At 73.0% G+C, this 113,912-nt stretch carries 103 protein-coding genes (2 of these 103 running past the window's edge); 51 read left to right on the forward strand and 52 right to left on the reverse strand.

What is annotated here, in order from left to right; translation table 11 throughout:
* The 5 genes in view from A8711_RS13055 to A8711_RS13075 are tightly spaced (at most 9 nt apart) and all read right to left on the reverse strand, a layout consistent with a single transcriptional unit that may run on beyond the window.
* A protein-coding gene (locus A8711_RS13055) for an adenylosuccinate lyase family protein (protein WP_069088356.1) crosses the window boundary here: on the reverse strand, positions 1 to 545 show its 5' end (the start). The gene continues 874 nt to the left of window position 1, outside the view; the window shows 545 of its 1,419 coding nt (coding positions 1-545); it begins with the start codon at positions 543 to 545; its stop codon lies beyond the left edge, outside the window.
* Positions 542 to 2,515, reverse strand: a complete 1,974-nt coding sequence (locus tag A8711_RS13060) for an FAD/NAD(P)-binding domain-containing protein (protein WP_069088357.1) — start codon at positions 2,513 to 2,515, stop codon at positions 542 to 544. Before A8711_RS13060 ends, A8711_RS13055 begins: the two co-directional genes overlap by 4 nt.
* The gene (locus A8711_RS13065; RefSeq protein ID WP_069088358.1) at positions 2,512 to 3,720 is read right to left on the reverse strand and encodes an FAD-dependent monooxygenase; all 1,209 of its coding nucleotides are present in this window, start codon (positions 3,718 to 3,720) and stop codon (positions 2,512 to 2,514) included. The genes A8711_RS13060 and A8711_RS13065 overlap by 4 nt, the downstream gene beginning before the upstream one ends.
* Positions 3,717 to 5,288, reverse strand: a complete 1,572-nt coding sequence (locus A8711_RS13070; protein WP_069088359.1) for a class I adenylate-forming enzyme family protein — start codon at positions 5,286 to 5,288, stop codon at positions 3,717 to 3,719. The genes A8711_RS13065 and A8711_RS13070 overlap by 4 nt, the downstream gene beginning before the upstream one ends.
* Positions 5,289 to 5,297: 9 nt before the next feature.
* Positions 5,298 to 5,840: an SRPBCC family protein gene (locus A8711_RS13075; RefSeq protein WP_064445522.1), complete on the reverse strand. Its 543-nt coding sequence runs from the start codon at positions 5,838 to 5,840 to the stop codon at positions 5,298 to 5,300.
* 166 nt (positions 5,841 to 6,006) lie between these two features.
* On the opposite strand from A8711_RS13075, the gene A8711_RS13080 reads away from it, so the two are divergent.
* Positions 6,007 to 7,635, forward strand: a complete 1,629-nt coding sequence (locus A8711_RS13080) for a helix-turn-helix domain-containing protein (RefSeq protein WP_069088360.1) — start codon at positions 6,007 to 6,009, stop codon at positions 7,633 to 7,635.
* On the opposite strand, the gene A8711_RS13085 is transcribed toward A8711_RS13080, so the two are convergent.
* Genes A8711_RS13085 through A8711_RS13100 form a run of 4 tightly spaced genes read right to left on the reverse strand, consistent with a single transcriptional unit; the run spans position 7,603 to position 11,232 of the window.
* Positions 7,603 to 8,625, reverse strand: a complete 1,023-nt coding sequence (locus A8711_RS13085) for an NADPH:quinone reductase (protein ID WP_218062395.1) — start codon at positions 8,623 to 8,625, stop codon at positions 7,603 to 7,605. The genes A8711_RS13080 and A8711_RS13085 overlap by 33 nt on opposite strands.
* Entirely contained in the window at positions 8,622 to 9,461 is an 840-nt protein-coding gene (locus tag A8711_RS13090) for an arylamine N-acetyltransferase (RefSeq protein WP_069088361.1), read from the reverse strand. Before A8711_RS13090 ends, A8711_RS13085 begins: the two co-directional genes overlap by 4 nt.
* A gap of 3 nt (positions 9,462 to 9,464) precedes the next feature.
* Positions 9,465 to 10,274: an arylamine N-acetyltransferase gene (locus A8711_RS13095; protein WP_069088362.1), complete on the reverse strand. Its 810-nt coding sequence runs from the start codon at positions 10,272 to 10,274 to the stop codon at positions 9,465 to 9,467.
* Positions 10,275 to 10,278: 4 nt separating this feature from the next.
* The gene (locus tag A8711_RS13100; protein ID WP_082930900.1) at positions 10,279 to 11,232 is read right to left on the reverse strand and encodes an amidohydrolase family protein; all 954 of its coding nucleotides are present in this window, start codon (positions 11,230 to 11,232) and stop codon (positions 10,279 to 10,281) included.
* Between the two features lie 253 nt (positions 11,233 to 11,485).
* Between A8711_RS13100 and A8711_RS13105 the strand changes: the two genes are divergently transcribed.
* The gene (locus A8711_RS13105) at positions 11,486 to 12,490 is read left to right on the forward strand and encodes a 3-oxoacyl-ACP synthase III family protein (RefSeq protein WP_069088363.1); all 1,005 of its coding nucleotides are present in this window, start codon (positions 11,486 to 11,488) and stop codon (positions 12,488 to 12,490) included.
* Positions 12,491 to 12,540: 50 nt separating this feature from the next.
* Here A8711_RS13105 and A8711_RS13110 read toward each other — a convergent pair whose 3' ends face one another.
* The gene (locus A8711_RS13110; RefSeq protein ID WP_069088364.1) at positions 12,541 to 13,635 is read right to left on the reverse strand and encodes a transposase; all 1,095 of its coding nucleotides are present in this window, start codon (positions 13,633 to 13,635) and stop codon (positions 12,541 to 12,543) included.
* A 140-nt stretch (positions 13,636 to 13,775) separates the two neighbouring features.
* Positions 13,776 to 14,471 (reverse strand): NAD(P)-dependent oxidoreductase, encoded by a 696-nt coding sequence (locus A8711_RS13115; protein WP_043323041.1) that lies wholly within the window; start codon positions 14,469 to 14,471, stop codon positions 13,776 to 13,778.
* A gap of 128 nt (positions 14,472 to 14,599) precedes the next feature.
* Here A8711_RS13115 and A8711_RS13120 point away from each other — a divergent pair, with 128 nt between their 5' ends.
* The gene (locus A8711_RS13120; RefSeq protein WP_064445529.1) at positions 14,600 to 15,277 is read left to right on the forward strand and encodes a TetR/AcrR family transcriptional regulator; all 678 of its coding nucleotides are present in this window, start codon (positions 14,600 to 14,602) and stop codon (positions 15,275 to 15,277) included.
* Positions 15,278 to 15,328: 51 nt separating this feature from the next.
* Here the strand turns inward: A8711_RS13120 and A8711_RS13125 are convergent, their stop codons facing one another.
* Positions 15,329 to 15,997: an NAD(P)H-dependent oxidoreductase gene (locus tag A8711_RS13125; protein ID WP_064445530.1), complete on the reverse strand. Its 669-nt coding sequence runs from the start codon at positions 15,995 to 15,997 to the stop codon at positions 15,329 to 15,331.
* A 190-nt stretch (positions 15,998 to 16,187) separates the two neighbouring features.
* Here A8711_RS13125 and A8711_RS13130 point away from each other — a divergent pair, with 190 nt between their 5' ends.
* On the forward strand, positions 16,188 to 16,604 hold the full coding sequence (locus A8711_RS13130; protein ID WP_069088365.1) for a DUF4440 domain-containing protein: 417 nt from the start codon (positions 16,188 to 16,190) through the stop codon (positions 16,602 to 16,604).
* A gap of 51 nt (positions 16,605 to 16,655) precedes the next feature.
* Here A8711_RS13130 and A8711_RS13135 read toward each other — a convergent pair whose 3' ends face one another.
* Positions 16,656 to 17,660, reverse strand: coding sequence for a nitronate monooxygenase (locus tag A8711_RS13135; protein ID WP_069088366.1), 1,005 nt, complete (start codon positions 17,658 to 17,660; stop codon positions 16,656 to 16,658).
* 83 nt (positions 17,661 to 17,743) lie between these two features.
* Positions 17,744 to 19,843 carry an MMPL family transporter gene (locus A8711_RS13140; RefSeq protein WP_197494845.1) on the reverse strand — a complete coding sequence of 700 codons (2,100 nt, stop codon included), beginning with the start codon at positions 19,841 to 19,843 and terminating at the stop codon, positions 17,744 to 17,746.
* Between the two features lie 1,021 nt (positions 19,844 to 20,864).
* Between A8711_RS13140 and A8711_RS13145 the strand changes: the two genes are divergently transcribed.
* On the forward strand, positions 20,865 to 22,538 hold the full coding sequence (locus A8711_RS13145; RefSeq protein WP_069088367.1) for a LuxR C-terminal-related transcriptional regulator: 1,674 nt from the start codon (positions 20,865 to 20,867) through the stop codon (positions 22,536 to 22,538).
* Between the two features lie 54 nt (positions 22,539 to 22,592).
* Here A8711_RS13145 and A8711_RS13150 read toward each other — a convergent pair whose 3' ends face one another.
* Positions 22,593 to 25,262: a helix-turn-helix transcriptional regulator gene (locus A8711_RS13150; protein ID WP_158629862.1), complete on the reverse strand. Its 2,670-nt coding sequence runs from the start codon at positions 25,260 to 25,262 to the stop codon at positions 22,593 to 22,595.
* Between the two features lie 420 nt (positions 25,263 to 25,682).
* On the opposite strand from A8711_RS13150, the gene A8711_RS13155 reads away from it, so the two are divergent.
* The 14 genes from A8711_RS13155 (at position 25,683) to A8711_RS13220 (ending at position 39,651) form a co-directional block, all read left to right on the forward strand.
* Entirely contained in the window at positions 25,683 to 26,771 is a 1,089-nt protein-coding gene (locus tag A8711_RS13155; protein WP_064445534.1) for a polyprenyl synthetase family protein, read from the forward strand.
* A complete protein-coding gene (gene mvk / locus A8711_RS13160; protein WP_083297007.1) occupies positions 26,771 to 27,826 on the forward strand; it encodes a mevalonate kinase in 1,056 nt (351 codons plus the stop codon). The genes A8711_RS13155 and mvk overlap by 1 nt, the downstream gene beginning before the upstream one ends.
* Entirely contained in the window at positions 27,816 to 28,856 is a 1,041-nt protein-coding gene (mvaD, locus tag A8711_RS13165) for a diphosphomevalonate decarboxylase (RefSeq protein ID WP_069088368.1), read from the forward strand. The genes mvk and mvaD overlap by 11 nt, the downstream gene beginning before the upstream one ends.
* The gene (locus tag A8711_RS13170; RefSeq protein ID WP_069088369.1) at positions 28,853 to 29,962 is read left to right on the forward strand and encodes a phosphomevalonate kinase; all 1,110 of its coding nucleotides are present in this window, start codon (positions 28,853 to 28,855) and stop codon (positions 29,960 to 29,962) included. The genes mvaD and A8711_RS13170 overlap by 4 nt, the downstream gene beginning before the upstream one ends.
* Positions 29,959 to 31,041 carry a type 2 isopentenyl-diphosphate Delta-isomerase gene (fni, locus tag A8711_RS13175; protein WP_069088370.1) on the forward strand — a complete coding sequence of 361 codons (1,083 nt, stop codon included), beginning with the start codon at positions 29,959 to 29,961 and terminating at the stop codon, positions 31,039 to 31,041. The genes A8711_RS13170 and fni overlap by 4 nt, the downstream gene beginning before the upstream one ends.
* Positions 31,038 to 32,093: a hydroxymethylglutaryl-CoA reductase gene (locus A8711_RS13180; RefSeq protein ID WP_124778902.1), complete on the forward strand. Its 1,056-nt coding sequence runs from the start codon at positions 31,038 to 31,040 to the stop codon at positions 32,091 to 32,093. The genes fni and A8711_RS13180 overlap by 4 nt, the downstream gene beginning before the upstream one ends.
* Before the next feature lie 2 nt (positions 32,094 to 32,095).
* Entirely contained in the window at positions 32,096 to 33,271 is a 1,176-nt protein-coding gene (locus tag A8711_RS13185; protein ID WP_069088371.1) for a hydroxymethylglutaryl-CoA synthase, read from the forward strand.
* A gap of 51 nt (positions 33,272 to 33,322) precedes the next feature.
* Positions 33,323 to 34,213: an aromatic prenyltransferase gene (locus A8711_RS13190; RefSeq protein ID WP_069088372.1), complete on the forward strand. Its 891-nt coding sequence runs from the start codon at positions 33,323 to 33,325 to the stop codon at positions 34,211 to 34,213.
* 90 nt (positions 34,214 to 34,303) lie between these two features.
* Positions 34,304 to 35,437: a sensor histidine kinase gene (locus A8711_RS13195; protein ID WP_069088373.1), complete on the forward strand. Its 1,134-nt coding sequence runs from the start codon at positions 34,304 to 34,306 to the stop codon at positions 35,435 to 35,437.
* Entirely contained in the window at positions 35,434 to 36,096 is a 663-nt protein-coding gene (locus A8711_RS13200; RefSeq protein WP_030499014.1) for a response regulator transcription factor, read from the forward strand. The genes A8711_RS13195 and A8711_RS13200 overlap by 4 nt, the downstream gene beginning before the upstream one ends.
* Before the next feature lie 191 nt (positions 36,097 to 36,287).
* The gene (locus A8711_RS13205) at positions 36,288 to 36,683 is read left to right on the forward strand and encodes a DUF6223 family protein (RefSeq protein WP_043323068.1); all 396 of its coding nucleotides are present in this window, start codon (positions 36,288 to 36,290) and stop codon (positions 36,681 to 36,683) included.
* 54 nt (positions 36,684 to 36,737) lie between these two features.
* Positions 36,738 to 37,202 (forward strand): DUF6220 domain-containing protein, encoded by a 465-nt coding sequence (locus tag A8711_RS13210; protein ID WP_043323072.1) that lies wholly within the window; start codon positions 36,738 to 36,740, stop codon positions 37,200 to 37,202.
* A complete protein-coding gene (locus A8711_RS13215) occupies positions 37,199 to 39,250 on the forward strand; it encodes a multicopper oxidase family protein (protein ID WP_069088374.1) in 2,052 nt (683 codons plus the stop codon). The genes A8711_RS13210 and A8711_RS13215 overlap by 4 nt, the downstream gene beginning before the upstream one ends.
* A gap of 11 nt (positions 39,251 to 39,261) precedes the next feature.
* Positions 39,262 to 39,651: a VOC family protein gene (locus A8711_RS13220; protein WP_043323075.1), complete on the forward strand. Its 390-nt coding sequence runs from the start codon at positions 39,262 to 39,264 to the stop codon at positions 39,649 to 39,651.
* A gap of 141 nt (positions 39,652 to 39,792) precedes the next feature.
* Here A8711_RS13220 and A8711_RS13225 read toward each other — a convergent pair whose 3' ends face one another.
* Complete coding sequence (locus tag A8711_RS13225) at positions 39,793 to 40,260, reverse strand: DUF6069 family protein (protein WP_069088375.1); 468 nt, start codon at positions 40,258 to 40,260, stop codon at positions 39,793 to 39,795.
* A gap of 94 nt (positions 40,261 to 40,354) precedes the next feature.
* Complete coding sequence (locus A8711_RS13230) at positions 40,355 to 42,340, reverse strand: anthranilate synthase family protein (RefSeq protein WP_069088376.1); 1,986 nt, start codon at positions 42,338 to 42,340, stop codon at positions 40,355 to 40,357.
* Positions 42,341 to 42,554: 214 nt separating this feature from the next.
* On the opposite strand from A8711_RS13230, the gene A8711_RS13235 reads away from it, so the two are divergent.
* The 9 genes from A8711_RS13235 to A8711_RS13275 are packed head-to-tail and all read left to right on the forward strand — an operon-like array spanning position 42,555 to position 51,323.
* The gene (locus A8711_RS13235) at positions 42,555 to 43,838 is read left to right on the forward strand and encodes an aspartate kinase (protein ID WP_197494847.1); all 1,284 of its coding nucleotides are present in this window, start codon (positions 42,555 to 42,557) and stop codon (positions 43,836 to 43,838) included.
* Between the two features lie 15 nt (positions 43,839 to 43,853).
* Positions 43,854 to 44,675: a 2-amino-3,7-dideoxy-D-threo-hept-6-ulosonate synthase gene (locus A8711_RS13240; RefSeq protein ID WP_043323078.1), complete on the forward strand. Its 822-nt coding sequence runs from the start codon at positions 43,854 to 43,856 to the stop codon at positions 44,673 to 44,675.
* Between the two features lie 31 nt (positions 44,676 to 44,706).
* The gene (locus A8711_RS13245; protein ID WP_064445545.1) at positions 44,707 to 45,810 is read left to right on the forward strand and encodes a 3-dehydroquinate synthase II family protein; all 1,104 of its coding nucleotides are present in this window, start codon (positions 44,707 to 44,709) and stop codon (positions 45,808 to 45,810) included.
* A 26-nt stretch (positions 45,811 to 45,836) separates the two neighbouring features.
* The gene (locus tag A8711_RS13250; RefSeq protein WP_069088377.1) at positions 45,837 to 46,598 is read left to right on the forward strand and encodes an amidohydrolase family protein; all 762 of its coding nucleotides are present in this window, start codon (positions 45,837 to 45,839) and stop codon (positions 46,596 to 46,598) included.
* Positions 46,595 to 47,911: a phenylacetate--CoA ligase family protein gene (locus tag A8711_RS13255; RefSeq protein ID WP_069088378.1), complete on the forward strand. Its 1,317-nt coding sequence runs from the start codon at positions 46,595 to 46,597 to the stop codon at positions 47,909 to 47,911. Before A8711_RS13250 ends, A8711_RS13255 begins: the two co-directional genes overlap by 4 nt.
* A 10-nt stretch (positions 47,912 to 47,921) precedes the next feature.
* The gene (locus A8711_RS13260) at positions 47,922 to 49,112 is read left to right on the forward strand and encodes an FAD-dependent monooxygenase (protein ID WP_069088379.1); all 1,191 of its coding nucleotides are present in this window, start codon (positions 47,922 to 47,924) and stop codon (positions 49,110 to 49,112) included.
* Positions 49,112 to 49,897, forward strand: coding sequence for a 2,3-dihydro-2,3-dihydroxybenzoate dehydrogenase (locus A8711_RS13265; RefSeq protein ID WP_069088380.1), 786 nt, complete (start codon positions 49,112 to 49,114; stop codon positions 49,895 to 49,897). Before A8711_RS13260 ends, A8711_RS13265 begins: the two co-directional genes overlap by 1 nt.
* Positions 49,898 to 49,929: 32 nt before the next feature.
* Positions 49,930 to 50,610 (forward strand): isochorismatase family protein, encoded by a 681-nt coding sequence (locus A8711_RS13270; RefSeq protein WP_069088381.1) that lies wholly within the window; start codon positions 49,930 to 49,932, stop codon positions 50,608 to 50,610.
* A gap of 11 nt (positions 50,611 to 50,621) precedes the next feature.
* Positions 50,622 to 51,323 (forward strand): SDR family NAD(P)-dependent oxidoreductase, encoded by a 702-nt coding sequence (locus A8711_RS13275; protein WP_064445551.1) that lies wholly within the window; start codon positions 50,622 to 50,624, stop codon positions 51,321 to 51,323.
* On the opposite strand, the gene A8711_RS13280 is transcribed toward A8711_RS13275, so the two are convergent.
* Positions 51,316 to 52,056 carry a DUF6081 family protein gene (locus A8711_RS13280; RefSeq protein ID WP_069088382.1) on the reverse strand — a complete coding sequence of 247 codons (741 nt, stop codon included), beginning with the start codon at positions 52,054 to 52,056 and terminating at the stop codon, positions 51,316 to 51,318. The two genes, A8711_RS13275 and A8711_RS13280, sit on opposite strands and share 8 nt — an antisense overlap.
* Before the next feature lie 195 nt (positions 52,057 to 52,251).
* Here A8711_RS13280 and A8711_RS13285 point away from each other — a divergent pair, with 195 nt between their 5' ends.
* The 8 genes from A8711_RS13285 to A8711_RS13320 all read left to right on the forward strand — a co-directional run bounded on the left by A8711_RS13285 (position 52,252) and on the right by A8711_RS13320 (position 61,696).
* Entirely contained in the window at positions 52,252 to 52,587 is a 336-nt protein-coding gene (locus A8711_RS13285) for a DUF485 domain-containing protein (protein ID WP_069088383.1), read from the forward strand.
* Complete coding sequence (locus A8711_RS13290; protein WP_051610899.1) at positions 52,584 to 54,263, forward strand: cation acetate symporter; 1,680 nt, start codon at positions 52,584 to 52,586, stop codon at positions 54,261 to 54,263. The genes A8711_RS13285 and A8711_RS13290 overlap by 4 nt, the downstream gene beginning before the upstream one ends.
* Before the next feature lie 60 nt (positions 54,264 to 54,323).
* Entirely contained in the window at positions 54,324 to 55,922 is a 1,599-nt protein-coding gene (locus A8711_RS13295; RefSeq protein ID WP_199495996.1) for an FAD-dependent monooxygenase, read from the forward strand.
* Between the two features lie 78 nt (positions 55,923 to 56,000).
* The gene (locus A8711_RS13300) at positions 56,001 to 57,242 is read left to right on the forward strand and encodes a 3-deoxy-7-phosphoheptulonate synthase (protein WP_064445555.1); all 1,242 of its coding nucleotides are present in this window, start codon (positions 56,001 to 56,003) and stop codon (positions 57,240 to 57,242) included.
* Between the two features lie 345 nt (positions 57,243 to 57,587).
* Positions 57,588 to 58,526, forward strand: coding sequence for a ParB N-terminal domain-containing protein (locus A8711_RS13305; protein ID WP_197494849.1), 939 nt, complete (start codon positions 57,588 to 57,590; stop codon positions 58,524 to 58,526).
* A gap of 180 nt (positions 58,527 to 58,706) precedes the next feature.
* Complete coding sequence (locus A8711_RS13310; protein ID WP_197494850.1) at positions 58,707 to 60,188, forward strand: vanadium-dependent haloperoxidase; 1,482 nt, start codon at positions 58,707 to 58,709, stop codon at positions 60,186 to 60,188.
* 108 nt (positions 60,189 to 60,296) lie between these two features.
* On the forward strand, positions 60,297 to 60,635 hold the full coding sequence (locus A8711_RS13315) for a PadR family transcriptional regulator (RefSeq protein ID WP_043323114.1): 339 nt from the start codon (positions 60,297 to 60,299) through the stop codon (positions 60,633 to 60,635).
* Positions 60,632 to 61,696 carry a DUF1700 domain-containing protein gene (locus A8711_RS13320; protein WP_069088385.1) on the forward strand — a complete coding sequence of 355 codons (1,065 nt, stop codon included), beginning with the start codon at positions 60,632 to 60,634 and terminating at the stop codon, positions 61,694 to 61,696. Before A8711_RS13315 ends, A8711_RS13320 begins: the two co-directional genes overlap by 4 nt.
* Here the strand turns inward: A8711_RS13320 and A8711_RS13325 are convergent.
* Positions 61,693 to 63,684, reverse strand: a complete 1,992-nt coding sequence (locus A8711_RS13325; RefSeq protein WP_069088386.1) for an acyl-CoA dehydrogenase — start codon at positions 63,682 to 63,684, stop codon at positions 61,693 to 61,695. The genes A8711_RS13320 and A8711_RS13325 overlap by 4 nt on opposite strands.
* A 176-nt stretch (positions 63,685 to 63,860) precedes the next feature.
* On the opposite strand from A8711_RS13325, the gene A8711_RS13330 reads away from it, so the two are divergent.
* Genes A8711_RS13330 through A8711_RS13340 form a run of 3 tightly spaced genes read left to right on the forward strand, consistent with a single transcriptional unit; the run spans position 63,861 to position 68,921 of the window.
* Complete coding sequence (locus A8711_RS13330) at positions 63,861 to 65,582, forward strand: ABC transporter ATP-binding protein (protein ID WP_069088387.1); 1,722 nt, start codon at positions 63,861 to 63,863, stop codon at positions 65,580 to 65,582.
* Positions 65,579 to 67,363 carry an ABC transporter ATP-binding protein gene (locus tag A8711_RS13335; protein WP_064445559.1) on the forward strand — a complete coding sequence of 595 codons (1,785 nt, stop codon included), beginning with the start codon at positions 65,579 to 65,581 and terminating at the stop codon, positions 67,361 to 67,363. The genes A8711_RS13330 and A8711_RS13335 overlap by 4 nt, the downstream gene beginning before the upstream one ends.
* 34 nt (positions 67,364 to 67,397) lie before the next feature.
* Positions 67,398 to 68,921 (forward strand): methyltransferase, encoded by a 1,524-nt coding sequence (locus A8711_RS13340; RefSeq protein WP_069088388.1) that lies wholly within the window; start codon positions 67,398 to 67,400, stop codon positions 68,919 to 68,921.
* 41 nt (positions 68,922 to 68,962) lie between these two features.
* Here A8711_RS13340 and A8711_RS13345 read toward each other — a convergent pair whose 3' ends face one another.
* The 6 genes from A8711_RS13345 to A8711_RS13370 are packed head-to-tail and all read right to left on the reverse strand — an operon-like array spanning position 68,963 to position 74,080.
* A complete protein-coding gene (locus A8711_RS13345) occupies positions 68,963 to 69,661 on the reverse strand; it encodes a LysE family translocator (protein ID WP_069088389.1) in 699 nt (232 codons plus the stop codon).
* Complete coding sequence (locus A8711_RS13350) at positions 69,654 to 70,034, reverse strand: hypothetical protein (protein WP_233607666.1); 381 nt, start codon at positions 70,032 to 70,034, stop codon at positions 69,654 to 69,656. Before A8711_RS13350 ends, A8711_RS13345 begins: the two co-directional genes overlap by 8 nt.
* 5 nt (positions 70,035 to 70,039) lie before the next feature.
* Positions 70,040 to 71,299 (reverse strand): lysine N(6)-hydroxylase/L-ornithine N(5)-oxygenase family protein, encoded by a 1,260-nt coding sequence (locus tag A8711_RS13355; protein WP_064445563.1) that lies wholly within the window; start codon positions 71,297 to 71,299, stop codon positions 70,040 to 70,042.
* A 16-nt stretch (positions 71,300 to 71,315) separates the two neighbouring features.
* On the reverse strand, positions 71,316 to 72,353 hold the full coding sequence (locus A8711_RS13360) for an FAD-binding oxidoreductase (protein ID WP_069088670.1): 1,038 nt from the start codon (positions 72,351 to 72,353) through the stop codon (positions 71,316 to 71,318).
* Positions 72,346 to 73,710 (reverse strand): class I tRNA ligase family protein, encoded by a 1,365-nt coding sequence (locus tag A8711_RS13365; RefSeq protein WP_069088391.1) that lies wholly within the window; start codon positions 73,708 to 73,710, stop codon positions 72,346 to 72,348. Before A8711_RS13365 ends, A8711_RS13360 begins: the two co-directional genes overlap by 8 nt.
* A complete protein-coding gene (locus A8711_RS13370; protein WP_064445565.1) occupies positions 73,703 to 74,080 on the reverse strand; it encodes a cupin domain-containing protein in 378 nt (125 codons plus the stop codon). The genes A8711_RS13365 and A8711_RS13370 overlap by 8 nt, the downstream gene beginning before the upstream one ends.
* 298 nt (positions 74,081 to 74,378) lie before the next feature.
* Between A8711_RS13370 and A8711_RS13375 the strand changes: the two genes are divergently transcribed.
* Positions 74,379 to 75,284, forward strand: a complete 906-nt coding sequence (locus A8711_RS13375; RefSeq protein ID WP_205796698.1) for a helix-turn-helix domain-containing protein — start codon at positions 74,379 to 74,381, stop codon at positions 75,282 to 75,284.
* Between the two features lie 42 nt (positions 75,285 to 75,326).
* Here the strand turns inward: A8711_RS13375 and A8711_RS13380 are convergent, their stop codons facing one another.
* The 6 genes from A8711_RS13380 to A8711_RS13405 form a co-directional block, all read right to left on the reverse strand.
* Positions 75,327 to 76,001, reverse strand: a complete 675-nt coding sequence (locus A8711_RS13380) for a pyridoxamine 5'-phosphate oxidase family protein (RefSeq protein WP_069088392.1) — start codon at positions 75,999 to 76,001, stop codon at positions 75,327 to 75,329.
* Between the two features lie 118 nt (positions 76,002 to 76,119).
* Positions 76,120 to 76,482 carry a helix-turn-helix transcriptional regulator gene (locus tag A8711_RS13385; protein ID WP_043323144.1) on the reverse strand — a complete coding sequence of 121 codons (363 nt, stop codon included), beginning with the start codon at positions 76,480 to 76,482 and terminating at the stop codon, positions 76,120 to 76,122.
* A gap of 78 nt (positions 76,483 to 76,560) precedes the next feature.
* The gene (locus A8711_RS13390) at positions 76,561 to 76,968 is read right to left on the reverse strand and encodes an arsenate reductase ArsC (RefSeq protein WP_069088393.1); all 408 of its coding nucleotides are present in this window, start codon (positions 76,966 to 76,968) and stop codon (positions 76,561 to 76,563) included.
* 56 nt (positions 76,969 to 77,024) lie between these two features.
* Entirely contained in the window at positions 77,025 to 78,110 is a 1,086-nt protein-coding gene (arsB, locus tag A8711_RS13395) for an ACR3 family arsenite efflux transporter (protein WP_069088394.1), read from the reverse strand.
* Between the two features lie 100 nt (positions 78,111 to 78,210).
* Positions 78,211 to 78,903: a helix-turn-helix domain-containing protein gene (locus A8711_RS13400; protein ID WP_069088395.1), complete on the reverse strand. Its 693-nt coding sequence runs from the start codon at positions 78,901 to 78,903 to the stop codon at positions 78,211 to 78,213.
* 18 nt (positions 78,904 to 78,921) lie between these two features.
* Positions 78,922 to 79,347, reverse strand: a complete 426-nt coding sequence (locus tag A8711_RS13405) for a metalloregulator ArsR/SmtB family transcription factor (RefSeq protein WP_069088396.1) — start codon at positions 79,345 to 79,347, stop codon at positions 78,922 to 78,924.
* Positions 79,348 to 79,675: 328 nt separating this feature from the next.
* Here A8711_RS13405 and A8711_RS13410 point away from each other — a divergent pair, with 328 nt between their 5' ends.
* From A8711_RS13410 to A8711_RS13420, 3 genes are read left to right on the forward strand one after another with little or no spacing between them, the layout of a single operon-like run.
* Positions 79,676 to 80,002 carry an ArsR/SmtB family transcription factor gene (locus A8711_RS13410; protein ID WP_369799347.1) on the forward strand — a complete coding sequence of 109 codons (327 nt, stop codon included), beginning with the start codon at positions 79,676 to 79,678 and terminating at the stop codon, positions 80,000 to 80,002.
* Positions 80,003 to 80,057: 55 nt separating this feature from the next.
* A complete protein-coding gene (locus tag A8711_RS13415; RefSeq protein WP_069088397.1) occupies positions 80,058 to 81,473 on the forward strand; it encodes an NAD(P)-binding domain-containing protein in 1,416 nt (471 codons plus the stop codon).
* Positions 81,473 to 81,658 (forward strand): hypothetical protein, encoded by a 186-nt coding sequence (locus tag A8711_RS13420; protein ID WP_069088398.1) that lies wholly within the window; start codon positions 81,473 to 81,475, stop codon positions 81,656 to 81,658. Before A8711_RS13415 ends, A8711_RS13420 begins: the two co-directional genes overlap by 1 nt.
* Here the strand turns inward: A8711_RS13420 and A8711_RS13425 are convergent.
* The gene (locus A8711_RS13425; protein ID WP_069088399.1) at positions 81,655 to 82,437 is read right to left on the reverse strand and encodes a DUF2470 domain-containing protein; all 783 of its coding nucleotides are present in this window, start codon (positions 82,435 to 82,437) and stop codon (positions 81,655 to 81,657) included. The genes A8711_RS13420 and A8711_RS13425 overlap by 4 nt on opposite strands.
* A 151-nt stretch (positions 82,438 to 82,588) precedes the next feature.
* Positions 82,589 to 82,885, reverse strand: coding sequence for a DUF1540 domain-containing protein (locus A8711_RS13430; RefSeq protein WP_013286940.1), 297 nt, complete (start codon positions 82,883 to 82,885; stop codon positions 82,589 to 82,591).
* Between the two features lie 635 nt (positions 82,886 to 83,520).
* Between A8711_RS13430 and A8711_RS13435 the strand changes: the two genes are divergently transcribed.
* Positions 83,521 to 84,096 carry a VanZ family protein gene (locus A8711_RS13435; protein ID WP_069088400.1) on the forward strand — a complete coding sequence of 192 codons (576 nt, stop codon included), beginning with the start codon at positions 83,521 to 83,523 and terminating at the stop codon, positions 84,094 to 84,096.
* Positions 84,097 to 84,180: 84 nt separating this feature from the next.
* Here the strand turns inward: A8711_RS13435 and A8711_RS13440 are convergent, their stop codons facing one another.
* A complete protein-coding gene (locus A8711_RS13440) occupies positions 84,181 to 86,901 on the reverse strand; it encodes a sugar-binding protein (RefSeq protein WP_069088401.1) in 2,721 nt (906 codons plus the stop codon).
* 508 nt (positions 86,902 to 87,409) lie between these two features.
* Between A8711_RS13440 and A8711_RS13445 the strand changes: the two genes are divergently transcribed.
* The 7 genes from A8711_RS13445 to A8711_RS13475 all read left to right on the forward strand — a co-directional run bounded on the left by A8711_RS13445 (position 87,410) and on the right by A8711_RS13475 (position 96,059).
* Positions 87,410 to 88,558: an ROK family transcriptional regulator gene (locus tag A8711_RS13445; RefSeq protein WP_043323169.1), complete on the forward strand. Its 1,149-nt coding sequence runs from the start codon at positions 87,410 to 87,412 to the stop codon at positions 88,556 to 88,558.
* Positions 88,559 to 88,820: 262 nt separating this feature from the next.
* Positions 88,821 to 89,873: an extracellular solute-binding protein gene (locus tag A8711_RS13450; protein ID WP_064445575.1), complete on the forward strand. Its 1,053-nt coding sequence runs from the start codon at positions 88,821 to 88,823 to the stop codon at positions 89,871 to 89,873.
* A gap of 61 nt (positions 89,874 to 89,934) precedes the next feature.
* Positions 89,935 to 91,008, forward strand: coding sequence for an ABC transporter ATP-binding protein (locus A8711_RS13455; RefSeq protein ID WP_043323172.1), 1,074 nt, complete (start codon positions 89,935 to 89,937; stop codon positions 91,006 to 91,008).
* Positions 91,005 to 92,753 carry an iron ABC transporter permease gene (locus A8711_RS13460; protein WP_064445576.1) on the forward strand — a complete coding sequence of 583 codons (1,749 nt, stop codon included), beginning with the start codon at positions 91,005 to 91,007 and terminating at the stop codon, positions 92,751 to 92,753. The genes A8711_RS13455 and A8711_RS13460 overlap by 4 nt, the downstream gene beginning before the upstream one ends.
* Positions 92,741 to 93,562, forward strand: coding sequence for a creatininase family protein (locus A8711_RS13465; protein ID WP_043323177.1), 822 nt, complete (start codon positions 92,741 to 92,743; stop codon positions 93,560 to 93,562). The genes A8711_RS13460 and A8711_RS13465 overlap by 13 nt, the downstream gene beginning before the upstream one ends.
* Positions 93,563 to 93,609: 47 nt before the next feature.
* Positions 93,610 to 95,064 (forward strand): argininosuccinate lyase, encoded by a 1,455-nt coding sequence (locus A8711_RS13470; protein WP_069088402.1) that lies wholly within the window; start codon positions 93,610 to 93,612, stop codon positions 95,062 to 95,064.
* A gap of 95 nt (positions 95,065 to 95,159) precedes the next feature.
* Positions 95,160 to 96,059 carry an ROK family protein gene (locus tag A8711_RS13475; protein ID WP_043323180.1) on the forward strand — a complete coding sequence of 300 codons (900 nt, stop codon included), beginning with the start codon at positions 95,160 to 95,162 and terminating at the stop codon, positions 96,057 to 96,059.
* A gap of 69 nt (positions 96,060 to 96,128) precedes the next feature.
* On the opposite strand, the gene A8711_RS13480 is transcribed toward A8711_RS13475, so the two are convergent.
* From A8711_RS13480 to A8711_RS13565, 18 genes are all read right to left on the reverse strand, one after another.
* Positions 96,129 to 96,989, reverse strand: a complete 861-nt coding sequence (locus A8711_RS13480; RefSeq protein ID WP_069088403.1) for a CoA ester lyase — start codon at positions 96,987 to 96,989, stop codon at positions 96,129 to 96,131.
* An 11-nt stretch (positions 96,990 to 97,000) separates the two neighbouring features.
* Complete coding sequence (locus tag A8711_RS13485; protein ID WP_043323186.1) at positions 97,001 to 98,464, reverse strand: dihydroorotase family protein; 1,464 nt, start codon at positions 98,462 to 98,464, stop codon at positions 97,001 to 97,003.
* Positions 98,465 to 98,486: 22 nt separating this feature from the next.
* Complete coding sequence (locus tag A8711_RS13490; protein WP_064445579.1) at positions 98,487 to 99,893, reverse strand: MmgE/PrpD family protein; 1,407 nt, start codon at positions 99,891 to 99,893, stop codon at positions 98,487 to 98,489.
* Positions 99,886 to 100,725 carry a cyclase family protein gene (locus tag A8711_RS13495; RefSeq protein WP_069088404.1) on the reverse strand — a complete coding sequence of 280 codons (840 nt, stop codon included), beginning with the start codon at positions 100,723 to 100,725 and terminating at the stop codon, positions 99,886 to 99,888. The genes A8711_RS13490 and A8711_RS13495 overlap by 8 nt, the downstream gene beginning before the upstream one ends.
* A gap of 31 nt (positions 100,726 to 100,756) precedes the next feature.
* A complete protein-coding gene (locus tag A8711_RS13500; protein WP_043330005.1) occupies positions 100,757 to 101,956 on the reverse strand; it encodes a CaiB/BaiF CoA-transferase family protein in 1,200 nt (399 codons plus the stop codon).
* The gene (locus tag A8711_RS13505) at positions 101,949 to 102,809 is read right to left on the reverse strand and encodes an IclR family transcriptional regulator (RefSeq protein WP_043323194.1); all 861 of its coding nucleotides are present in this window, start codon (positions 102,807 to 102,809) and stop codon (positions 101,949 to 101,951) included. The genes A8711_RS13500 and A8711_RS13505 overlap by 8 nt, the downstream gene beginning before the upstream one ends.
* A 42-nt stretch (positions 102,810 to 102,851) precedes the next feature.
* Entirely contained in the window at positions 102,852 to 103,841 is a 990-nt protein-coding gene (locus tag A8711_RS13510) for an EamA family transporter (protein WP_069088405.1), read from the reverse strand.
* Complete coding sequence (locus A8711_RS13515) at positions 103,828 to 104,292, reverse strand: Ohr family peroxiredoxin (protein WP_043323200.1); 465 nt, start codon at positions 104,290 to 104,292, stop codon at positions 103,828 to 103,830. Before A8711_RS13515 ends, A8711_RS13510 begins: the two co-directional genes overlap by 14 nt.
* The gene (locus tag A8711_RS13520) at positions 104,289 to 105,116 is read right to left on the reverse strand and encodes an alpha/beta fold hydrolase (protein ID WP_043323203.1); all 828 of its coding nucleotides are present in this window, start codon (positions 105,114 to 105,116) and stop codon (positions 104,289 to 104,291) included. The genes A8711_RS13515 and A8711_RS13520 overlap by 4 nt, the downstream gene beginning before the upstream one ends.
* On the reverse strand, positions 105,113 to 106,477 hold the full coding sequence (locus A8711_RS13525) for a M20/M25/M40 family metallo-hydrolase (protein ID WP_043323205.1): 1,365 nt from the start codon (positions 106,475 to 106,477) through the stop codon (positions 105,113 to 105,115). The genes A8711_RS13520 and A8711_RS13525 overlap by 4 nt, the downstream gene beginning before the upstream one ends.
* A 35-nt stretch (positions 106,478 to 106,512) precedes the next feature.
* Positions 106,513 to 107,259, reverse strand: coding sequence for an SDR family NAD(P)-dependent oxidoreductase (locus A8711_RS13530; protein ID WP_069088406.1), 747 nt, complete (start codon positions 107,257 to 107,259; stop codon positions 106,513 to 106,515).
* Between the two features lie 100 nt (positions 107,260 to 107,359).
* Positions 107,360 to 108,211 carry an ABC transporter permease gene (locus A8711_RS13535; RefSeq protein ID WP_043323208.1) on the reverse strand — a complete coding sequence of 284 codons (852 nt, stop codon included), beginning with the start codon at positions 108,209 to 108,211 and terminating at the stop codon, positions 107,360 to 107,362.
* A gap of 12 nt (positions 108,212 to 108,223) precedes the next feature.
* A complete protein-coding gene (locus A8711_RS13540) occupies positions 108,224 to 109,003 on the reverse strand; it encodes an ABC transporter ATP-binding protein (RefSeq protein WP_043330007.1) in 780 nt (259 codons plus the stop codon).
* Positions 109,004 to 109,078: 75 nt separating this feature from the next.
* Positions 109,079 to 110,188: an ABC transporter substrate-binding protein gene (locus A8711_RS13545; protein WP_043323209.1), complete on the reverse strand. Its 1,110-nt coding sequence runs from the start codon at positions 110,186 to 110,188 to the stop codon at positions 109,079 to 109,081.
* Positions 110,189 to 110,316: 128 nt separating this feature from the next.
* The gene (locus A8711_RS13550) at positions 110,317 to 110,703 is read right to left on the reverse strand and encodes a hypothetical protein (RefSeq protein WP_043323211.1); all 387 of its coding nucleotides are present in this window, start codon (positions 110,701 to 110,703) and stop codon (positions 110,317 to 110,319) included.
* Positions 110,703 to 111,014: a hypothetical protein gene (locus A8711_RS13555; RefSeq protein ID WP_064445583.1), complete on the reverse strand. Its 312-nt coding sequence runs from the start codon at positions 111,012 to 111,014 to the stop codon at positions 110,703 to 110,705. The genes A8711_RS13550 and A8711_RS13555 overlap by 1 nt, the downstream gene beginning before the upstream one ends.
* Positions 111,014 to 112,090 carry a class I SAM-dependent methyltransferase gene (locus A8711_RS13560; protein ID WP_064445584.1) on the reverse strand — a complete coding sequence of 359 codons (1,077 nt, stop codon included), beginning with the start codon at positions 112,088 to 112,090 and terminating at the stop codon, positions 111,014 to 111,016. Before A8711_RS13560 ends, A8711_RS13555 begins: the two co-directional genes overlap by 1 nt.
* A gap of 63 nt (positions 112,091 to 112,153) precedes the next feature.
* Positions 112,154 to 113,912 carry the 3' portion of an FAD-dependent oxidoreductase gene (locus A8711_RS13565; protein ID WP_069088407.1) on the reverse strand. Its footprint extends 269 nt past the window's final position, so only the last 1,759 of its 2,028 coding nucleotides appear in the window; its start codon lies off the right edge, out of view; the stop codon is at positions 112,154 to 112,156.

Here is a 113,912-nt window from a genome sequence, read left to right on the forward strand (position 1 = left end):
CACAGCAACTGGTGCCAGCCGGCCGCCTTCAGCCCGAACGTGGTGGGGGCGGCGTGCAGGGCCAGCGTCCGCCCGGCCATCGGCAGGTCGCGGTGGGTCAGCGCCAGCCCGGCGAGCGCGTCGACGGCGGCGGCGAGGTGGTCGTCGATGACGGTTAGCGCCCGGTGCGCGACTGTCATCGCCGCGGTGTCCAGGATGTCCTGGCTGGTGGAGCCACGGTGGACGTATTCGGCGGAGGCCGGGTCCAGCTCGGCGACCGCGCGGGTCAGCTGGGCCACAAGCGCCACCACCGGGTTCGCGGTGTCCCGGGACGCCACCGCGACGCCCCGCAGGTCGAACAGCTCGGCCCGGGCGGTCCGGGTGATCACCGCGGCGGCCTGGACGGGCAGCGTGCCCAGCCGCGCCTGGGCGCGGGCGAGCGCCGCCTCGGCGTCCAGCATGGCCTGCAGCCAGGCCCGGTCGCCGACCACCGGCTCGATGCTCGTGCCGGCGCGCACCGGTGAGAGCAGGCCGCTGTCCACCGCCACTTCGAGGGTGTCGATCACACGATCACCCCCGGGAAGCGGGCCGCCCCGGTGGCCGCGCGGTCGGCCACCGCATGTCCGGCCGGCGCGAGCGAGCGCACCTCGGCGGCGATCGCGTCGGCGTCGGCCAGGATCACCGAGTCGCTGCCCGGCCGGATGCCGGCCGCTGTCACCCAGTGCACCGACTCGGTGGGCACACCGAACGCGAACCGGCGCGGGTGTGGCTGATCCTGGGCGTCGACGACCCGGTAGGGACGTTCGGTCACGGCGAGTCCTCCTGTCTCGTACGTGCCGCCGTCGTAGGGGATCCGGTACGGCCGGCACTGTTCGGTGTCGAGCATGTGGCGCAGCAACGGGTCGGCGGTGCCGCGCAGGTCGGGTTCCGGCAGCCGCGCCTCGATGAGGACGCCGGCGCGGACCGGGGGACCGGGCACGGTCCGGGACGTCGCTTCGAACGCGGGTGTCTCGGTGTCGATGACGATCTGGGTGTCCGGCCCGGTCAGTTCCAGCACACCGGCCTCGATCAGCGCGATCGTCTCCTCGATGCGCCGGGCCGGCGGGCCGATCGAGAGGAACGCGTTGAACGGGGTGAACCAGCCGGTCAGCTCATCGCGGTACGAGTCGCCGTCGATCCCGCCGTGATCGACCGCCAGGCGGATCTCGTTGCGCAGGTCACGCAGGACGTCCAGCGCTGCCTTGAGCGGCCCGTCGACGTTGCCGGCCCGCGCGTGCGCAACGTCCCGGGCCAGGTGGTCCAGCGCCCAGGCGCGGAAGTCGTCCCGGTCGCGGAACTCGCGCCCGCGGTACGGGTGGGCCAGCCGGTCCCAGTCCCAGCGCCGCGCCGGCGGTATCGGGTACTCGTCGAGCAGCGCCGGCCGCCGCTCGGCGGGTGTCGCGAGGTAGCGCACGGTGAAGCTCTCGGCCCGGCCGGCGTGCCCGGTGCGGCGCAGCAGCGTCGCGTAGTAGACGCTCTCCACCTCGGCGGCGATCAGCGGCCACACGTCGCGGCGGAACCGGATCGACTCGCCGCGGGCGCGGCGGGCGCGCAGCCGCGCCACGGCCTGCGCGGTCAGCAGCCGGGGCAGGTGCCGGCCGGTCACGCCCTTCTGGTTGTCGCCCCGGGCCTGCGCCGGGATGCCCCGGCGGGAACTGGCGGACAACCTCGGTTCGGCGCCGCTGGGGCGGTACCGCAGCCGTCCGCTCTCCTCGGTGAAGCTGCCGCCCCGGCCGACGGTGAGCAGGATCAGGTGGTCGAAGAACGTCAGGCCCAGCCCGCGCAGCAGCACGGGCGCGCCCGCCGGGATGTGGCCGAGGTCGACGTCGGCGGGGTTGGCCTGGGGGAGATAGGTGAGTCCGTGCACCCGGGACAGGCTCGCCGTGCGTGCCTGCCGGGGATCCAGCCGGGCGGCGGCGTGTCCCAGGGCCAGCACCACGGCGTCCAGGTGGTGCAGCCGGGTGCCGTCGGCCAGCCGGACGCCCTGCGGACCGCCCGGCACGCCCGACGTGTCGGCGCTGGCCACCGCGCGGGAGCGGTGGCACCGGATCGAGACGTGCGGCGGCGCGCGGCGCACGATCCGGCGGAAGCTGGCCCGCAGGTAGTGGCCGTAGAACGCCCGGGTCGGATAGTCGTCGGGGCCGAGGGCGCGCGCCTCGTCGAGCACGTCGGGGTCGAGCGCGCCCCACGGGCCCGCCGACGCCACGCTCCGGGCCCACTCGTACAGGCTCGGCCCGGGCTCGATCGGCCCGGCCAGCCGGCAGCTCGGATCGGTGTAGACGGTGATCTGTGAGGCGACGGTGTTCGTCAGCAGCAGCCGGGACTGGTCGGTGCGCCACACCGCGCCGGCGCCGGGCGCGGCCGGGTCCACCACGTGCACGGTGAGGCTGGCGCAGGCCCGGTCGTGCCGTTCCTGGGCGCAGAGCCGCTCCAGGACGGACAGTCCGCGCGGGCCCGCGCCGACGATGCAGATCCGCAGATGCCGCGGGCCTGTCATCGCACGGCCTCGCTCGGGCGCTCGCCGCGCACCCGGGCGGCGTGCATCCAGGCCACCGCCGTGTGCAGCTCCTGCGGCGTCATCGCGGCGAGCGCCCGGTTGCGGGCCGTCGCCGCGTCCCCGGCGGCGTGCCAGAGCCGGATGCTGTCGCGGGAGACGGCCTGCACCGCGGCGGTCCGCTCCCGCCGTTGCGCGACGTAGCGGCGGAGCACCTCGGGCACCGGCTCGGCGCCGTCGCCGAGCAGGTCGCCGAGCACCACCGCGTCCTCCAGCGCCTGGCAGGCCCCCTGCGCGGCGTAGTGCAGCATGGGGTGCGCGGCGTCGCCGAGCAGGGCGACCCGGCCGTCGGCCCAGTCGTCGACGGGCGGCCGGTCGACGAGCACCCAGGCCCGCCACTCGTCGCTGAGGCGCAGCAGGTCACCGACCGCGCCGAGGCGCGACATCGCGGCCCGGACCAGTGCGCCGTCGGTGGGCCGGCCGGCGAACAGCGTGGGCGCGCCGTCGGCGTGACTGGCGGCCATGTTCAGGTACGCCCCGCCGCTGATCGGGTAGTGCACGAAGTGGCAGTCCGGTCCGGCCCACCAGGTGACCGCGTCCCGGCGTACCCGTGCCGGCACCTGGGACATGGGGACTATGGCGCGGTACGCGGTGATGCCGGAGTTGCGCGGCTCGCCGTCGCCGACGAGCTGGCGGCGGATGCGGGAGTGGATGCCGTCGGCGCCGACCACCATGTCGGCGGGGATCCGTTCGCCGGAGTCCAGGCGCACGGTGGCCTCGGCCGCGTTCTGGTCGTAGCCGGCCACCGAGGCGGCCGGGCGCAGCGTGATCCGGGGCAGCCGCCGGGCGGCGTCGAGCAGGCGGCGGTGCAACTCGGCGCGGTGCACCACCACGTACGGGCTGCCGAACCGGCGCTGGTACCGCTCGGTCAAGGGCATGCTGGTGACGTGGGCGCCGGTCACGCCGTCCATGAACCGCAGTTCCGCCATGGCGACCGCGGTGGCCCGCACCTGCGGTCCCACACCGAGCGCGTCCAGCGCGTGCAGGCCGTTGGGGGCGAGCTGGATGCCCGCGCCCAGCTCGGTGAACTCGGGCTGGCGTTCCAGGACCGTCACGTGATGGCCGTGCGCCGCGACCGCCAGTGCCGTGGCGAGCCCGCCGATGCCGCCCCCGGCCACGACCACGCGCACGGGCGTCCGGGTGCTCATCCGGCCGCGCTGTCCCGGTCGAGCAGCTGCCGGGCCAGCTCCAACCGTTTGATCTTGGTGGTGGCGGTCTGCGGGAGATCCGCCAGGCGCCGCTGCACCGGGCGGGCCATCGGCGGCAGCGTGGCGACCGCGCCGGCCCAGCGGTCGATGTCGATCGGCAGGTCCTCGCTGGTGCAGATCACCGGCACGGGCGGCCCGTCCGGCGCCGGCAGGATGATCACCTCGACGAGCTCGTCCAGCCGGGTGAAGAGCGTGTCCTCGACCGCCAGCGTGCTGCCGAACCCGTCGATCTCGTCGACCTCGCGGTCGAGCAGGTGCAGGCAGCCCAGCCGGGTGCGGTAGCCCAGGTCGCCCATCCGCCACCACGATCCGTGGCGCTGACCCTCGTACCGCTGCTGCTCGCCGAGGTAGGTGACGATGCGCCCGTCGGTGCGTACCTCGATGTAGCCGGGGTTGTCGCGGGTGGGCGGGCGTCCGTTGCGGCTGACCACCCGGATGTCGGTCATGCCGGGGAACGGCATGCCGACGCAGCGCCCGTCGGCGTCCTCGGGCCGGCGGCGGGTGAACGCGCGGGCCGCGACCGGGCCGACCTCGCTCTGCCCGTACAGCTGGCCGAACACCGGCTTGGGATGCGCGGAGGCCCCGAGCATGCGCCGGACCGTGCGCGGGTGGATGGCGTCGAAGGTGCTGCTGAAGTAGCGCACGGTGGCCAGCGGCGCGCGCGGGTCGTCGGCCAGCCGCTCCCACCGCAGGAACGAGTTGGGGTGGGTCTCCAGCACGCCCGGACGATGGGTGAGGAACAGGTCGGTGGCCTGGTCCGGGTCGTTGTCGGCGAGCACCAGCAGCGGGAAGCCGCGCAGCATCGTGATGGCCAGCGCGGTGAACAGGCGCGAGTGCACGAACGAGACGTGGATGGCGACCGGGCAGCGGCGCCGCACCAGCGCGGCGACCGACGCCTGCGGGCGGTAGCGCGCCTGCAGCGTCCGTCCGGTGTGCACGGCCAGCTTCGGCAGCCCGGTGGTGCCGGAGGTGTGGGTGACCAGGGTGGGGTGGTCGGGGGACATGACGATCGGCGGGACGCTCGGCACACCGGTCAGGGCGCGCAGCGAGGTGGCCGACGGATGGTCACCGGAGGCGAGCAGCACCCCGGCGACCGCCGGGAACACGGTGTCCGCCAGTTCCCCGTCGAGGGTGGCGCGGTCGGTCAGCAGGTACGGCCGGCCGGCCCGGCGGATCAGGTGCAGCACCGTGGTGGCGTCGAGGTGGGGGGAGAGCAGCACCGGCACGGCCCCGATCCGGGCCAGCGCGCACGCGCTCAGCGTGATGTCGAAGTTGTGCGACTTGTGGACCACCACGCGGTCGCCCGGTCGTACGCCGGCGGCGTGCAGGCGGGCGGCCAGGTCGGCGACCAGGCCGGCGACCGCGCCGACGGTGAGCCGCCGACCGAGTTCCGGCGCCACGTCGAGGTCGTGGTCGAGGGTGATGCTGTTGTCCGGGTGCCGGGCCGCGGCCCGGTCGAAGAGTGTGCCCAGTCGGATGCCGCGATTGGCGATCGTCTGCAGCAACATGTCCGGCTCCTACCGTTCGGTCTCGATGATCGACTTGAGTCGGCGCAGCGTCTCGTGCAGATCGGCGCCGACCTTGGCGCCCCATTCGGTGACGAAACGCCGGCGCTCGTCGTCGTCCATGTCTCGGGTGATCTTGCGGATGCCCTCGGTGGGCTCGTCCATCCGGAAGTGGTGCGTCAGGCGGCAGCCGGCGCCCTCGGGGCTCATCCGGAAGGCCCACACGCTGCTCTGGGCGCGCCCCCGGCTGTCCCGCATCGCCCAGCTGAACTCGACGCCGGGGATCGCGGTGTGCACCTGCGACTCCGTGGTCCAGACGCCGCGGACGACCGGCGCCCAGGCGACGACGTCCTCGCCACGGACGTTGTGGCCGCGGAACACCGCCCCGGCGGCGCCGGGACGGCCGCTGATCCACTCGCCTCCGGTGCACTCGGTGCTCCACTCCCGGCACCGGGGAAGGTCACTGACGAGCGCGTAGACCTCGTCCGGAGTGGCGTCGACGACGATTTCCGCCTGCGATTCGAACAGTGGCGTGGTGGTATCGGTTTCGGCCATGCGGAGAATCGTCGTTATCGGCTTCCCGAAGGGTCAAAGTGTTCGACTCTGATTCATCAGGTTCGACGTCTTTCGTGGCCGGGACGCCTATAATCCGGCGCAGATCCGCGACGCGACTAAGGACACGGGAAGAGCCATGGGGGGGAGCACGGAACAAGGCGCCGCCGTGCCCGGCTCCGCCGACGACGCCGGGGTGCCGCACGACGAAGGCGGTCTGCTGCGGGACATCGCCCGGCAGGGCCGGCGGCTGCTCGACGCGCCGGCCGCCTTCGTCGCCGTCGTGTCCGAGGACGGACCGACGATCACGGTACGGGCGGCGGACGGCCCCCACGAGGACGGCCGGCTGGACCTGCCCGGTCACCATCCCTCCGGGGCGGCGCTGCTGGACGGATCGCCGCTGTGGTGCGGTGACGCGGAATCCGCCCCGGCCGCCGCGCCGGTGTCCGGATCGGACGACGACGGCGCACTGCACGCGGTGGTCGCGGTACGTCTGGGCCACCTGCGCGGATACGCCCCCCGCCGGTCCGTCGCCGCGCTGTACCTCGCCGACCGGCGCCCCCGGACGGTCACCGAGGGGGAGCGCGTCCAGTTGACCTCGTTCGCCCGGCTCGCCGGCGCGGCGATGGAGAAGACGCAACTGCTGGACGTCGCGATCGCCCGGCTCTACGGGCTGGAGCAGCAGTCCGCCCGTACCGCCGCCGACCTGGACCGGATGCGGGCGCTGCGCTCCGCGCACTACGGCTTCATCGACCTGGCCGTGGCCCGCGGCGACGCGCGCGCCTTCGTGGTGGAGGCCGACCGGCGTCTCGGCGCGTCGGTGCGGCTGTGCACCGACGACGGTCTGGTGGTCGCCGCGAGCCGGTCCGCCGCCGCCGGACCGGAGCCGGGCGTGCCGGACGGCCGCCGCATGGTCGTCCCGGTGCTGGCCGGCGACCGGCGGATGGGAGACCTGCTGCTGGAGATGGACAGCCCGCTCGCCGACCCGGACGGGCAGCTCCTGCTCCTGATCGCCCAGGCGGCGGCGGTGATCCTGCGCCAGCTCGACGACAGCCGGGAGAGCCAGGCCCGCCGTGCCCTGCTCAACGAGCTGATCACCACGCCGCAGCCCACCGGCACGCTTGTCGAACGGGCCCGGCGGCTGGGCGTGCGGCTGGACCGGCCGTACGTCGTGGTGGTGTTGCGCCCGGACGGCGTCAGCCCGCACTGGGCGTCGATGTGGAGCGCGGCGTTCGCCGCCCGGGGTGACGGTCTGTCCGCGCTGCACGACGACGACATCGTGCTGCTGCTGCCGGGGGAGGCCGACCCGGCCGAGATCGCCCGGACGGCGGCGGAGGAGTCGGGCGCGCTCTTCGGCCGCCCGGTGACGGCCGCGGCGTCCGACAGCGGTTCCGGGCCGGAGCGGGTGGCGGTGCGCTACCGGCAGGCGCTGCGCTGCCTCGACGTCATGATCTCAATGGAGCTGGCCGGTCGCGGCGTGTCGGTACGGGAGCTGGGTTTCCTGCCGATGCTGCTGGCCGGCCGGGAGGGCATCGACCAGTTCATCGACGCCACCCTCCAGCCGGTGCTCGACTACGACCGGCACCGCGACGGCGACCTCGCCCGCACGCTCGACGCGTACTTCGAGGCCGGCCGCAGCCCGACCAACGCGGCGGAACTGCTGCACATGCACCCGAACACGGTCACCCGGCGGCTGGACCGGGTGAAGCGCCTGCTCGGCCCGACCTGGCAACTCCCGGCACGGGCGCTGGAGATCCAGCTCGCGCTACGCCTGCACCGCCTGCTCACCGAGCTGTGACGCCGCGCCGTCCGGGACGACCAGGGCCCGCCGTCCGCGCATCTCGCCGTCCTCCACCATCCGGTGCGCCTCCCGCATCGCGGACAGCGGAAGGCGCACCACCTCGCGCGGGCGCAGCCGGCCGGCCGCGAGCAGCCGGTTGATGAAACCGGCCGCCTCCGCCAGTTCCGCGGTCGTGGCGAGCGAGATGACGAAACCGACTATCGACCTGTCGTTCGTGTACAGCTCACCGGCGGGCAGCGCCGGACGGGTCCGCGCGCCCGCGAGCAGCACGATCCGCCCCCGTACGGCGAGTTGCCCGACCGCCAGGTCCAGGTCGTTGGTCCCGGAGGTGTCCAGGTAGACGTGGACGCCCTCCGGGCAGGACGCGGCGAGCCGGTCACCGAGATCCGGTGCGGCGTAGTCGACCACCTCGACCGCGCCGGCGGCCCGGCAGAACGCCTCGTCCCGGGGCGCCGCGGTGGCGACCACGCGCGCGCCGAGCGCCTTCGCCGTCGTGATCAACGCGGAGCCGACGTTGCCGCCGCCACCGCCCACCACCACCGTCTCACCGGGGCGCAGGCGGCCGTGCACCGCCAGCGCCAGGTAGGCGGTGGCGGCCGGGTGCAGCACGGTGACCGCCTCCACCGAGGCCGCCGCCGGTAGCGGGTACAGCCGGTCCGCGGGCACCACCACCTGCTCGGCGGCCGCGCCCTGACGTCCGCCGTGGCCCAGGCTGTTGCACCAGACCCGGTCGCCGGGGCGGAAGCCGGCCACGCCGTCACCGGCGTGCGCGACCACGCCCACCACGTCCCGGCCCACCACGAACGGCAGCGGGACCGGCGTACGGTACGTGCCGGCCCGCACGAACGTGTCGACGTGGTTGACGGTGGTGGCGAGCGTGTCGACCAGCACGTCGGTGGGGCCCGGCCGGGGCGCGGGCAACTCGCCGTACCGGATCTCGGTGGCCGGGCCCAGCCGGTCGACGTAGGCGGCCCGCACTGTCGTCATCGGCGGGCCGGCCCGCCGTCGTCGTTCTGGAAGAACGCCATGCGCGACGACTGGTCCGCGTACGGGCTCGGCGTCGGCGGCTTGTCCAGGACGATCCCGAACCACCGCCGGTACGCCTCCAGCAGCGCGTCGTCGTCGGTGAGCGTCTCGACGCTCCGGCGGTCGCCGGCGATGACCGTCAGCACGTCGCCCTGCAGCGTGACCCGGCCGTCGGCGGTGGGCAGCGTGCAGAACATGTTCCGCAGGAACGGCGAGTCCGGGCAGGTGCGGTACCACCACAGGTTCTGCCGGAAGTCGGCCAGGTCGGCCGGCTCGTCGTAGAACCGGTACTGCAGCGCGTCGTTGCGGTACACGTCGACGACCCCCGGCTCGACCCGCCGGGTGGCGAACCGGCCGTGCGGGTCCCCGTACGGCTCGGCCGCGTCGAGCCGGAACGGGAACCGGCTGTTCTTGCCGAAGCCGACGTCGACCAGCCAGCGGGAGCCGGTCTCGGGCAGGTCCACGGTCAGCATCAGATGATTGTGCGGGCCGTTGAACCGCCCGGAGAGCCAAACCCGCCCCTGATGCAGCGTCACCGCGAAACCCAGCGCCCGCAACAGGAAGAACAGCGAGGTGTTGATCTCGAAGCAGCCGCCGCCGCGGCGCTGGCGGATCACCTTGTCCAGCACCCGCTCGTCCATGTAGATCTCGTGGCCCAGGTGGTAGTCCAGGTTCTCGAACGGCACCGTGAACGTGTGGCGCTCCTGCAGGTCGCGCAGCGCCGCGAGGTCCGGCCGCTCGGGGCGGGCGGCGCCGATCCGGTCCAGGTAGCCCCGCACCTGCTCGTCGGTCAGCACGGCTCAGTCCCGCTCGTACGACATGCGCATCGACTTCTTGACGTGCGGACTCGGCTTCGGCGGCGCGTCCAGCTTGATGCCGAAGTACTTGTCGTACGCCGCCAGCAGGTCGTCGTCGTTGGTGAGCCGCTCGATCCGCCGCTCGTCGCCGTCGATCACGACGAGCTTGTTCTCCCGCAGGATGATGCGCCCGTTCTCGGTCGGCAGCGTGCAGGAGAGGTTCTGCAGGAACGGCGAGTCCGGTGAGGTGCGGTACCACCACAGCACCTGCATGCCGTCGGCCGCCACGACCGGCTCGTCGTAGAAGCGGTACTGCAGCGCGTCGGCCCGGAAGACGTCGGTGGCGTTGTCGGCGACCCGCTTGGTGGAGAAGGTGCCGTGCGGGTCCTCCTGCGGCTGCGGCGACTCCAGCAGCAGCGGGTAGCGGCTGCTGCGACCCAGGCCGACGTCGCTCAGCCACCGCTGCTCGCCGATGCGCACCGTGGTCACCGAGTGGTTGTACGGCGGCGTGAACTCGTGCCCGAGCCAGACCCGGCCCTGGTGCAGCGTGACGTCGAAGCCCAGCGCCTCCAGCAGGTAGTGGAACGCGTTGTTGATCTCGCCGCAGCCGCCGCCGCGGTTCTGGTACACGATCTTCTCGACCACCCGCTCGTCGATGAAGATCTCCTTGCCGAGGTGGTAGTCGATGGTCTCGAACGGCACCGTCAGCTCGTGCTGCGCGTGCAGCAGCCGCAGCGACTCGGCGTCGAGCCGCTCCGGCCGGGCCACACCGATGCGGTTCAGGTACGCGTCGACAAGCGTGTCGTCGAGCATGTGGTCACTCTCCTGTCGAGGGGAAACGGGCGAACAGCTTCGCCGCGTTGGACCGGTTGACCGCGGCCCACCACCCCGGATCGAGGTCCGCGTGGCGCGCCACTCCCGCACCGATCGAGGCGCCGAAGGACTCCGGCATGAACGGGTAGTCGGAGCCGACCAGGACCCGTTCCGGATCGGCGAACAGCCGCAGCGAGGCGAGCGCGTGCCGGCCGCACATCGCCACGTCGAAGTAGAGGCGGCGGAGCACGGCGAGGGGATCGTCCGGCAGGCGGTCGGCGAGATCGCGGTTGATGACCGGGCCGTAGGTGAGCCGGTCGGCGTAGTAGGTGACCCCGCCGCCGCCGTGCGGCAGGATGATCCGCAGCTCGGGGAACCGCTCCAGCGTGCCGTTGTAGAGCAGCTGCGCCACCAGCCGCACCGTCTCGAACGGGAACTCGTACAGCGACAGCGGCAGCCCGAAGGCGGGCTGGCCGGTGGCCGGCGGCACCGCTGGGTGCACGAAGATCGGCGTACGCCGCCGCTCGGCCTCGGCCAGCAGCGGATCGAGCCGGCGGTCGCCGACGTAGAGCCCGTCGTAGTTGGTGAGCAGCCCGAGCCCGTCCAGGCCCAGCACGTCGATGGCGTGGACGAACTCCGCCACGCAGTCGTCGAGGTGGGGGAAGGGCAGCACCGCGAACGCGCCGAAGCGGCAGTCGCCGGCCGCCACGAACTCGGCCAGGTACTCGTTCAGCCGCCGCGCGAGAGCGCGGCTGCGGGCGCGGTCCAGCGGGGGTACGCCCGGCCACAGGCTGACGATCGCGGCGCGTATTCCCTGCCGGTCCATCATGGCGAGGCTGCCCGCCCGGCTCCACGTGGGGCGGTCGACTCCGGAAAGAACAGTGGAACCGCCCAATTCGCGAAGCTCGGCCGCATAGAAATCGGGAATTATGTGATGGTGCACGTCGATGGCGTCCATCCACGGTGACCCGGCCGGACCGTTTACGGGGTTGGCGTCCACATCCGCATAGTGGTGACCGGAGCGCGCCCGGCCAAGGCGGTGCGGGTGAATATGTCACGTCGGTTCCGGCGGTTGCCCTGCCCGTTGCGGGTGCCATACATTGACCGCAGGTCTGGTCTGGAGGACCGTCGACACTATTCGCCGCGAAGTCGGTGCCCGTCCTTATCGCAATTTTCGCGATCGACGGCTGGTGAAGAAATGGACCTGGCGCATGCTCACATATTCGCGTGGCGACCGGCCGATCGGTGTGCTCGGCACCGGCTCCTACCTGCCCGGCCGGGTGGTGACTAACGACGAGGCGGCCGAGCACGCCGGCGTGACCGGCGACTGGGTGTACGAGAAGACGGCCATCCGGCAGCGGCGGTGGGCCAAGCCGGACGAGGCGACCTCCGACCTGGCGATCGGAGCGGCGCGCATCGCGCTCGCGGACGCCGGCGTCGACGCGGCGGACCTGGCGCTCGTCGTGGTGGCCACGTCGACGCCGGATTCGCCGCAACCACCCACGGCCAGCGTCGTCGCCCACGAGATCGGCGCCGGACGGGGTACCGCCGCGTTCGACGTCAACGCGGTGTGCAGCGGCTTCAGCTACGGGCTCGCGGTCGCCGAGCGGTTGGTGACCGCAGCGGGGGACCGGCCGGCGCTGGTGATCGGCGCGGACGTCTACTCGCGCATCCTGTCGCCGCAGGACCGCCGCACAGTGGTGCTGTTCGGCGACGGCGCGGGCGCCGCGGTGATCGGGGTCGGTGGCGCGCACCGGGTCGTGGCCACCCGGCTGCTCAGCTTCGCCGAGGCGCGCGGGCTGATCGGAGTGGCGGCCGGTGGCAGCCGCCTGCCGGCCTCGGAGCAGACGCTCCGCGACGGCTCGCACCACTTCCGGATGGACGGCCGGGGAGTACGCGAGTTCATCGACACGTACGTGGTCGCCGGCATCGCCGAGTTCCTGGCCGAGCACGGTGTGCCGCCGCACCGGCTCGGGCATCTGGTGCCGCACCAGGCCAACGGCCGGATCCTCGCCTCGATGGCGGAGCGGCTCGGGCTGCCCTTCGACCGCGTCGCCAGCACGTACACCGCCTACGGCAACACCGGCGCCGCCGCGGTGCCCATCACCTACGACCAGCTGTGCCGCTCCGGCCGGGTCCGCGTCGGCGACCTCGTGCTGCTCACCGCATTCGGCGGCGGGATGTCCATGGGGATGACCCTGCTCCAGGCCGGCTGAACCGTCCGGGCGGGCGCCGGTGCCCGGTGGTCACCGGCGCCCGGCGCGCGTCAGGAGGTGCGCCGCAGGGCCGGCTCCGGCCGGCCGTGCGTCGCGAGCACCGTGTGCGCCGCCGACGCCAGCGTCACGTGGCGGTGCCAGCCCCGGTACGAGCGGCCGGTGAAGTCGCGCAGCCCCACCTGGTCGCCGGTGGACTCCAGGTCGTCGGTGACCCGCCGGACCAGCGCCGCCCGGCCGACCAGGTCGGCGAGGCCGATGTCGCCGCGACTGGTCAGCCACAGCTGGCCGGGCTCACCGCGCCCCGGCGCGCTCAGCTCCACCAAAAGCAGGGGATCGTAGCTTCGGGTGCTGGGCAGCCGAACCGCGACGGTGCCGGCCAGCACCGGCGGGCGCGCCGTGAGCCCGAAGACCGGCCGGCGCTGGTGCCGTACGGTCGCCGCCAGGTCGCCGGCCGGCTCGGCGGTGGCGCCGGCGGCCGGGACCAGCCGCAGGCCGGCCGGCACCCGGACCAGCACCGGCGCTCCAGCGGCCCGTAACCGGCGGACCACCGCCTCGACGTCCATCTCCCGCGCGTCCACCACGACCAGCTCGCCGGCCGGCGCCCCCAGTTCCAGGTACGCCTCGACGGTGCAGGCGCCCAGCGACTGGGCGACCAGGTCGTCCGGGATGGCCGCGCGCCGGCGGCGCTTCTCGTCGGACAACCAGTCCTCGTTGAGGTGCAGCCGCCAGTTGACCGGCGTGACGACGCTCGTCGAGGCCGCCCAGAGACCAACCGCGTGCTGCGCGTTGAGGGACTGCCCCAGGCCCGGCGAGTACCGGCGGCCGACGCCCACCGAGTGCGTCCCGGCCTTGCGGATCAGGGTCGGTTGCAGCACCCAGGTCCGGGCCCCGCAGAGGCGCGTGACGTGCCGGGCGAGCGCCCGCCGGACCGGCATCCAGTCCCAGGTGGAGTCGCTGACGAAATGGTGCAGCGCCTGCTCCGCGGCGGGTTCCGTGGAGATCGCGGCGATGTTGCGGATCGACTTGCGTCCCCGGGCCAGCAGCAGCCCGCGGACGTACTCCCGGCCGCGCCGTCGCTGATCGCTGCGCGGCAGCCCGGCCAGGATGTCGTCGCACAGATCCGTCAGGTCCTCGTCCAGCAGCATCCTGCCTCCTCGCGGCGCGGCGGCGAATGCACACGAGCTTGGAACCCGCGGCGAGGATGGTCGAGGTGCTGGCGGCACCGCCCTCGGGGCCACAGTGGTTGGCCGAGGCGCAGGTCGCCGGGAGGCCCGCGGGGCGGGCGTCACTTGCCGATGTGCAGCGCCTCCCGGATGAACATCTGCGCGAAGGTCGGCGCGCCGGTGGTGGTGACCACGTCGATGAACTGGCCGACGTGGAGGTCCTCGGTCGCCTCCCGGACGAGCAGGTCGGCCAGGTCGGTGCGGGAGGTGAACCGGCCGGGGAGCCGGCGCGGCTCGGCCCGGTAGTCGGTGACGCCGTCACCGTCGAAGAGGCCGGCCGGACGAATGACGGTCCAGTCCAGACCGCTTTCCGACACCACCTTCTCCATCCGCGCCATGTCCTCGTAGACGGTGCGTCCCATCCGCAGCAGGATCGGTGCGATGATCTTCTTGAACGTGAACGTCTCGCCCTCGGCGTGCTCGCCGCTGGTGCCGGTCGACGTCACGCAGACCAGCCGGCGCAGGCCGTGGGCCCGCATCGCGGCGATCATGTTGGCGGCGCCCTCGGAGTAGGTTCGCACCGTCTCCTTCGTGTACGGCACACCCAGCGTCGAGATCACCGCCTGCTGGCCGGCGACGGCGGCGTCGACAGCCGCGGCGTCCAGCACGTCGGCGCCCACGACCCGCAGGTTCTCGCCCCGCACCGGGAAGGACTCCGGACGCCGGGTCACTGCTGTGACGACGTGGCCCCGGGCCATCGCCAGCTCGGTGGCCAGCCGGCCGGTGGGGCCGTTCGCGCCGAACACCACGAGTCTCATCTGGCCCCACCTCTTCGTCGGCGCGAGGGTCGAACGACGGTCCAGCAGTCGAACAACGTTCCGGTGCCCGACCAATGTACTACGCTCACGGGCGGAACAGGCAGATTTCGGGCGAGGCGGGTGACGGGATGGCGGAGCGGAGCCGGAGCCTGTGGCTGCGGACGACGTCGGCCGGGCGGCCCGACCCGCCACTGACCGTCGAGCGCATCACCGCCGCCGCGGTCGAGCTGCTGGACGAGGACGACGTCGGGCAGCTCACCATGCGCCGCCTCGCCGACCGCCTCGGCGTCGGCACCACCACGCTCTACTGGCACGTGGACACCAAGGAGGACGTGATCGACCTCGCGGTCGACGCGGTGTTCGCCGCCACGCCGCCACCGCCACCTGGCGACGACTGGCGGGCGGACGTCACGACGCTGCTGACCGAGCGCCGTGCCGCGCTGCTGCGGCACCCCTGGTCGGCGGTGATGCGACGACGCCCCGCGGTCGGCCCCGGCTTCCTGTCCTGGATGGAGTTCCTCCAGGCCACCCTGACCCGCGCCGGGTTCACCTCCCGGGACGTCACCGCGGCGAGCTGGGTGCTCTACAGCCACGTCCAGGGCTCCGCGGCCAGCCAGGCCACGCTGCGGTGGTCGGCGGCCGAACGCCGGGAGGGCCAGCTGATGCTGGAGCGGCACAGCGCCAGCTATCCCACACTGGCCGCGCAGCGGCACCTGCTCGACGACGACTGGGACACGAACTTCGCGCTCGGGCTGGCGTACGTGCTCGACGGTCTGACCGCCCGCGCCGCAGCCGGCGCCACCTGAGGCCGGACACGCCGAACCGGCCCGCGCCGGGCGGGCCGGTTCATGTCGGAGTCAGAGGCCGAACTTCTCCGCCAGCAGCCGGCGGTCCACGTACCTGATCGCCGACGTGGTCTGCTCGCGGCCGATCTTGTACGCGGTGGCCACCTCGACCAGCCGCAGCGCCTGGTACTCGAGGGCGGCGAGGTTGTCCTCGTGGACGTTGTTCGCCTCGTGCCGGGAGACGCTGCACGTGCCGTACGGCGCGCCGTTGTTCGGCAGGCCGAGCACCTCGACGCTGGAGCCGTTCGGGACGATCAGCGAACCCCAGTGGCAGATGCAGTTGTGCAGCGCCAGGATGGCCGCCTGCTGCCCGGCGTGCGGCATCGAGCCGGACGCGAACACGGACACCACCTTGTTCGCCAGGTCACCCGGAATGGCGACCGGTCCGGAGTGGTCGATGAAGTCGAGGATCTGCGGAGCCGGCAGCCCGTAGTGCACCGGCGTGCCGATCATGATGGCGTCCGCCGCGACCAGGTCCGCGAGCGTGGCCACCGGGACGTCCGCGGTCTCGGCGTTGAGCTCGGCGTACGCCTTGTGGTCGAGCACCATCGGGCTGGGCAGGTCGGGCACCTTGTAGAGCTGCGCCTCCGCGCCCGCCTTCACCGCCGCAGCCGCCGCTGCCACGGCCATCTGGTAGGTATTCCCGCTGCGGGAGTGGAAGATGATTGCCACCTTGATCACAGGAACGCTCCTCACGAGTCGATGCGCCTGGGCATCGCATGGACCATCTACGGGCATCCTGTCGGCCGCGCCCCGCCCGGCAAACGGCGCGGATCTTAGTTAGTCACCTCGATGTCCGCCGGGGCCGCGACCTGACAGAACCGGCCCGTCGTCGTTGACCGGTCCGTCCCGGTCCGGGTGTGCTGCGCCCATGTCGAACGCTTCCGCGGAACCGCCCGCCGCACCCACCGACCCCGCCGCGCTCCTGCCCCTGTTCGAGCGCGCGTTCAACAACCGCGATCTCGACCAGCTGGAGCGGCTCTACGAGCCGGACGCCCTGCTGATCCTCGCCCCCGGCACGGTCCTGACCGGCGACCAGAGGCGCGCGCGCAGCCGGGAGGAGCAGCACTTCCTGCCGATCAAGGTGGCCGTCCGCCACCAGTACGTCACCGGCGACATCGCCCTGGTGATCAACGACTACGTCCACGAGGGAACCGGACCCGACGGCACCCCGATCCGGATCGAGGGCACCGCCGTCGACGTGCTCCGGCGCGGCGCGGACGGCGCCTGGCGCTGCGTCATCAGCAACCCCGCCGGACTGGGCGCCGCCGGTCCCACCGCACCCTGACCACTGTCGACACCGGGCCGCAGCGGCGCCGGTGACCGGTCGGCCGGACGGTCAGCCCGTCAATCGGGCGACGATGTCGGCGGCCGGGCCCGGCGCGGCGGACGCGAAACCGGTCCCGGCCCACAGGTTCAGCGCCTCGGCGTCACCGAGACGTGCCGCCGCGGCCCGGATCGGCGCGGTCAGGTGGTGCACCGCCGGATAGGCGACCGGCGCCGCCGCGGAGTAGGCGTCGGTGAAGCGGTTGGCCAGGGCCCGCGCCGGATGACCGGTGAACGCCCGGGTGACAACGGTCCGGCGGAAGTCGCCGGAGAGCATCGCGGCGCGCTGCGCCGGCCGGGTGCCGGCCTCGTCGGCGAGCAGGAACGCGGTGCCGCTCTGCACCGCCGCCGCGCCGGCCGCGCGCAGCCCCGCGACATCCTCGGCGGACGAGGTTCCGCCGGCCACGACGACCGGCAGGTCCGTGACCGACCGTACGGCGGCGAGCAGGTCCCGCGCCTCGCCGCGCGGCCGGTAGCCGGACGGATCGGTGGTCGAGGCGTGCCCGCCCGCCGTGCCCGCCTGCGCGACGAGCGCGTCCGGTCCGGCGGCGACCGCCCGGCGGGTCTCGTCGGCCGAGGTGACGGTGATCAGCACGTGGCATCCGGCGTCGCGCAGCGCCCGCACCACGCCCGCCGGCGGTACGCCGAACGCGAAGCTCACGAGCGGGACCGCGTACGCCACCGCCAGGTCCACCTTCGCGGCGAAGTGGTCGTCGTCGTGCCGGCGCGGCGTCGGCAGGTCCACCCCGTACCGCTGCGCCTCCGGCAGCAACAACCGGCGGTACGCCTCCACCCGCGCCGGGTCCGGCTCGGCGGGGGTCGGCACGAAGATGTTGAGCCCGTACGGCACGCCGGCCGCGCGCGTCGCGCGTACCTGGTCCTCGACGGCCTCGGGGGTCTGGTAGCCGGCGGCGAGGAAGCCGACCGAGCCGGCCCGGGCGGCAGCGGTGACCAGCGCCGGGTTCGACGGACCTCCGGCCATCGGGGCGACCACGAGGGGAGGGAGCAGCTCGGTCATGGCGTGACCCTACGTCGGTTCCGGACGACAGCGAGTGCGGGGAACCCCGTCCAGGGGTTCCCCGCACCCTGTGGGGGAAGGGCTCAGATCCGGGCCGCTTCCTCGACCCCGGCCGGGGGAACCGGGGCCGTCTTCGCCCGCCGTCCGGGCATCCACCAGTTGGCCTTGCCGCACAGCTCCATCACCGCCGGGACGAGGATCATCCGGACGATGGTGGCGTCGACGAACACCGCCACCGCCATGCCCAGGCCGACCTGCTTGACCGAGACGTCGGGGCCGAGCATGCCGGTGGTGAACACGGCGATCATGATGGCGGCTGCCGCCGTGATCACCTTGGCGGTACGGGCCAGACCGCGGGTCACGGCACGGCGGGTGTCGCCGGTGCGCTCGTACTCCTCACGGATCCGCGAGATCAGGAAGACCTCGTAGTCCATGGAGAGGCCGAACAGCAGCGGGAACATCATCATCGGCACCCATGTCGTGATCGGCATGGAGGTGGGGAAGCCGAGGGCGGACCCGAGCCAACCCCACTGCACGATCGCCACCAGCACACCGAACGAGGCGCCGATGGACAGCAGGTTCATCACCGCCGCCTGCAGCGCGATCGTGACCGACCGCACCAGCACGACGAGCAGCAGCAGGGACAGCAGGATGACCACGGTGATCATTACGGGCAGCCGGGAGCTGGTCTCCTCGGCGAGGTCGATCGCGCCGGCGTTCGGGCCGCCGAGATAGACCTCGCGGCCGCCGGACGCCGCGGGGAGCACGTCGTCGCGCAGCTTGTGCACCAGGTCCGCGGTGGCCTCGTCCTGGGCGCCGGTGCGGGGGAAGGCCATGAAGACGGCGGCCTGCCCGTCCTGGCTGATCCGGGGCGGCGTCGCGTACGCCACGCCCTCGGTGCCGCTCACCGCGGCGACGACCGGACCGAGGTCGCTGTTTCCGTCGCCGACCTCGGCGGCGAAGATCAGGGGAGCGCCGTAGCCGGGGCCGAAGCCCTCGGACAGGATCTCGTACGAGGTGTAGCTGCTGCGGTCGCGGGGCTGGACGCTGGCGTCGGGCAGGCTCAGCCGCATCGACAGCAGCGGCGCGGTCAGCACCAGCAGGATGGCGGTTGCCCCGAGCGCGGCGATGACCGGGCGGCGCTGCACCACGCCGGCCCAGCGTTCCGCGAGCGTGCGGCGCTCCTGCTTCGGCGCGTCGGAGCCGGCCTGCCGAAGGGGGCCCCGGCGCGGTACGCGCAGACCCTGGATCTTGTAGCCGGCGAAGCCCAGGAAGGCCGGCATCAGCGTGACCGCGGCGATCATCGTCACCAGCACCGTCGCCGAGGCCCCGAGCGCGACGCCGTTCATCATCTTCTGGCCCATGGCGATCAGGCCCAGCAGCGCGATCATCACGGTGGTGCCCGCGAAGAGGACCGCGTGACCGGCGGTGGTGATGGCCTTGACCGTGGCGCTCTCGGGATCGTCCCCCTCCACCAGGCTGTCCTTGAAGCGGGTGAGGATGAACAACGCGTAGTCGATGCCGACGCCGAGGCCGATCAGCACGGCGATGAGCACCGTGAAGTCCGGTGAGGGGACCAGGTGTCCGACGAGCTTCATCAGCGCGACGCCGCCGAGCACCGCCAGCAGCGCGGTGACGATCGGCAGGCCCATCGCCACCAGCGAGCCGAACGCGAGGAACAGGATCACCGCGGCGGTCACCACGCCGACCGCCTCGGCCGGTCCCTGCGGGGGCGTCTCCGCCTTCTCCGCCCGCTCGCCGCCCAGCCCCAGCGTCACGCCGTCGCCGGAGGCGTCCTTGACCGTGTCGACGAGTGGCTTGGCCTCGGCCTTCTCCACGTCCATCGAGGTCAGCGGGATCGTCGTCCGGGCGATGCGGCGGTCGGCGGTGACCAGGTTGCGGTCGTCGTAGGGCGAGACGATCGGCCCGGTCACCGGTGAGGCGTCCAGGTCGGAGATGACCTTCTCGATCTTCTGCCGCGCCGCCGGGTCGTCGATGCCCCGCTCGGCCTTGATGGCCAGAGTGAGCGTGTCGCCCCGCTGCTCGGGGAAGTGCTTCTCGATCAGGGCCTGCGCCCGTGCGGAATGGGAGTCCCCGCCGGAGTAGACGTTGTCCGGGGCGGCGCCGTAGCGGAAGCCCAGGAACGCCAGGGCGATGACGCCGACGATCCAGGTCAGGAGCACCAGTCGACGACGCCGGTAACAGAACCGCGCCAATCCCGCCAGAGCTCCGTCTGTGCGGGGAGTCTCGGTAGGCATCATCTTCTCCTCAAGTCAATAAGCGCTCTACCTAATGGTCGTGAACAGGCACTTCTGTGTCGCCGTACGGATGCAGGCACTTCCTGGACGTCGCTACCACGGTTGCGGTACTCCATTTGCAGTACACCTGTCGGTATCCGGTCAGCGCCGTATCCTGCGCTTTCTCTGTCGGCAGAGCGGTGCCGTGACCAGCCGCCGTCGACCGCCCGCGGGAGCGGTCGCGTCCGGACCGGGCAGGAGTGACGCCGTGTTCCGGTCGGAGCTTGTTTCACCTGGTCACGATGGTGCTGGACGTTCGGCCGGCCAGTCCGGGACGGTCCGCGGCGAGGGCTGTTTCGGTCATGCGTGCGAGTTCTGCCAATCGTGGCATTGTTTAGGTAAGTCCGATATCAGCGGGATGCTGCCTGATATATGACGGCTGCGCCGGGGCCTGCCGGATAGTTATGATGAGCGACGACGGTGATCGATGGCAAATGTGGTTGCTGTGGGGTAGCGTCATCGACCGAGTCCAGGCTTTTCTTGAGCTGTGTGCGCATATTCCGGGGGGATTATGACAACGGGACGGCCGCGGGAGAACGAGGCGACAGCCGCAGCACGAAATCCGGTGTGCGCCGCCGGGGGGCCGGTGTCCCAGCCGGGGGGCGGAGGGAGCGACGAGCAGGTCCTGCGCGAGATCCTCGGGGTCGACGTGCACCGCGAGCTGATTGACTTCGCGGGCGGTGCCGGCGGAAATCCGCACCTGGTCGCCGAACTGGCGCGCGGGCTCGCCGAAGAGGGATTGATCCGGGAGAGAAATGGTCGGGCGGAATTGGTTTCCCGTCGAATTCCCCGGCGTGTGCTGAGTTTTGTCATGCGGCGATTGAATGACGTGAGCGCCGGCTGCCAGCAGTTTCTGAAGGTTGCCGCCGCATTGGGCAGATCCTTCATGCTGGAGGACGTCTCGAGAATGCTGGGCAGATCGTCGGCGGCCCTGCTCCCGCCGGTGGACGAGGCGATCGCCTCGGGCTTCGTCGTGGCCGCCGAGCATCAGCTCGCCTTTCAGAGCGATTTCCTGCTGCGCGGCATCATCGAGGCCATTCCCGGGCCGGCCCGCGACGCCTTACGACGTGAGGCGATGAGCCTTTCCGGGCGACGCAGCCCGGTGGCCGACCGGAATCGCCGGATGGACGCCGCGACTGCCGCGCCGGTGAGCGCGACCGGAGAGGACGCCACCGGATCCTGTTCCCGCGCGCACCGCCTGATCATGAGCGGGAACGCCGAGGCCGGCGTCCGTGTCGCCGAGGCGGTTCTCGCCGGCCCGGCCGCGTCGCCCGCCGCCCGGCGTGACGCGCAGGCGTGTCTGGTGCTGGCCGATCTCCTGCTCGGCGGCGAGGGCACCGATCCGCTGACCGAGGCGATCCTGCGGGAACGCGACGCCGAGTCCGGTGACGCCGCGCTGGCGATGGCGCTGACCGCCCGGTCCACCGGGCTGTGGTCGGCGGGAAAGCTGGCCGACGGCCTGGAGCTGGGACGGGCGGCGGTGCGGGCCGGCGCGGAGGCTGAACCGGTGTGGCGTCTGCACGCCCAGCTCGCGCTCGCCGGCAAACTCGCGAACCTGCGTGAGTTCGACGAGGCCGAGGCGCTGATCAACGAGGCGGAGGCCGGCCTGCGCGGACTGCCCGCGCCGATCTGGACGGCCGCGCCGGCGGTGATGCGGTCCCGGCTGCTGCTGCAGGCCGGGCGGATCGGGGACGCGCGCCGGGAGGCGGCGCTGGCCACCGCCGCCGTGGCCGGGGACGCGGTGCCCATGCTGCGGCCCCTCGCCTACGCGGTGCTCAGCACCGCCTCCTTCTACATGGGCGACGTGCCCGCCGCGATCGAGTACCTCAGGCGGGGGCAGGAGGACGCGGACCGCCACGTGGTCCTCGACTCGGTGCAGTACTCGTGGACGGAAGTGCTGATCACGGTCAAGCAGGAGGGCCCGCGGGCCGCCGCCCGGCTGCTGGCGGGCAAGCACCGCCGCCTGCCGACGCGACGCCGCCTGTACGTCGAGGTGCCGAGCGCCGCCGCCTTCCTGGTCCTGCTCGCCCGCGACGTGGACGACCGTGACCTCGAACGCCGCGTCCTCGCCACGGTGGACGGGCTGGCCGCGGACAATCCCGGGATCCAGGTCGTCAGCCTCACCGCCATGCACGCCCACGCGCTGGCGAACAGCGCCCCGGCGGCTCTGGCGCTCATCATCGTGCAGTCACGGGACCCGATCTCGGTGGCGCTGGCCACCGAGGAGCTCGCCAAGCTCTACGCCGCGCAGGCCCAGGCGGGGGGACGGCCGGTGACGCCGGCCCGCGCCGAGGAAACCGGCGTCCCACCGGCGAGCTGCTGGTCGACCCTGTCCGACATGGAGCAGCGGATCGCCTACCTGGTGAGCGTGGGCCTGACGAACCGGCAGATCGCCAAGCAGGTCCACCTGTCCGCGCACACCGTCAACTACCACCTGCGGAAGGTCTACCGGAAGCTGGGCTTCAACACCCGGGCCGAGCTGGCGCACGCCGCGGCCACCTACTCCAGCCGTGCGGCGATCTATTCGATGACCGGCGAGCCGGACTGGGACACGGGCTCCGTGACCGGCAAGGCCAGCTGAACCGCGTCTCCGGCGTCCGCCGGCTGAACCGCGCCCGTCCGCCGGACGGCCCGCTCAGCCCGCGGACGCCGGCTGGCGTGGGGTGGCCAGCGCCGGCCGGACCGCCTCGTGCGCGATGAAGCAGCGGGTCAGTTCGACCCGGCTGTTGATGTCGAGCTTGGAGAAGACGCGCCGCAGGTGGCTGTCGACGGTGTGCGGGGACAGGAACAGCGAGCTCGCCGCCTCACGGTTGGTCATCCCGTCCACGATGGCCCGCACGACCCGCAGCTCCGCGCTGGTCAGGCTCTCCCACCCGGACCGGGGCCGGTCCGGGACCAGCGGGCGGACGTTGTGCGCGGGCACACCACGCAGCTCGGCCTCCACGCGGTCCAGGTCGCGTCGCGCGCCGCACTCGCGGTAGGCGTCCGCCGCGGCTTCGAGGAGCCGGGTGGCCTCGGCCCGGTCCCGGGTGCCGCGGGCCGCGTCCTCCACCGCGCCGGCCGCGGCCAGCGTACGGCCGGCGAGCCGGTGCAGATCCGCGGCCCGCAGCAGTGCCGCCGGATCGTCGCGCAGCAGACCCGCGGCGTGCTCGGCCGCCGCCGCCAGCGACTGGACGAACGGATTGCCGCGGGCGACGCGCCGGGCGACCTCCACGGCCCGCTCGGCCTCCGCGTCGAGCCCGGCCCGGCGGGCGTGGCGGACGAGCGCCGCCGCCGCGGCCGGCGCCTCGGTGAACAGCAGCGGATCGGGTACGACCTGCCCGGCGACGTTGATCAACGTCTGCACCATCATCGCCGGACGGCCGCTGGCCGCGTGGAACCGGGCCAGCGCCCAGTCCATCCGCGCCGTGTCGTCGGCGCCGGCCAGCCGCTCGGCCGCCCGTAACTGGTCGCTGGCCGTGGCGAGGTCACCGCGGTGCACGCTCAGGTGGGCCAGGACCAGGCGCGCCGGTACGCAGTCGGCCGGCCGGGCGCGATCGGCGGCTCGCAGCGCCGCCTCCGCCTCGGCGCGCGCCTCCTCCAGCCGTCCCGCCGCCGTCAGCAGCTCGGCCCGGTGGCCGCGCCGGAGCGTCTCCGAGCCGGTGTGGCAGGACTCCCGCGTCGTCGGCCGTACGGTGTCCAGCACCGCCTGCGCCTCGTCGCGCTGATCGGCCGCGGCCAGTGCCCGGACCAGCCAGGTCCACAGCGGCCGCCCGCCGGGCGCGCAGCCCGGCGACGGGGTCCCGGGCTCCGGCCCGGCGGGCGACGCGCCGCCCAGGCGCTTCGTGACGTCCGCGAGCGCCCGGTCCAGCTTGGCCCGGTCCAGCTCGCACACGTCGTGGCGGGCGCGCGTGCGCCGCAGGAAGCCGGCCGCCAGGCGGTGGTTGCCGGCGGCCCGCATGCCGTGGCCCAGTTCGAGCACGAGTTGCGTCTCGACGTCCGCCGGGAGGTCGCGGCGCAGGATCACCTCCGCGAGGCGGCCGGCCTCGGTGGGCCGTCCCGCCCCGGCCAGCAGGCGCAGCGCACGGGCCAGCGCCCGCGGCGCCTCGGCGGACCTGTTCTCCAGGTGGGACACGGCCTCCGCCACCACCTCGTCGCACCCGCACCGGCCGGAGCGCGGCGCCGGCCCGGCCGCCGCGACGGGCACTGCCGCCTCCGGCGCGGAGCGGGCGACACGTACGCCGGCGGGGGAGTGGGGCGGACCGAGCCGCCCGCGCGGGGCCGGGCCGTCCGCCGCGTCGCCCGCCGCCGGCGCGGTGGCGGGCTCGGCGCGCTCCGGTCGCGGGTACGCGGCGTGCCGAAGCGCCTCGCCGACGACCTGGTGGGCGAAGGTCAGCTCCGCGCCGTCGCGCCGCAGCAGCCCGACCCGTACCGCCTCGTCGATCGCGGCGGACACGTCGGCGGCCGGCCCGTCGAGCAGGCCCGTCACCCGGTCGGCGGGGAACGTGTGGCCGAGCCGGCCGGCGGCCGCGAGCAGACGCCGCAGCGGGGGCGGCATCTCCTCCAGCAGCCCGTGGACGGCGGTGAGGACACCGTCGGGCAGCCCGTCGGACACCACCGACGCGGCGCCGTCCACGATGATCATCTGGCCGGCCTTGATGAACGCGCTGAACACGTTCTCCATCACCTTCGGGTTGCCGCCGCAGCGGGCCGCCCAGCGCAGGACGGAGGCGTCCGGCCGGGCGCCGAGGAGGCCGGCGCACAGGTCGGCCACCGCCTCCTCGCCCGGCTCGCGCAGCCGTACCCGTACCGCGACGTGCTCGGCCAGCCAGTCGACGGCGTGCTGGGCGATCGACCCGGCGGCGACCGGCCGTCGGGCCAGCAGCCAGAGCACCGGCAAGGACGCCAGCCGCGGCACGAGTCCGCGCAGGGCGAGGGCGCTGACGTCGTCGATGCGCTGGGCGTCGTCCAGGGCGACCACGAGCGGACGCCGGCGCGCCGCGACCTCGACCAGATCGCCGACCCGGTCGATCAGCCAGAACGGGTTGGCGCCCGGGACGGCGAGCTGCTCGACCGCCGCTTCGCCGGGCATCGCGTGGCGCAGGAAATTGACCAGCAGGTGAACGGGCACCGGCTGGTCCGTGACGCTTGCCCGCCCGGCCACCACTGTCAGCCCGCGGGCTGCCGCCTCCAGGCCGGTGACCTTCAGCAGGTGGGTCTTGCCGATGCCGAACGGCCCGTCGACCACGACGCAGCCGCCGGAACCCCGCACGGTGGCGTCGAGCAGTTCCCCCAATGAGGACAATTCCCGCTCGCGCCCCGCCATGCGATTCATGATGACCATCCCGTTTTTCCTCTGCTGAATCGTCCGACGCGCGCCGCGAGTCGAGGTCCTCGGGCGTTCGACCGTCCGTTCTGGACAGTTGAACGCCGGATCGGTGCGGGCTACTCAGTTATACGGGATCTGCGGCCGTTCGTCGGCGACGTCGCTGGCAGCGCCCACTACTCGCGTGAGTAGTGGGCACGGTGACGGAGCGCGATTACTGTCAGGCCATGCCGGAATCGGCATGCCGGCGCGGACGAAATGGCGGCGCCGATGGGGAGATCGGCGTCGTTTCCGCGCCGGCGCGACCGTCCGGAACGGAATCGACTGATCGCGGCTCGACGTGACTGGTCCAGCGAATCCAGGGGAGTCCGAGATGCGTGAGTGTAATGGTGAATGCCGCCTCGATCGGGAGACCCGGGCATGACCGTCGGACATCTCGGGACGGTCACCGACTCGGCGCCCGTCGACGCCGCGCTGCGGGACTTCTTCGCCGAGCGCCGCGCCGAGGCCCGCGAGCTGGGCGACGACTTCGCGGCCCTGGTCGCCGAGCTGGAGAGCTACGTGCTGCGGGGCGGCAAACGCATCCGGCCCGCCTTCGCCTGGCTGGGCTGGATCGGCGCCGGCGGCGACCCGGAGGACCCGGTGGCCGGCGCGGTGCTGAACGCCTGCGCCGGGTTCGAGCTGCTGCACGCATCCGGCCTGATCCACGACGACATCATCGACGCGTCCCAGACCCGCCGCGGCCATCCCGCCGCGCATGTCGCGTACGCCGAACGGCACCGGGCGCGGCGCTTCTCCGGTGACCCGGGCACGTTCGGCACCGGCACCGCCATCCTGATCGGCGACCTGGTCCTGATCTGGGCCGACGTCCTGGTCCGCGCCTCCGGCCTGCCGGCCGACGCGCACGTGCGGGTCTCGCCGGTGTGGTCGGCGGTGCGCTCCGAGGTCATGTACGGCCAGCTGCTCGACCTGATCAGCCAGGTCAGCCGGAGCGAGGACGTCGACGCGGCGCTGCGCATCAACCAGTACAAGACCGCCTCGTACACGGTGGAGCGCCCACTGCAGTTCGGCGCCGCGATCGCCGGCGCGGACGACGACCTCTTCGCCGCCTACCGCGCCTTCGGCGCCGACATCGGCATCGCGTTCCAGCTCCGCGACGACCTGCTCGGCGTGTTCGGCGACCCGGTGGTGACGGGCAAGCCGTCCGGCGACGACCTGCGGGAGGGCAAGCGGACGGTCCTGCTCGCCACGGCGCTCAAGCGCGCCGACGAACGGGACCCGGACGCGGCGGCCTACCTGCGGGCAAAGGTCGGCACCGACCTCGCGGACGAGGAGATCGCCCGCATCCGTGGCATCTTCCGCGACGTCGGCGCGGTCGAGGAGATCGAGCGGCAGATCTCGCTGCGCACCGACCGGGCGCTGGCCGCGCTGGAGGCCAGCAGCGCCACCGCCCCCGCGAAACATCAGCTCGCCGACATGGCGATCAAGGCCACCCAGCGGGCCCAGTGATGTCCACGGAACCGGTGACCGTCGTCGCCCGCCGCGTCCTCGACGACAGGGGTGACGGAGCGGTCCGCCTCGGCGCCGGCCGCGCCCACGGCAAGGCCATCCTGCTGGGCGAGCACGCCGTCGTGTACGGCGCGCCGGCGCTCGCCGTCCCGGTGCCGCAACTGACCGCCGTGGCGAAGGCGCGCCGGGTCGGCGGCGACGGCCCGGACGAGATCTCGTTCGCCATCGCCGGGCTGGAGAGCCCGGAGGTGACGTCGCTGCCGACCGACGGTCTGCAGCACCTGGTGACGGAGTTCCGGCAGCGGGCCGCCGTCACCGAGCCGATGCGCGTCGACGTGCTCGTGGACTGCGCGATCCCGCAGGGCCGGGGGCTCGGGTCGAGCGCCGCCTGCGCCCGCGCCGCGGTGCTGGCCCTCGCGGACGCGTTCGACCGCCGTCTCGACGCCGGCACGGTGTTCGATCTGGTGCAGGCCTCGGAGAACGTGGCGCACGGCCGGGCCAGCGGCATCGACGCGCTGGCCACCGGCGCGACCGCGCCGCTGATCTTCCGCAACGGCGTCGGCCGGGAACTGCCGGTCGCGATGGCGGGCTCCGCGCGGCTGTCCGACCCGGCCGGGTTCGACGCGGTGCTCGTCATCGCGGACAGCGGCGTCAGCGGCAGCACCAGGGACGCGGTGGAGTTGCTGCGTGGGGCCTTCGAACGCTCCCCGCGCACACGCGACGAGTTCGTCAGCCGGGTCACCAGCCTGACCGAGGCGGCGGCGCACGACCTGCTCCAGGGCCGGGTCGCCGACTTCGGCGCGCGGCTGACCGAGAACCACCGGCTGTTGCGTGACGTGGGGGTCAGCACCGACCGGATCGACCGGATGGTCGACGCCGCGCTCGCCGCGGGCAGCCCGGGCGCCAAGATCAGCGGCGGCGGGCTGGGCGGCTGCATGATCGCGCTGGCCGGGGACCGCCGGGAGTCCGCGGCGGTGGTGCGCGGCGTCCGGCAGGCGGGCGCCGTCCGCACCTGGGTCGTCCCGATGGGGAGGTTCGCCGGCCATGACGACTGACCACCGGACGCAGCAGCCCACGCCGGCGCTGGACCGGCGGGCGACCGCGGTGGCCCATCCGAACATCGCACTGATCAAGTACTGGGGCAAGCGCGACGAGCAGCTCATGATCCCGTACGCCGACAGCCTGTCGATGACGCTCGACATCTTCCCGACCACCACCACCGTCCGGATCGACAGCGGCGCGCCGGCCGACGAGGTGGTCCTCGACGGCTCACCCGCCGGCGGCGAGCGGCGACAGCGCGTCGTCACCTTCCTGGACCTGCTGCGGCAACTGGCGGGGCGCACGGAACGGGCCCACGTCGACACCCGCAACTCCGTACCGACCGGCGCCGGCCTGGCGTCCTCGGCGAGCGGATTCGCCGCCCTCGCGCTCGCCGGCGCCGCCGCGTACGGCCTCGACCTGGACGCCACCGCGCTGTCCCGGCTGGCCCGGCGGGGGTCCGTGTCGGCCTCCCGGTCGGTCTTCGGCGGCTTCGCGATCTGCCACGCGGGCCCCGGCGCCGGGGCCGCCGCGGACCTCGGCTCCTACGCCGAGCCGGTGCCGGTCGCGCCGTTCGACGTCGCGCTGGTGGTCGCCATCGTCGACGCCGGGCCGAAGGCGGTGTCGAGCCGTGAGGGGATGCGGCGGACCGTCCGGACCTCGCCGCTCTATCCGTCGTGGGTGGCCTCCGGCCGGGCCGACCTGGCCGAGATGCGGACCGCGCTGCTGCGGGGCGACCTGGACGCCGTCGGCGAGATCGCCGAACGCAACGCCCTCGGCATGCACGCCACCATGCTTGCGGCCCGGCCGGCGGTGCGCTACCTGGCGCCGGTCACGGTGGCCGTGCTCGACAGCGTGCTGCGCCTGCGCGCCGACGGCGTCGGCGCCTACGCCACCATGGACGCGGGACCGAACGTCAAGGTGCTCTGCCGCCGTGCCGACGCCGACCGGGTGGCCGACACCCTGCGCGACGTCGCGCCGGGCTGCGCCGTGGTCGTCGCCGGACCGGGCCCGGCGGCCGCGCCGGACCCGGGCAGCCGGCCGTGACCGGGCCGGGCGCCGTGCGCCACCACGCGCCGGGCAAGCTGTTCATCGCCGGTGAGTACGCGGTGCTGGAGCCGGGTCACCCGGCGCTGCTGGTGGCGGTCGACAGGGGAGTGGACGTCACCGTCTCCGGCGCCGACGCCCACCTCGTGGTCGACTCCGACCTCCGCCCGGACCGGGCGCGCCTGCGGTGGCAGGACGGCCGGCTCGTCGCCGCGGACGACGGGCAGCCGGCGCCCGCCGACCTCGGCGCCGTGACCTCCGCGATCGAGGTGGTCGGTGAACTCCTGGCCGGGCGCGGACTGCGCCCGCTGCCGATGCGGGTGGCGATCAGCAGCCGGCTGCACCGGGCCGGGACGAAGTTCGGGCTCGGGTCGAGCGGGGCGGTGAGCGTCGCCACGGTGACCGCCGTGGCCGCGTACCACGGGGTGGAGCTGTCGCTCGAATCGCGGTTCCGGCTGGCGATGCTGGCGACGGTGCGCGACGGCGCCGACGCCTCCGGCGGTGACCTGGCCGCGAGCGTCTGGGGCGGCTGGATCGCCTACCAGGCGCCCGACCGCGCCGCCGTACGCGACATGGCGCGGCGGCGCGGCGTGGAGGAGACGATGCGCGCGCCCTGGCCGGGCCTGCGGGTCCGGCGGCTGCCGCCACCGCGTGGCCTCGCGCTGGAGGTGGGCTGGACCGGGGAGCCGGCCAGCAGCAGCGCGCTGACCGGGCGGCTGGCCGCCTCCCGGTGGCGGGGCAGCGCCGCGCGGTGGAGCTTCACCAGCCGCAGCCAGGAGTGCGTACGCACCGCGATCGACGCGCTGGAGCGGGGCGACGACCAGGAACTGCTGCACCAGGTCCGGCGGGCCCGGCACGTGCTCGCCGAGCTGGACGACGAGGTCCGGCTCGGCATCTTCACCCCCCGCCTGACGGCGCTGTGCGACGCCGCCGAGACCGTCGGCGGCGCGGCCAAACCGTCCGGCGCCGGCGGCGGCGACTGCGGCATCGCGTTGCTGGACGCCGCCGCCGCGACGCAGACCGCGCGGCTGCGCGAGCAGTGGGCCGCCGCCGGGGTGCTCCCCATGCCGGTCCAGGTCCACCAGACGAACGGGAGCGCGCGATGATCGCCAACCGCAAGGACGACCACGTCCGGCTCGCCGCCGAGCAGCAGGACCGGCTCGGCGGTCACCACGAGTTCGACGACGTGTCGTTCGTGCACCACGCACTGGCCGGCATCGACCGGTCCGACGTCTCGCTGGCCACCTCGTTCGGCGGCATCGACTGGCCGGTGCCACTGTGCATCAACGCGATGACCGGCGGCAGCACCAAGACAGGCCTGATCAACCGGGACCTGGCGATCGCGGCCCGGGAGACCGGCGTACCCGTCGCGACCGGGTCGATGAGCGCCTACTTCGCCGACGAGTCGGTGGCCGAGACGTTCAGCGTGATGCGCCGGGAGAACCCGGACGGGTTCATCATGGCCAACGTCAACGCCACCGCCACGGTCGAGCGGGCCCGGCGGGCCGTCGACCTGATGCGGGCCGACGCGCTGCAGATCCACCTGAACACCATCCAGGAGACGGTGATGCCGGAGGGCGACAGGTCGTTCGCCGCCTGGGGACCGCGGATCGAACAGATCGTCGCCGGCGTCGGTGTCCCGGTGATCGTCAAGGAGGTCGGCTTCGGGCTCAGCCGCGAGACGCTGCTGCGGCTGCGGGACATGGGTGTCCGGGTGGCCGACGTCGCCGGCCGGGGCGGCACGAACTTCGCCCGGATCGAGAACGACCGGCGCGACGCCGCCGACTACTCCTTCCTCGACGGGTGGGGGCAGTCGACACCCGCCTGCCTGCTCGACGCCCAGGGCGTCGACCTGCCCGTGCTGGCCTCCGGCGGGGTCCGTAACCCGCTCGACGTGGTCCGTGGGCTGGCGCTCGGCGCCGGCGCCGCCGGGGTGTCCGGGCTGTTCCTGCGGACGCTCCTGGACGGCGGCGTGCCGGCGCTGCTGTCGCTGATCTCCACCTGGCTCGACCAGATCGAAGCCCTGATGACCGCCCTCGGCGCGCGCACGCCGGCCGACCTGACCCGGTGCGACCTGCTGATCCACGGACGGCTGAGCGCGTTCTGCGCGGCCCGGGGCATCGACACCCACCGCCTCGCCACCCGCTCCGGCGCCACCCACGAGATGATCGGAGGCATTCGATGAACGACGCCATCGCCGGTGTGCCCATGAAATGGGTGGGTCCCGTGCGGATCTCGGGCAACGTGGCACAGGTCGAGACGGAGGTCCCGCTCGCCACGTACGAGTCGCCGCTGTGGCCGTCCGTGGGCCGGGGCGCGAAGATCTCCCGGCTGGTCGAGGCGGGCATCGTCGCCACGCTCGTCGACGAGCGCATGACCCGCTCGGTGTTCGTGCGCGCCAGGGACGCGCAGACCGCCTACCTGGCCTCGCTGGAGGTCGACGCGCGGTTCGACGAGCTGCGTGACATCGTGCGCACCTGCGGCAGGTTCGTCGAGCTGATCGGGTTCCACCACGAGATCACCGCGAATCTGCTGTTCCTGCGGTTCAGTTTCACCACCGGCGACGCGTCCGGGCACAACATGGCGACGCTGGCCGCCGACGCGCTGCTGAAGCACATCCTGGACACCATTCCCGGAATCTCGTACGGCTCGATCTCGGGCAACTACTGCACCGACAAGAAGGCCACCGCGATAAACGGCATTCTCGGCCGGGGCAAGAACGTGGTCACCGAACTGGTGGTGCCACGGGAGATCGTCCACGACAGACTGCACACGACGGCGGCCGCGATCGCCCAGTTGAACGTGCACAAGAACATGATCGGCACATTGCTCGCCGGCGGTGTCCGCTCGGCCAACGCGCACTACGCGAACATGCTGCTCGGGTTCTACCTGGCGACCGGGCAGGACGCCGCGAACATCGTCGAGGGCTCCCAGGGAGTGACGGTCGCCGAGGACCGCGACGGCGACCTCTACTTCTCCTGCACGCTGCCCAACCTGATCGTGGGCACCGTCGGCAACGGCAAGGGTCTCGGCTTCGTGGCGGAGAACCTGGAACGGCTCGGCTGCCGCGCCGCGCGTGATCCGGGCGAGAACGCCCGGCGGCTCGCGGTCATCGCGGCCGCGACGGTGCTCTGCGGCGAACTGTCCCTGCTCGCCGCGCAGACCAACCCGGGCGAGCTGATGCGGGCGCACGTCCGGCTCGAACGCCCGACCGAGACCACGAAGATCGGAGCCTGACGATGGCCGCGAGACCCGCCGTCGGCATCCACGACCTGTCCGCCGCGACGACGCACCACGTGCTGACGCATGCCACGCTGGCCGCCACCAACGGCACCGACGTGGCCAAGTACCACCGGGGCATCGGCCTGCGGGCGATGAGCGTGCCCGCCCCGGACGAGGACATCGTGACCATGGCCGCTGCCGCCGCCGCGCCGGTCGTCGCCCGCCACGGCACCGACCGGATCCGGACCATCGTGTTCGCCACCGAGTCGTCGGTCGACCAGGCGAAGGCGGCCGGGATACACGTCCACTCCCTGCTCGGCTTCCCCTCGGCCACCCGGGTGGTCGAGCTGAAGCAGGCCTGCTACGGCGGTACGGCGGGACTGCAGTTCGCCGTCGGCCTGGTGCACCGCGACCCGTCGCAGCAGGTCCTGGTGATCGCCAGCGACGTGTCGAAGTACGCGCTGGGCGAGCCCGGCGAGGCGACCCAGGGCGCCGCGGCGGTCGCCATGCTCGTCGGCGCGGACCCGGCGCTGGTACGCGTCGAGGACCCGTCGGGCATGTTCACCGCCGACGTCATGGACTTCTGGCGGCCGAACTACCGCACCACCGCCCTGGTCGACGGGCACGAGTCCATCTCCGCCTACCTGCAGGCGGTGGAGGGCTCGTGGAAGGACTACACCGAGCGCGGCGGCCGCGCGCTGGACGAGTTCGGCGCGTTCTGCTACCACCAGCCGTTCCCCAGGATGGCCGACAAGGCGCACCGGCACCTGCTCAACTACTGCGGGCGCGACGTCGACGACGCGCTGGTCGCCGGCGCCATCGGGCACACCACCGGGTACAACGCCGAGATCGGCAACAGCTACACCGCGTCGATGTACCTCGGGCTCGCGGCGCTGCTCGACACCGCCGACGACCTGAGCGGCCGGACCATCGGCTTCCTCAGCTACGGGTCCGGCAGCGTCGCCGAGTTCTTCGCCGGCACCGTCGTGCCCGGGTACCGCGAGCACACGCGACCCGACCAGCACCGCGCGGCGATCGACCGGCGGCAGGAGGTCGACTACGACACGTACCGGGAGCTGCACGAGCACGCCTTCCCGGTCGACGGCGGTGACTATCCCGTGCCGGCGGTGACCACCGGCCCGTACCGGCTGGCCGGGCTCTCCGGCCACAAGCGCGTCTACGAGCCGCGATAGCGACCGGCCACGCCGGGCGCCCCGACCGAACGACACATGCTTGGAGGATCGATGTCCGGAACTCCCGAGGTGGCCGAGCTCTACTCGACCATCGAGGAATCGGCCCGGCAGCTGGACGTGCCCTGTTCGCGCGACCGGGTCTGGCCCGTCCTGTCCGCGTACGGCGACGCGTTCGCGCATCCCGAGGCGGTGGTCGCCTTCCGGGTGGCGACCGCGCTGCGTCACGCGGGCGAGCTGGACTGCCGGTTCCGGACGCATCCGGACGACCGGGACCCGTACGCCTCGGCGATCGCCCGGGGCCTCACCCCGCGGACCGACCACCCCATCGGCGGCCTGCTCGCCGAGGTGCACCGGCGCTGCCCGGTGGAGAGCCACGGCATCGACTTCGGGGTGGTCGGCGGCTTCAAGAAGATCTACGCGGCCTTCGCCCCGGACGAGCTGCAGGTGGCCTCCGCGCTCGCCGGCATCCCGGCGATGCCCCGCAGTCTCGCCGCGAACGCCGGGTTCTTCACCCGGCACGGTCTCGACGACCGGGTCGGCGTGCTGGGCTTCGACTACCCGGCCCGGACCGTGAACGTCTACTTCAACGACGTACCGCGCGAGTGCTTCGAGCCGGAGACGATCCGGTCGACGCTGCGGCGGACCGGGATGGCCGAGCCGAGCGAGCAGATGCTGCGGCTCGGCGCCGGGGCGTTCGGGCTCTACGTGACGCTGGGCTGGGACTCCCCGGGGATCGAACGGATCTGCTACGCCGCGGCGACAACGGATCTGACCACGCTTCCCGTACCCGTGGAACCGGAGATCGAGAAGTTCGTGAAAAGCGTTCCGTACGGCGGCGGGGACCGCAAGTTCGTCTACGGCGTGGCGCTGACCCCGAAGGGCGAGTACTACAAACTCGAGTCGCACTACAAATGGAAGCCGGGCGCGGTGAACTTCATTTGAACACCCGCCGGTGCCGCCCGGCCGGCGGCACCGGGATCAATGCCTGTTCGCTCGGGGCTCAACCCTGGCACCCTCCGCTAAAGTGCGATTATGAGGACTGGACTGTCCAGTGTGTGGGCCCGGGTGAAGAACTGGGTCATCGCGGTCGGTGTGGCGGCGGTGCTGCTGATCAGCGCGCTGGCCGGTGACCATCCCGCCCCCGACGGCCTCGGGCTGCTCGGCTACGCGCTGGTGGTGGCGAGCGGCCTGGCGCTGGCCGCCAGTCGCCGGGCTCCGGTCGCCGTGCTGGTCGCCACCGGGCTGTGCGTGGTGGGCTACAACGCGGTCGGCTTCGGGGTGCCGGCCATCGCGTACCTGTTCGCGGTGTACGCGGCGGTCCGGGCCGGGCATCGGCTCGTCACGCTCGGGGTGAGCGCGGCCCTGCTCGTCGTGCTGCCGCTGGCGATCATGGTCTCGCCGGCGGACGGCGCCCTCAAGGAGGCGCTCGCGCAGTCGCGGGGCGTGCTCGAACTGGCCTGGCTGGTCGCCGCGGCGGCGGCCGGTGAGGCGTTGCGGCAGGCCGAGCGGCGGGCGGACGAGGCGGAGCGCACCCGCGAGGAGACCGCCCGGCTGCGCGCGACCCAGGAGCGGCTGCACATCGCACGGGAGCTGCACGACTCGCTCACCCACCAGATCTCGATCATCAAGGTGCAGGCGGAGGTCGCGGTCCACCTGGCCCGTAAGCGCGGCGAGCAGGTGCCGGAGTCGCTGCTGGCGATCCAGGAGGCCGGCCGGGCGGCGACCCGGGAGCTGCGCGCGACCCTGGAGACGCTGCGCGACCTGACCAAGTCCCCGTCGCACGGTCTCGACCACCTCCCGGAACTGCTGGCCGGGGCCGAGAAGATCGGCCTGGCCACCACGCTGACGATCGAGGGTGACCAGCGGGACGTGCCGGAGGCGGTGGGCCGCACCGCGTACCGGATCGTCCAGGAGTCGCTCACCAACACGGCCCGGCACGCCTCCGCCGCGGCCGCCGCGGTCCGCATCGACTACCGCCCGGACGCGCTGAGCATCCGGATCGACGACGACGGCACGGCCCGGCCGGGCGCCGCCCCGGTGCCCGGCGTCGGACTGCTCGGGATGCACGAGCGGGTCCTTGCGCTGGGTGGCCGGCTCCGGGCGGAACCCCGCAGCGGCGGCGGGTTCACCGTCCAGGCCGAACTACCGGTGGTGCGCGTCCCATGATCAGGATCATGCTGCTCGACGACCAGCCGCTGCTGCGCAGCGGGTTCCGCGCGCTGCTGGACGCCGAGGACGACATCGAGGTGGTGGCCGAGGGCGGGAACGGCCGGGAGGGCCTGGCCCTGGCCCGGCACCACCTGCCCGACCTCGCCCTGATCGACATCCAGATGCCGGTCATGGACGGCGTCGAGACGACCCGGCAGATCGTCGCGGACCCGGCGCTGGCCGGGGTGCGCGTGGTCATCCTGACCAACTACGGCCTCGACGAGTACGTCTTCCACGCGCTGCGCGCCGGCGCCACCGGCTTCCTGGTCAAGGACATCGAGCCGGACGACCTGCTGCACGCCGTGCGGGTAGCCGCGCGCGGGGACGCGCTGCTCGCGCCGTCGATCACCCGGATGCTGATCAACAGGTACGTGTCGGAGCCGCTCTGCGCGGACGTCACGCCCGGCATGGAGGAGCTGACCAACCGGGAACGCGAGGCGGTCGCGCTGGCCGCCCGGGGCCTGTCCAACGACGAGATCGCCGATCGCATGGTGATCAGCCCGCTGACCGCGAAGACCCACGTCAACCGCGCCATGACCAAGCTCCAGGCCCGTGACCGCGCACAGCTGGTGGTGTTCGCCTACGAGTCCGGCCTGGTGTCACCCGGCAATCGCTGACCGGGCGGCACGGCCCGGTCTGTCGCTCGCAGTGCTGCGACTGCGGTATACGGCTGCTCCGCGCGCAGACGCCGCACCGCGGGAATACCGTCACCGCAGTAGATCGATTGTCTCCATCGGCATGACGACCCGTAGCGGCGTCGTTACCTACGCTGGCGCAGATGCCTGTTCCCGCAGCCGAAGGGGCTCCCATGTTCATCCGTCGTCTGCTCACCGCCGCCGCAACCGGCGTCCTCGGTGGGCTCGCACTCGTCGCGCCGGCGGCCGCGCAGGTGACGGCCGCCGACGGTGACGGTGGTTCCGGCCGGGCCGGGTCCGTGCTGGCGCTCGCGCTCGCGTTGCTCGGCCTCGTCCTGGGCGTGTGGGCGTTGCGCTCCGCGGGGCGCGGCGGCGGTCGTGGCAACGCGATCGCCGCGCTGGTGCTCGCGGTGGCCGGCCTGATCGCCGGTGTGGTCGCCCTGGCCGGCTCCGACGGCGGTGTCGGCAGCGGCAACGGCCGTGGCGGCGCCATCGTGTCCGTCGTGCTGGCGCTGATCGGGATCGCCGTCGGCGGTCTGGCATTCACCCGCTCCCGGCGCGCCGCCTGACCGGCGCCGCCGACCGAACACCCCGGTGACCCAACCGACCCGAAGGGGAGTCCCATGCGCAAAGTGTTCGCCGGACTGGCAGCGTTCCTGCTGCTCGTGCTCGTGGTGCAGTTCTTCCTGGCCGCCAGCGGCGCGTTCAGCAACGAGGCCAACGAGGAGGCGTTCCGCCCCCACCGGATCCTCGGTCTGGGGAGCATCCTCGTCGCCGTGGTGCTGACGGTGGCCGCCGCGGTGATGCGGATGCCCGGCCGGATCATCGGCCTGTCCGGCCTGGTCGCCGGGCTGGGGATCCTGCAGGCCCTGATCGCGGTCATCGCCAAGGCGTTCGGCGACTCGGCCGGCGACTCGGCCGTCGGCCGGTACGTGTTCGGCCTGCACGCGGTCAACGGGCTGGTGATGGTGGCCGTCGCCCGCGTCATCCTGCGCAGCGTCCGGCCGGGGCCGGACACGACGACCACGCCCGGCGTGGACACCACTGTGACCGGCCCGGCGGCCGACTCGGCGCGAACGGCCTCATGAGCACGCTCCAATGGATCCTCGTGGACCACGTCGTGGCACTGCTCGGTGTCGCGACGTGGTTCGCGGCAGGCGTGACCGCCGCGCTCGGCCGCAACCGCCTCGCGCTGGGCCTGCTCGTCGCCGCGGTGCTCGTGACGATCACCCGGCTGGGCACCGTGGCGCTGCTGGCCGGGCGCGGCTGGTGGTTCGTCCAGGAGAAGGTTCTGCTGGGGCTGCCGCTGCTCTTCGCCGCCGGGATCGTCGCGGTGCTCCTCGCCGGCCCGCGGCTGCTCGCGGCCCGGCAGTCGCCGGCCACGGGCCTGCCGGCCGGCGGGCTCGTCGCGCTGCTGACCGCCGGTTACGCCGCGCTGGCCGGCCTGGTGGTGACGTTCACCGCCGGCTACCCGTTGACGTTGAGCACCTCGCTGATCGCCGTCGCCGTCGTCTGCGCCGGCGCGCTGCTCACCGCCCGGGTGGTCGGACGACCCACCGGGCAGGGCGCGGACGCGGGCGCCCCGGAACGCTCGGCGGTGGCGGACGCGGCTTCCGCCGAACGCTCGGCGGCGGCTGACGCGGGCTCTCCCGAACAAGCGCCGGTGGCGGCCGGGGCCTCGGCGCTGTCCCGTCGCCGGTTCCTCGGCGTGGCCGGGGGCGTCGTCGCGGCGGGCGCCGGCGCCACCGGCGTCGGCCTGCTCTTCCGGGAGCCCGAGGCGATGGTCACCGGAGGCGGCCCCGGACACGCCGGTGGCGCCGGCCCGAAGGTTTCCGTGGCGGACCTGCGCGGCCCCGGCGCTCCGGCGGCGGGCGGCACCGCGCGACGCCACGTGCTCACCGCCCGGACGGGCACCGTCACGCTGCCGGCCGGGCGTCCGATCGACGCCTGGAGCTACGAGGGCCGGCTGCCCGGGCCGGCCATCACCGCGACCGAGGGCGACCTGATCGAGGTGACGCTCCGCAACGCCGACATCGAGAACGGCGTCACCCTGCACTGGCACGGGTACGACGTGCCGTGCGGCGAGGACGGTGCGCCGGGCGCCACGCAGCACGCGGTGCGACCCGGCGGCGAGTTCGTCTACCGGTTCCAGGCGGACCAGGTGGGAACGTACTGGTACCACACCCACCAGGCGTCGCACCCCGCCGTGCGCAAGGGGCTGTACGGGACGCTCGTCGTGACGCCGCGCGAGGACCGGCCGGACGCGGAGCGCGGGCTGGACCTGACGCTGCCGGTGCACACGTTCGACGACGTCGTGATCCTCGGCGACCAGGAGGGACGCGCCGTCCACGACGTCCGCCCGGGCCAGCCGGTGCGGCTGCGTCTGATCAACACCGACTCGAACCCGCACTGGTTCGCCGTCGCCGGCTCGGCGTTCCGGCTGGTGGCCGTCGACGGCCGCGACCTCAACCAGCCGGGCGAGGTACGCGAGGTCGGCCTCCGCCTGCCCGCCGGTGGCCGGTACGACGTGGTCCTGACCATGCCGGACGCCACTGTCACGCTGCTGCTCGACCACGACCCCGACCAGGGCGTCCTGCTGCGCCCGGCCGGCGCCGGCGGCGGCGACCGCACCCTGCCGGACACCGGCGACTGGCCCGAGCTGGACCTGCTGGAATACGGCGAGCCGGCACCCGTGCCGTTCGACGGCGACGACGCCGACCGGCACTTCACCATCGTCCTCGACCGCGCCCTGGCCATGGTCGACGGCAAGCCCGCCTATGCCCAGGCCGTCGACGGCCGCGCGCACCCCTCCGTCCCGGACCAGCTCGTCCGGGAGGGTGACGTCGTGCGCTTCACGGTGGTCAACCGGAGCCTGGAGACCCACCCGTGGCACCTGCACGGTCATCCGGTGCTGATCCTGTCCCGCGACGGCCGGCGCTACTCCGGCAGCCCGCTGTGGATGGACACCTTCGACGTACGGCCGGGAGAGGTCTGGGACGTGGCGTTCCGGGCGGACAATCCGGGTGTCTGGATGAACCACTGCCACAACCTGCCGCACCAGGAGCAGGGCATGATGCTGCGGCTCGTCTACGACGGTGTCACCACGCCCTTCGACAGCACGAGCCACGCACACTGAGGGGGACTGCCATGACCGCAGACGTGCACGCCCTGGCCGGCGTCCGTTACGTCGTCGACGACGTGCCGGCGGCGATCGAGTTCTACACCGCCCACCTGGGTTTCACGGTGTCGACCGCGTTCCCGCCGGCCTTCGCGGACGTGGTGCGCGGGCCGCTGCGGCTGCTGCTGTCCGGTCCGGCCAGCTCGGGCGCCCGGGTCACCCCGGCGGACGCGGCCGGGTGCGGGCGCAACCGTATCCACCTGATCGTCGACGACGTCGACGCGGAACGGGAGCGGCTGCAGCGGGCCGGGGTGACGTTGCGCAGTGACATCGTGTCCGGGCCGGGCGGTCGTCAGTTCCTGGTCGCCGACCCGGCCGGCAACCTGGTCGAGATCTTCGAGCCGACGGCCCGCGGCTGAGCCACCGGACCCGACCGCCTCCCGTCTACCCCGGACCGTCCGCGCCGATCTTGCACTTACCGCCCTTCCAGTGCCGGGGATATCCCTTTTGCGGGGGCCGAAAGTGCAAGATCGCGGAGGTCGGGAGGGACGGTGGCGGGATCAGTACCGGTTCGTGGTGGGTGCGGAGAGCCGGGCGGCCAGGACGGGGATGATCACCGCGCCGGCGATCACGTGGGTGCCGGCCAGAACGAGCTGCGTGGACACGGCGGTGTCCTGGGCGAAGGCCGGCGCGGCGAGGGACAGCACTGTGAACGCGACAGTGCCGGCCACGAAGACGCGTACGGGCCGCCGGGCCCGCCGGGCCGCGACCACCGCCAGGACGATCCCGCCGATCGACCAGAGCACGACGCTGCGGGCGATGGCGCCCACCGGGATCGCCTGCGCCTGCTCCTCCCAGACCCCCGCCGCCTCCATCGGCACGCCGAGACCCCGGGCGGCGAGCGTGAACGCCTCCGCGGCCACCGCCCCGGCGAGGGTGGCCAGCACGCCGACCAGCCACACCGGAGTGGTGGCCGGCGACCGGTTCGACCGCGCCGCGACGGGGGGTCGGTGAGTGGCCTCATCCACGGCGTCGCCTCCGGTCCGGTGCCTCGATGTGTTCTCGGGAGAATGCGGGGACGCCACGGCGACAGTCAATCGTGGACAGTTGAACGCCGGGGCGTCACGGCCGGGTCCCGCGCCGGCCCGCCGCCTCGGCCGCGGCGGCGGCCGTGCCGTCGGCGAGCAGGGAGACCAGCAGATCGCCCAGGATCCGCGGGCCGTGCTGGGTGAGGACGGACTCCAGGTGGAACTGGACGGACCGGAAGCCCGCGCCGCGCAGCGCGTGCACGTCACCGCTGTCCGGGCTGCGGCTGATCTCGATCGGGCCCCGCCGGCCGCCGGCCACCACGTCGTGCGCGGAACGGGCCGTGTAGGTGTTGTAGAACCCCACCAGCTCCGGCCGGCCGAACAGGTCGATCCGCTTCTGCACGCCCTGGTTGGGCACGGCGCGCCGGGCGAGGGGGAACCCCAGCTCGGCGGCGAGCACCTGGTGGCCCAGGCAGATGGACAGGAACGGCACCGTCCCGGCGAGCAGGTCGCGGGTGAGCCCGCGCAGAGTCCGCATTCGCCTGTCGCTCAGGTCGCCCGGGTCGCCGGGGCCGGGGCCGACGACGACGAGGTCGTATCCGTCCGGCCGCAGCGGGCTGTCGAACCGGACGATGCTCGACCGCAGCCCGAGGGCCCGCAGCTGGTGGTCGAGCATGGCCATGAAGGTGTCCTCGTTGTCGACGACGAGCACGCGGCGCCCGGCCAGCGCCCGGTTCGGGGTTCTCCGCTCCGCGCCGTCGAGCCAGAACCTCGACAGCGTGGCGTTGCGCTCGCGCAACGCCCGCCGTACCCGGGGGTCGGTGGCCAGGGACGAGCGTGCCCGCACGGGCGTCGCCGGCCCGCCGTCCGGGCCGGCCGGGTCGACGCCGAGGCCGAGCGCCGCGCGCATGCCGCCCGCCTTGGCCCGCGTCTCGGCCACCTCCGACTCCGGCTTGGAGTCGCGCACCAGGGTGGCGCCGACGCCCAGGCGGAGCCTGCCGTCGTGGTCGATCTCGGCGGTGCGGATCATGATGGCCGAGTCGAGCGTACGGCTGCCGGCCGGGTCACTGCCGATCAACGCGAGCACGCCGCCGTAGTAGCCGCGGCCGGTCGTCTCGTGGCGGGTGATGACCCGGAACGCGTTCTCGATCGGGCTGCCGGTGACGGTCGGCGCGAGCAGCGTCTCCCGCAGCACGTCGCGTACGTCCAGGTCGCTGCGGCCGGTCAGGATGTACTCGGAGTGCGTCACCCGCGCCATTTCCTTGAGGAACGGGCCGTGCACCTGGCCGCCGGAGGCGCACATCCGCGCCATCATTTTCAGTTCCTCGTCGACCACCATGTAGAGTTCGTTCGCCTCTTTCGGGTCGTTCAGGAATTCCAGCAGACCGGAAACCGCCGGGCCGTTCGGAGGATGCCGGTACGTCCCGCTGATGGGATTCATCGAGACGGTTCCGTCGATCATGCTGACGTGCCGTTCCGGTGACGCGCCGATGAACGTGCCGGCGCCGGAGTGGAACAGAAACGTCCAGTAGGAACCCAGCTCACCGGTCAGCAACCGGCGGAAGATCGCCAGTTCGGTGGCGGTCGAGCAGTCGGCCAGCCGCGCGGTGAAGGTGCGCCGGATGACGAAGTTGGATCCGGCGCCCTGCCCGATCTCGTCGCCCACCACCCGCTTGACGATCGCCGCGTAGTCCTCGTCGCTGAGGTCGAAGTCGGCGTCGGTCACCGGTACGGCGCGCTCGGGCAGGCCCGCCAGCGCCTGCTCGCGGTCGAGCCCGAACTGCTCGTGGACGCGCATCGCGAGCAGTGGAGCGCCGTCGTCGTGGCAGTCGTACCCCCGCTCGGTGACCTGCCGGTACGGCACCGCGACGAGCAGGTCGTGCCGCCCACCGGTCGCCGGCCCGGCGGGCAGGGGCAGCTCGGCGAGCGTGTCCACCTGGCACACCTCGCCGGTCAGAACCTCCACGTACGCGCGCCCGGCCGTGCCGGGCCGGTGCAGCAGGGCGAAGGCACGCCCGTCGCCGCCGAGACCGGACAGCAGATCCGGGAATCCGGCCACGTTCGATTCCGTCCCGTCCATGTCGCTCCCTTTGCCCTAGAGATCGCCTGTCGATAGTGCGTCCGGCAAAAGGCGTCGCGCATGACGTGTTGTCGCCGACGGCATCACGTGTTTCCGGTAACGCGCCGACGTTATGGCGTGAACGACTGAATCGGCGGGCTACTACTCGGGCGAGTAGTGCCCACGCAGATCGACCGCGATTACTGTCGACCGCAATGCCGATACGACGAGGGCGGTGAAGACGACTGTGGACGTGCTGGTCCAAAAATACGGGGGCACCTCGCTGCAGACCCTCGACCGCGTACGGCACGCCGCGCTGCGGATCGCCGCGGCTCGGCGGGACGGGTCCGCCGTGACAGTTGTCGTGTCGGCCCGCGGCAGCCGCACCGACGACCTGCTGCGGCTCGCGGCCGACGTCGGCGCCGCCGGCCCGTCCCGGGAACTCGACCAGTTGCTCGCAGTCGGCGAGTCCGAGTCGGCGGCGCTGATGGCGCTGGCGTTGACCGGGCTCGGCGTGCCGGCCGTCTCACTGACCGGGCACCAGGCGGAGATCCACACCACCGACCGGCACGGCGACGCGCTGATCTCGCGGATCGGGGCGGCGCGGGTCGAGGCGGCGCTGGGCCGCGGCGAGGTCGCCGTGGTCACCGGGTTCCAGGGGATCGACCGGGCCGGGGACGTCGCCACGCTCGGACGCGGCGGCTCCGACACGACAGCGGTGGCGCTCGCCGCCCGGCTGCGCGCGTCGGCGTGCGAGATCTACACCGACGTGGACGGCGTGTTCAGCGCCGACCCCCGCATCCTTCCGGCGGCGCGTTGCCTGCCGTGGGTCGAGCCCGGCGTCATGGCGGAGATGGCGTTCGCCGGCGCGCGGGTCCTGCACACCCGATGCATCGAGCTGGCCGCCATGGAAGGGGTCGAAGTGCGCGTGCGCAACGCGGCGTCGCAGGCGCCCGGAACGACAGTCGTGGACCGTCCGGACGACCGGCCGCTGGAGACCCGGCGGGCCGTGGTGGCGGTGACCCACGACACCGACGTGGTGCGCGTGCTGGTGCACTGCCGCGACGGCCGGCGGGACATGGCGCCCGACGTGTTCGAGGTGCTGGCCGCCCACGGCGCGGTGGCGGACCTGGTGGCCCGGTCCGGGCCGTACGAGAGCGAGTTCCGGATGGGGTTCACCATCCGCCGCAGCCAGGCCGACGCGGTGCGGACCGCGCTGCACGACCTCACCGCGTCCTTCGACGGCGGCGTCCACTTCGACGAGAACGTCGGCAAGGTGTCGGTGGTCGGCATGGGCCTGCTCAGCCGCCCCGAGCACACGGCCCGGCTGATGGCGGCGCTGGCCGAGGCCGGGATCTCGACGAGCTGGATCTCCACCTCCCAGATGCGGCTGTCGGTGATCGTGTCGCGGGACCGCACCGTGGACGCCGTCGAAGCCCTGCACCGCGCGTTCCGCCTCGACCGGTCCGAGCCGGCGGACGCCACGTCCCTGACCTCCCGTCGTTCCGCCACCGCCTGAGAGAGGTAGGAAACCGTGGCCGTACTCAACGCTTCGTTCGCTCGTGGCCTGCGTCTGCGCCGACTGTTCCGGCGCGGCGACGGACGCCTGCTCGTCGTCCCGCTCGACCACTCCGTCACCGACGGGCCACTTCGCCGCGACCTGAACTCGCTGCTCGGTGAGCTGGCCGGCACCGGCGTGGACGCCGTGGTGCTGCACAAGGGCAGCCTGCGGCACGTCGACCACCGCTGGTTCGGCGACATGTCGCTGATCGTGCACCTGAGCGTGAGCACCCGGCACGCGCCGGACCCGGACGCGAAGTACCTGGTCGCCCACGTGGAGGAGGCGCTGCGGCTGGGCGCCGACGCGGTCAGCGTGCACGTCAACCTGGGCTCGCCCCAGGAGGCGCGGCAGATCGCCGACCTGGCGGCGGTGGCGGGGGAGTGCGAACGCTGGAACGTCCCGCTGCTGGCCATGGTGTACGCCCGCGGGCCGCAGATCACCGACTCCCGGGCGCCGGAACTGGTGGCGCACGCCGCGACGCTCGCCGCCGACCTCGGCGCCGACATCGTCAAGACCGACTACGCGGGTACGCCCGAGCAGATGGCCGAGGTGGTGCGTGGCTGCCCGATTCCGCTGATCGTGGCCGGCGGCCCGCGCTCGGCCGACACCGAGACGGTGCTCGCCCACGTCTCGGACGCGCTGCGCGCCGGTGTGGCCGGCATGGCCATGGGCCGCAACGTGTTCCAGGCCGAGCAGCCCGGCCTGATGGCCGCCGCCGTGGCGCGGCTGGTGCACGAACCACGGCACGTCCCGGACCGGTACGACGTCGACGACCGGCTCGCCCTTACGTCCTGAGACTCCCTGACCGTCCACCGAGGAGAAACCCGTGAAGCTGTGCTGGCTGGACATCCGTAACGTCAACGGCGCCAAGGAGGCAATCGTCGAGGAGGCGGTCCACCAGCGGGTGGACGCCGTCGTGGCGGCCGATCCGGCCGACCTGGAGACGCTCCCCCCGACGGTGAGGAAGGTGCTGTTCCCACAGGGCGGGCCGCTGCCGGAGAAGCTGGAACCGGCCGACCTGGTGATCGTCGAACCAGCCCGGCACGGCGAGCCCGCCGAACTGGCGGCCCGGTACCCGGACGTGGAGTTCGGCCGGTACGTCGAGATCGTCGACGCGGACAGCCTGGAGGACGCCTGCCGGTCCGCGCGCCACGACCGGTGGAGCCTGCTGTACTTCCGCGACCCCACCAAGATTCCGCTGGAGATCGTGCTGGCCGCCGCGGCGGGCGCGGCGGGCAGCATCATCACCCAGGTCGCCGACGTCGAGGAGGCGGAGATCGTCTTCGGCGTGCTGGAGCACGGCTCGGACGGCGTGATGCTGGCGCCGCGCGCCGTGGGGGAGGCCACCGAGCTGCGGACCGCGGCGGTGAGCACGGCGGCGGACCTGTCGCTCGTGGAGCTGGAGGTCACCGGCATCCGGCGGGTGGGCATGGGCGAGCGCGCCTGCGTCGACACCTGCACGAACTTCCGCCTGGACGAGGGCATCCTGGTCGGCTCGCACTCCACCGGCATGATCCTGTGCTGCAGCGAGACGCATCCGCTGCCGTACATGCCGACCCGGCCGTTCCGGGTCAACGCCGGCGCGCTGCACTCGTACACGCTGTCCGCCGGCGGGCGGACCAACTACCTCAGCGAGCTGGTCTCCGGCGGCCGGGTGCTGGCCGTCGACTCGCAGGGGAAGTCCCGGGTCGTCACCGTGGGACGGGTCAAGATCGAGACGCGCCCGCTGCTGGCGATCGACGCGGTCTCCCCCTCCGGGACACCTGTCAACCTCATCGTCCAGGACGACTGGCACGTGCGCGTGCTCGGGCCCGGCGGCACGGTCCTCAACGTCACCGAGCTGACCGCCGGCACGAAGGTGCTCGGCTACCTGCCGGTGGAGAAGCGGCACGTCGGCTACCCGATCGACGAGTTCTGCATCGAGAAGTGAGCGGCGGCGGGAAGGGGAGCGGGGCGATGACCGCGCAGCCGGTGCTGGACTTCCACGTACGCCTGGCGCCCCGGCCCGGCGCGCGGGAGCGGCTGCTCGACGCGCTGGGCGAGTGCGGGCTGGCGCGGGCGGTGGTGTGCGCGGGCGGCACCATCGACCTGGACCGGCTGTCCCGCCAGCTCGTCACCGGTGGCCACGTCGAGACCGACGCCGACAACGACGCGGTGGCGGCGGCCTGCGCGGGCACCGACGGGCGGCTGGTGCCGTTCTTTTTCGCCAACCCGCACCGGCCGGCCGAGGCGTACCGGTCCCGGGCCGCCGAGTTCCGCGGCCTGGAGATCTCACCCGCCGTGCACGGCGTCGCCCTCACCGACCCGCGGGTCGCCGGCCTGGTGGCCGTGGCGGCGGAGTTCGACCATCCGGTGTACGTGGTCTGCCTCGACCGTCCCGGCGCGGGCGTGGCCGACCTGGTCGGCCTGAGCCGCCGGTTCCCGCGGGTGAGCTTCGTGCTCGGGCACAGCGGCATCGGCAACATCGACCTCTACGCCCTGACCCTGATCCAGGACGAGCCGAACATCTCGCTGGAGACCTCCGGCGGCTACACCTGCGTGGCCGAGGCGGCGCTGCGCCGCCTCGGCGACGGCCGGGTGGTGTTCGGCTCCGAGTACCCGCTGCAGCACCCGGCCGTGGAGCTGGCCAAGTTCCAGGCGTTGCGACTGCCGCCGGACCAGTGGCGGCGGGTCGCCTGGGACAACGCGCATCGACTGCTAGGAGAGGAGAAGCGGTGAGCGAGCCGAGTTCGACCCTGCCCCGGCTCGGCCAGTGGCACGGCCCCGAGGACCTGCGGCGCCTTCAGGAGAAGCAACTGGCGGAGACGTTCACCTGGGCGGCCCGGTCGCCGTTCTACCGGGCGCGGCTGACGTCCGGGGCGCCGCCGGTGACCCCGGCCGACCTGGCCGACCTGCCGCTGACCACCAAGCAGGACCTGCGGGACAACTACCCCTTCGGCATGCTCGCCGTGCCCCGCGAGCGGCTGGCGACCTACCACGAGTCGAGCGGCACCGCCGGCAAGCCCACCCCCTCCTACTACACCGAGGAGGACTGGACCGACCTGGCGGAGCGCTTCGCCCGCAAGTGGATCGGCATGTCCGCCGACGACGTGTTCCTGGTCCGCACGCCGTACGCGCTGCTGCTGACCGGGCACCTCGCCCACGCCGCCGCCCGGCTGCGCGGGGCCACCGTGGTGCCCGGCGACAACCGGTCGCTGGCCATGCCGTACGCCCGGGTGGTCCGGGTGATGCACGACCTGGACGTCACACTCACCTGGTCGGTGCCGACGGAGTGCCTGATCTGGGCCGCCGCGGCGATCGCGGCCGGGCACCGGCCCGACATCGACTTCCCGGCGCTGCGCGCGCTGTTCGTCGGCGGCGAGCCGATGACCGACGCCCGCCGGCGGCGGATCAGCCGCCTGTGGGGGGTGCCGGTCATCGAGGAGTACGGCTCGACCGAGACCGGCAGCCTGGCCGGGGAGTGCCCCGAGGGCCGCCTGCACCTGTGGGCCGACCGGGCGCTGTTCGAGGTGTACGACCCGGCCACCGGGACCGTCCGCGCGGACGGCGACGGCCAGCTCGTGGTCACGCCGCTGTTCCGGGAGGCGATGCCGCTGCTGCGGTACAACCTCGAGGACAACGTGTCGGTCTCCTACGACGACTGCGCGTGCGGCTGGAAGCTGCCCACCGTGCGGGTGCTCGGCCGGTCGGCGTTCGGCTACCGGGTCGGCGGCGCCACCATCACCCAGCACCGGCTGGAGGAGCTGGTCTTCTCCCTCCCCGAGGCGTACCGGGTGATGTTCTGGCGGGCCAAGGCGGAACCGGCGCTGCTGCGGGTCCAGATCGAGGTGGCCGCCGCGCACCGGGTCGCCGCCGAGGCGGAGCTGACCCACGCGATCGGGGCCGCGTTCGGCGTGGACAGCGAGGTCACCGGCCTGGCGCCGGGGAGCCTGATCCCGCTGGACGCGCTGACCAGCATGCCGGACGTGGTGAAGCCACGCAGCCTGTTCGGCCCGGACGAGGACTGGAGCAAAGCGCTCCTCTACTACTGAGGGAACCGACATGCCGCAGATGAGGGTCGCCGTGGCCGGCGCCGGCATCGCCGGGCTCGCCTTCGCCGCCGCCCTGCGCCGGGCCGGGATCGACTGCCACGTGTACGAGCAGGCCGAACAGCTGACGGAGGTGGGCGCGGGCGTGCAGGTGGCGCCGAACGCCACCCGGCTGCTGCACCGGCTGGGCCTGCGTGACCGCCTGCGTACGGTGGCGGTGGCGCCGCAGGCGATCGAGATGCGCCGCTGGGACGACGGCACGCTGCTGCAACGCACCCCGCTGGGCAGCGCGTGCGGACGCCGCTTCGGCGCGCCGTACTACGTGGTGCACCGCGCGGACCTGCACAGCAGCCTGCTGTCGCTGGTGCCGCCCGACCGGGTGCACCTGGGCGCCCGCCTCACCGCCGTGACGCAGACCGCCGACGAGGCGTACCTGCACCTGTCCAACGGCACCACCGTCGCGGCGGATCTCGTGGTGGGCGCCGACGGCATCCACTCGGTCGCGCGCGAGCAGATCGTGGCGGACCGGCCGCGCTTCTCCGGGCAGTCCATCTACCGTGGGCTGGTGCCGGCCGAGCGGGTGCCGTTCCTGCTCACCGAACCCCGGGTGCAGTTGTGGCTCGGGCCGGACCAGCACTGCGTCTGCTACCCGGTGTCCGCCGGCCGGCAGGTGAGCTTCGGCGCGACGGTGCCGGCCACCGACTGGCGGCAGGAGTCGTGGTCCGGCCGGGGCGACGTGTCGCAGCTCGCGGCCGCGTACGCCGGCTGGCACCCGGACGTCACCCGGCTGATCGCCGCGGCCGACCGGGTCGGCAGGTGGGCGCTGCACGACCGGGACGGCATCGACCGGCTCAGCGCGGGACGGGTGACGCTGATCGGCGACGCCGCGCACCCGATGCTGCCGTTCCAGGCGCAGGGCGCGAACCAGGCCGTCGAGGACGCGGTGGTGCTCGCGGTCTGCCTGGCCGGCGTGGAGCCGGCGGGCCTGGGTGCCGCGCTGCGCCGCTACGAACGGATCCGCCTGCCCCGGACCACGCGGATCCAGCGCCAGTCCCGGGCCAACGCCGAGACGTTCCACCTGGCCGACGGCGCCGACCAGCGCCGCCGGGACGTCGCCGCGCAGTCCTCGTCCGGCCTGGACCGCCACGAATGGCTCTTCGGGTACGACGCCGAGAAAGCCACCACGACCAGCGGAGGCACCTGATGGAACTGACCGGAATCGAGTCGAGGGTCGCCCTGGTCACCGGCGCGGCGCAGGGCATCGGCGCCGCCGTGGCCGGTGTGCTGGCCCGGGCGGGCGCGCAGGTGGCGGCGGTGGACCGCAACGCCGAGGCGCTGACCACAGTCGTGACGAAGCTCGCCGCCGAGGGCGACTCGGCGCGCGCCTACTGCGTCGACGTGTGCGACAGCGACGCGGTGGACGCGCTGGTGCGGCGGGTCGAGGACGAGATGGGCCCGGTCGCCATCCTGGTGAACGCCGCCGGCGTGCTGCACACCGGACCGGTCGTCGAGCTGTCCGACCGGCAGTGGCGCCGGACCTTCTCGGTGAACGCCGACGGCGTGTTCCACGTGTCCCGGGCGGTGGCGCGGCGGATGGTCGGCCGCCGCCGGGGCGCGATCGTCACCGTGGCGTCCAACGCCGCCGGGGTGCCGCGTACCGAGATGGCCGCGTACGCCGCCTCCAAGGCCGCGTCCGCCCAGTTCACCCGCTGCCTGGGGCTGGAGCTGTCCGGCTACGGCATCCGGTGCAACGTGGTCTCGCCCGGCTCCACCGACACCCCCATGCTGCGGGCGATGCTCGGCGAGGGCGCCGACCCGAGCGCGGTGATCGAGGGCACGCCGGGCGCGTACCGCGTCGGCATCCCGCTGCGCAAGCTGGCCCAGCCGCGCGACGTGGCCGAGGCGGTCGCCTACCTGGTGTCCGACCAGGCGGGCCACGTGACCATGCACGACCTGTACGTCGACGGCGGCGCGGCCCTGCACGTGTGACGCCGTGGCACGGAAACCGGAGGCGAGAACCGATGGCCATGACCCCGATCGCGCCGTACCGCATGCCCGGCGACGGCGACCTGCCCGGCACCACGCTGCCGTGGCGTCCGGACCCGGACCGGGCCGCCGTGCTGGTGCACGACCTGCAGCGCTACTTCCTGCGCCCGTTCGCGGCCGGGGAGTCCCCGATGGCCGAGCTGCTGCCCAACGTCGCGAAGCTGCTCGCCGCGGCGCGGGCGGCCGGCGTGCCGGTGCTGTACACCGCGCAGCCCGGCGGCATGAGCCGGCGGGACCGCGGGTTGCTGCACGACCTGTGGGGCCCCGGCATGAGCAGCGACGAGGACGACCGGGGCATCGTCGACGACGTCGCCCCGCAGCCGGGCGACGCGGTGCTGACCAAGTGGCGCTACAGCGCGTTCTTCCGCAGCGACCTGGAGGAGCGACTGCGCGGCGCCCGGCGGGACCAGCTCGTGGTCTGCGGCGTGTACGCGCACATGGGGTGCCTGATCACCGCCTGCGACGCGTTCAGCCGCGACATCGAGGCGTTCCTGGTGGCGGACGCGCTGGCCGACCTGTCGCGTGCGGACCACCTGATGGCGCTGCGCTACGCCGCGGACCGCTGCGCGGTGCCCTTGTGGACGGCGGACGTGCTGGACGGCCTGGCGGGCGCCGCCGGCGCGGCGCGTCCGGATCGGAGCAGCATCAAACGATGAGGAGAGCATCGATGTCGGAACGGACCCGGGTCGTGGTCGTCGGCGGCACCTCGGGGATCGGGCGGCACTTCGCCCGGTTCTGCGCCGAACGCGGAGACGACGTGGTGATCACCGGCCGTTCGGCGGCCCGGACCAAGACCGTCGCGGACGAGATCGGCGGGCGGACCCGGGGACTCGCCCTCGACCTGGCCGAGCCGGAGCGGATCGCGGACGCGCTCGCCGACGTGCCGCACGTCGACCGGCTCGTGATCGCGGCGCTCGACCGCGACCACAACACCGTCCGCGCGTACCGGCCGGGCGACGCGGCGCGGCTGCTGACCGTCAAGCTGGTCGGCTACACGGCGGTCCTGCACGCCCTCGCCCCGCGGATGACCGACGAGAGCGCTGTCGTGCTGCTCGGCGGCCTGGCCAGCCACCGGCCGTACCCCGGCTCCACCACAGTCACCACCGCCAACGGCGGGATCAGCGCGCTGGTCCGGACCCTGGCGGTGGAACTCTCGCCGATCCGGGTCAACGCCCTGCACCCGAGCATCGTCTCCGACACGCCGTTCTGGAGCGACAAGCCCGCCGCGCGGGAGGCCGCCGCGACGCGCGCGCTCACCCGGCGGCCGGTCACCATGCGGGACTGCACCGAGGCGATCGACTTCCTGCTGACGAACCGCGCGATAAACGGGATCAACCTGAACATCGACGGCGGAGACGTGCTCATCTGACGCCTGCGGCGATCCGCCACGGCCCCCACCACCCGGTCGCGCCCTGCCCGTGCTCCCGCTGCTCGCGGGAGTACCGGGCCAGGTCGCGGGCGGAGAACAGCGCCATGCCGGCGTGGAATCCGGTCACCGGCACCGGAACCCGCGCCCAGTAGGCGAGCCGGCCGTCGACGTGGAACTCCACCTCCGACGTCGGCGCCCGGTAGGTGATGGCGTAGCCGTGCGCCCGGCCCGGCTCCGTCGGCACATCCAGGACCACCCGGTGGACGTAGTGCTCGTGCGGCTGGGTCACGCCGGGCAGCACCAGGCGCTCGACAGTCGCGTACACGGTGTCGTTCGTCGCGGCGGCGTTGAACACGACGCCGGTCTCCAGGTCGAACAGTGCCACCGTGCCGAACGCGTCCAGCAGGTCGTGCGGGATCTGCCGGTACGTCCGCACGCCCATCTCCACCTCGACGGCCAGCGTGCCCTCCGCCGGCACGGCGAAGCGTCGCACCGACCGGTACATCTGCTTGGCGTTGTTCTGCCGGGGATCGGTGTCGTGGAAGCGGGTGAACGGGTCGACGGTCAGCTCCAGCCGCCCGTCGCCGGTGCGGACGCGGGCGTTGCGGTCCTGGTACCTGTGGGTCTGCCCGTCCGCGCCGGTGATCGACATGACTGCCCAGCGGGCGGGGTCCAGCTCGCGGCCGGTGAAGTCGTCGTACGTCCACGCGCTGGTTCTCAGTGCCGACGTCATGCAGCCACCATCGGACGCCGGCCGGGCGCGGGCATCACCCGTTCACGCGGTTCGGCCGGGCCGGGCACGCCAATGCGCCGGCAGCCTCCCGGAAATCCCGTGATTAAGCCATGCCGCAGCGTGAGCGGTCGCCGAGACTGACGCCGCACGCCATCTCCGCATCGTCTGCGACGTTCTCACCAGGGGGAGAGAGCAATGGACACGGCAGCTCCGGCACCGGACGGCGGTCGTTACCTCGCCGTCCATCACAGCGCAGAGTTCAGGGAACTACGGCGACGATCGAGCACGGTCACGCTCTGGGCCAGCGTCGCCTTCTTCGGGTGGTGGTTCCTCGGCAGCCTGCTCGCCACCTACGCTCCGGACTTCTTCCGGGAGAAGGTGGCCGGCCCGGTCAACGTGGGCCTGCTCTTCGTCTTCCTGTCGTTCGCCTTCGTGGTGACGCTCGCCGCCTTCTACCTGCGCTACGCCCGCACGCGGCTCGACCCGCTCAGCGAGAAGATCCGCGCCGACCTGGAAGGAGCGTCCCGATGAGCGTCGTCCTCGCCGACCCGCCACCCCCGGTCGACAACACGTGGGCGACGCCCGCGATCGCCGTCCCGGTCACCGTCGTCCTCGCGCTCGCGGTGCTCTACCTGGTCCGCTCGGCGCGCGCCAGCACCACCACCGCGGACGGCTTCCTGCTGGCCGACCGGCGGATCGGGCCGGTGCAGAACGCGCTGGCGGTGGCCTCCGCGCCGCTGATGTACTCGACGATGTACATCATCACCGGCCACATCGCGCTCAGCGGCTACGACGCCATCCTGCTGATGACCGCCTTCACGATGGGCACCATGCTCGCGCTGTTCCTCTTCGCCGGGCCGGTGCGCAACGTCGGCGGCTACACGCTCGGCGACCTGCTCGCGGTGCGCGTCCGGGAACGGCCGGCGCGGATGGCCTCGGCGGTGCTCACGCTGCTGACGTACGTCATGCTGACCGTGATCATGATGGCCGCCATCGCGTTCATCTTCAACCGCTGGTTCGGCGTCGACGCGCTCGTCGGCCTGGTCCTCCCGGTCTTCGTGGTCGGCCTGGTCACCGTCGGGTACGTGTACCTCGGCGGGATGCTCGGGGTCACCCGCATCCTGGTGTTCAAGCTGGTGCTGTCGGTGGTCGTGGTGGGCGTGCTGACCGCCTGGGTGCTGGCCCGCTTCGACCTGAACCTGTTCAGCCTGCTGGAGCGGGCCGAGGCCAACGCGGCGCCGGTGCCCAGCGGCAGCGACCTGCTCGGCCCGGGCCGGCTGTTCGGCGAGGGCGCGACCACGCTCGTGCACCTGTCGAAGCTGTTCGCCATCGCGGTCGGGGTGGCGGCGATCCCGTTCCTGTTCATGCGCAACTTCGCGGTGACCAGCGGGCGGGACGCGCGCCGGTCGACCGGGTGGGCGTCGATGATCATCGTCGGGTTCTACCTGTGCCTGTCCGTCGTCGGGCTGGGCGCGGTCGCGATCCTCGGCCGGGACAACATCGGCGTCATCAAGGCCCACCGCGACATCAGCTTCCCCAAGCTCGCCGACGAGCTCGGCGGACCGGTGATGGTCGGCTCCCTCGCCGGCGTCGCGGTCCTGACGATCGTCGGGGTGTTCGCGCCGCTGCTGCACAGCGCGGTGACGACGGTGACCAAGGACCTGAACGTGCTCCGGGGCCGTCGGCTGGACCCGGCCGCCGAGCTGAAGGACATCAAGCGCAACACCCTGATCATCGGCGTCGGCTCCGTCCTGCTGGCGGTGGCCATGCTGCCGGTACGGACCCACATCTTCATCCCGACCTCGATCGACGTGGCCGGCGCGGTGGTCCTGCCGATCGTCGTCTACGCGCTGTTCTGGCGCCGATTCAACACCCGCGGCCTCCAGTGGACGGTCTACGGCGGCCTCGCGCTCACCGCGTTCCTGGTGCTGTTCTCCAACGGCGTCTCGGGCGAGCCGGACGCCATCTTCCCGGACCGCAACTTCAAGTTCGTGGACGTCGAGCCCGCGCTGATCACGGTGCCGGTCGGCTTCCTGCTCGGCTACCTCGGCTCGCTCACCAGCCGGGAGCGCGACGACGCCGCCTTCGCCGAGATGCAGGTCCGGTCCCTCACCGGCGCGGTGGCCACGGGACCGGCGCGGCCGGCCGCCGTCGACGACGAGGACCGCGACGGCCGCCAGGACCGGGCGCCCAGCCCGGTGAGCTGACCATCCGCCACGGTGTGGGGCGGCCCCCTCCGCCGTCCCACACCCCCTCGGGAGGCAACTGTGGATCCGGTACCGGTTCTGGTCGTGGGCGCGGGCCCGGTCGGCATGGTCACCGCGCTGGCGCTCGCCCGTCACGGCGTCGCCTGCGTCCTCGTCGACCAGGGCTTCGAGACGTCCGTCCATCCCAAGCTGGACTACGTCAACGCCCGCAGCATGGAGTTCTTCCGGCAGTTCGGCCTCGCCGACGACGTGCGTGCCGCCGGGGTCGCGCCCGAGCACCGGTCCGACGTGATCTGGTCGACCGGCCTCGCCGGTGAGCCGATCACCAGGTGGGGCCTGCCCTCGGTCACCGAGGAGTGGCGCCGCATCGCCGAGCACAACGACGGCACCCAGCCGGCCGAGCCGGGCCAGCGGATCTCCCAGATCGACCTGGAGCCGGTCCTGCGGGCGCGCTGCCGGCGGGAACCGCTCGTCGACCTGCGCCTCGGCGTACGGTTCGACTCGCTGACCCAGGACGACGCGGGGGTCACCAGCGTGCTGGCCGACGACACCGGCGGCGAGGTCCGGCTGCGGTCGCGGTACGTCGTCGGGTGCGACGGCGCGTCGAGCCGGGTCCGCCGGGCCGTGGGGATCGGCGAGGAGGGCTTCGACGTGCCCGGCCTGCCGGGCGCGTTCATGGTGCACTTCACCAGCCGGGACCTGGACAGCCTGCACCGGCACGGCCGGTTCTGGCACTACTTCGCGTTCCGGTACGTGATCATCGCGCAGGACGAGGTGGACACCTGGACCGCGCACGTCAACGGGATCGACCCGAACGAGTTCGACGAGCCACCGGCCGACCCGGAGGCGTTCCTGCTCGACACGATCCGCACCGAGCTGCGGATCGACAAGGTGCTGCTCACCTCGCGCTGGCGTCCCGGCTTCATGCTCGCCGACCGGTACCGCGCCGGCCGGGTGCTCCTCGCCGGGGACTCGGCGCACCGGATGTTCCCCACCGGCGCGTACGGCATGAACACCGGCATCGGTGACGCCGTCGACGTGGCCTGGAAGCTCGCCGCGGTGCTCCGGGGCTTCGGCGGCCCCGCGCTGCTCGACAGCTACGACGCCGAACGCCGCCCGGTGGGGCGGCGCAACATGCACACCTCGCACCGGCACCTGGGCGTGCACCTGCGGGCGGGGGAACTGCTGCGCGACGGCGCCCCGCTGCCGTCCGTCGCGGCCTTCCTCGACGCCGAGCGGGGCGAGAACGAGTACCGGGGCATCGAGCTGGGCTACCGCTATGCCGGCTCGCCGGTGCTCCGGCCGGAGGGCCCGGCCGAACCCCCGGACGACCCGCGGGCGTACACCCCGACGACCTGGCCCGGCGCCCGCCCGCCCAGCCTCCTGCTCAGTGGCGGGCAGCAGATCTTCGACCGGTTCGACCCGGCCTCGTTCACCCTCGTGGACTTCACCGGCGACGGCGCCGCCGATCCGCTGCTGGCGGCGGCGGCCGCGCGGGGCCTGCCGGTCACCCACACCGTGGTGACCGACGCCCGGGCCCGCGAGCTGTGGGAACGCGACCTCGTCCTGCTGCGGCCGGACCACCACGTCGCCTGGCGGGGCAACACCGCGCCGCCGGACCCCGACGCCGTGGTCCAGCGCGTACGGGGTGGCGGATAGGCGCGACGTGCCGTCACCGGCGGCCGGGTCACGCGCACACGCGACCGGCGGTCCGGCTGACTCTCGACTGGAGGACAGATGCAGCAATCCGGTTCAACGGCGGAACGCAGCCCACTCGGGCCGTGGGAGGGCAAGCCGGCGGTCCAGCAACCGGACTGGCAGGACCACCCGGCGTACGCCCAGACCTGTGCGGCGTTGGCGGCGGCCCCGCCGCTGGTCCCGCCCGGGGAGGTACGGCGGCTCCGGCAGGCGTTGTCGGAGCTGGCGTCGGCCGGCGGGCTCCTGCTGCAGTTGGGCGACTGCGCCGAGAGCCTCTACGAGTGCACCCCCCGGCACACCTCCGACAAGATCGAGGTCATCGACCGGCTGGGGGACCGGCTCAGTGAGCTCACCGGGCGCAACGTGCTGCGGGTGGGCCGGATGGCCGGGCAGTTCGCCAAGCCCCGGTCGCAGGCGACGGAGTGGCACGACGCGCTGAGTATCCCCTCCTTCCGCGGCCACATGATCAATTCCGAGCTGGCCGCGCCCGGTACGCGCAAGGCCGACCCGCGCCGCATGTGGTGGGCGTACGAGGCGAGCGACCGGGTGCAGCGGGTGCTGCGCGCCCACCGGGAGGGGGCCGGGCGGGCCGCGCGGACCGAGGGGCCCTGGTCGAGCCACGAGGCCCTCGTTGTCGACTACGAGTCCCGGCTGATCCGCCGGGACCCGGACACGGGTGAGCGCTACCTGGCGTCGACCCACCTGCCGTGGGTGGGGGAGCGGACCCGCCGCTCCGCCGAGGCGCACGTGGCCATGCTGTCCACTGTGGCGAACCCGGTCGGCTGCAAGATCGGGCCGGACGCCGACCCGGACGAGGTTCTGCGGGTGTGCGAGGCGCTCGACCCGCGGCGCGAGCCCGGCCGTCTCGTCCTGATCCCGCGGATGGGCCGGGACCGGATCCGGGAGGCCCTGCCGCCGATCGTCCGCGCGGTGGTGAACGCGGGCCACCCGGTGCTCTGGCTGAGCGATCCCATGCACGGCAACACCGTCAAGGCCTCGGTCGGCCTGAAGACGCGGCACCTCTCCGACGTGGTCACCGAGGCGCTGCGGTTCCGCGACATCCTCGACCGGCAGCGGCAGCACGCCGCCGGGCTGCACGTCGAGGTCGCCGCCACCGACGTGACCGAGTGCGTCGGCGGGTCCGTGGCCGGCGAGGACGACCTGGCGCGTCACTACACCTCGCTGTGCGACCCCCGGCTCAACCCGGGGCAGGCCACCGAGTTGATCGAAGCGTGGGCCAAGGACACCGCGACGGTCGGCCCGGCGCCGCGGCGGCCCTGAGGTGCCGACCGTTTTCGAACTGCGGGAAAATTGACAGAAGGAGACCTGCCGGAGCAAATTCGGCCAGGCTAGCCGCGCCGCAGTTCGTCGTCCACTACCTGCGTGGGTAGTGTCTACTACCCGTGCCGGGACCGTCAGTGGTGTTGCCCAGCAGGAATCCCATCGCAATGATGTGTGGGAAGGTGTAATCCTTCGATCGGTGACGCGCGCACCTCATCTTATCCGCACGGAATCCTGTCTCGGCTGAAGCGAGTGTTTCCAATGTGGGGCAACTCAAACACGCTGGAAGTGAAGGGCAACGACGAGAGATTTCCCCTGCCGGACGCAGCTACGGAGGATCGGTCTGTGCTTGGCGAGACGGTTCCGGTTTCCGCGCTGCTGCCCGGCGACTCCCCGCGACTGGCGGGAGAGAACGTCGAGCACATCCGGCTGCTGGCCGCGATGCACGACCTCCCCCCGATCCTCGTGCAGCGCGGCACGATGCGGGTGATCGACGGCATGCACCGGCTGCGGGCCGCCAAGCTGCGCGGCGACGAGACCGTACGGGTGACGTTCTTCGACGGCGACGACGCCGCGGCGTTCCTGCTCTCGGTCGACGCCAACATCAAACACGGGCTGCCGCTGTCCCGCGCCGACCGGGAGGCCGCCGCCACCCGCATCCTGCGGTTGTATCCGCAGTGGTCGGACCGCGCCGTCGCCGCGGCCGCCGGGCTGTCCCCGACCACGGTCAGCGGCATCCGGCGCCGCCTGCTGCAACCGGCGGCGCGGGAGGGCAGCCGGGTGGGACGGGACGGCCGGGTGCGCCCGCTGGACGGCTCGGCGGGCCGGCGGCGGGCCAGCGCGGTCATCGCGCTCCGGCCGGACGCGCCCCTGCGTGCCATCGCGAAGGAGGCCGGGGTGTCGGTGGGCACGGCGCGGGACGTGCGCGCCCGGCTGCAGGCGGGCCGGGACCCGGTCCTGACCCCGCAGCGGCCGGCGGCCGAGCCCGAGCCGGCCGCCGACGACGGGTCGGAGGCGCGCAGGCGCCGGCCGGGTCAGGCCCCGGCGCCGCCCGTCGACTGGCCGGCGGTACGCGGCAACCTGATCCGCGACCCCGCGGTGAAGTACGCCGAGGTAGGCCGGGCCTTCGTCCGGTGGGCCGACGGGCACGTGGTCGACCCGGCCGCCTGGCGCGAGTTCGTCGACGCCGTGCCGCCGTACTGGCGCACATCGGTGGCCGAGCTGGCCCGCTCGTGCGCCGCCGCCTGGCTGGCGTTCGCCCAGGAGTTGGAGGACCGGGCGTGAAAACGGCGGTCCGCATATTTGCGGCGGTTGTCGACAGCGCGTCGAATTCCGCTGCCGTCGCCACTACCCGATCGAGTAGTGGACCGGCGTGAATAACGCGCGTTAATGTTCCTTCGATCCGCTGCCCTCATTTTCGGTGAGCACATTTGTGCGGCGGTCCAATGGAGAGGAGAATTCCCGGTGAAGATTCTGAGGCGGCCGCGGAAACGGCATCTCGGGGGTGCCGCGGCCGTCGCCGCGGCGATCGCCCTGGTGGTGTCGCTGACAAACGGTGTGTCGGCGGCCCCGCAGGCAGCGACCTTCGACCTCGACCACGGGAACGCCCTGACCGACGTCATCTACCCGGCCCTCAACACCGAGCCGCGGGTCGAGTACAGCGGCCGGCCCGGGTCCTGGGCCGCGGACCGGGCCATGCTCATCGAACTGCCGTGGTTCGACGCCCTGGCGGCGTACCACCCCACCGCGGTCGGCATCTTCTCCACCATCGGCCGCCGTCCCGCCGAGGAGCACACGACGCGCAACAAGAACATCGCCGTCATCTACTCGGCCTACACCTCGCTCAGCAAGCTCTACCCGCAGCACGAGGCGACCTGGCAGCGGATGATGGCCACCGCGGGCCTGGACCCGGCGGTCACCGCGGAGGACCGCACCACCGCCAGCGGCATCGGCATCCTCGCCGCGAAGAACGCGATGGCGGCGCGCCGCAACGACGGTACGAACCGGGACGGCGACGCGGGCGGCCGCCGCTACAACCGCGAGCCGTACGCCGACCACACCGGCTACCGGCCGGTCAACAGCCCGTACGAGCTGCGCTTCCCGTCGCGCTGGCAGCCGAACACCATCTCCAAGCGCGAGGTCGTCAACACGCAGGAGTTCGCGACGCCCCAGTTCGGCCGGGTCAAGCCGATCACCTTCGACCGGCCCGAGCAGTTCCGGCTCACCCCGCCGGCGAACCACCACCTGCTGAACCCGAAGGGCTACCGCAAGCAGGCCGACGAGGTGCTGCGCGCCTCGGCCGGCCTGGACGACCGCAAGAAGATGAGCGCGGAGATCTTCAGCGACAACATCACGCCGTACGGCGCCATCGCGCACACGCTGCTGCGGGGCCGGTACAACACCGAGGACTCCGTCCGGTTCATCGTGATGACGGACGTCGCCGGGTTCGACGTGGCGATCGCCTCCTGGTACTACATGCGCAAGTACGATTCGGTGCAGCCGTTCAGCGCGATCCGCCACCTGTACCCGAACAAGAAGCTGACCGCGTGGGGCGGCCCGGGCCGGGGCACCGTCAATGACATCACCGGCACCCAATGGCGCAGCTACCTCAGCTCGGTCGCCATCGCCGCTCCGGAGTACCCGTCGGTAAACGCGGCGGTCTGTGTCGCCTACGCCCAGGTCGCGCGCCGGTTCACCGGCACCGACAAGCTGACCGTGGTGATCCCGGTGCGCAAGGGCTCCTCGATCGTGGAGCCGGGCGTGACCCCGGCCGCCGACATGATGCTGACCTGGAACAGCTACTCGGAGTGGGCCGCCGAGTGCGGGCAGAGCCGGGTCTGGGCCGGCGAGAACTTCCCCGCCTCGGTCGCGGCCGTCGACCAGTACGCGCCGCAGCTCGGTGACCGTGCCTTCGACTTCGTCCAGCGCAAGCTGAACGGGCGCTGATCCCCGCTGTGCCGGTCCGCGCTGCCGGCCATGCCCTCGGGCGTGGCCGGCAGCGCGCGTTCCGACCCCCTCACCACATGTCTTGCATAGCAAGGTATCTTGCGAGGCATGGACGGGGCACGTGAGCGGATCACCACGAACATCCGCAAGGGCGTGCTGGAGTACTGCGTGCTCGCGCTGCTCTCACGGCGCGACATGTACGGCCTGGAACTGGCCGACTGGCTCGCCGTGCGCGGCCTGACCGCCAGCGAGGGCAGCCTGTATCCGCTGCTCGCCCGCATGCGGCAGGCCGGCACCGTGCAGACCCGGTGGGTGGCCCCCGAGCAGGGGCACGCCCGGCGGTACTACGCGATCACCGACCAGGGGCGGGCGCACCTGCGGGTGTTCGCGACGGTGTGGCGGGAGATCCAGCCGCACGTGGACGAGTTGATGGGGGAGGAAGGATGAGCGACGACGGCCTCCCGGAGGCGGCGTGGGCCTACCTGCGGGCGCTGGACGCGGAGTTGTCGGACGTCCCGTCCGGCACGGCGGAGGAGATCGTCGCGGATGTCCGCGCGCACATCGCCGACGCCCTCGACAGCGGGCGGAGCGCCGACGAGGTCCTCGCCGGCCTGGGTGCCGCGCCGGACGTGGCCCGGCAGGCGCGGGAGGAACTGGGGCTACCGGACCAGGACCGCCCGGAGCGGGTCGGCCGGACGCTGTCCCTGGTCGCGTCGGCGGTCGGCGTGCTGATCGCCGTGTGCGTGAGCTTCCTGCTGCCGTCCACAGTGCCGGTCGAGCCGATCCAGGCCGACGCCGGCGAGCAGGGCGTCCTCGGCCGGCTCGGTCCGGGAATCGCGCTGCTCACGCTGCTACCGGCGCTCGTCGCGGCCGCGCCGCTCGTGGCGCCCGCCCGGGTACGCGCCGGGTCGCGGCTCGCCGGCGCGATCGCGCTGACCATGTTCGCCTGCGCGGCCGGCGAGACGGGCCTGTACTACTTCCCGCTCGCGCTGGTGGCCTGGGCGGCGGCGTTCGTGCCGTGGGCCGTGCGGCGAGGCGCCGGGGGACGGTGGTGGCACGTCCTGGCCGGTGGGATCGTGGCGATGCCCGGCGTACTCGTGGCGGTCGCGTCGGCCGGCGGCTCGGTCGGTGTCGGCTGGGTGGGCGCGGCGCTGTGGATCGCCGGGCCGGTCGCGGCCGGTGCGCTGTGCGCCTACGGATTCCGGGCCGGGTACGCGGTGACCGCGCTGGCCGGCGCGCTGGTCATGATCCTCGCGATGGCCGAGCGCGGCTTCCTGTTCGCCGCCTTCTGGCTGTTCGGCGGGCTGTACCTGGCGCTCGGCGCCGCCGGGTACGCGGCGGCGCGGCCGGCCGACGGTGACCCCGCCACCGCGCGGGCGGCCGACGGTGACCCCGCCACCTCACCGCCCGTCGACGGCGACCCCGCCGGGGCGCCCGGCGCACCGGCCCGGCCGCGACCTGAGCCGGCCACGGAGGCGGACCCGGAGGCCGCGGCGCCGGCCGGCTAGGCCGGCACGGCCTGCGGGTCGGCGGCGGTGTCGTGCGCGGCCATCGCCTCCTGGCGTCCGGGCTCCTCGCGCAGGATCGCGGCGTGCAGCCAGGCGTCCGGGATGGCGAACCCGTCCACGAGCGTGCGCATGTACGGGCGCAGCTCCTTGAGCAGCCCGTTCACCACGCTGGTGATCGTCTTCGAGCGGGCCGGGGTGAGCCGGCCGTGCTCCAGCAGCCAGCCCTTGTTCGCCTCGATCACGGTGAGCGCGTACAGGTCGCAGACCCGGGACAGCAGCTCCTTGACCGCCGGGTCGGCGGTGGCGTCGATCCCGGCGACGAACGCCTCCAGCGTCACCCGGTCGATGTGCGCGGCGGCGACGGCGAGGACGTGGTCCTGGACGTCGTTGAAGATGTCGAAGGGCCGGTCCTTCTTGGTCGACGCGCCACCGCGCAGGCGGCGCACCGCGCTGTCGAGCAGGTGCTCCTCGCGGTCCTCGAAGAGCTTGAGCTGCCAGCCCCGGTCGGTGACCGCGACCTCGTCGTCGCGGCCCGGCACCGCGCTGACCAGACGTGCGATCAGCGCCCGGGCGGCGGTGCGCTCCAGCACCATCTCGCGTACCTGCTCGGCGACGAAGGAGGCGCGTCCCCAGCCGTCGAGCGAGCCGAACTCGTCCCGGTAACCGGTCAGCAACCCCTTGGCGACCAGTTGCAGCAGCACCGTGTTGTCGCCCTCGAACGTGGTGAAGACATCGGTGTCGGCCTTGAGGCTGGGCAGGCGGTTCTCCGACAGGTAGCCGGCGCCGCCACACGCCTCCCGGCACATCTGGATGGTGCGGGTGGCGTGCCAGGTCTGCGCCGCCTTCAGCCCGGCGGCCCGGGACTCCAGCTCCCGCTGCCGGTGTTCGTCGACCGGCCCGTCGCCGCCCTGGATCTCGTCCAGCGCCGCGACCAGCTCCGCCTGGGCGAAGGTCAGCGCGTACGTGGTGGCCAGCGCGGGCAGCAGCTTGCGCTGGTGCGCCAGGTAGTCGTTGAGCAGCACCTCGCGGTCGCCGTCGGCGTCGCTGAACTGCCGGCGGATGTCGCCGTAGCGCACCGCGATGGCCAGCGCCGCCTTGGTGGCCGCCGACGCCGCGCCGCCCACGCTCACCCGGCCCCGGACCAGGGTGCCCAGCATGGTGAAGAAGCGCCGGGAGTCGTTCTCGATCGGGCTGGAGTACGTGCCGTCCTCGGCGACCTGCGCGTACCGGTCCAGCAGCATGTCCCGCGGCACCCGCACGTGGTCGAAGCTGAGCCGCCCGTTGTCCACGCCGAGCAGGCCGGCCTTGGGTCCGGCGTCGCCGATGGTCACGCCGGGCATCGGCCGGCCGTGCTCGTCGCGGATCGGCACCAGCCAGGCGTGCACGCCGTGCCGGCGCCCGCCGGTGACGAGCTGGGCGAAGACCACAGCCATCCGCCCGTCCCGGGCCGCGTTGCCGATGTAGTCCTTGCGCGCCGCCTCGTGCGGCGTGTGCAGGTCGAAGGTCTGGGTCTGCGGGTCGTACACGCAGGTGGTGCGCAGTTGCTGCACGTCCGAGCCGTGGCCGGTCTCGGTCATCGCGAAGCAGCCGAAGAGCCGGCCCGCGACGATGTCGGGCAGGTAGGCGTCGTGGTGCCGCTTCGTGCCGAGCGCGGCGACCGCGCCGCCGAACAGGCCCCACTGGACGCCGGCCTTCACCATCAGTGACAGGTCCACCTGGGCCAGCATCTCGGTGGCGACGATCGAGGCGCCCACGTCGCCGCGGCCGCCGTACTCGACGGGGAAGCCCGAGGCGATGCCCAGTTCGACAGGGAGTTCGGACAGCAGCCGGGTGATGCGCTCGCGAGCCTGGTCACCGGTCTCGCCGTACACCGGGAGGAAGCGTTCGTCGAGGTGTTCGCGGTGCGCCCGGCGGACGTCGGCCCACCGGCCGTCAAGCGTTTCCCGCAGGCGTGCGATGTCGATGCGGCCGGCTGCGTGATCGAACATTGTCACTCCTCGGTGCAGTGGACATTTGCGTACACTCTCGGCCTGATCAACATTACCGGCGGTGATCGCGCGCCGCTGGCGGAGCGCGTGGTGAGCCCGGCCACCCCCCGGCGGTTCGGCTGCCCGCGAAGCTGAGGTTAGGCTGTCCTCACTTCAAGCACTGGAGGCATCCCCTCGTGTCCCCGCTTCCCCCCGGCAGCGCCGTCACCGCCCGGCACGTGCTCCGCCAGGCGCTGCGCCGCCAGCGCCGCCCGGTGCTGATCGGCGTGACCCTGCTCGGGCTGCACCAGGTCACCGAGGCGCTCGTGCCGGTGGCGATCGGCGTCATCATCGACCGGGCCGTGGTGACCGGCGACCCGTGGGCGCTCGCGTACTCCGTCGCCGGCCTCGCCGCCCTGTTCACCGTGCTGGCGTTCGCCTACCGCAACGGCGCCCGCCAGGCGTTCGCGGCCGTGGAGCGGGAGGCGCACCTGCTACGGGTGGAACTGGCCGAGCGCGCGCTCGACCCGCGCGGGCACCGCTCCGGCCTACGCGACGGCGAACTGCTCTCGGTCGCCGCCTCCGACGCCGAACTCTCCGCGTACGTGGTGCGGGTGGCCGGCTTCGGCGTCGCCGCGGTGAGCGCGCTGACCGTCGCGGCCGTCGCGCTGCTGGTCATCGACGTCCCGCTCGGACTCGGCGTGCTCATCGGCGTACCGGTGCTGGTCCTGGCGCTGCAACGGATGGCGCCGCTGCTGTCCCGGCGCAGCGCCTCCCAGCAGGAGGCCCTCGCCGAGACCACGGCGCTCGCCGTCGACCTCGTCTCCGGCCTGCGCGTGCTGCGCGGCATCGGCGCCCAGCACCACGCCGCCGGCCGGTACGCCGCCGCCAGCCGGCGCGCCCTCGCCGTGACGCTGCGCGCCGCCAACACCAAGGGCCTGCACCTCGGGCTCACCACCGCCGCGAACGGCCTCTTCCTCGCCGCTGTCGCCGGTGCCGCCGGCTGGCTCGCCCTGCGTGGCCGGCTCACCATCGGTGAACTGGTGACAGTGGTCGGGCTCGCGCAGTTCGTCGCCGAGCCGGTGCAGACGCTGGGCTACTGCGTGCAGTTGTTCGCGATGGCCCGCGCCTCCGCGGCCCGGGTCGCGCGCGTGCTCGGCGCCGAGCCGCTGACCCGGCCGGGCGCCGCGTCCCGGCCGGACCGTACGGACGGGCCGCGGCTCGTCCTCGACCACGTCGGGCACGCCGCGCTGGACGGGGTGTGCCTGCGCGTCGACCCGGGGGAGATCGTCGGCGTGCTGGCGTACGACCCGGCCGACGCGGACGCGCTGGTCGCGTTGCTGTCCGGACGGGTGCCCGCGGACCGGCGCCGGGGCGCGGTACGCGTCGACGGCGTACCCGCCGACGACCTGGACATCGACGCGCTGCGCGGCGCCGTGCTGGTCGAGCCGCACGACGTGACGCTGTTCGAGGGAACCGTGGCCGCCAACCTCGCCGCCGGCCGCAGCACCGACGAGGGACGCCTGCGCGCCGCGGTCCGGGCGGCCGCGGCGGACGACGTGGTGGACGCGCACCCCGGCGGCCTCGGCCACCGGCTCGTCGAGCGCGGCGCCAACCTCTCCGGCGGCCAGCGCCAGCGGCTCGGGCTGGCGCGGGCGTTGCACGCCGACCCGCCGGTGCTCGTGCTGCACGACCCCACGACCGCAGTGGACGCCGCCACCGAGGCCCAACTCGCCGACGGACTGGCCGGTGCGCGCCGCGACGCGCCCCGGGGCACGCTGCTGGTCACCAGCAGCCCCGCCCTGCTGCGGATCACCGACCGGGTGGTGGTGATCGCCGACGGCCGGGTGACCGCCGAAGGGACGCACGAGCACCTGCTGGCCACCGACGCCCGCTACCGCGAGGAGACACTGCGGTGACCGCTGACCCGCGTACCGCCGAACCCGGCCGGGCGTTGCTGCCCACCGCGACCGCCCGGCGGACCTGGACGACGCTCGGCGCGGAGTTCCGGCGGCGGCCCGGCCTCAGCGCCGCCGCGACCGCCGTGCTCGTCGCCGCCGCCACCGGCGGGCTGGTCGCGCCCTGGGTGCTCGGCCGCCTCGTCGACGACGTCATCGCCGATGCCCCGGTCTCCCGGATCGCCGGCCGGGTCGCGGTGATCGCCGGCGCGGCAGTGCTCACCGGGCTGCTCACCGCCGCCGGGGCCGCGCTCGCGTCCCGCCTGGGCGAGACCGTGCTGGCCCGGCTGCGCGAGCGGGTGCTCGACCGGGCGCTGCACCTGCCCTCGGCGACGCTGGAACGGGCCGGCACCGGTGACCTGCTGGCCCGGGTCGGCGACGACGTGGCGGTGGTGACGAACGTGATCGCGGTCAGCGGTCCGGCGTTCGTCGGCGCGCTGCTGTCCGTGGTGCTGACCGTGTTCGGGCTGGTCGCGCTCGACTGGCGGCTCGGCCTCGCCGGGCTGGTGGCAGCGCCCGCGTACGCGCTGGCGCTGCGCTGGTACCTGCGCCGGTCCGCGCCGTACTACGCCCGTGAGCGCGTCGCCACCGGCGAGCGGACACAGGCCATGGCCGGCGCGCTGCGCGGCGCGGCGACAGTGCGCGCGTACCGGACCGAGGACGCGCACGTCGCGGCGATCGCCGAGCGTTCCGGCGTGGCGCGCGACCTGTCGCTGGAGATCTTCAACCTGCACACCCGCTTCGGGCTGCGGATCAACAGGTCGGAGTTCCTCGGCCTGGCCGCGGTGCTCGTCGCCGGGTTCTTCCTGGTCCGCGCCGACCTGGTCACGGTGGGCGCGGCGACCACCGCCGCGCTCTACTTCCACCGGCTGTTCAACCCGATCGGCCTGCTGCTGATGGAGTCCGACTCGGTGCTGCAGGCCGGCGCGAGCCTCGCCCGGCTGGTCGGCGTGGCCACGCTGCCCGACACCGCCCCGTCCGCGCCGTCGGCGGCCGGGCGGCGCGGCCCGGCGGCGCTGGACGTCACGGTCCGCCGGCACCGCTACGACGACGACGGCCCCCTGGTCCTGGCCGACGTCGAGCTGCGCCTGGCCCCGGGTGAGCGGGTCGCGCTCGTGGGCGCCAGCGGCGCGGGCAAGAGCACGCTCGCCGGCATCGCCGCCGGGATCATCGCGCCCACCGACGGGTCGGTACGCCTGGGCGGCGTGCCGCTGACCGAGCGGGGCGAGCACGCCGTGCGGCGCGACGTCGCGCTGGTCAGCCAGGAGGTGCACGTCTTCGCCGGGCCGCTCGCCGAGGACCTGCGCCTGGCCGCCCCGGACGCCACCGACGCGGAACTGCTCGACGCGCTGGACCGGGTCGGCGCCACCACCTGGCTGCGCGCGCTGCCGGACGGGCTGGCCACGGCGGTCGGCGAGGGCGGCCACCGGCTCACCGCCGCGCAGGCCCAGCAGGTCGCCCTGGCCCGGCTGGTGCTGGCCGCGCCCGCCGTCGCCGTGCTGGACGAGGCGACCGCCGAGGCCGGCAGCGCCGGAGCGCGTGACCTGGACCGGGCGGCGCTGGCCGCCACCGAGGGACGGACCACGCTGATCGTGGCGCACCGGCTCAGCCAGGCGGTCGCCGCCGACCGGATCGTCCTGCTCGACCACGGGCGGATCGTGGAGCAGGGCACGCACTCGGAACTGCTCGCCGCCGACGGCCGGTACGGGCGTCTGTGGCGCTCCTGGAGCGTCCCGGTATGACCGCGCACCGCCCATCGACCCAGGTGAGGGGAACATGACCGACGCGCCGGCCCGCTTCGTGCTCTTCCCGGGGCGGCACCACCTGCTGACCCGGTTCCAGGCCGACTACCTGTGCCGGCTGGCCGGGGACGAGGCCACAGTGGTCTGGGCGGTGACGTCGGCCAACCACGAGAACACCAGACGCAACCCGGTGCCGTACCACCGGCGGGAAGCCGCGATCGAGCGGTTCAGCGTGCTGAGCGGGCTGCGCTCGATGGTGGTGCCGATCTTCGACACCGCGTACACCGACGCGTTCGCCGAGGTGACGCTGAAATCCATCGCGGTGGCCACCGGGCTCGAACTCACCCCCGCCGACACGCTGCTGGCCTGCTCCACGCCGGAGGTCGCGAAACTGTACGAGCGGCTCGGCTTCCGGATCGCGCCGGTCGAGGCGGACCCGGACCTGCCCGAGCCGCCCGAACGGCCGTGGGACGTGCTGCTGCGCCTGGCCGCCGGGGACGAGACCTGGCGCGCGCTCACCCACCCGGCCACCATCGATGTGTTCGAGCGCTACCGCCTGGTCGAGTCGATCCGGTCGGTGGTGAACGACCCGCTCGTCGGCGCCGAGGGCGGCCTCACGGTGACCCGCGACTACCGCACCTACGTGGAGGCGTTCGCCACTGCCGCGCAGCGCAAGTGGGACTCGGTGCGCGGGTACGTGCAGCCCGGCCGCATCGTGGACATCGGCTGCGGCGCGGGCGCGGTCCTGGAGCTGGCCGACCGGGAGGCCGCGCTGCGCGAGAGCGACCTGATCGGCGTGGAGGTCGCCCGCCACCTCTACCAGGAGTGCCTGCACAAGAAGGCGCAGGGCGTGTTCCGCAACGCCAATGTCTACTTCTTCCACCGCAACGTCCTCGGCGGCGCGGTGTTCAAGGACCGCTCGGTCGACACCACGCTCACGTTCGCGCTGACCCACGAGATCTGGTCGTACGGGCGGCAGCGGGAGTCGCTGCTGCAGTTCGCCCGCCGCATCCACGACCACACGGTGCCCGGCGGCGTCTGGATCAACAGCGACGTGTGCGGTCCGGACGACCCCGGGCGGCAGGTGCTGCTGCGGCTGTCGGCCGACGACGGCGACAACCCGGCCGCGCCCCGCGGCGATCTCGCCGAGCTGACCTCGGCGGAGGTCCGGCGCTACGTCGGCGGGCTGTCGACGCGGGCGCGGCTGGACCAGTTCGCCGTCGACTTCGCGTTCGGCTTCGACCACGAGCCGCTTCCGGACGGCGCGGTACGCCTGTCGCTGGGCGCGGCGATGGACTACCTGACCCGCAAGGACTACACGGACAACTGGCTGTCGGAGACGCAGGAGCAGTTCTGCGGCCTGAGTTTCGCCGACTGGACGGCGCTGCTCACCGAGGCGGGGTTCGAGATCGGCCCGGCGTCGGCGCCGGTGCGCAACGAGTGGGTGATCGACAACCGGATCGCACCGGTCGCGTCCCTCACCGACCTCGACGGCCGGCCGCTGGACTGGCCGACCACCCACGTCCTCACCGTCGCCCACCGCCCCCGCAACCAGTGAGACCGACGGCGCCCGCCGCTGCCGGCGGGCACCGTCGCCGCTCACCGGCTCAGCGCGATCCGGATCGCCAGGACGATCAGGATGAGCCCGGTCAGCCGTTCGATCACCAGCAGCACTGACGGCCGGGTCAGCCAGGGCTGCAACCTGTCGATGAGCATGATGTAGCAGGCCCACCAGAGCACGGCGAGACCGATGAACGTGGCGGCCAGCACCGCCGTGCGGGCCGCCGCCCCGTCGCCGGGCCTGACGAACTGCGGCACGAACGAGACGTAGAAGACGACCACCTTGACGTTCAACAGCTGGCTGGTGACGCCCATGACGAACGAGCGGCGGGCCACGTGCGGCTCGTCGGCGGCCGGGGCCTCCGGCACCGGCGCGGGGCCGGTCTCCGGGTCCGGCCCGGCGCCGCCCGCGCCGACCGGGACCGGCTGCGCCGCCGGGGCCGTCCGGCGCGGCCGGGTGGCCCAGAGGATCGTGCCGCCCAGGTAGAGCAGGTACAGCGCGCCGGCGACGCGCAGCACCGTGTAGAGCGTCGGCGAGGAGACCAGCAGCGCGGACAGGCCGGCGGTGGCGAACGACGCGTGCACCAGCGCGGCGACGAACAGCCCGGCCAGCACCACGAACCCGGCCCGCCGGCCGTACCTGACGGTCTGCCGGGTGACGAGCGCGAAGTCGACGCCCGGCACGATGATGATGAGCAGGCTGGCGGCGACGAAACTGATGATCTGGATGTCAGACACGACGCCGGCTCTCCTGTCCTGCGGCGAGCGCCGGCGCCGCCTCCTCGATGACGGAGACACCGCTGTCCTGGCGTGGCCCGTGCCGGCGCCACTGTTCCCGCAGCCGGATCCGGCCGTCCGGCAGCCGCTCGGGCCGGGACTCGCACTCGCCGACCACTATGGTGCCGTCGGTGAGCACCTCCAGGTAGGCGAAGCGCACCACGCCCTGCGCGTCGCAGGTTCCCGCGAGCCGGCCGTGCCGGACCGGGCCGCCGGTGATCTCCGCCCAGACCAGGTCGCCGCGCTGGTGGTAGTGCCCCCGCAGCGGCTCGGCGCCGTCACCGGCGTGGTCCACGGAGACGAAGACGCGGCCGTCGTAGTCGAATGTCGTCATCGCGCTCACGCCCACCGGGTGCTCACGTAGTCGTCACGGAACCGGCAGACCGTGCGGCCGGCGATCGAGTTCAGGATCATCGCGCTGCGGATCGGCAGGATGCTCAGGTTGGAGTCGACGAGCCCCTGCACGTACCGCCCCCGGTTCAGCACGAAGATCTTGTGGTCGTCGGCGTGCTTCCACCGGATCGAGTAGTCCGACTCGATCACCGGTTCGCCGCGCTCGTCCACGTCGATCAGCGCGGACAGCTCCGGATCGAAGGGGAGCGGGGCGAGCCGCCGGCCCGCCGCGACGATCACGTTCACCGCCCGGTGCCGTTCCTCACCGCTGCCGGCGGTGAGGCACTCCAGCTCCACCTCCCCGTCGAGCTGCCGGGCGCCGGTCACGGTACGGCTCGGCATGATCGTGACCGGGAACCGCCCGGTCCGCAGCCGCTCCTCGTAGTTGTGCTGGTAGACGCCGCGCAGCGTGCCGGGGGAGATGCCGTCGCTGGTCAGGATCTGCCCGGAGACGAGCCGTTCCCGCACGTCGCGGGACAGGTTGAGGAACGCCTCCTGGTAGGCGGGCCGGTACAGGTCGTTCGCCGAGGGGGAGTCCTCCAGCGGCGCGAACCAGGACCGCCGGCCGATCCACTTGATGTCGCGGCAGCCGCGGGCGAGCAGCGCTGCGACGCACTCCGCGCTGGTCTGGCCGCTGCCGATCACGACCCACGGCACGTCCGGCTCGTCGGGCACGCCGGCCAGGCGCCGGTTCAGCTCGTCGGCGACGAACAGGTGCCGGGGGTCGAGGGCGTCCAGGAAGTCCGGTACGAAGGGGACGGTCCCGCTGCCGAGCACCAGGTGCTGGGAGCGGGCGACCTCGACGCCGCCGCTGCGGGTGACGATCGCGCCGTCGAACTCGACCCGGTCGACGCGGGCGCCGTAGGTGATGCGCGGCAACTGCTCCGCCGCCCACACCAGGTACTGCTGGTACTCGATCCGGGGGATGGTGTCGAAACCGGCGCCCAGCAGGGCGTAGACCCGGCCGGTGGTGACCAGGTAGTTGAGGAACGACAGCGGGTGCGTCGGGTCGTAGAGCGAGACCAGGTCCTTGACCCAGCCGGTCTGCATGCGTACGCCGCTGTGCAGCATCCCGTCGTGCCAGCCCGGCTGGTCCCGCGCCTCGAACAGCGCGATGTCGTGCGGCGCGAGCGCGTCGTACATCGCGGCGAGGCTCAGGTTCGCCGGCCCCGCGCCAATTCCCACTGTGTGATAGGTCTGCGTCATCAGTCTGCCTCTGTGTCTAGCCGTGCGGGACACGGATCGCGGATCGGGAGTTCAGCAGGGCGGTGGCGGCGAGCCGGCTGGCGGCCAGGACGGTCTTGGCGGCGCCGCCGCTGCCGCCGGTGAAGGTGTGCACGGCGCCGGCCACTGCGCGCAGGGCCAGGCCGGGCGGGTCGCTGTAGCAGTCGACGGCGCTGACCGGCGGGCCGTCCGGGCGCGGGTCCAGGCCGGGTAGCCGCCGCGCGGCGACCGCCCGCACCCGCGCCGCCAGCCCGGTGTCCGGCGCGGGCGCGGGCGGGTCGACGTCCCAGCGGTCGCTGGGCAGGCCGAGAAGGACACGTCCCGGACCGGCGGGCCGCCCGTACAGGCCGCTCGTCTCGTCGACGAAACACGGCAGGTCGGCCCGGCCGGTGCGGTGGTGGGCGTACTGGATGTGCTTGGTGCGCAGCGTGCTCGGCAGCCTGGCGGCGCGCAGCAGGCCCGGCGTCCACGCCCCGGCCGCCACCACGACCAGGTCACCGGTGAGGCGGCGGCCGTCGCGCAGGTCGACCGCGCCGTCGCCGAGGCGGGCCACCGGCGTGGTCTCGGTCCGGTCCAGGCCCCGCAGGACGCTGCGGCGCAACCGGTCCGGGTCGAGGTGGCCGGCCCGGCGTTCCCAGACCCCCACCGTGCCGTCCGGGAGCCGGTCGAAGCCGAACCGCCGGGAGACCTCGTCGCGGGTCAGCACCTCGGCCCCGGCCACGCCGGCCGCCGCACCGGCGTCGACGGCGTCGAGCAGGTAGAGCGAGCCGGTGGCCCGCCACCCGGCGGCCGCGGCGAGCGCCGGGTCGTCCCACAGCTCGGCGAGGCTCGCGGTGGCCAGGGCCCGGGCGGCCGGATCGGGCTCGAAGGCGCGTGCCAGGCCACCGGAGGCGGCGGTGGCGTCGGCGTGCCCGCCGCCCGGACCGCCGCCGTGCGGGCCGACCAGCACCGCCTCGGCGCCCGCGTCCCGCAGCCGCCGGGCGAGCAGGACACCGGCGAGGCCGGCGCCGACGACGAGCACGCGGGGCTCACCCACCGGAGGCCGCCGGTTCCGCGCCGCCGACGACGTCGAGCAGGCGGGCCGCCCGGTCCGGGTCACCGGGGTACGCGGCCAGCGCCGCCCGGACGACGGTGGCGCTGTCGAAGTGCGCCGGGCGCAGGGCCTGCTCGCCCCGGGTCAGCTCGACGTCGGCGAGCACACCGTCCAGACCGGGTACGGCCCCGGCGCGCGTGGCGGCGTAGCGCGCCTTGAACGCCTCGTACACCTCGGGCCGGAAGTCCGACTCGTAGCGGTCCGGCCGGTCCCAGCTCAGGAACGCCCGCACCACGGCCGGGTCCTCGTCGGCGAGGAACTCGTGCGCCCAGATCGCGTGGCCCCGGCTGGTGGAGAACTTCGCGCCGGTGAGCCGGTAGAACTCGTTCACCACCAGGCCGGTGGGCCGGTCGGGCAGCCCGGCGGCCAGGTGCAGGGCGGGGATGAGCAGCGCGTAGTAGAAGGCGTTGTCCACCCCGAGGAAGATCCACTGCTCGCCCACGTCCCGCCACGCGTCGAGGTACCCGGCCAGGGTGTCCGCGTCCGGCCGCAGGTGGCGGGCGGGCAGCAGCAGGTTGGCCAGGGCCATCTCGGCCCAGACGTCGATGCGCAGGCCGTCGTCCCACTCGATGCCCCAGTCCGTCGGGTACGCCAGCGGCACCTCCGGCAGCCCGCCGTCCAGGTACGACGCGACGAGCCGGCGCAGCCGGGGCGGCAGCACCGCCCCGGACCAGAACTCGGTGAGCCGCTCCCGGTGCTCGTCCAGCCGCAGCACCGGCACGGTGTGGGTGACCGGCTCCGGCGGCGCGTCGCAGCAGGTGGACCGCGCGTCGACCAGGTTCGCGGCGGTGCAGAAGCCGCCGCACCCCTCGCAGGTGCCGCCGTTCGCGCCGGCACCGCAGGCCGGGCAGCGCCCGGCGACCCGCACGTGGTGCAGGGTCCGCCGGCAGGCCGCGCAGGCGCGCAGCGACACCGGCGCGACCTCGAGCACCTTCGCCTCGACCAGTTCGGTGAGCAGGCCGGCCACCGCCCGGCGGTACGCCTCGTCGGCCAGTGGGTCGGCCATCACGTCGTACCGGATCCGCGCGGCGCGCAACGCGGCGTGGATCAGCGACCCGTAGCGGGCGACCGTGTCGGCCGGCGTCTCGCCGTGCGCCTCCGCCCGGGCGAGCACGTAGTTCTGGTGGGCGTCCAGCCCGCACTGGGTCACCACCCGCCGGCCGGCGGCGCGCAGCGCGCGGGCCGCCACGTCCCCGGCGACGTACGGGCCGCTGAGGTGCCCGAGGTGCAGCGGACCGTTCGGGGTGGGCGGCGGGGTGACCAGGAGCACCGCGCCCCGCCCGGCCGGATCGTCAGCCACGGCCGGTCCCGTCGCCCGCGTCCGTCCGGCCGGTCTCGGGGCGCGGCATCCAGTAGACGCTCAGGATGGTCAGCGGCTGTTCGGGGGAGGGGTTGTGGATGACGTGGCGCTGCTCGGGTTCGAGCAGGATCACCCCGCCGGTCGGCACCTCGACCTTCTCGCCGCCCGCCTCGTAGATGGCGGTGCCGCGGGTCACCACGGCGAACTCCACCTCGGGGTGGACGTCCTCGGTGCTGCTGCCGCCGGGCGGGATCACGCACCACATGGCGTCGAACGGCAACGGGCCGAGATCGCGGTACTGGGTCCAGCGGCCGATCTGGATGCCGTACTCGTCGGTGAGCTCGGCGGTGTCGCTGACGTACCTTCGCATGTTCGTCCTCCTGGTCGGCGCGATGCCCGTCGGGCGCGCCGGACGGATCTGGGTTTGCGGAGAGTGACCGGAAGTGGTGCTTCTGCGACGCAGAGCCAACCGCCTGCCGGAGTGGCAATTCGACTTCGGTCGATAGCGTCGGACCCACTGTGGACCTAACCTCGGCTGGCCAACAGGAGCTACACCGGCAGATCACCGGCAATGGCGCTACTGATTGCCCGCTCAGTGGCCGCGCAGTGGTGGTCCGCCTGTACGAATCCACCAGAACCGGTACGGAGACGACGCTGTGATCGGCTACATGGATACGTTGGGTGACGAAATTGCTACCGCTCGGCGACGAGCCAACCTGACTCAGGAGGAACTGGCCGCCCGCACCGGACTGAGCGTCCGGAGCATCCGCAACCTGGAGTCGTCGCGGGTGACCCGCCCGCGCCCGGCGACAGTGCGGCTGCTGCGCGACGTGCTCGGCCTGCCGGCCCACCCGGCGCCGGCCCGGATCCGCCCCATGCAGTTGCCGCTGGAGATTCCCGGCTTCACCGGCCGTTCGGCACAACTACGGCAACTCGACCGGCTGCTCGACGGCGGACCGCGGCGGATGTCCAGCGTGGTGGTCTGCGTCCTGTCCGGACGCTCCGGGATCGGCAAGACGGCGCTGGCGCTGCGCTGGGCCCACCGGTCCGCCGCACGGTTCGTCGACGGGGTGCTGCACGTCCAGCTCGGCGGAAGCGACTCGCGCCGGCCGGCGGTGGCGCCCGCGGAGGCGCTCGCCGGCCTCATCGAGGCGCTCGACGTGCCCGGCGGCATTCCCTGCGGTCCGGCCGCGCGCACCGGGCTGTACCGCAGCGTGCTCGCCGGGCGCCGGATGCTCATCGTGCTCGACGACGCGCGCGACGCCGAACAGGTCCGGCCGCTGCTACCCGGTGTCCCCGGCTGCATGGTGGTGGTGACCAGCCGGGACCGCCTCACCGGACTGGTCGTCGGCGAGGCCGCGCGTCCGGTCGTGGTGGACGAGCTGGCGGCCGGTGAGGCGTGGGAGCTGCTGGCGGCCCGTCTCGGCGAGCGTCGCCTCACCGCCGAACGCGAGGCGGTACGGCAGATCATCGCCCACTGCGCGGGGGTGCCCCGGGCGCTGGCGGTGGTCGCCGCCCGCGCCGCCGTCGCGCCCCGGCTGCCGCTGGCGGAGGTGGCCCGCCAACTGCGGTAGGGACCGGCGGACCGGGGCGGTCGCGCGGCGCGGGCGCCCCGGTCAGCGCCGGTCGGCGCGGGTGCCGGCGCGGGCGGCCACGTGGGCCGGCACCGGCGCGGTCGGCGGGAGCGCCGGGTCGGTCACCGGCTGCTCCCAGCGGGCCACGAGCGGAAGCTCGCCGGCCCAGAGTCCGAGCGCGGCGTCCGGGCTGTCGCCGTCGTCCGGCGGGCCGCTGCGCGTCTTCACCGACGCCTCGGCCAGCGGCAGCGCCAGCAGGGCCGTGGCCGCCAGCTCCCGCCGGTTCGGGCGGCGGGCGTGGTCCCACTGGCCGGGGGCGACGTGCTCGGTGAGCAGGCGGAGTCCGTGCAGCTTCTCCTCGGTGCCGGTCACCCACCGGGGCCGGCCGTAGATCATCGCGCTGCGGTAGTTGACGCCGTGCTCGAACACCGAGCGCGCCAGCACCAGGCCGTCGACCACGGTGACCGTGACGCAGACGTCGGTGTCGGTGGTGAGGCTCCGGCTGGCCACCGAGCCGTGCAGGTAGAGGTGGCGGTCGTCGAACCCGTAGACGGTCGGCACCACCATCGGGTGACCGTCCACCAGGACGCCGAGGTGGCAGACGAACCCGGCCCGGAGCACGTCGAACAGGGCGGCGCGGTCGCGGTGCCCCTTCTCCTTCATCCGGCGCAGGCTCGTGCGGGGCGTCGCGGACAACTGCCCGTCGGCATCGGTCATAGCTGATCTCCCGTCGGTCCCGCCGTTTCTACCGGGCCGGACGGCGCTCCTCAAGGGGGCCGGCGGGGGCGACCCGGTCAGGTCGGCGGGTGCTCGCGGCAGCCCCGCGGTCGCCTGCTCAGCGGACCTTCCTCGTCGGTCGCTTACGAGGTGGCGTCAGCAGTTCGGCGATCGCCGAGATCGCGGACGGCACCAGACGGTAGTACGCCCACACACCCCGCTTCTCCCGCTCGATCAGACCGGCCTCGGTGAGGATCCGAAGGTGATGGCTGACGGTCGGCTGGGAGAGCCCGAGCGGCGCGGTGAGGTCGCTGACGGACGCCTCGCCCTCCGGAGCGGACTGGATCAGGCTGAGCAGGCGCAGCCGGGCCGGGTCGGCCAACGCCTTCAGCACTCCCGCGAGGCGTTCGGCATCGGCACGCTTGATCGGCTCGCCGGTCAGCGGCGAGATGGCAGGGGTGGCAGTTTTCGCAGTTCCCACGCTTGCATCGTTGCATCAACGGCCGCCGCATGACGGTGCAACCAGGACCGGATCATGGTGAGTCGCACGACAGGGGTGTCAGGCGGCGGGGCGCAGGTCGGCGAGCAGCCGTTCCACCCGGGCGCGGATCTCGTCTCGGATGGGGCGTACCGCGTCGACGCCCTTGCCCGCGGGGTCTTCCAGCTTCCAGTCCTCGTATCGCCTGCCCGGGAAGACGGGGCAGGCGTCACCGCAGCCCATGGTGACGATGACGTCGGAGGACTCCGCCGTCTCGTACTCCAGGCGCTTGGGGGTCTGGTCGGTGATGTCGATGCCGACCTCCCGCATGGCCTCGACGGCGGCGGGGTTGACCTGGTCGGCGGGCGCGCTTCCGGCGGAGCGGACCTCGACGGTGTCGCCGGCGAGGTGGCGCAGCCACCCGGCGGCCATCTGGGAACGGCCGGCGTTGTGCACGCAGACGAACAGGACGCTGGGTTTGTCGCTCATCGGGTCTCCATGATCCTGATGGTTGCCGTGGCGTGCCGCGGCGCGGTCGGGGCATCTCATGGCCGGGTTCCCGGCGCGGGGAACAGGCGGGCACGGGCCCACAGCGACACGTAGACCAGGCCGACGAGAACCGGAACCTCGATCAGCGGGCCGACGACGCCGGCGAGGGCCTGGCCGGAGGCGATCCCGAAGGTGCCGATCGCGACCGCGATCGCCAGTTCGAAGTTGTTGCCCGCCGCGGTGAAGGCCAGGGTGGTGGTGCGTTCGTAGTTCAGGCCGATGGCCCGGCCGAGCAGGTAGGAGCCGGCCCACATGAGGGCGAAGTAGGCCAGCAGCGGCAGGGCGATGCGGGCCACGTCGACCGGCCGGTCGGTGATGGCCTCACCCTGCAGGGCGAACAGGACGACGATGGTGAACAGCAGTCCGTACAGGGCGACGGGCCCGACCCTGGGCAGGAATCGCCGCTCGTACCAGTCGCGGCCCCTGGTCCGTTCGCCGAGGCGGCGGGACAGGTAGCCGGCGAGCAGGGGGATGCCGAGGAAGACGAGCACGTTGCCGGCGATCTCCCAGCCGGAGACCTGCAGCGCGGCGCCGTCCAGACCCAGCCAGCCCGGCAGCACCGACAGGTAGAACCAGCCGAGCAGGCCGAACGCGAGGACCTGGAACACCGAGTTGACGGCGACGAGGACCGCTGCCGCCTCCCGGTCGCCGCAGGCCAGGTCGTTCCAGATGATGACCATCGCGATGCAGCGGGCCAGGCCGACGATGATCAGACCGGTGCGGTACTCCGGCTGGTCGGCCAGGAACATCCAGGCCAGGGCGAACATGACGGCGGGACCGACGATCCAGTTGAGGATCAGCGACGAGACCAGGAGGCGCCGGTCACCGGTGACGGTGTCGAGGCGGTCGTAACGGACCTTGGCCAGTACCGGATACATCATGATCAGCAGGCCGAGGGCGATGGGCAGGGAGATGCCACCGACCTGGACGGCGTCGAGAGCGTCGTCCAGGCCGGGAACGATCCGGCCGAGCAGCAGGCCGGCGACCATGGCCAGGCCGATCCAGACCGGCAGGAACCGGTCGAGGCGCGAGAGGCGTGCCACCAACGGTGGGGCGTCTTCGGCTCTGGTGGCGGTGCTCATCGGTCTGCTCCCGTGGATCGTCGGTGCCGGCGCGTGCGCGTCGGGTGGGGTCGCCCTGTGCCGGGCGGCTGCGTCGGGCGCCCGCAGACTGAGGCGGTGATCAGGCCGGCTTCCCGCAGGGTGCGGCGGTGTGCGGGGCGACGCGATCGACGCGGTCGGCGAGGTCGGCGTAGGCCGCCTCGAACGCTTCGTCGGTGTCGACGCGGGCCGGGTCCGGCACGGACCAGTGCAGGCGGGGGCGGACCGGCCCGGTGAGTTCCTCGTGGGCGTTGTCGCAGACGGCGATGACCAGGTCGCCGTCCCGGACGACGTCGTCGACGTGTGCGGTGCCGGCCGGGTCGAGGTCGAGGGCGTGGCGGTGGGCCACGGCGAGCGCGCGGGGATGGACCCGCGGCGCCGGCCTGGTGCCGGCGGATGCGGCGTCGCCGTTGGCGCGCTGCCTCCACAGGGCCGCGGCCAGTTGCGAGCGGGCGGAGTTGTGGGTGCAGACGAAGACGACCCGATGCGCGCCCGCCAGTGGTGGCGGCGTGAGGGCGGAGAGGGCGGCCGGTCGGAGTCGAAGGTAGATGCGTCGCCGATCGCCCTCCGACCGGCCCCGGACGACGAGGCCCGCGTCGGCGAGGACCTTGACGTGATGGGCGACCAGGTTCGTCGGCATGGCGAGGGTGTGTGCGATCTCCCCGGGTGAGGCGTCGCCCAGGGTGAGCGCGTCCACGATGGCCAGGCGGGCCGGGTCGCCCAACGCCGCATGGACCCGCGCGCGCTCGACCAGCGAGTAAGACTCAATGTCCATTGACTCAATAATTTCTGATTAATCTGGAGGCGTCAAGCCGGCGCGGCCGGATCCCCCGGGAGCGCGAGTCGCCGCGGCGGTCGGCTCGATCGACAGCAGGCCGGCGAGCTGGCGCAGGATCTGTGGCCGCGCCCGGTAGTAGACCCACGTGCCCCGCCGTTCGGCGTCCACCAGGCCTGCCTCGCGCAAGGTCTTGAGGTGATGAGAGATCGTCGGCCCGGTCAGGTCGAACGCCGGCGTCAGGTCGCACACGCAGGCCTCGCCGCCGTCGGCGGACGCGATCATCGACATCAGCTGCAGCCGTACCGGATCACCGAGGGCCTTGAACGCGGGCGCGAGGATCGCGGCCGTCTCTGCCGGGACCCGGCGCTGCGCCAGTGGGGGGCAGCACGGCGCGTCGGCGTCGAGGTCGACGAGGGGGATCGGCGCTTGGCGCTTCGGCATGCCCCTAGGTTGACATCCATCTAATCAGCGTGCAACTCTCTGTTTAGACATATGTCAAGACAAGGTGCTCCCAGGAAATGAGGCTCGTCATGTTCGGCTTCCCGCGTCGCCGGCCGTCATCCGTGGCAGGGGTCCGGTTCTGCGACTCCTGCGCCCGGGTGTCCACTCCCGCGCAGAGGATCGCCCGCCTCCGCGACCGCGCCCGCACCACCGCCTACGCGCTGACGGCACCCCGCTGAGAAGCGGGACCGCTGCCCTGCGGATCGCCCGCTCCGGCGCCTGCTAGGCTTCCATCGTCAATCGGCGATTAACGATGGAGGGAGAGATGATGGGGGACCTCCTCGACCGCGACACCGCGCAGACCTATGCCTCGTGGTTCCGGGCCCTCGCGGACCCGACGCGGGTGCAGGTGGTGGAGTACCTGGCCCGCCACGCCCGGCCGATGAGTGTGGGGGAGATCGTCGCCGCCGTCGGGCTCGCCCAGTCCACCGTCTCCCAGCACCTGAAGATCCTCACCGAGGTGCGGTTCGTGCTCGTCGAGCCGGTCGGCACCGCACGCCACTACCGCATCAACGACGCCTGTGTCGGGTGCTTCCCGTCCGCCGCCGACGTCGTCATGGGCCGCCCGGCCCCCGATCCGGTCGGAGCCTGCTGAGGCAGGCGTCACCCGCACCTCTTGATCCGCCATTCTCAACACCGAGGAGTTCCCGATGAGTGTCCTGGACGAGTCGCCCGTCGTGGTGATCGGCGCGGGCCCGGTGGGTCTCGCCGCCGCCGCCCACCTGCACGAGCGTGAGCTGCCCTTCCTCGTCCTGGAGGCCGGGGACACCACCGGCGCGGCGGTGCGGCAGTGGGGGCACGTGCGGCTGTTCTCCCCGTGGCGCTACAACGTCGACCCCGCCGCCCGCCGGCTGCTCGACGACGCCAGCTGGGTCGCCCCGGTCGAGGATGCCCTGCCCACCGGCGCCGAGCTGGTCACCGACTATCTCCAGCCGCTCGCGGACCTGCCGCAGCTCAAGCCCCACCTGCGCTACGGCGCGCGGGTGGAGGCGATCAGCCGGCTCGGCCTGGACCGGCTGCGCACCGCCGGCCGCGAACAGACGCCGTTCCTGATCCGCCTCGCCGGCGGCGACGAGTTGCTCGCCCGCGCCGTCATCGACGCCTCCGGCACCTGGGGCACCCCCAACGTCCTCGGCGCCTCCGGCCTGCCCGCCCGCGGCGAGACGGACGCCGCGGCGTTCCTCGAGCACGCCCTGCCCGACGTGCTCGGCAGCGGCCGGGACCGCTTCGCCGGCCGGCACACCCTCGTCGTCGGCGCCGGCCACTCCGCCGCGAACACCCTGCTCTCCCTGGCCGAGCTGGCCACCGCCGAACCCGGCACCGAGGTGACCTGGGCGATCCGCTCGGCCAGCCCCGCCCGCACCTACGGCGGCGGAGACGCCGACGCTCTGCCCGCCCGCGGCGCGCTCGGCGCCCGGCTGCGCGACCACGTCGACGCCGGCCGGATCAGGCTGCTCACCGGATTCTCCGTACACGCCCTCACCCCGGCCGAGGGCCGGGTCACCGTGGCCGTCCGGCACGCCGACGGCACCGACGAGTCCGTCACCGTGGACCGCGTCGTCGCCGCCACCGGCTTCCGCCCCGACCACTCCATCGCGGCCGAGCTGCGCCTGGACCTCGACCCGGTCATGGGAGCCACCCGCGCCCTCGCCCCGCTGATCGACCCGAACGAGCACTCCTGCGGCACCGTCCCGCCGCACGGCGCCGCCGAACTCGCGCACCCCGAGGTCGGCTACTACGCCGTCGGCATGAAGAGCTACGGCCGCGCGCCGACGTTCCTGATGGCCACCGGCTACGAGCAGGTCCGCTCCGTCGTCGCCGCTCTCGCCGGCGACTGGGACGCCGCCCGCGACGTCCAGCTCGACCTGCCCGAGACCGGCGTCTGCAACAGCAACCCCGCCGACTCCACCGGCGCGGACGGCTGCTGCGGCCCCGACCCGGCGGCCACGCCGGCCGCACAAGGGCTGGCGACCGGAATCTCCGGGGGCCTGCTCTCCGCGCCGCTCAGCCTGGTCAGCCTCGACACCCCGACCAACGGTGAGACCGGCGGCTGCTGCACCAGCTGATGACCACCACGACGGCGCCCGCCGGCCCCACGGCCGGCGGGCGTCACGGGTGGCGCCTCGTCGCCGCCCTCGCCGTCACCAGCACCATCGGGTACGCCACCCTCCACCTCCTGCTGGCCGCGGTCACCACCGCCTGCCTTCTCGCCGCCGCCGCGATGCGCTCGGTAGGAAGCGGGCAGCCCTAGCCGAGCAGCGTCCGCAGCGCCCCGGCGAGGCCGGCGCCGGCGGTGACCGGGTGGAGGAAGGACAACCGGATGTCGGCGTGACCGTCCGGCCGCTCCGCGCGCAGCACGATGCCCTCGGCGTCGAGCGCGACCGGGACCATCCGCGTCGCGCCGGCGCTGACGGCGCTGTCGACGAGCGCACCGAGCCGGTCCAGGAGGTCGCCGTGGCACCGGGTCAGGTGCGCGAGGTGGGCGGCCTCGTCGACGGCGATCGGGTCCGGGCGGGCGGCGCGGTACGTGCCGAGGTCCACCGCGACGGGTTCGGTGGCCCGGTCGAGGAGGATCTCGTCCGGCTCGATCGCCCACAGCGCCACCGGCGGCAGGTCGAGCAGCGACATCACGGTGGCCGGGTCGCAGGCGTCGAGCGCGGCCGGGTCGAAGCGGCGGGCGGTGCCCAGGATCCGCAGCCGGTCCCGCACCCGCGAGCGTACGGCGACCGGAGCGAGGTGGGTCACGTCCACGCGTACCGCACCGCGGTGACCGCGCGCGGCCACCAGCAGGCCGCCGGTGCGGCTCATCGCGTCGACCGCGAGGACGATCGTGCCGTCGGGGAGGACTGCGTGGGCGGACAGGAGGTCGGCGGTGGTGTCGCCGAGCGTCAGCCGCAGCGACAAGGCAGCGCTCAGCACGCACCGGGCGGCGACGGCGTCGCGGGGCGTGGAGGTGACCGGAGACGGCCCGGCGGCGACCGGGGTGACGCCGGTCGACGGGGCCGGGCGCCCGGCGGGGTGCAACGCCATGTCTGTCTCCTCGGCCGGAAGGGGTGAAGTCGGCCCAGGTCAGACGGTAGTAGGTAAGCCTTACCTGTGCAACGGCGGGTCGGGTGCCGGAGACGCATACGGGTCACGACGGTGACCGTCGTGACCCGTACGGGCGTGGGTGTCCGCTTTGTCAGGCGGGCTGGTAGGTCAGGCAGTCGCTGACGGTGGCGCCGGGGCCCACCGTGATCGACTCGGCCGTGCAGGCGAGGTTGGTGTTGAACACGCACTCGGCCCGCGCGCACGCGCCCACCGCGCCGGTGACCTCCGCGATCCCGCCGCTCAGCGACGACTCGACGAACGTCGCGCAGGACGCCGCGTCGGCGCTCGCCGCCACGGTGATCGCGGGCGCGTGACAACCGTTGTCGTTGAAACTGCACGCCGTGGCGGCGCACTCACGTACCGGCGGAGACTGCAACAGCGTCTTCATGGTGCCTCCAAGTCATGCGGGCCGGCGGTGCGACGGCCGGCCTCGTGGTGCTCGAATGCCATTCGGTATTGGCCCTGCGAGCGGGGCTTCAAACCTGTCCGCCCGAAGTGAGGATCATGCTCACCATAGCAGCGGAATGCGGCGTCGGCGGCGGTAAACCGTCGATCCCGCGCGAACTCCCGGGCGGGCGAAGATGAGGCTTACCTTTGTAAGGAAAGCCTTTGTTTGCCGGTGCGAGGTGGGCGTGCGCTGGCCCCGTCCGCGCTGGTCCGAGCGCAGGGTGCGGTCCGGCGAACGGCCTGGAGCGCGCCGAGGGTCATGCGCCGGATCGGGGAGGTGAATTGATGTGCGGAAATCGGCGCTCCGGAGCCGGGAATTGGTTTCGCCGCCCGGGGCGGAAATCGAATTTCCGCAGCGCCGGTTCCGTACACGGAATTGTGCGCCCGCGCCGGTCGGCGGCGGTGGGTCGGCCGGGGGTCCGCGTCGTGCCCGTGCGCCGGGCTGTCGTCCGCGCGGGCCGCCCGGGGCGGGGGCCCGCGGGGTGGCGGGCAGGATGGCACCCTGAGCGGGCCGGGGCGCCGGTCCGCGCCGGTCGGACCTGGCGGGATCCCCGGGCGGACAGAAGGTGAGGCGGCGTGGTCGAGGGGTGGCACGGCTGGTTCGGCACGATCAACGGGGTCGTGCTCGTCACGGTGGCCGCGCTGCCGTTGGCCGCGCTGGTGGTGTGGCTCCTCGCGCGCCGGCGCGGCGGCGGGCCGGCCTGGCGGCTGTCGCTGGCCGAGGTCGGCATCGTCTACGGGACCGCGCCGTGGGTCTGGATGATCATGCTCCCGGGGGACGGCGTCGGTGTGGTTCCGGGCCGGGTGAGCCTGGTGCCGCTGCGGGACCTGCTGACCGTCCTCGCGAGCGGGCCGCTGACGGTGGCGGTCCAGATCGTCGGCAACCTGCTGGTGTTCGCGGCGCTCGGGTTCTTCGGCCCGATGCGGTTCGCGGCGCTGGCGTCGGTGCCGCGGATCCTGGCGCTCGCGGCCGGTTGCTCGGTCCTGGTCGAGGTCGCGCAGTACGTCCTGCGGCTGGACCGGGTGTCCTCGGTGGACGACGTCCTGCTCAACACCGCCGGCGCCGGACTGGCCGCGCTGGCCTCGCGCCGCTGGTGGCCGGCCCCGGCGTCTCCGGACCGGCCCCTGCCGGTGCCGGCGGCGAAACGCTGAACGGCCCGGATACGGCACGATGGGCCGGACCTCACGGCCCGGCCCATCGCGTCAGCGCGTCAGGTCGACGCGTTCACCGTCCGGTCAGCACAGCTTCTTCGCCAGAGCGGTGGTGGCGCCACCGCTCTCGTACGAGACGAGCAGCGAGGTGCCGGCCGGGAGCGACCCGCTCAGCGGCAGGACGAGCGTGCCGTCCTTCCGCAGGCTGGCCTGGGTCTGCGCCACGACCCGGCTGCCGTCCCAGACGAAGACCCGGGCGGTGCCGGCCTTCTTCACCTGGAGCTGCACCGAGACCTTGTTGGCGGTGCGGGTGACCTTCTTGAGCTTCACCGTGTTGTCCGCCAGCTTGGCGTAACCACCCGGTGCGACCCCGTCCGAGACGGACTGCAGCAGGGTCTGCGGCGAGTCCACGCTCAGCGCCGCGGTGTCGGGCATGATCGGAGCCTTCGGCGCCGACGGCTGCGCCGGCAGGCCCGGCAGGAGCGCGTTGCCCCAGCGCCACGGGTCGGCCCGCACGCCGCTCCAGGTCGACCAGCCGACCCGGGTCTGCGAGCTGAGGTCCTGCGTGTCCGAGTCGTTGACCAGGATGTTCAGGCCCATCCGGCTCGGGTCGATGGTGTCCGGCAGCACGCTGAACGGAATCTTGACCTCGATCCGGTAACCCGTGTACGGGTTGCTGGTCACCACGGAGGCGATCTCCACACCCGGCGCGGTCTCCGGGCCGCCCTGGTGGTTGTCCCGCTCCCGGGCGAAGCACGGCGGGTTCCCGTTGGCCGGGTCGTTCGTGGCCGGGAAGAGCGCCATGTTGAACACCGTGGAGGTGTTCGCCGAGTTGCCGCGCGGGTCGATGCCGAACTCGATGTTGTCGTTACGCCGCGGACGCTTGCAGTCCTCCGGCGGCAGGACGGTGCCGAGCACGTCATCGGTGATGTTGAAGATGGCGTACAGGGCGTCGTCGGTGTGGGTCAGCTGGGCGGTGCCGGAGATGTCCGACGCCGGGGCGGCGGTGCCCTCCCAGCGGGTGGAGATGTCGATGACCTCGCCGGTGTACTCGTGGTCGTGCCCGTGACCGTCCACCGTCGGCGCGGTGGTGGCCTTCGGGATCGTGGTGGTCGGGACCAGGTTGAACGCGCCCGGCTCGGTGGCGCTGCCACCGACGTAGCTGGTCTCGATCTGCACCCGGTAGGCGCCGTTGTCCGGCGCCCGGTTGGCCGTCGGCAGCGACGTGTCGGTGTTGCTGACGGTGAACGTCACCGAGGTGGTGGCGCCCGGCCGCAGGCCGCTGTACGGCACCCGCTGCTCGGCCACCGAGAAGCCGGCGGGAACGTTCAGCTTGACCGAGCCGGACTCGACCCGGGTGCCGTGGTTGGTCAGGTTGACCTTGACGCTGCGGGTGCCGCCGCTGGGGATGTTCAGCAGGGACTCGATGAGCGCGTCGAGCTGCTGGGTCTTGTTCCGCACGGTCCAGGCGCGGAAGTCGGCGATCTCCTCCAGCGGCTCCAGGGTGCCGCGCACCGGAGCGGTGCCCTGCACCTGGGCGCTGCTGACGCCGCTGCCGTCCTTCTTGCTGGTCAGCGTGGCGTTGAGCCGGAAGCGGGTGCCCACCTCGACCTGCGCGGGCGGGGTGACGGTGAAGGTCTTCACGACCTCCTTGCCCGGGGTCAGCGTGCCGACGTTGCCGTTGCCGCTGACGCTCCAGCCGGCCGGGACGTCCAGGGCGACCTTGGCGCCCGGGATGGCCTTCTCGGCGTACAGGACGGTGTCCACCTTGATGGGCTGGCCGCCGACGGCCTCCCAGGTGCGCGGACGCACGTGGATCTCGGTGCCGAGCGGCAGGCCGCCCGGGGCACGCAGGGTGGCGCCCTGCAGCGCGCCGGTGCCGGCGCCCACGTTCGGGTCCGGGTACGGCGTGCGGGTGTCGATCAGCGTCAGCCGGTTGCAGCCGATGGCGTCCGGGTTGGTCGTCGGGAAGGAGCTGTTGCCCCAGCCCTGCGACACGTACTCCCGGCGGGCCCAGGTCTGGACCGTGTTCCACCGGTTGCCGTCGTGCCGCGCCGACTCGTAGCCCTGCCAGGTGCCGAAGATGACGTTGCTGGCCTCGGCCGGCGTGAACGTGGTCTCGCAGGCGGGGCCGTTGGTGCCGGTGGTGCCGCTGCCACCGGTCTGGAAGATGCGGGAGACCCGCCAGGGCTTGAGCCCTTCCTTCTTGATCTGCTCCGGGAACGCCTTCGGGTCGGCCGCCGCGTAGAAGGCCTCCACGGCCAGCATGGCCGCCTTCTGGTGGTTGCCGTGGTTGCCCTGCGTCGCCGAGGGGTTCATCGTGAGGATGACCTCGGGCTTGGTGGTCCGCAGGACCCGCACGATCCGGGACAGCGTCTCCTGGTGGCCCCAGACCTCCTCGGTCAGCGGGGCGCTCGCGGTGTACCAGAAGTCGAGCGCGTCCAGGTTGTAGATGTGCTCGACGCCGGCCCAGCCGACGGCCTTGCGCTCCTCGGCCTCCCGCAGGATGCCGAGCTCCGGGCCCTCCTCGAGACCGGTGGCGTTGCCACCGCCCTCGCCGCGGGTGGTGGTGATGACGCCGGCCTTCATGCCGTGATACTCGTTCCAGTATCCGAGCATGCCGAGCTGGCCTGCCTCGTCGTCCGGGTGCGCGCCGATGAACATGATGTCCAGGTCGACGGGCTTGTCGGACTTCTTGGCCTGTGGCTTCGGTGCTGCGTTCTGGGGGTTGGCCTGGGCCGGAGTGGCCAGGCCCAACGACAGAAGACCGCACATGGCGATCGCTGCCGTGGTGCGCCATCTCATGGGCATACCTCTTCGTCTCGAAGCGAGAGTGCTGCGGCTGGGGGACGGGTCACGGGCCCGGCGCGCGCCGGGTCGTGACGCGGACAGCTGTCCATTGAGGACTGTCGGGTCCTCGCTGGTCGTGGTGCTCGACAACGGGGTGATGGTGTACGCGCACCGTCACGGCGTGAGCGGTGCACACGGTGGCGACGGATCGGTCCACCGGAAGGCCTTCGGGCCGTAACCTAGGGATCTTGCGGAGGCGTCGTCAATAGGCCCGGACGACTTTCTTCCTTATTCGAAGAAACAATCCCCGCAGCTCAGTGGCCCGGCTGCTCGGCCTGCATCAGCCGGAGGGGGCGCTTTGCCCTATTTTGGGCACCCAATGTGGACGCGAGGGCCCGGTTTTGCGCGCCATGTCGGGGTGGCCTGGCGCGTCCGGCTTGCCACTTCCCAAATTTCCGCTGGCCGGAGCTCCGAGATCATCTCGTTACTTGACGTCTCATTTTTTTCACACTAGGAAGAAAGCGTGTCTGACAAAGCCCCGACCAGCCCGGTCAGCCGTGAGCGGTCCCGTGAGATCAAGCGTCTCTCGGTGATCTTGGCCGCCCGGCAGGCCCGGCGGCTGTCCCGAGTGGACCTGGCCGAGATGACCGGCCTCTCGGCGGCCACGGTCACCGCGCTCGTGCGGGAACTCGTCGCCGAGGGCTACCTCATCGAACGCGGGCCCGGCGCGCCCACCACCGGCCGGCCCCGGGAGATGCTCGAGTTCAACCCCCGCGCCGAGCTCGTCGCGGCGGTGTCGCTGGAGCCACCCCGGATCAGCTGCGAGATCGCCGACAGCGAGGGCGCGGTCATCGCGCACCGCGTCGCGCGGCTCGGCGCGAACGTGGTGGAGACCGTCTGCGAGTTCGTCCTCGACCTCGTCGGCGACAACCTGCCCTCGCTGCGCGGCGTCGCGATCGCGGTGCCCGGCGTCTCCACCAACGGCGCGGTACGCCTCGCGCCGTCGGTCGGACTGGTCGAGGCGTGGCCGATCGGCGAGTCCGTGCAACGGCGGCTCGGCGTACCCGTGGTCGTCGACAACGACGTGAACCTCATGGCCGCCGGCGAGTGCGTCGCCGGCGCCGGCGCGGACGTGGCGAACCTGCTGCTGATCCACGTCGCCGAGGGCATCGGCGCCGGCCTCGTGCTCGACGGCAAGGTCCGCCGGGGCGCCAGCGGAGCCGCCGGCGAGGTCGGCTTCCTGCCGCTGGGCGGCACGACCGAGCGTCGCTACAGCGGTGTCGGCGACTTCGAGGCCCGGTGGTCGGTGAACGCCATCGCGGAGCGGGTCGTCGCGCTCAACCCGGGCCGCCGGCCCGAGTCGCCGGTACGGGAGCTGAGCCGGCTCGCCGCGACGTCTGCGCCCGCCCGCGAGTACCTCGACGAGGTCCTCGGCGCCTGGGCCGGGCTCATCCTCTCCTGCGCCTGCGTCGTCGATCCGGGACTGGTGCTGCTCAGCGGCGCCGCCGCGGAACTGGACGACGCGGCCCTCGACCAGCTTCAGACCCTCGTCTCCGCCCGGACCCCGGCCCCCACCGAGGTGCGCCGGGCCACCCTCGGTGACCAGGCAGTGCTGCACGGAGCGATCAGCTACGCGCTCTCGGCCGCGGTGCCCCGCCCCTCGCTTCCCTGACCACCACCCGACCCCGGCCCCCGACGACCCCGACCCCGACCCCGACACCCACCCACCACACCCCACCGTCACCGTCGCGGCGACCGCGTCCGGATCCCGGACGACAGGTCGCGGCGCGATGCGGCGCGCCCCGGTCCGGGCGCGACCCGCGGACCTTCGACCCCGAGCCCGGGGGGCCGGCGAACCCGCCGGCGTCCCCGGGCCGGTACCGCACACCGTCTTTCTCCGCTCCCGATAGTTCCCCCGCAAAATGGAGGTACCAATGAAACGTCGTTTGGCCCTGGCCGTCGCGTTCAGCGCGCTGCTGGCCGTCAGCGCGTGCGGCAGCAGTGACGACGACAAGGACACCGGCTCCTCCGGCGCCGCGCCGGCCGAGAAGGTCGTCATCTACAGCGCCCGCGACAAGTCGGTCACCGACTACGTCGTGGAGCAGTTCACGACCAAGAACCCCGAGTACAAGGGCAAGGTCGAGGTGCTCAACATGGGCGCCCAGGAGGTGCTCGAGCGGGTCCGCGCCGAGAAGGCCAACCCGCAGGCGTCGGTCTGGTGGGGCGGCACCCAGCAGGGGCTGGCCGCCGGCGCGTCCGAGGGGCTGCTGGAGTCCTGGCAGCCGTCGTTCGCCTCGAAGATCGACGCGCGGTACAAGGACGCCGAGGGCCGCTGGTTCGGCGAGATCCTGCTGCCCGAGGTCATCATGTACAACAACAAGGCGCTGACCCCGGAGACCGCGCCGAAGGACTGGGACGACCTGGTCGACCCGAAGTGGAAAGACAAGATCATCATCCGGGACGTGGCCGCCTCCGGCACCATGCGCTCGATCTACGCCTCGATGATCCAGCGCTACACCCCCGACGGGTCGAACCCGCAGCCCGGCTACGACTGGCTGCGCAAGCTCGACGCCAACACCGTCGAGTACGCCGCCAACCCGAGCGACCTCTACCTGAAGATGTCGCGTGAGCAGGGCGTGGTCAGCGCCTGGAACCTCCAGGACATCCTGCTGCAGGCCAACGAGAAGATGCCGTTCGGCTACGTCATGCCGGCCTCCGGCGCGCCGGTGCTCGTCGACGGCGTGGCCGCGGTCAAGGGCGGCAACACCGAGGGCGCGAAGAAGTTCCTCGAGTTCCTCTTCGACGACTCGCTGCGGGCCAGCCTGGCCAAGGACTACTTCCAGATCCCCGCGGTCGAGATCGCCGAGAAGCCCGAGTGGCTGACCAAGCTCGACCTCAAGCCGATGGACGTCAACTGGGACGTGATCGGCAAGAACGAGACCGCCTGGATCACCCACTGGAACGCCCAGATCAAGGGCAAGGGCTAAGACGCTCGGAACCGGGCCGTGCTGCGGCACGGCCCGGCTTCGTCCTGGAAGGACCCACGAAATGATCGATGTCCGACTGACGGCGGTCAGTAAGCGCTTCGCCAAGTCGAGCGATTCCGCGGCGGTCGATGACGTCACCGTCACCATCGGAGCCGGCGAGTTCTTCACGCTGCTCGGGCCGAGCGGCTGCGGCAAGACGACGACGCTGCGCATGGTGGCCGGCTTCTACTTCCCGACCTCCGGTCACATCCACTTCGGCGACGACGACGTCACCCACTGGACGCCGAACAAGCGGGACACCGGCATGGTGTTCCAGAACTACGCGCTGTTCCCGCACATGACTGTGGCGCAGAACGTCGCGTACGGGCTCAAGGTCCGCCGGGTCTCCCGCGCCGACCAGGCCCGCCGGGTCACCGAGGCGCTCGAACAGGTGCACCTCGCCGGGTACGGCGACCGGCGCATCGACGCGCTCTCCGGCGGCCAGCAGCAGCGGGTCGCGCTGGCGCGGGCCCTGGTCATCCGCCCGCGCACCATGCTGCTCGACGAGCCGCTGTCGAACCTCGACGCGAAGCTGCGCGAGGAGACCCGCGCCGAGATCCGGCGCATCCAGCGGGAGAGCGGCACCACCTCGATCTACGTGACGCACGACCAGGCCGAGGCGATGGCGATGTCGGACCGGATCGCCGTCATGGAGTCCGGCCGGGTCCAGCAGGTCGGCACCCCGCACGAGATCTACTACAAGCCCGCGAACGCGTTCGTGGCCCGGTTCATCGGGCGCAGCAACGTGCTGAGCCTGCCGGTGACCGGCGCGACCGACGACAGCGTCGCGGTGCGCCTGCCCGGCGGCGCCACCATCGACGTCGGCGCGCCCGCCGGGCACGGGCTCGGCGCGGGCGACACCGCGCTCGTCTCCGCGCGCCCCGAGCACATCGCGCTCGGCGGCGACGACGACACGGCGGCCATGCGCGGCCGGATCAGCCACGTCGAGTTCACCGGCATGGCCACCAACATCAGCGTCGACGTGGACGGCAACGAGGTGATGGCGGCGCTGATCGACGCGCCGGCCGGCCTGCAGCTCGGCGACGTGGTGGGACTGCGGCTCGTACCGGAGCGCCTCTGGGTGGTCAAGCCGTGACCGCTGCGACCCGGACCGCCCCCGCCTGGGCGGCGGCCCTCGGCCGGCGTCTGTCCGGCGGGGCCAATTCCCGCTGGTTCCCGTACCTGCTGGTGCTGCCGCTGGTCCTGGTGCTCTGGGGCTTCGTCGTCCAGCCGATGTTCGCCACCTTCCGCGAGAGCGTCAGCGCCAACGGCTCTGACAACTACCTGCAGTTCCTCTCCTCCTCCGGGGTGGCCCGCGAGTCGCTGTTCACCTCGCTGTTCATCTCGGCCGCCAGCGTGCTGCTCTGCGGCATCGTCGGCGTGGCGATGGCGTTCCTGCTCAAGCGGTTCCACTTCCGCGGCCGGCGGCTCATCGAGGCGTTCATCCTGGTGCCGGCGGCCCTGCCGCCGCTGATCGGCGCCGTGTCCTTCCAGCTGCTCTACAGCAACATCGGCATCGTGCCGCGCGGCCTGCAGGCGCTGCTCGGCACCGAGAAGCCGGTCCTGGCCTTCGACGGCATCGCCGGTGTGCTCGTGGTGCACACGTTCACCATGTACCCGTTCTTCTTCCTGGCCGCCTCCGCGGCGCTGGCCGGGATGGACCCGTCGGTCGAGGAGGCGGCGTACAACCTCGGCGCGGGCCGGTTCCGGGTGTGGCGCACGGTCCTGCTGCCGATGCTCACCCCCGCGCTGATCTCGGCGTCGCTGCTGGTCTTCATGACGTCGCTGGCGTCGTACACCGCGCCGCTGCTGTTCAACGTCAGCCAGACCATGACGATGCAGATCTACATCAACCGCACCAACGGCGACCTGCCGATGGCCTCGGCGTACGCCTCGGTGCTCGGCATCGTCTCGATCATCTTCCTGCTGGCGATGCGCTGGTACGAGGGACGGCGCAACTACCAGTCGCAGTCCAAGGGCATCTCGGCGGTCCGGCGGGAGATCACCAACCCGATCGGCCGCTGGCTCGCGCCGCTCGCCTCGGTGCTGGCCACGCTGGTCCTGCTCGCCCCGGTCGCCGCGATCGCGCTCGTCGCCTTCTCCGAGGACCGGTCCTGGACCACCGAGGTGCTGCCGCCGACGTACACGTTCGAGAACTTCGTGACCATCTTCACCGACCCCAAGGCGTTCGAGCCGATCCTCAACTCGGTGCAGATGAGCCTGATCGCGGTCGTGGGCTGTGTGGTGATCGGCGTGCTCATCGCGTACGCGGTGCGGCGGCTGAAGTTCGTCGGGCGCGGCCTGCTCGACGTGGCCGTGATGATCGCCTGGGCGCTGCCCGGCACGGTCGTCGCGATCAACCTGATCTCGGCGTTCAGCACCGGCAACGCGTTCAGCTTCGGGCAGGTGCTGGTCGGCACGTTCTGGATCCTGCCGCTGGCCTACTTCGTGCGGTTCCTGCCGATCGTGTTCCGGTCCAGCTCCGCGACGCTGGCGCTGATCGACCCGTCGCTGGAGGACGCCGCCCGTAACCTCGGCGCCTCCTGGCTGCGCGCGTTCTACACGATCACCGTGCGGCTGATGCTGCCCGGCGTGCTCGCCGGCGCGCTGCTGGCGTTCGTGCACGGCGTCGGCGAGTTCGTCGCCTCGGTGCTCATCTACACCTCGTCGACGGTGCCGATCTCGGTCGCCATCAACAACCGGATGTACAGCTTCGAGCTGGGCACCGCGGCCGCCTACGGCATGCTCCAGGTGCTGCTCATCTTCGTGGTGATGTGGTTCTCCGGTCGGCTGGAGAGCAGCCGGACCGCGACCCGGAGGGCCGAGCAGTGGACGAACTGATCGAGCGGTGGCGGACCGGGGGAGGGCTGCTCCCGGTCACCCGGGTACCCGGGCACGCGTTCGCCGCCGTGACCGAGGCGGCCGACCTGGCGGTGCTGCCGGTCGGCGCGGTCGAGTGGCACGGCCCCCACCTGCCGATCGGAACCGACCTGATCCTGGCCGAGGGCTTCGCCGGGGAACTGGCCACCGGGCCGGCCCGGGCGGTGCTGTTCCCGGCCACGCCGTACGCCGCCTGCCCGGGCCAGACCCGGCCGTGGCCGGGCACGGTGGCGCTGCGACCGGAGATCGCCGTCGGCTACCTCGCCGACGTGCTCGCCGGCATCGTCGAGGCGGGCTTTCCCCGGGTGCTCGTGGTCAACGGGCACGACGCCAACATGTCCACCGTCCGCGCCGCGATGGAGTGGGTCTCCGGCCGGCACCGGGCCAGCATGATGCTGGTGAACTGGTTCCAGCTCGTCGGCCCGGACGAGACCACCGAGATGTTCGGTGAGCTGCCCGCCCGGGGGCACGGCGGCGCGTACGAGAGCTCCGCGGTGCTGGGCTTCGACCCGGACGCGGTGCGCCTGGACGCCGCGCCGGACCTGCCGCCGAAGCCGAAACTGCCCACCCCGTACCCGTACGTGCTCGTGGAGTCGCGGCCCGACCCGTGGCAGGGCTGGTCGGGCCATGTCTCGCTGGCCGGGGAGGAGGCCGGCGGCCGGATCCGCGCCACCGCCGGCGCACGCCTGCGCGAGCTGGTCGGGGCGTGGCTCGCCGCGCCGCTGCCCGGGCCCCCCGGCGCCGACGGGCCGGACCAGACGACCGGATGACCACGCGCGGCACGCCGCACGACAACGCACCACCTCGGGAGGCCACCATGAGCCCGTCACTGACCGTCTATCAACAGCACCACCTCCGGGTGGTGTTCGACCACCACGTCGCCCACCTCTACCCGGCGATGGTCACGGCCAGCAAGGCCCACGTCGTCATGCTCGCCGAGCAGGGACTGATCACCGACGAGGCCGCCGCCACGATGCTGCGCGGCCTGGTCACCCTCACCGGGGACCGGCCCGAGGAACTGGAGTACGACGGCAGCGTCGAGGACGTCTACTACACGCTGGAGAAGCGGCTCGCCGCCGCGGCCGGCATCGAGCCGTCGCAGCTCAGCGTGCAGCTCGCGCGCAGCCGCAACGACCTCGACGCCGGCGTGTTCCGGATGGTGCTGCGCGACCAGCTGCTCCAGGTGCTCGACGCGCTGCTGGCCACCGGCCGTACCGTGCTGGACCGCGCGGACCGGCACGCCGACGTGGTGGTCACCGGCTACACGCACCGCCGCCCGGCCCAGCCGACCAGCATCGGGCACGTCTTCGCCGGCTACGCCGAGGCGCTTGCCGGTGAGGCCGCCGCGTACGCCGACCTGCTGGACGAGATGAACCGCTCGCCGCTGGGCTCCTGCGCGTTCGCCGGCACCGACCTGGATATCTCGCCCCGGCGGCTGGCCGACCTGCTCGGCTTCGACCAGCTGATCGTCAACTCGTACGAGGCGGTGGCCGGCGCGGACCACCTGGTCCGGGTCGCCACGCTCAACGCGCAGGCGCTCGCCACCGGGGCCCGGCTGGCCCGCACGCTGATGGACTGGCTGAGCTGGGGCTGGGTGGTCACGCCCGGCGAGTTCACCCAGGGCAGCAGCATCATGCCGCAGAAGCGCAACCCGGTGGTGCTGGAGCACCTCGTCTCGATGGCCGGCGCCGCCGCGGCCGACGCCGCGAGCGTGCTCAACAACGTCGGCGCCGCCTGGTGGGAGGACTCCAACAACGCCACCACCGACGTGCAGTCCCGGCTCTGGGAGGGCGACGACCGGGCGTACCGGTTCTTCTCGCTGCTCGGCGGCCTGATCGCGAAGCTGGATCCGCTGCGCCCGCCGTCCGGTGAGGAGATCGTCGCCTCCGGCGCCACCACCACCGCCGCGGCCGACGCGCTGGCCCGCCACGGCCTGCCGTTCCGGGGCGCCCACTCGCTGCTGGGCCGGCTGGTACGCGGCGGCGCGCCCGCCACCTGGACCGGGGACCTGGTCCGGTCCACCGCCACCGAGCTGGGTCTGACGCTCGACGACGCCGCGGTGCGGGACCTGCTGGCCGCCGCGGTCCGCCCCGAACTCGTGCTGCGCCGCGCCCAGGCCGACGGCCCCGGCGAGGCGGCCGTCCGGGACCAGGTCGGACGACTGTCTACAATGCTCGACGCGGTGCAGGAGCGGGCGCAGGCGTTGCGCGAGCGGCTGACCCGTGCCGACACGGCTCTCGCCGAGGCGGTCGCGGCGAGGGTAGGCCCGTGACGGGGCGACAGACGCAGCTGGCCGTGGTCGCGGACGTCGTGTCGCGGCGACCACGTGATCTGGACCGACGGCCCGAAGGGCGATCTGACATCACCATGGAACGACCGGCAAATCCGCGCCTGCTCGGCATCGACTTCGGCGGCACCAAGATGGCCATCGGCGTGGGCGACGCCGACGGCCGGCTGCTCGTCTCCGAGCGCCTGCCCACCAATGCCGAGCAGGGCGCGCAGCAGGCCCTCACCCGGGCGCTGGACCGGGCCCGCGAACTCGCCGAGCAGACCGGCGGCACGCTCGTCGCGGCGGGCATCGCCTCGCCCGGCGTGGTCCACGACGAGGGCATCGAACTGGCGCCGAACGTGCCCGGCTGGGAGCAGCTGCGGCTCGCCGACGCGGTCCGCGCCCACCTGAACCTGGCGCACGTGCGGGTCACGAACGACCTGAAGGCAGCCGCCCACGCCGAGCTGCGGCTCGGGGCGCTGCGCGACGCGGACCCGGGACTCGTCGTCGGGCTCGGGACCGGCGTCGCGGCGGCGGTCACCGTCAACGGCGAGGTGCTGCCGGGCCGCCACGGCGCCGCCGGGGAGATCGCCTACGGGCTGACCGACCACAGCTGGCCGCCCCGGCTGGAACCGATGCTGGAGGCGACGTTCTCCGGCCGGGCCCTGGACGAGCTGGCGCAGCGGCTGGGCGTGGACGGCCGGGCCGCCGGTCTGTGCGCGGCCGCGCAACAGCCGGGCGAGGTACGCGAACAGCTCCGCCGACGCGTCGACGAACTCGCCCGCCACCTCGTCACCTGCTGCCTCGTGCTCGACCCGCAGCGGATCGTGCTGGTGGGCAGCGTCGCCGGCAACGACCTGGTGCGGGCGCTGCTGACCGAACGGCTCACCCACACGCTGCCGTATCCGCCGGAGATCGTGCTGTCGGACTTCGCGCAGGACGCCGCGCTGCTCGGTTCGCTCGCCATGGCCGTCGAGGCCCAGCCCGCGGTGGTCTGAGCGGGCCGGGCGCCGGGAACGGATCGGGCGGGGCGCGGTGGGGCGCCCCGCCCGGTCGTTCTCGCGGTTTCAGTCGGTGGACGCCTCGGCGCGGCGTACCACCTCGGCGGCGGCGCGCACCACCGCCCGGTCCAGCAGCCGCCCGTCGGCGTCGGTGGCCACTCCGGAGCCGCCGCGTTCGGCCCGCTCCAGCGCCGCCAGCACGGCCCGCGCCGAGGCCACCTCGGCCTCGGTGGGGGTGAACACCTCGTTGATCGTCGCGATCTGCCCGGGGTGGATGGCGCTGCGGGCCCGGAAGCCCTGCCGCAGCAGCGCCCGGGTGGTCAGCTCCAGCCGTTCCGGGTCGCGCAGCGTCGTCTCCACCGGCCCCACCGGCGGGGTGATGCCGGCAGCCGCCGACGCGACCACGACCTGGGAACGGATCGGCGCGAACTCCGCCCGGTCCGGCCCCGGCTGCAACCCCAGCTCACCGGCGAGGTCCGCCTCGCCGAGGCCGAGCCGCAGCACCCGCGGCGCGGCGGCCACCCGCGGCGCGGTGAGCACGCCCCGGGCGGTCTCGATCAGCGCCACCACCCGGAACGCCGGGGCGTCCGGGCCGAGCCGCCGCTGCACCCGGGTGAGCGCGGCGTCGACCTCGGCGAGCAGCTCCGGCTCGGCCTTCGGCACCCAGACCCCGGCCGCCGCCGGCGAGAGCACCTCGACGTCCGCCGCGACCTGGTCGCTGTTGATCCGCACCCACAGCTCGGGGCCGGCCGGCGCGGCGGCGCCCAGGTACCCGGCGACCGTCTCCCGGGCGTGCTCCTTGCGGGCCGGCGTGACCGCGTCCTCCAGGTCGAGCACGAGCGCGTCCGCGCCGCGCCCGGCCGCCTTGTCCAGCAGGTCCGCCCGGTCGCCCGGCACGTACAGGTAACTGCGCGCCACCGCCGCCATCAGTCGTTCCCCTACCGCTGCGGGCGGGCGAGGTAGCGGCCGGCCGGCTCGCCGGTCACCTTGCCGTCGACGAGCACGTGCTGCCCGCGGACGAAGGTGTCAGTGACCCGGGCGGTCAGCTCGAAGCCCTCGAACGGCGTGTACTCCTGCGTCGACTCGGAGTCCTCCGCGCGCACCGTCCAGGTCGAGTTCGGGTCGACCAGGCAGATGTCGGCGTCGTACCCCTGCGCGATCGCGCCCTTGTTGCGCAGGCCGAAGCGCTGGGCCGGGTTCCACGAGGTCAGCTCCGCCACCCGCTGGTAGGACAGGCCGCGCCGGTTGCCCTCGGTGACCAGGCCGGGCAGCAGGTACTCGGCGCCGCCGAAGCCGGACTTGGCGACGAAGATGTCGTCGCGCGGCTCACCGAACTTGACCTCGTCCTTGCAGCAGGCGTGGTCGCTGACCACCCAGTCGATCTTGCCGTCCAGGACGTACCCCCAGAGCGCCTCGACGTCGGCGCGCGGGCGCAGCGGCGGGTTGACCTTGCCGCCCAGGCCGTGCGCGGTGTCGATGTCCGCCACCAGGTGGCCGATGGTCACCTCGCGGCGGAAGTCGATGTGCGGGAACGCCCGCGCCATCCGCAGCGCCGCGTCGACCGCCTTCTCCGAGGTCAGGTGCAGCAGGTTGATCTTCGGCAGACCGGTCTCGTGCGCCAGGTACGACGCGATCGACACGGCCAGTCCCTCGGAGTGCGGCGGCCGCGACGCGTGGTACGCCTCCAGCCCGCGCAGCGTGCCGTCCTGCTCGACCTGCTTGGTGTACGCGCTCATGATCTCGGCGGTCTCGCAGTGCAGCGACAGCGAGATCTCGTCGGCCAGCTCGGGGAAGCGCTCCCGGGCCGCCTGGACGCCCCGCATCACGAACTCGAAGTGGGCGTAGTCGTACCGCTCGCCCTCCGGGATCATCAGGAACGAGTTCTGGTCGGCGGAGCGGCCGTGCAGGCCGTGGCTGCCGTAGAACATGAAGATCTTGAACGAGGTGACCCCGTGCTCCTCCACCAGCGACGGCACCTCGCCGATGTGCTCCCGCGACATGGGCGCCAGGTGGAAGCCGTAGTCGATGTAGGAGCGGCCCTCGGTCGCGGCCAGGACCTCGGGGAAGAAGTCTGCGTACCGGCCGCCCCGGTTGAGGTAGTACTGCCCGGTGCGCATGTAGTTCAGCGCCGTGGTGACGCCGCCCTGCACCGACGCGCGGCTCTCCGAGACGGCGTCCTCGCTCAGCGGGTTGTAGATGCCCCAGTGCTGGTGCGCGTCGACCACGCCGGGGAAGGCGAGCCGGCCGCCGCCGTCGACGACCTGGGCGGCCTCCGCCCGGTCGATCTGCGGGGCGACGCGGCTGATCCGCCCGTCGGTGACGCCGATGTCCATCAGCTCGGGCTCGGGCCGGTCGTGCCGGACCACGCGGACGTTTGTCAACAGCAGGTCGTAGGTGCTCATGGTGTTGCTCCTCGTGCTCGGTTCAGCGGCGGTTGATCAGGCCCATCAGGCCGTGGACGTCGGGGGCCTGGTCGAGCCGGTGGACCTCGTCGGCGATGCGGGCGGCGGTGGCCTCGGGCAGGGACGCGGCGTTCGTGCGGAACTTCACCGCCAGCTCGGCGTCGCTGAGCGGACGCTGCGGGCCGCCCCGGTTGGCCAGGACCTCCTGCACCCACTCGCGTCCGTCCCGGGTGACGATCCGCAGCACCGCCGGGAACTGGTGCGGGAAGATCTCGTCGCACCGCTCGTCGGCCACCACGTCGACCCGCGCCATCAGCGCCCGCCGTTGCGGGTCGTGCGCCAGGGCGTCGGTGAAGTCGGCCAGCTCCACGCCCAGACCGCCGCCGCCGATCAGGCCGGCGGCGACCGCGTACGGGCCGCTGAACTGCGCCTCGTAGCCGGTCTGCGGCGCGCGCTTGCGCTCGATCGGCTGGCCGATGGTACGCACCGTCGGCGTGGGCACGCCGAGCGTGATCGACTCGATCTCGTCCAGCGGCAGCCCGCGCTCGCGCAGCGCGATCGCCGCGTCGATGGCGGCGTGGGTGAAGTGGTTCGCCGGGTACGGCTTGAAGAAGATGCCGGGCACCGCCCACTCGGAGCCGAGCCCGCGGACGATCTCGTCGCCGTCGAACTCGCCGCGCAGGAACGCCTGGAAGAAGCCGAAGCGCCCCTCCAGCACGGTCGGCGGGCCGGTCACGCCGTGCCGGGCCAGCTGCGCGGCGCTGACCGCCGCGTGCGCCGCCCAGCCGCAGTGGATCCGCTTGACGGTGCCGCCGTTGCGGTTGGACTCGATCAGCCCGGCCGCCATCGAGGCGGACACCCCGAGCGCGTCGAGCGTGCCGCCCGCGTCCAGCTTCAGCAGCCGGGCCGCGGCCACCGCCCCGCCCAGCGTGCCGCAGATCGAGGTGGCGTGCTGGCCGTGCTCGAAGAAGACCGAGTTGCCGGCCGCCGGGTCGTAGCCGGCCATGCCGAGGCGTACGCACGCCTCCAGGCCCACCGCGATCGCGGCCACCGTCTCCTGCCCGGAGGCGCCGGACAGCTCGGCGGCGGCGAGCGCGGCCGGCACCACCGTGGCACTGGGGTGCAGCACCGACGGCAGGTGCGTGTCGTCGTAGTCGAGGGAGTGCGCCAGCACGCCGTTGGCGAACGCGGCCAGCGCGGCGGGGACCTTCTCGTCCACGCCGACGGCGGTGGCCTGGCCACGGCCGCCCTGCTCGGCGACGTACGCCAGCGCGGCCTGGCTGGTCGGCAGCGGCTGCGCCGCCACGCAGAGCCCGAGCACGTCCAGCACGCGGGCCCGGACGCTGGCGACCACCTCGTCGGGCAGCGTCGCGGCGGAGGTGTCGGCGGCGAAGGCGGCCAGGTGCCGGCCCAGGGTCGGCTCAGCCACGGCTGACCACCGCCAGCGGACGCACCGGGGAGCCGGTGGCGCCGTACAGCGGCAGCGGGGCCATGACGAAGGTGAACTCGTGCACCCCGTCGCGGGCCAGCTCCTCCAGCGCCATCGTCTCGATCAGGTAGATGCCGTGCTCCACCAGCAGGATCCGGTGCGCCGGCAGCGTGCTGTGGCCCTTGCCCGGCGGCAGGCACTCGAAGGCGATGGTGTCCGCGCCGGCCGCGTGCACGCCCCGCTGCGCCAGCCAGCCGGCGCCGTCCGCGCCGATCCCTGGTACGCCGGAGTCCTTGCCGATGTACTGGTTGCGGTCCTCGTGGTCGAACAGCCGGCCCCAGCCGCTGCGGATGAGCACCACGTCGCCCGCGCCCACCGGCGTGCCCTGCCGGGACACGGTGGCGTCCAGGTCGGCGGGGGTGATCTCGTAGCCGGCCTCGCAGCCCTCCAGGCCCAGCGTGGCGGGCACGTCCAGCAGCACGCCGCGGCGGACCATCGGCGCGACGGTGTGCACGCCCAACTCGTCGAACCGGCCGCCGACCTGCGCCGCGGCGGCGTCGGCGCCGCCGTGCAGCCGGCCGTCCTGGGACACGTGCGCGAGGGCGTCGACGTGCGTGCCGACGTGCGTGCCCATGACCAGCAGGTCGTTGGCGGCGGAGCCGCCGTCGGCGCGCACCATGTCGCCGTGCCGGCGCGGCAGGGTGAGCCCGAACGCCGGGTGGTTCGGTGACTGCGGCATGCCGACGGTCAGCCGCCGGCCCAGGTCGTAGATCGTGACGCCGGCCTGCACGGCGTCGAGCAGGCGGTCGGCGGTTCTGGCAGTGGTGCCCACGGGGTTCCTCGCGTTTCGGCTGTCGGCGTCGTCAGGCGACGACGCCACGGGCTTTCAGGTCGGCGATCTCGGCCGGGTCGCAGCCGAGCTCCTCGACGAGCAGGGCGTCGGTGTCGGCGCCGGGGGAGCGGCCGGTGAAGCGGATCCGGCCCGGCGTCTCCGACATCCGCCACATGACGTTGTGCATCCGCATCGGGCCCAGGTCCGGGTCGTCGACCTTCGTGATCATCTCGGTGGCCTGCACGTGCGGGTCCTCGACGATGTCCTTGGCGCTGTAGACCGGTGCGACGGCGGCGCCGGCCTCGGCGAAGGCCGCGGCCACCTCGTCGCGGGTCCGCTCGCCGATCCACGACCCGACGTACTCGTCGAGCAGGTCCGCGTGCGCCACCCGGCCGACGCCGGTACGGAACCACGGCTCGTCGATCACCTCCGGGTGGCCCACCAGCCGCAGCACCCGCTCGGCGATCGCCTGGGCGCTGGTGGAGATGGCGACCCACGACCCGTCCTTGGTCTGGTACGTGTTGCGGGGCGCGTTGTTCGTCGACCGGTTGCCCTGCCGCTGCTCCACCACGCCGAGCTGGTCGTAGACGGTGGGACCCGGGCCGACGGCGGTCATGATCGGCTCCAGCAGGCTCATGTCGATCACCTGGCCCCGGCCGCCGGAACGCTCCCGGTGCCACAGCGCCATCATCACCGCCGAGGAGGTGGCGATGCCGCAGATGCTGTCGGCCAGCCCGAACGCCGGCAGCGTCGGCGGGCCGTCCGCCGTGCCGGTCAGGTGGGCGAACCCGCTCATCGCCTCGGCCAGCGTGCCGAACCCGGCCCGGGAGGCGTACGGGCCGGTCTGCCCGAAGCCGGTGATCCGGGCGATCACCAGGCCGGGGTTGACCCGGTGCAGCTCCTCCGGGCCGATGCCCCAGCGCTCCAGCGTGCCCGGGCGGAAGTTCTCCACCAGCACGTCGGCCCGCTCGGCCAGCCGCAGCAGCAGCGCCGCGCCGTCCGGCGCGGACAGGTTCAGCCCGATCAGCCGCTTGTTGCGGGAGATCTCCTTCCACCACAGGGGATGGCCGTCCTTGGTCTTGCCGTGGCCGCGCATGCTGTCACCCATGGTCGGGTGCTCGATCTTCACCACGTCGGCGCCGTAGTCGCCGAGGATCTGACAGCACAGCGGTCCGGCGAGGATCGTCGAGACGTCCAGCACGCGCAGGCCCGTCAGCGGTCCGTCACTCACCTGTTCCACCTCCCCAGTTCTGTTCCTGACCCGTCCGTCCGGCGGCACGTTGCGCCGGCGGCCGGAAACCCAGTTCGGCGGATATCTCCGCCGCCGCCGCGGCGACCAGCGCGCCGTGCGCGGCGCAGACCTCCGGGGTGAACCGGTTCTGCGGCCCGCACAGCGAGATCGAGCCGAACACCTGCCCGGTCGCGTAGCGCACCGGCGCGGCCACGCTGCCCGCGCCGTTCTGCCGCTCGCCCATGCTCACCGCGTACCCCTGGCGGCGGACCCGGCCCAGCTCGGACCGCAGCTTCGCGGTGGAGGTGATGGTGGCCGAGGTGACCGCGTCCAGCGGGTGGTGGTCGAGGTAGTCCTCGATCTCCGCGTCCGGCAGCGCCGCGAGGATCGCCTTCGACGACGACCCGGAGTGCAGCGCGTGGCTGGTGCCCAGGGACACCGACATGCGTACCTCGTGCGGCGAGAGCACCTGGTCGATGTAGACGCGGGTCCAGCCCTGCCGCACCGACAGCGTCGCGGTCTCGCCGCTGTCGCGCACCAGCCGGACCAGGTACCGGCGGGCGATGTCCGGCACGTCCAGCGCGCGCAGCGCGGCCAGTCCCACCGCCAGCGCGCCGCTGCCCAGCCGGTACCGCTTGGTCTCCTCGTTGAAGGTGAGGAAGCTGTCGGCCACCAGTTCCTTGAGGATCCGGTGCGCGACCGCCTTGGGCAGTCCCAGCTCCCGCGCGATCGTCGACACGCCGAGGGTCTCCGGCGCCCGTTCGGCGATGATGTTGACGATGTCGAGGGCGCGTCCGAGGCCGGAGCGGGTCCGGCCGGCGGTGGCGCTCTCGACAACCGCTGTGGTGATCATCTTCTCTCCTCCACTGTCGACGTAGGGCGGGATCGCCGGGCCTCAGGCGGGCGCGACCGGAGTCTTCCCGGGCGGCAGGCCGTCCGGCTGCCGGGGTCGCTCCCGCGCGATCACCAGTGCCACCGAGGCGAGCACCACGGCGCCGGCGAGCACCTGACGTCCGGACAACGACTCATCCAGCACCATCATGCCGAGCAGGACCGCCACCACCGGGTTGACGTACGCGTAGGTGGACGCGAGCTGGATCGGCGCGTTGCGCAGCAGCCACGTGTAGACGCTGAAGCCGACCACCGTGGACACGAGCATCAGGTAGGTCCACGCCAGCCAGGACCGGCCCGTCACGTCGGCCAGGCGGAACCCGCTCAGCTCACCGCTGACCACGCTGGCCACCGCCACCGCAAGACCGCCCACGAGCATCTGCCAGCCGGTGCCGACCAGGTGGTCGGCCGGCATGCGCAGCCGCTGCGACAGCGTCGAGCCCAGCGCCCACACCATCGTGGAGAGCACCACCAGCAGCATCCCGCCGAGGTGCCACCCCTGCGTCGGCACCGCGAACAGCAGCGCCAGCCCGACCACACCGCCGAGTACGCCCACGGCCGCCAGCGGGGACGGCCGCGGACCGACCACCAGCCGCAGCACCAGCACCCACAGCGGCATCCCGGCCACCAGCAGCGAGGTCAGACCCGTCGGCACGTACAGCTGGCCCAGCGCCAGCAGCGCGCTGCCGGCGCCGACCATCAGCAGCCCGCTGGCACCCACCCCGGTCCACTGCCGCCGGGGCAGCAGCAGCCCCGCCGGTCCCCGCCACAGCGCCGCCACCGCGAACAGCAACAGCGCCGCGGCCAGGAACCGGGCCGAGGTGGCCACCAGCGGCGGAATGCTGTCCAGGGCCACCCGGTTGCCCAGGTAGGTCGAGCCCCAGATCAGGTAGACCGCGCCGAGCCCGACGGCCAGGGCCATCGGGCCGGCGGGCCGCGGCGGATCCGCCGGGTGGCGGGCCGCCGCGGGCCGGGTCAGGTCAGCGGTGTCCATTTACCCGGATCGCCACCGCGGTGTTGCCCCGGAGGGCGTTCGAGTACGGACACATCCGGTCGGCCAGCTCCACCGCGCGCTCCAGGTCGGCCTGCGGGCACTGCGGCGCGGACACGTCCAGCACCACGGCGATCGCGTACCGGCCGTCGTCGGTCTGCCCGAGGGAGACCGAGGCGGTGACAGTCGTCGGGCCGGGCTTGACGCCGGCCTGGCGGGCGGCGACGGCGAGCGCGCTGTCGAAGCACGCGGCGTAGCCGGCGGCGAACAGCTCCTCCGGGTCGGTGCCGGGCGCGTCCGGGCCCCGCTGGGCGGGACGGGTCAGGTCGACCCGCAGCGACCCGGTCAGCGACCGGGCGCTTCCGCCCCGGCCGCCGGACACCTCCACCTTCGCGGTGTAGACGGTGTTCGCCGGTACGACCTTCGCCTCGGACGCCGGGGTGCCGACGTTCATGCCGGCACCTCCGTTCCCAGGTCCGCGTGCACCTGCGCGGCGACCGCGTCGGCGAACGCCTCCGGCTGCTCGTCGGCCACGAAGTCGGTGCCGCCGGGGATGGTGACCAGCTCGGCGCTGGGCAGCGCGGCCCGCACCTGCGGCGTCATCCGGTCCAGCAGGTCGTCGGCGCCGTGCAGCAGCACGATGGGCAGCGCGTCCAGGGCGGCCGTGTCGACGTGGTGGTCGAACACCGCCCGGTACGCGGTGGCGTAATCCGGGCCGGTCAGCAGGTACTCGGTGACCTGGCGGTTCGCCTCCTCCGGGGTCAGCGCCGGGTACAGGCCGTACACCCGGTCCCAGATCACCTTCAGGTGCCCGCCGTCGCGGTCCGGGGAGTAGCCGGGCGCGTACGACCGCTTCTTCTCCGCCCGCTCCTGCTCGTCGTAGAGCGGGATGCCCTGCAGGATCAGCCGGTGCACCCGCTCCGGCGCCGACATCAGCGCCTGCGCGCCGACGATCGCGCCGGTGTGCTGCCCGAGCAGGTGCACCTTGGACAGTCCGAGGGCGTCGGCGAACTGCCACACGCCGGCCGCGTACTCGGGGATGGACCACGGGCGCGGCGGGGCGTCGGACATCCCGAAGCCCGGCGTGTCCGGGGCGATCACCCGCAGGCCGCGGCGGGCCAGCGGCTCGATGACCGCGTCGTAGGTGGCCGAGGAGAGCGGGGACTGGTGCAGGATCAGCAGCACCGGTGCGTCGGCGTCGCCGCCGTGCCGGTAGTGCACCTGACCCCACGGCACGTCGACGTAGGCGCGGCGGGCCACGCCGCGGGCCCGGGTCACTCGGCCACCGCCAGCGCCGCCATGACCTCGATGACGTGCTTGATGCCGGCCTTGTAGTCGTCCAGCCGGATGTTCTCGTTCGGGCCGTCCACACCGGAGTCGGCCCGAGAGACGCCGACGCCGACGATGGGCCGGTCGGCGATCACGCCCTGGTTGCCGATCCACTGCGTGTACGGCTCGATCACCGGCTCGGTCCCGTACACCCGGCGGGCCGCGTCCGCGACGAGCGCGACGAACGGGTCCCGGTGGTCGGTGAGGTTGGGCCGGCTGGTCGCCATCACCTCGATGCGCAGGTCACCGAAGCCGGTCGCGGCCAGGTGGTCGCGCACGCACCCGAGGACGCGCTCCGGGTCCTGGCCCGGCACCAGCCGGATCTCCAGCTTCGCCGACGCCGTCGACGGGATGCCCAGCGTCACGTCGTCACGCATGTCGCCACCGGCGATGCCGGCCACGGTCAGCGTCGGCACGGTCCGGATGGCCACCGCCGCGGCCTGGTCGTCCAGGTCGCCGGTGAACCGCTCGACCTGGGCCCGCTTGCGCAGGAAGTCCCCGTCGAACGCCACCTTCTCCAGCAGCGCCCGCTCCTCGTCCGTCGGCGGCCGTGCGTCGTCGGCGAAGCCGGGGATCGTCACGGTGCCGTCGGGCCGCTGCAGCTGCGCCAGGGCGGCGGCCAGGCGCGCCGTGGCGGCCGGCAGCAGCGCGGTGTTCTGGCTGGTCAGGTCACGCGGCAGGGTCTGCGCGGTGAGGCGCAGGTAGAGCACGCCCTTCTCGGCCAGCTTGAGCAGCAGCCGGTCCTCGCCGTCGAGCCAGGAGTTCTCCCACAGCGCCGCGTCGCTGGCGAGCCGGTCGGCGTGCGCCTGCACGAACGAGCCCAGACCCGGGCTGTGCAGCCACTTCTTGCCCTCGAAGATGATCCGGTTGGTCACCGGCGGAGTCAGCCCGGCGAGCTTCCAGGCCGCCGCCGCGTGGATGCGGGACATGATGACGCCCTTGTCGTCGGCCACGCCCCGGGCGTAGAGCCGGCCGTCGTGGATCTCCGCCGCGTAGGGCGGGCTGATCCAGTCGGCGTCGTCACCGGCCGGCTCGACCTCCACGTCGTAGTGCGTGAAGTGCAGCAGCGCCTTGTCGCCCTCGCCGGCCACCTCGGCCAGCACGTACGGGTACGACTGCTCCCACGGGATGATCTCGGCCTCGCCACCCCAGCGGCGGACCGATCCGGCGATGAACTCGGCGGTGGCCTCCATCTGCTCCGGCTCCTGGCGGCGGCTGCGGATGCGGCACAGCTGCTGGAGCTCCTCGACGAACTCGTCGAAGTGGGCGTCGACGGCCGCCAGCGCGGCCGCGGTATCCGGTTTGGGCATGGTGGTCCTCACAGAAGGGGTCGGAGAGGGGGAAGTCAGTGGATGGTGACGCCGCCGTCGACGAAGATCGTCTGGCCGGTGGTCATGGCGGCGGCGTCGCTCAGCAGGTAGGCGACCGCGTTGGCGACGTCCTGCGGCTGCGCCATCCGGCCCAGCGGGATGCTCGCCATCTTGTCCGCGAGGTACGCCTCGTCGCCACGTACGTCGGAGGTCATGTCGGTGGGCACGATGGTCGGTCCGACGGCGTTGACCCGGATCCGGTCGGGCGCCCACTCCAGGGCCAGCACGCGCGCCATGTGCATCACGCCGGCCTTGCTCACGCAGTAGCCGAGCGTGTTCAGCACCGCGATGTGCCCGTTCGTGGAGCCGATGTTCACCACCGCGCCGCTCGTCTGCCGCAGCGCCGGGTACGCGGCCTGGCACATCCGGAACGTGCCGGTGAGGTTGACGTCCAGGACGTCGGTGAAGTCCTGCTCGGACATCGTGGCCGCCGGCCCGCGCCGGACGATCCCGGCGTTGTTCACCAGCAGGTCCAGGCGGCCGTGGGAGTCCAGGACCTCGTCCACCAGCGCGGCGCAGGAGCCGGCCGACCGGACGTCGACCCGGTGCCGGGTGTGCGCGCCGCCGGACAGCTCGGCCTCGCTCCAGTCGTCGAGCAGGTCGGCCTGGGCCACGGTGGCCCCGCGCTGCGCGAGCGTCGCCGCGATGCGGGCCCCGATGCCGCGGGCCGCCCCGGTCACCACTACCACCCGGCCGTCGAACCGGTTCGGGTCGGTGTTCATGTCGCGTGTCCTGCCTTTCCGGTCCGGCCACCGGCCGGGCGGGCGTTGCGCACGCCCGACCGGTGCCCCCAACACGTGACGGCGGTCCCGTCCACTGCCGTCACGCGCCGATCACCTTCGTGTCCTCGGCCCAGAAGGCCAGCCGCTTCTGCAGCAGCCGGATCACGAAGTGCGCCACCAGACCCATCAGCGACAGCACCACCAGCACGGCGAACATGCCGGCGATGTCGAAGTTGTAGTTGGTCTGCAGCAGCAGGTAGCCCAGGCCCTCCTTGGCGCCGATGAACTCGCCGACCACCGCGCCGAGGATGGCGAAGACGATGCCGATGTCCAGGCCGGCGAAGATGAACGGCAGCGCGCTGGGCAGCCGCACCATCCGGAAGATCTGCGCCTTGCTCGCGCCGAACACCGTCAGCATCTGGATCTTGTCGGCGTCGGCCGCGCGCAGACCCTCGATGACGTTCACCAGCATCGGGAAGAACGAGATCACCGCGGCCATGACCACCTTGCTGGTCAGGCCGAAACCGAACCAGACCACGAACAGCGGGGCCAGGGCGACCTTGGGCACGGTCTGGAAGGCCACGATGTACGGCATCAGCGTGGCTTCGACGATCTTGATCTGGGAGATGAACGTGCCGAGCACCAGGGCGGCGCCGACGCCGATCACGAACCCGAGCAGCGCCTCCTGCGTGGTCACCCAGAAGTGACCCCAGAACTGGTCGTCGCCGAGCTGCTGCCACAGCGACTCGACCACGCTCGACGGCAGCGGCAGGACGTACTCGTCCACGCCGAGGAGCTGGACGCCGTACTCCCAGGCCAGCACGACCACGACGAAGACCGTCGGGACCAGCCAGAGCTGGGGCTTCTCCCGCAGGTCGAACTTGCGCCGGGCGGGCCGGGCGGACGGCGCCGGTGGCTGGGCCGGCTTGCGGACCAGGTTGCTTGTTGCCATGGCTGTCCCTCGTCAGTCGATTACGCCGGCGGCGTTGAAGTGTCGGCGGATCCGTTCCACATAGACCCCGGCCCGGTCGGACGACATGATGCCGAGCTCACGCGGCCGTTCCAGGTCGATGTCCATGACCTCGGCGATGCGGCCCGGCCGGGGGCTGAGCACCACCACCCGGTCGGAGAGGAAGACCGCCTCCGGGATGGAGTGCGTGACCAGCACGATCGTCTGGTTGCTCTCCTGCCAGATCCGCAGCAGCTCCACGTTCATGTACTCGCGGGTCATCGCGTCGAGCGCGCCGAACGGCTCGTCCATCAGCAGCACCGCCGGGTCGTGCACGAGCGCCCGGCAGATGCCGGCCCGCTGCTGCATACCGCCGCTGAGCTCGTGCGGGTACTTCTGCTCGAAGCCGTTGAGACCGACCATCTCGAGCAGTTGCTGCGCGCGTTCCCGGTGCCGGCGGGGATCCAGTCGCTGGATCTCCGCCGGCACCATCACGTTGTCGAAGATGGTGCGCCAGGGCAGCAGCGTCGGTGCCTGGAACACCATCCCGACCTCGGGAAGGGGCTTCGTCACGTCCCGCCCGGCGATCCGTACCGCGCCGCCGGTCTTCGGGCTGAGCCCGGCGAGGATCTTCAGCAAAGTGGTCTTGCCGCACCCGGACGGTCCCACGACCGAGATGAACTCGCCGCGACGTACCGTCAGGTTGATGTCGCTCAACGCCAGGGTCGGTGCCGACTTCCGGGGCCGGTACTCCTTGTCCAGCCCGTCGATCTCGATCCAGGAGTCTTCCGACACCGATGCCGGAGCCTGCGTCTGCGCCCGGCGGGCCGTCGCCTTGATGGCCATCGAAATCCCTTCCGCTGTCCGCTGCTAGGCGGTGTAGTTCGCGGCCTTGCTGAGCACCGCGGCCTTGTCGAAGTTGTTCGCGCCGGAGAGCAGGCTCGGGTCCCAGAGCTTCTTCAGGTCGACGTCACCGGAGATCTGGCCGGCCTCCTTGGTGTACGCCTGGGTCTTCGCCCACTCGTCGTCGCTGATCGCGCCCCAGTCACCGAACTGCTCCGGCTCGCCGCTGGCCGGCGTGGCCGTCTTCAGCCACGCGGCGAGGCTCTCGGTGTCCGCCTTGAGCCGCTCGTCGGCGGACTTGCCGGCGAGGATCTGCGGGAAGACCTTGTAGCCGATCTTCATGGCGGCCTCGGGGTTCTTGGCCGAGAAGAGCATCGCCTTGTACGCCGCGCGCAGGAACCGCTCGTACGAGTCCTTCTTGGCGTCGAAGTCACGGGCGCCGACGCTGAAGGTGAGCGACCGGATGCCGGTGAACACGTCCGGGTTGGTCAGGTACTTCAGCTGGGTGCCGGCGTTCTCGATGACCGCGTACGCCTGGGTGTAGAGCGCCAGCATGTCGACCTTGCCGTCGTTGAGCGCGGCGGCGGCCTGCGCGCCGACGCCCACCGGTAGCAGCTCGACGTCCTTGGCCGGGTCCAGCCCGGCGGCCTTGACGTAGGCGCGGGCGTACGGGGCCGAGCCGGAGGCAAGGCTGATCACGCCGATCTTCTTGCCGCGCAGGTCCGCGCCGCCGGTGATCGGGGAGTCCGGCTTCACCGCCATCACCCACGGCCAGTTCTGCACCAGGCCGCCGATGGCCTTGATCGGCACGTTCTTCTCCACCGCGCCGAGCGCCGAGCCGGCGTCGGCGGGGGTGATGTCGCCGCTGCCGGAGGCGACCGCCTGGAGGGCGGCGACCGAGCCGTCGGCGTTGATCGTCTCGACGGTCAGCTTCTCCTCGGCGAAGTAGCCGAGTTCCTTGGCGACCGCGTAGACGGCCACCTCCTCCTTCGGGCCGATCACGGCCGAGGCGATGGCCATGGTCAGCTTCGCCTCCTTGCCCTCGCCGCCGGCCTCGTCGTCGGAGCCGCCGCCGCAGGCGGAGAGAACCAGCGTGGCGGCCAGCGCCGCCGGGAGCAGTGCCCACTTCCGTTTCATATGCACACACCTCGTCGTGAGTCGGGGGAGACCGCCTCCGCCGCCGTGGCGGCGGAGGCGGGGTATCAGGCGTCGCGGCGCGGCGCGACAGTTGCCGTCAGGCGTCGCGCGGCGACGCCCCAGTGCCCTCAGGCGTCGCGCAGCGACGCGACCAGTGCCAGGTCGTTGTAGACGTGCTGCTCGACGATCAGCGCGCCGTCGAGCACGAACACGTCCGCGTAGCGGATGTCCTCGAACGGCGTGCCGTCGAGCCACTCCCCGTACAGCCGCCCGAGCGAGGTCACGGTGACCCGCCCGTTGTCGTCACCCACCAGGTAGCGGTCCCGGTGCTTGCGCACCCACCGGTAGGTCCCGGTCGAGGCGGCCGCCATCTCCCGCAGCGAGGAGTACTCCCGGCCGCCCGGAAAGACCAGCCGGGCCTGCGGCGCGAGGAACGCGCCGGCCTCGTCGAGCCGGCGGTCCTCACACAGCTGCAGGTAGCTGTCGATCAGGCCGGGCGCGTCCGGTGCGCTCATCAGCCGGTCTTCTCGCTCAGCGCCGCCTCCCACTGGTCCCGCAGCGGGTGCTCCGCGGGGCCGTGCTCGGTGAGGATGCGCATCAGGCGGGCCAGCAGCGCGTCCCGCTCGCGGTCGAGGACCTGCTGCTCCTCCTCGGTGGAGGCGAACCCGTCGACGGCGCCCTCGGTCAGCACGCCGGAACGGGTCAGCAGCGCCTCGACCACACGTACCCGCTGCCGGGTCACGTGCAGCTCGGTGGAGAGCTGCAGCACCAGGTCGAGCAGCTTGCCGACCTTGGGGTCTCCGAAGTAGTCGAACTCGGTGCTCATCACGCCTCCGGCTTGGTCGCGGCCAGTACGGCCCAGGGGAAGTGCCACTCGGGACGGTCGCCCCAGCCCTGCGGCTGGACGCCGTTGCGGCGCTCGTCGAACGGGGTCCACGACACGTCGGTCAGGCCCGCCTCGGCGCAGACCTCGATCAGGTCCGAGCCGAACAGGTCGTGGAAGAACGGCTCGTTGTTGCGCTCGGCGTGCTCGTAGACGGTGGCGTCGCGCAGCGGGTCGCCGGTGAGCATGAACTCCAGGAAGCGCAGCGAGCCGCCCGGCTTGAGCAGGCGCGCCGCCTCCACGATCGTTTCCCGGATCGCGGTGGCCGGCATCTCGTGCAGCACCATCGTGCCGGTGACCACGTCGCAGCTGCCCGACTCGATGCCGGTGGCCCGGCCGTCGGCCTGCCGGTAGTCGATCGCCAGTCCGGTCGCCTCGGCCTCGGCGTGGGCCAGCCGCAGACCCGGCGCGGCCAGGTCCACGCCGATCACCTGCGCGGTCGGGTACTTCGCGGGCAGCGGCCGGGTGCTCTTGCCGAAGCCGCATCCGATGTCGACGATCCGGGTCGCCGCGGGCAGCTCGGGCAGGGCGGTCTTGGCGAACAGCGTGTGGAACTTGTAGCCGTCGTTGTCGCGCAGCATGACGATGCGCGCCCCGAACTCGTACACGTAGGCCGACATGTCGTCGGAGAAGAAGCTGCCGGGCTGGATGTGGATGTCGTAGTCGGTGTACCAGTCGGGCAGTTCCAGGTCGGGGTTCAGCTCCAGCGAGCCCTTCGGCTGCTCGGGCACCGACGTCAGCTGGTCGGTCAGCTCCTCGCGGCGGCTGAGCACCGCGTCGCCGGCGACCTTCCACAGCATCTTCTGCTGCACCCGCTCCAGGTGGCTGAACCACGGGTAGAGCGGAAGGCCGCGCAGCACCTGGCTCGCGTCGCCGACCGTGGTGGCCGCCGCGCCGGTGGCGCCGTACTCCTCGCGCAGCGCCGGGTAGACGGTGTCCGCCCAGCGCTTGCGCAGGCCGAGGACGAAGTCCACGGCGGAACGCTCATCCAGGGTGAGGCGCTCCTCGATGTCCAGCATGCGTGTCTCCTCTTCAGGTGGGGGAGGACCGGTCCGCGGCGGGCCGCGACCGGGATGGACGGGTCAGTGGGCGTACCGCACGCGATCTGCGGACGCGGTGTCGTAGCGGCCGAGGAACGCACCCGCCATGCGTCCCTCGTAGACGGCCTCGAAGGCCGTGCGGGGGGCGTTCGCGTCGCCGACGACGTGGATCCGGGGACCGTCGGGCAGCGCGTCGAGCTGCCGGTACAACTCGTCGGCGGCCTGCGGCGAGCCGGCGTCGACGACTGTGGTGACGCCCTCGACGAGGGTGTCGGCGCCGGCGAGCGGACCGCCCAGGGCGACCGCGTCGGCGCCCGCCGGGCGCGCCGTGCGCATCGGGTGCACCGCGATCCCCAGGTCCGCGAAGCGCTTGAGCAGCGCCAGCCGCGAGTACGTGGTGATCTTGGCGCTCACCGAGGCGGTGGGGGAGACCAGGTGGACGCGGGCGCCGCGCCGGGCCAGCCCTTCGGCCACCGAGGCGGCGGCCCAGGTGCCCTCGTCGTCGAGCACGACGACGGCGCCGGTCGGCCGGAAGTCGGGGTCGGTCAGCGCCTCGACGGCCTGCCAGATGTCGATCACCGGCGGGCCGCCGGGCAGCTCCCGCCGGGTGGGCCGGGAGCCGGTGGCCAGGACGACGTCCTGGTAGCCGCCGGCCAGCACGTCCTCGACGCCGATGCGGTGGTCGAGGCGTACCGGGATGCCGGCGGCCTCGACGTCGCGGGCCAGGTCGCGGGTGAGCAGGCCGAGCCGTTCCCGTCCGGGTACGCGCGCGGCCAGTTCCACCTGCCCGCCGAGGTGCCCGCGCGCCTCGACCACCGACACCTGGTGCCCGGCCCGGTGGGCGGAGAGGGCGGCCTCCAGGCCGGCCGGGCCGCCACCGACGACGAGGACCTTGCGCGCGCCGGACGGTCCGGGCAGCTCCGGCCAGGCCTGCGCCCATTCCCGCTCGGCGCCGACCTCCGGGTTGACCACGCAGGAGATCGGCAGGCTGGTCTCCAGCCGGCCGATGCAGCCCTGGTTGCAGGCGAGGCAGGCGCGTACCTCGTGCTGGCGGCCCTGCTCGGCCTTGCGGACCAGGTGCGGGTCGGCGATGTGCGGGCGGGCCAGGCCGACCAGGTCGGCCTCGCCGGCGGCGACGAGCTCGGCGGCCTCCGGCAGGCTGTCCAGCCGGCACACCGCGAGCACCGGCAGGTCCGGGAACTCCTGCTTGAACAGCGCCGCGTGGTGCCGGAACGGGGCGTGGCCGAAGCTCATGTCCGCCATCTGCGTCGCGAGCGACCAGCTGCCGTGGTAGGCGGAGTGGCTGACGTGCACGTAGGCGAGCGGGAAGTCGGCGCGCAGCTTGCCGACGATCTCCAGCACCGCGGCCGGGTCGAGACCGCCGGGCAGGAACTCGTCGGCGCTGACCCGCAGTCCGACGGGCAGGTCCGGCGCGGCGGCCAGCACCGCGGTGAGCACCTCACGGGTCAGCCGCATCCGGTTGTCTAGGCTGCCGCCGTAGGAGTCGGCGCGGGTGTTGGTGTGCGGCGAGAGGAACTGCTGCAGCAGGTGGCCGTGGCCGGCGTGCACCTCCAGGCCGTCGAAGCCGGCATCACGCATCCGCCGGGCGGCGGCGGCGAACGCCTCGACGACGACGGCGATGTCCCGGCGTCCCATCGCGTGCGGCACGTGTGAGCCGGCCGCCCACGGCACCGGTGACGAGGACCAGGCGGCGGTGCGGGTCGCGTCCCCGTTCGCCTGCCGGCCGGCGTGCATGATCTGGGCGAAGATGCGTGCGCCGTGCTCGTGCACGGCCTCGGTC

This window comes from Micromonospora sp. II (genome assembly GCF_001709195.1).
In the GTDB taxonomy this organism is placed as follows: domain Bacteria; phylum Actinomycetota; class Actinomycetes; order Mycobacteriales; family Micromonosporaceae; genus Micromonospora; species Micromonospora chalcea.

Bases quoted from the DNA above. Each gene is read 5' to 3' on its own strand.
- A8711_RS13095 (WP_069088362.1), bottom strand. From the start codon at position 10,274: ATGCTCGACGACACGCTTGTCGACGCGTACCTGAACCGCATCGGTGTG.
- A8711_RS13150 (WP_158629862.1), bottom strand. From the start codon at position 25,262: ATGGCGGGGCGCGAGCGGGAATTGTCCTCATTGGGGGAACTGCTCGAC.
- A8711_RS13100 (WP_082930900.1), bottom strand. From the start codon at position 11,232: ATGGACGCCATCGACGTGCACCATCACATAATTCCCGATTTCTATGCG.
- A8711_RS13550 (WP_043323211.1), bottom strand. From the start codon at position 110,703: ATGAGCGCACCGGACGCGCCCGGCCTGATCGACAGCTACCTGCAGCTG.
- A8711_RS13340 (WP_069088388.1), top strand. From the start codon at position 67,398: ATGACCGACGCGCCGGCCCGCTTCGTGCTCTTCCCGGGGCGGCACCAC.
- A8711_RS13155 (WP_064445534.1), top strand. From the start codon at position 25,683: ATGACCGTCGGACATCTCGGGACGGTCACCGACTCGGCGCCCGTCGAC.
- A8711_RS13260 (WP_069088379.1), top strand. From the start codon at position 47,922: ATGCCGCAGATGAGGGTCGCCGTGGCCGGCGCCGGCATCGCCGGGCTC.
- A8711_RS13415 (WP_069088397.1), top strand. From the start codon at position 80,058: ATGAGTGTCCTGGACGAGTCGCCCGTCGTGGTGATCGGCGCGGGCCCG.
- A8711_RS13110 (WP_069088364.1), bottom strand. From the start codon at position 13,635: ATGCTGCTGGACGAGGACCTGACGGATCTGTGCGACGACATCCTGGCC.
- A8711_RS13320 (WP_069088385.1), top strand. From the start codon at position 60,632: ATGAGCGACGACGGCCTCCCGGAGGCGGCGTGGGCCTACCTGCGGGCG.
- A8711_RS13530 (WP_069088406.1), bottom strand. From the start codon at position 107,259: ATGAACACCGACCCGAACCGGTTCGACGGCCGGGTGGTAGTGGTGACC.
- A8711_RS13285 (WP_069088383.1), top strand. From the start codon at position 52,252: ATGGACACGGCAGCTCCGGCACCGGACGGCGGTCGTTACCTCGCCGTC.
- A8711_RS13510 (WP_069088405.1), bottom strand. From the start codon at position 103,841: ATGGACACCGCTGACCTGACCCGGCCCGCGGCGGCCCGCCACCCGGCG.
- A8711_RS13120 (WP_064445529.1), top strand. From the start codon at position 14,600: ATGGCGGAGCGGAGCCGGAGCCTGTGGCTGCGGACGACGTCGGCCGGG.
- A8711_RS13485 (WP_043323186.1), bottom strand. From the start codon at position 98,464: ATGAGCACCTACGACCTGCTGTTGACAAACGTCCGCGTGGTCCGGCAC.
- fni (WP_069088370.1), top strand. From the start codon at position 29,959: ATGATCGCCAACCGCAAGGACGACCACGTCCGGCTCGCCGCCGAGCAG.
- A8711_RS13145 (WP_069088367.1), top strand. From the start codon at position 20,865: ATGCTGGGCAGATCGTCGGCGGCCCTGCTCCCGCCGGTGGACGAGGCG.
- A8711_RS13230 (WP_069088376.1), bottom strand. From the start codon at position 42,340: ATGGACGGGACGGAATCGAACGTGGCCGGATTCCCGGATCTGCTGTCC.
- arsB (WP_069088394.1), bottom strand. From the start codon at position 78,110: ATGAGCACCGCCACCAGAGCCGAAGACGCCCCACCGTTGGTGGCACGC.
- A8711_RS13115 (WP_043323041.1), bottom strand. From the start codon at position 14,471: ATGAGACTCGTGGTGTTCGGCGCGAACGGCCCCACCGGCCGGCTGGCC.
- A8711_RS13135 (WP_069088366.1), bottom strand. From the start codon at position 17,660: ATGACCGAGCTGCTCCCTCCCCTCGTGGTCGCCCCGATGGCCGGAGGT.
- A8711_RS13325 (WP_069088386.1), bottom strand. From the start codon at position 63,684: ATGTTCGATCACGCAGCCGGCCGCATCGACATCGCACGCCTGCGGGAA.
- A8711_RS13075 (WP_064445522.1), bottom strand. From the start codon at position 5,840: ATGGCCGAAACCGATACCACCACGCCACTGTTCGAATCGCAGGCGGAA.
- A8711_RS13410 (WP_369799347.1), top strand. From the start codon at position 79,676: ATGGGGGACCTCCTCGACCGCGACACCGCGCAGACCTATGCCTCGTGG.
- A8711_RS13190 (WP_069088372.1), top strand. From the start codon at position 33,323: ATGTCCGGAACTCCCGAGGTGGCCGAGCTCTACTCGACCATCGAGGAA.
- A8711_RS13535 (WP_043323208.1), bottom strand. From the start codon at position 108,211: ATGGCAACAAGCAACCTGGTCCGCAAGCCGGCCCAGCCACCGGCGCCG.
- A8711_RS13470 (WP_069088402.1), top strand. From the start codon at position 93,610: ATGAGCCCGTCACTGACCGTCTATCAACAGCACCACCTCCGGGTGGTG.
- A8711_RS13280 (WP_069088382.1), bottom strand. From the start codon at position 52,056: ATGACGTCGGCACTGAGAACCAGCGCGTGGACGTACGACGACTTCACC.
- A8711_RS13375 (WP_205796698.1), top strand. From the start codon at position 74,379: ATGGATACGTTGGGTGACGAAATTGCTACCGCTCGGCGACGAGCCAAC.
- A8711_RS13505 (WP_043323194.1), bottom strand. From the start codon at position 102,809: ATGATCACCACAGCGGTTGTCGAGAGCGCCACCGCCGGCCGGACCCGC.
- A8711_RS13105 (WP_069088363.1), top strand. From the start codon at position 11,486: ATGCTCACATATTCGCGTGGCGACCGGCCGATCGGTGTGCTCGGCACC.
- A8711_RS13555 (WP_064445583.1), bottom strand. From the start codon at position 111,014: ATGAGCACCGAGTTCGACTACTTCGGAGACCCCAAGGTCGGCAAGCTG.
- A8711_RS13315 (WP_043323114.1), top strand. From the start codon at position 60,297: ATGGACGGGGCACGTGAGCGGATCACCACGAACATCCGCAAGGGCGTG.
- A8711_RS13380 (WP_069088392.1), bottom strand. From the start codon at position 76,001: ATGACCGATGCCGACGGGCAGTTGTCCGCGACGCCCCGCACGAGCCTG.
- A8711_RS13370 (WP_064445565.1), bottom strand. From the start codon at position 74,080: ATGCGAAGGTACGTCAGCGACACCGCCGAGCTCACCGACGAGTACGGC.
- A8711_RS13390 (WP_069088393.1), bottom strand. From the start codon at position 76,968: ATGAGCGACAAACCCAGCGTCCTGTTCGTCTGCGTGCACAACGCCGGC.
- A8711_RS13210 (WP_043323072.1), top strand. From the start codon at position 36,738: ATGCGCAAAGTGTTCGCCGGACTGGCAGCGTTCCTGCTGCTCGTGCTC.
- A8711_RS13180 (WP_124778902.1), top strand. From the start codon at position 31,038: ATGAACGACGCCATCGCCGGTGTGCCCATGAAATGGGTGGGTCCCGTG.
- A8711_RS13065 (WP_069088358.1), bottom strand. From the start codon at position 3,720: ATGAGCACCCGGACGCCCGTGCGCGTGGTCGTGGCCGGGGGCGGCATC.
- A8711_RS13250 (WP_069088377.1), top strand. From the start codon at position 45,837: ATGACCGCGCAGCCGGTGCTGGACTTCCACGTACGCCTGGCGCCCCGG.
- A8711_RS13425 (WP_069088399.1), bottom strand. From the start codon at position 82,437: ATGGCGTTGCACCCCGCCGGGCGCCCGGCCCCGTCGACCGGCGTCACC.
- A8711_RS13405 (WP_069088396.1), bottom strand. From the start codon at position 79,347: ATGCCGAAGCGCCAAGCGCCGATCCCCCTCGTCGACCTCGACGCCGAC.
- A8711_RS13480 (WP_069088403.1), bottom strand. From the start codon at position 96,989: ATGGCGGCGGTGGCGCGCAGTTACCTGTACGTGCCGGGCGACCGGGCG.
- A8711_RS13070 (WP_069088359.1), bottom strand. From the start codon at position 5,288: ATGTTGCTGCAGACGATCGCCAATCGCGGCATCCGACTGGGCACACTC.
- A8711_RS13085 (WP_218062395.1), bottom strand. From the start codon at position 8,625: ATGACGACAGTGCGGGCCGCCTACGTCGACCGGCTGGGCCCGGCCACC.
- A8711_RS13355 (WP_064445563.1), bottom strand. From the start codon at position 71,299: ATGACGCAGACCTATCACACAGTGGGAATTGGCGCGGGGCCGGCGAAC.
- A8711_RS13400 (WP_069088395.1), bottom strand. From the start codon at position 78,903: ATGGACATTGAGTCTTACTCGCTGGTCGAGCGCGCGCGGGTCCATGCG.
- A8711_RS13430 (WP_013286940.1), bottom strand. From the start codon at position 82,885: ATGAAGACGCTGTTGCAGTCTCCGCCGGTACGTGAGTGCGCCGCCACG.
- A8711_RS13350 (WP_233607666.1), bottom strand. From the start codon at position 70,034: ATGACGACATTCGACTACGACGGCCGCGTCTTCGTCTCCGTGGACCAC.
- A8711_RS13270 (WP_069088381.1), top strand. From the start codon at position 49,930: ATGGCCATGACCCCGATCGCGCCGTACCGCATGCCCGGCGACGGCGAC.
- A8711_RS13220 (WP_043323075.1), top strand. From the start codon at position 39,262: ATGACCGCAGACGTGCACGCCCTGGCCGGCGTCCGTTACGTCGTCGAC.
- A8711_RS13185 (WP_069088371.1), top strand. From the start codon at position 32,096: ATGGCCGCGAGACCCGCCGTCGGCATCCACGACCTGTCCGCCGCGACG.
- A8711_RS13200 (WP_030499014.1), top strand. From the start codon at position 35,434: ATGATCAGGATCATGCTGCTCGACGACCAGCCGCTGCTGCGCAGCGGG.
- mvk (WP_083297007.1), top strand. From the start codon at position 26,771: ATGTCCACGGAACCGGTGACCGTCGTCGCCCGCCGCGTCCTCGACGAC.
- A8711_RS13545 (WP_043323209.1), bottom strand. From the start codon at position 110,188: ATGAAACGGAAGTGGGCACTGCTCCCGGCGGCGCTGGCCGCCACGCTG.
- A8711_RS13560 (WP_064445584.1), bottom strand. From the start codon at position 112,090: ATGCTGGACATCGAGGAGCGCCTCACCCTGGATGAGCGTTCCGCCGTG.
- A8711_RS13195 (WP_069088373.1), top strand. From the start codon at position 34,304: ATGAGGACTGGACTGTCCAGTGTGTGGGCCCGGGTGAAGAACTGGGTC.
- A8711_RS13265 (WP_069088380.1), top strand. From the start codon at position 49,112: ATGGAACTGACCGGAATCGAGTCGAGGGTCGCCCTGGTCACCGGCGCG.
- A8711_RS13515 (WP_043323200.1), bottom strand. From the start codon at position 104,292: ATGAACGTCGGCACCCCGGCGTCCGAGGCGAAGGTCGTACCGGCGAAC.
- A8711_RS13525 (WP_043323205.1), bottom strand. From the start codon at position 106,477: ATGCCCAAACCGGATACCGCGGCCGCGCTGGCGGCCGTCGACGCCCAC.
- A8711_RS13130 (WP_069088365.1), top strand. From the start codon at position 16,188: ATGTCGAACGCTTCCGCGGAACCGCCCGCCGCACCCACCGACCCCGCC.
- A8711_RS13300 (WP_064445555.1), top strand. From the start codon at position 56,001: ATGCAGCAATCCGGTTCAACGGCGGAACGCAGCCCACTCGGGCCGTGG.
- A8711_RS13060 (WP_069088357.1), bottom strand. From the start codon at position 2,515: ATGACAGGCCCGCGGCATCTGCGGATCTGCATCGTCGGCGCGGGCCCG.
- A8711_RS13205 (WP_043323068.1), top strand. From the start codon at position 36,288: ATGTTCATCCGTCGTCTGCTCACCGCCGCCGCAACCGGCGTCCTCGGT.
- A8711_RS13290 (WP_051610899.1), top strand. From the start codon at position 52,584: ATGAGCGTCGTCCTCGCCGACCCGCCACCCCCGGTCGACAACACGTGG.
- A8711_RS13455 (WP_043323172.1), top strand. From the start codon at position 89,935: ATGATCGATGTCCGACTGACGGCGGTCAGTAAGCGCTTCGCCAAGTCG.
- A8711_RS13450 (WP_064445575.1), top strand. From the start codon at position 88,821: ATGAAACGTCGTTTGGCCCTGGCCGTCGCGTTCAGCGCGCTGCTGGCC.
- A8711_RS13440 (WP_069088401.1), bottom strand. From the start codon at position 86,901: ATGAGATGGCGCACCACGGCAGCGATCGCCATGTGCGGTCTTCTGTCG.
- A8711_RS13215 (WP_069088374.1), top strand. From the start codon at position 37,199: ATGAGCACGCTCCAATGGATCCTCGTGGACCACGTCGTGGCACTGCTC.
- mvaD (WP_069088368.1), top strand. From the start codon at position 27,816: ATGACGACTGACCACCGGACGCAGCAGCCCACGCCGGCGCTGGACCGG.
- A8711_RS13275 (WP_064445551.1), top strand. From the start codon at position 50,622: ATGTCGGAACGGACCCGGGTCGTGGTCGTCGGCGGCACCTCGGGGATC.
- A8711_RS13420 (WP_069088398.1), top strand. From the start codon at position 81,473: ATGACCACCACGACGGCGCCCGCCGGCCCCACGGCCGGCGGGCGTCAC.
- A8711_RS13475 (WP_043323180.1), top strand. From the start codon at position 95,160: ATGGAACGACCGGCAAATCCGCGCCTGCTCGGCATCGACTTCGGCGGC.